The sequence below is a fragment of the Proteus genomosp. 4 str. ATCC 51469 genome (assembly GCF_003144375.1).
Classification (GTDB): domain Bacteria; phylum Pseudomonadota; class Gammaproteobacteria; order Enterobacterales; family Enterobacteriaceae; genus Proteus.
In genome coordinates this window covers 115,343-199,594 of sequence record NZ_PENV01000009.1, presented here as the reverse complement: position 1 = coordinate 199,594, position 84,252 = coordinate 115,343, and the positions used below count along the sequence as shown (strand labels likewise).

69 protein-coding genes, 1 tRNA gene and 1 pseudogene (1 of these 71 running past the window's edge) are annotated in these 84,252 nt (G+C 33.4%); 28 read left to right on the top strand and 43 right to left on the bottom strand.

What is annotated here, in order from left to right:
- The 17 genes from DK866_RS10790 to yieE form a co-directional block, all read right to left on the bottom strand.
- A partial coding sequence (locus DK866_RS10790) for a hemagglutinin repeat-containing protein (protein ID WP_109408902.1) occupies positions 1 to 12,303 on the bottom strand: 12,303 nt, incomplete at its 3' end.
- 80 nt (positions 12,304 to 12,383) lie between these two features.
- Positions 12,384 to 14,096 (bottom strand): ShlB/FhaC/HecB family hemolysin secretion/activation protein, encoded by a 1,713-nt coding sequence (locus DK866_RS10785; RefSeq protein ID WP_109408901.1) that lies wholly within the window; start codon positions 14,094 to 14,096, stop codon positions 12,384 to 12,386.
- A gap of 436 nt (positions 14,097 to 14,532) precedes the next feature.
- On the bottom strand, positions 14,533 to 15,699 hold the full coding sequence (locus DK866_RS10780) for a hypothetical protein (RefSeq protein ID WP_109408900.1): 1,167 nt from the start codon (positions 15,697 to 15,699) through the stop codon (positions 14,533 to 14,535).
- Between the two features lie 34 nt (positions 15,700 to 15,733).
- Positions 15,734 to 18,319 (bottom strand): fimbria/pilus outer membrane usher protein, encoded by a 2,586-nt coding sequence (locus DK866_RS10775; protein WP_244179686.1) that lies wholly within the window; start codon positions 18,317 to 18,319, stop codon positions 15,734 to 15,736.
- 52 nt (positions 18,320 to 18,371) lie between these two features.
- Positions 18,372 to 19,118 (bottom strand): fimbrial biogenesis chaperone, encoded by a 747-nt coding sequence (locus tag DK866_RS10770; protein ID WP_162557003.1) that lies wholly within the window; start codon positions 19,116 to 19,118, stop codon positions 18,372 to 18,374.
- Positions 19,119 to 19,122: 4 nt separating this feature from the next.
- Positions 19,123 to 19,815, bottom strand: a complete 693-nt coding sequence (locus tag DK866_RS10765) for a fimbrial biogenesis chaperone (protein WP_109408898.1) — start codon at positions 19,813 to 19,815, stop codon at positions 19,123 to 19,125.
- Positions 19,816 to 19,823: 8 nt separating this feature from the next.
- Positions 19,824 to 20,366 (bottom strand): fimbrial protein, encoded by a 543-nt coding sequence (locus DK866_RS10760; RefSeq protein ID WP_109408897.1) that lies wholly within the window; start codon positions 20,364 to 20,366, stop codon positions 19,824 to 19,826.
- A 10-nt stretch (positions 20,367 to 20,376) separates the two neighbouring features.
- Positions 20,377 to 20,931, bottom strand: coding sequence for a fimbrial protein (locus DK866_RS10755; protein WP_109408896.1), 555 nt, complete (start codon positions 20,929 to 20,931; stop codon positions 20,377 to 20,379).
- Complete coding sequence (locus DK866_RS10750; RefSeq protein ID WP_109408895.1) at positions 20,909 to 21,607, bottom strand: fimbrial biogenesis chaperone; 699 nt, start codon at positions 21,605 to 21,607, stop codon at positions 20,909 to 20,911. Before DK866_RS10750 ends, DK866_RS10755 begins: the two co-directional genes overlap by 23 nt.
- A gap of 58 nt (positions 21,608 to 21,665) precedes the next feature.
- Positions 21,666 to 22,217: a fimbrial protein gene (locus DK866_RS10745; RefSeq protein WP_109408894.1), complete on the bottom strand. Its 552-nt coding sequence runs from the start codon at positions 22,215 to 22,217 to the stop codon at positions 21,666 to 21,668.
- A gap of 576 nt (positions 22,218 to 22,793) precedes the next feature.
- Entirely contained in the window at positions 22,794 to 24,173 is a 1,380-nt protein-coding gene (locus DK866_RS10740; protein WP_109408893.1) for an APC family permease, read from the bottom strand.
- The gene (locus DK866_RS20330; protein WP_071788546.1) at positions 24,163 to 24,372 is read right to left on the bottom strand and encodes a hypothetical protein; all 210 of its coding nucleotides are present in this window, start codon (positions 24,370 to 24,372) and stop codon (positions 24,163 to 24,165) included. The genes DK866_RS10740 and DK866_RS20330 overlap by 11 nt, the downstream gene beginning before the upstream one ends.
- A gap of 766 nt (positions 24,373 to 25,138) precedes the next feature.
- Positions 25,139 to 27,118 (bottom strand): ligand-gated channel protein, encoded by a 1,980-nt coding sequence (locus tag DK866_RS10730; protein WP_109408892.1) that lies wholly within the window; start codon positions 27,116 to 27,118, stop codon positions 25,139 to 25,141.
- Between the two features lie 166 nt (positions 27,119 to 27,284).
- Positions 27,285 to 28,067 (bottom strand): ABC transporter ATP-binding protein, encoded by a 783-nt coding sequence (locus DK866_RS10725; protein WP_109408891.1) that lies wholly within the window; start codon positions 28,065 to 28,067, stop codon positions 27,285 to 27,287.
- On the bottom strand, positions 28,067 to 29,074 hold the full coding sequence (locus DK866_RS10720) for a FecCD family ABC transporter permease (protein ID WP_409076910.1): 1,008 nt from the start codon (positions 29,072 to 29,074) through the stop codon (positions 28,067 to 28,069). Before DK866_RS10720 ends, DK866_RS10725 begins: the two co-directional genes overlap by 1 nt.
- Before the next feature lie 565 nt (positions 29,075 to 29,639).
- Positions 29,640 to 31,130 carry an amino acid permease gene (locus tag DK866_RS10715; protein ID WP_109408889.1) on the bottom strand — a complete coding sequence of 497 codons (1,491 nt, stop codon included), beginning with the start codon at positions 31,128 to 31,130 and terminating at the stop codon, positions 29,640 to 29,642.
- Positions 31,131 to 31,248: 118 nt separating this feature from the next.
- Positions 31,249 to 32,142 (bottom strand): DNA-binding transcriptional regulator YeiE, encoded by an 894-nt coding sequence (yieE, locus tag DK866_RS10710; RefSeq protein ID WP_109408888.1) that lies wholly within the window; start codon positions 32,140 to 32,142, stop codon positions 31,249 to 31,251.
- 184 nt (positions 32,143 to 32,326) lie between these two features.
- On the opposite strand from yieE, the gene DK866_RS10705 reads away from it, so the two are divergent.
- Both DK866_RS10705 and nfo read left to right on the top strand, forming a co-directional pair.
- Positions 32,327 to 33,421 (top strand): YeiH family protein, encoded by a 1,095-nt coding sequence (locus DK866_RS10705; protein WP_162557002.1) that lies wholly within the window; start codon positions 32,327 to 32,329, stop codon positions 33,419 to 33,421.
- A gap of 168 nt (positions 33,422 to 33,589) precedes the next feature.
- Entirely contained in the window at positions 33,590 to 34,432 is an 843-nt protein-coding gene (gene nfo / locus DK866_RS10700; RefSeq protein WP_109408886.1) for a deoxyribonuclease IV, read from the top strand.
- Positions 34,433 to 34,478: 46 nt separating this feature from the next.
- On the opposite strand, the gene fruK is transcribed toward nfo, so the two are convergent.
- Complete coding sequence (gene fruK / locus DK866_RS10695) at positions 34,479 to 35,417, bottom strand: 1-phosphofructokinase (RefSeq protein ID WP_109408885.1); 939 nt, start codon at positions 35,415 to 35,417, stop codon at positions 34,479 to 34,481.
- 186 nt (positions 35,418 to 35,603) lie between these two features.
- Here fruK and DK866_RS10690 point away from each other — a divergent pair, with 186 nt between their 5' ends.
- The 3 genes from DK866_RS10690 to yeiP all read left to right on the top strand — a co-directional run bounded on the left by DK866_RS10690 (position 35,604) and on the right by yeiP (position 38,263).
- A complete protein-coding gene (locus tag DK866_RS10690; protein WP_109408884.1) occupies positions 35,604 to 36,020 on the top strand; it encodes a nucleotide triphosphate diphosphatase NUDT15 in 417 nt (138 codons plus the stop codon).
- A gap of 286 nt (positions 36,021 to 36,306) precedes the next feature.
- Positions 36,307 to 37,548 (top strand): tryptophan permease, encoded by a 1,242-nt coding sequence (gene mtr / locus DK866_RS10685; protein WP_109408883.1) that lies wholly within the window; start codon positions 36,307 to 36,309, stop codon positions 37,546 to 37,548.
- Between the two features lie 142 nt (positions 37,549 to 37,690).
- On the top strand, positions 37,691 to 38,263 hold the full coding sequence (gene yeiP, locus DK866_RS10680; RefSeq protein WP_072069938.1) for an elongation factor P-like protein YeiP: 573 nt from the start codon (positions 37,691 to 37,693) through the stop codon (positions 38,261 to 38,263).
- Positions 38,264 to 38,402: 139 nt separating this feature from the next.
- Here the strand turns inward: yeiP and DK866_RS10675 are convergent, their stop codons facing one another.
- Together DK866_RS10675 and DK866_RS10670 are read right to left on the bottom strand one after the other, a co-directional pair.
- On the bottom strand, positions 38,403 to 38,732 hold the full coding sequence (locus DK866_RS10675; protein WP_109408882.1) for a hypothetical protein: 330 nt from the start codon (positions 38,730 to 38,732) through the stop codon (positions 38,403 to 38,405).
- Positions 38,733 to 38,998: 266 nt separating this feature from the next.
- Positions 38,999 to 39,310: a hypothetical protein gene (locus DK866_RS10670; protein ID WP_109408881.1), complete on the bottom strand. Its 312-nt coding sequence runs from the start codon at positions 39,308 to 39,310 to the stop codon at positions 38,999 to 39,001.
- Positions 39,311 to 39,662: 352 nt separating this feature from the next.
- Here DK866_RS10670 and DK866_RS10665 point away from each other — a divergent pair, with 352 nt between their 5' ends.
- Positions 39,663 to 40,370 carry a phosphatase PAP2 family protein gene (locus DK866_RS10665; protein WP_109408880.1) on the top strand — a complete coding sequence of 236 codons (708 nt, stop codon included), beginning with the start codon at positions 39,663 to 39,665 and terminating at the stop codon, positions 40,368 to 40,370.
- A 365-nt stretch (positions 40,371 to 40,735) separates the two neighbouring features.
- Positions 40,736 to 41,350 carry a bifunctional murein DD-endopeptidase/murein LD-carboxypeptidase gene (mepS, locus tag DK866_RS10660; RefSeq protein WP_072069942.1) on the top strand — a complete coding sequence of 205 codons (615 nt, stop codon included), beginning with the start codon at positions 40,736 to 40,738 and terminating at the stop codon, positions 41,348 to 41,350.
- A 124-nt stretch (positions 41,351 to 41,474) separates the two neighbouring features.
- On the opposite strand, the gene DK866_RS10655 is transcribed toward mepS, so the two are convergent.
- The 3 genes from DK866_RS10655 to rsuA form a co-directional block, all read right to left on the bottom strand.
- Positions 41,475 to 41,822, bottom strand: a complete 348-nt coding sequence (locus tag DK866_RS10655; RefSeq protein ID WP_072069943.1) for a YejG family protein — start codon at positions 41,820 to 41,822, stop codon at positions 41,475 to 41,477.
- Positions 41,823 to 42,343: 521 nt separating this feature from the next.
- A complete protein-coding gene (locus tag DK866_RS10650; RefSeq protein ID WP_109408879.1) occupies positions 42,344 to 43,528 on the bottom strand; it encodes a Bcr/CflA family multidrug efflux MFS transporter in 1,185 nt (394 codons plus the stop codon).
- Positions 43,529 to 43,565: 37 nt separating this feature from the next.
- Complete coding sequence (gene rsuA / locus DK866_RS10645; protein WP_109408878.1) at positions 43,566 to 44,270, bottom strand: 16S rRNA pseudouridine(516) synthase RsuA; 705 nt, start codon at positions 44,268 to 44,270, stop codon at positions 43,566 to 43,568.
- Positions 44,271 to 44,463: 193 nt separating this feature from the next.
- Here rsuA and DK866_RS10640 point away from each other — a divergent pair, with 193 nt between their 5' ends.
- Positions 44,464 to 46,227 carry a DEAD/DEAH box helicase gene (locus tag DK866_RS10640; RefSeq protein ID WP_109408877.1) on the top strand — a complete coding sequence of 588 codons (1,764 nt, stop codon included), beginning with the start codon at positions 44,464 to 44,466 and terminating at the stop codon, positions 46,225 to 46,227.
- Positions 46,228 to 46,371: 144 nt separating this feature from the next.
- Positions 46,372 to 46,656, top strand: a complete 285-nt coding sequence (gene rplY / locus DK866_RS10635) for a 50S ribosomal protein L25 (RefSeq protein WP_006537318.1) — start codon at positions 46,372 to 46,374, stop codon at positions 46,654 to 46,656.
- 83 nt (positions 46,657 to 46,739) lie between these two features.
- Here rplY and yejK read toward each other — a convergent pair whose 3' ends face one another.
- The gene (gene yejK, locus DK866_RS10630) at positions 46,740 to 47,744 is read right to left on the bottom strand and encodes a nucleoid-associated protein YejK (protein ID WP_109408876.1); all 1,005 of its coding nucleotides are present in this window, start codon (positions 47,742 to 47,744) and stop codon (positions 46,740 to 46,742) included.
- Positions 47,745 to 47,898: 154 nt separating this feature from the next.
- Between yejK and DK866_RS10625 the strand changes: the two genes are divergently transcribed.
- The 4 genes from DK866_RS10625 (at position 47,899) to DK866_RS10610 (ending at position 51,243) form a co-directional block, all read left to right on the top strand.
- Positions 47,899 to 48,126 carry a YejL family protein gene (locus DK866_RS10625; protein WP_004247042.1) on the top strand — a complete coding sequence of 76 codons (228 nt, stop codon included), beginning with the start codon at positions 47,899 to 47,901 and terminating at the stop codon, positions 48,124 to 48,126.
- A 26-nt stretch (positions 48,127 to 48,152) separates the two neighbouring features.
- Positions 48,153 to 49,889, top strand: coding sequence for an LPS biosynthesis-modulating metalloenzyme YejM (gene yejM / locus DK866_RS10620; protein WP_109408875.1), 1,737 nt, complete (start codon positions 48,153 to 48,155; stop codon positions 49,887 to 49,889).
- 85 nt (positions 49,890 to 49,974) lie between these two features.
- A tRNA-Pro gene (locus tag DK866_RS10615) sits at positions 49,975 to 50,051 on the top strand.
- Between the two features lie 610 nt (positions 50,052 to 50,661).
- Positions 50,662 to 51,243 carry a hypothetical protein gene (locus DK866_RS10610; protein WP_109408874.1) on the top strand — a complete coding sequence of 194 codons (582 nt, stop codon included), beginning with the start codon at positions 50,662 to 50,664 and terminating at the stop codon, positions 51,241 to 51,243.
- A gap of 212 nt (positions 51,244 to 51,455) precedes the next feature.
- On the opposite strand, the gene DK866_RS10605 is transcribed toward DK866_RS10610, so the two are convergent.
- Together DK866_RS10605 and DK866_RS10600 are read right to left on the bottom strand one after the other, a co-directional pair.
- A complete protein-coding gene (locus DK866_RS10605) occupies positions 51,456 to 51,812 on the bottom strand; it encodes an MmcQ/YjbR family DNA-binding protein (protein ID WP_109408873.1) in 357 nt (118 codons plus the stop codon).
- Positions 51,813 to 52,095: 283 nt separating this feature from the next.
- Positions 52,096 to 52,275: a hypothetical protein gene (locus tag DK866_RS10600; protein WP_109408872.1), complete on the bottom strand. Its 180-nt coding sequence runs from the start codon at positions 52,273 to 52,275 to the stop codon at positions 52,096 to 52,098.
- Between the two features lie 158 nt (positions 52,276 to 52,433).
- On the opposite strand from DK866_RS10600, the gene DK866_RS10595 reads away from it, so the two are divergent.
- Positions 52,434 to 52,952 (top strand): DUF1543 domain-containing protein, encoded by a 519-nt coding sequence (locus tag DK866_RS10595; protein WP_109408871.1) that lies wholly within the window; start codon positions 52,434 to 52,436, stop codon positions 52,950 to 52,952.
- Between the two features lie 152 nt (positions 52,953 to 53,104).
- Here DK866_RS10595 and DK866_RS10590 read toward each other — a convergent pair whose 3' ends face one another.
- Positions 53,105 to 53,284, bottom strand: coding sequence for a hypothetical protein (locus tag DK866_RS10590; RefSeq protein WP_109408870.1), 180 nt, complete (start codon positions 53,282 to 53,284; stop codon positions 53,105 to 53,107).
- Positions 53,285 to 53,539: 255 nt separating this feature from the next.
- Positions 53,540 to 54,475, bottom strand: coding sequence for a 5'-nucleotidase (locus DK866_RS10585; protein WP_109408869.1), 936 nt, complete (start codon positions 54,473 to 54,475; stop codon positions 53,540 to 53,542).
- Between the two features lie 766 nt (positions 54,476 to 55,241).
- Between DK866_RS10585 and DK866_RS10580 the strand changes: the two genes are divergently transcribed.
- Positions 55,242 to 56,666: an SMI1/KNR4 family protein gene (locus DK866_RS10580; RefSeq protein WP_109408868.1), complete on the top strand. Its 1,425-nt coding sequence runs from the start codon at positions 55,242 to 55,244 to the stop codon at positions 56,664 to 56,666.
- Positions 56,667 to 57,284: 618 nt separating this feature from the next.
- On the opposite strand, the gene DK866_RS10575 is transcribed toward DK866_RS10580, so the two are convergent.
- Entirely contained in the window at positions 57,285 to 58,037 is a 753-nt protein-coding gene (locus tag DK866_RS10575) for a class I SAM-dependent methyltransferase (RefSeq protein ID WP_109408867.1), read from the bottom strand.
- A gap of 522 nt (positions 58,038 to 58,559) precedes the next feature.
- Between DK866_RS10575 and DK866_RS10570 the strand changes: the two genes are divergently transcribed.
- Positions 58,560 to 58,868 (top strand): hypothetical protein, encoded by a 309-nt coding sequence (locus DK866_RS10570; protein WP_109408866.1) that lies wholly within the window; start codon positions 58,560 to 58,562, stop codon positions 58,866 to 58,868.
- Between the two features lie 459 nt (positions 58,869 to 59,327).
- Here the strand turns inward: DK866_RS10570 and lpxL are convergent, their stop codons facing one another.
- From lpxL to DK866_RS10550, 4 genes are all read right to left on the bottom strand, one after another.
- On the bottom strand, positions 59,328 to 60,257 hold the full coding sequence (gene lpxL, locus DK866_RS10565) for an LpxL/LpxP family Kdo(2)-lipid IV(A) lauroyl/palmitoleoyl acyltransferase (protein ID WP_109408865.1): 930 nt from the start codon (positions 60,255 to 60,257) through the stop codon (positions 59,328 to 59,330).
- A gap of 461 nt (positions 60,258 to 60,718) precedes the next feature.
- Positions 60,719 to 60,931 (bottom strand): transcription antiterminator/RNA stability regulator CspE, encoded by a 213-nt coding sequence (cspE, locus tag DK866_RS10560; RefSeq protein ID WP_036937961.1) that lies wholly within the window; start codon positions 60,929 to 60,931, stop codon positions 60,719 to 60,721.
- A gap of 421 nt (positions 60,932 to 61,352) precedes the next feature.
- Positions 61,353 to 62,210 carry an alpha/beta fold hydrolase gene (locus DK866_RS10555; protein ID WP_109408864.1) on the bottom strand — a complete coding sequence of 286 codons (858 nt, stop codon included), beginning with the start codon at positions 62,208 to 62,210 and terminating at the stop codon, positions 61,353 to 61,355.
- Positions 62,211 to 62,789: 579 nt separating this feature from the next.
- Complete coding sequence (locus DK866_RS10550; RefSeq protein ID WP_109408863.1) at positions 62,790 to 63,122, bottom strand: MliC family protein; 333 nt, start codon at positions 63,120 to 63,122, stop codon at positions 62,790 to 62,792.
- A 375-nt stretch (positions 63,123 to 63,497) separates the two neighbouring features.
- Here DK866_RS10550 and DK866_RS10545 point away from each other — a divergent pair, with 375 nt between their 5' ends.
- Positions 63,498 to 64,394, top strand: coding sequence for an AraC family transcriptional regulator (locus DK866_RS10545; RefSeq protein WP_109408862.1), 897 nt, complete (start codon positions 63,498 to 63,500; stop codon positions 64,392 to 64,394).
- Between the two features lie 73 nt (positions 64,395 to 64,467).
- Here DK866_RS10545 and DK866_RS10540 read toward each other — a convergent pair whose 3' ends face one another.
- The gene (locus DK866_RS10540; RefSeq protein ID WP_109408861.1) at positions 64,468 to 65,964 is read right to left on the bottom strand and encodes a C69 family dipeptidase; all 1,497 of its coding nucleotides are present in this window, start codon (positions 65,962 to 65,964) and stop codon (positions 64,468 to 64,470) included.
- A gap of 453 nt (positions 65,965 to 66,417) precedes the next feature.
- Here DK866_RS10540 and DK866_RS10535 point away from each other — a divergent pair, with 453 nt between their 5' ends.
- Positions 66,418 to 67,350 carry a LysR family transcriptional regulator gene (locus DK866_RS10535; RefSeq protein WP_109408860.1) on the top strand — a complete coding sequence of 311 codons (933 nt, stop codon included), beginning with the start codon at positions 66,418 to 66,420 and terminating at the stop codon, positions 67,348 to 67,350.
- A gap of 51 nt (positions 67,351 to 67,401) precedes the next feature.
- On the opposite strand, the gene DK866_RS10530 is transcribed toward DK866_RS10535, so the two are convergent.
- The 3 genes from DK866_RS10530 to cbpA all read right to left on the bottom strand — a co-directional run bounded on the left by DK866_RS10530 (position 67,402) and on the right by cbpA (position 70,178).
- The gene (locus tag DK866_RS10530; protein WP_109408859.1) at positions 67,402 to 68,676 is read right to left on the bottom strand and encodes an amidohydrolase; all 1,275 of its coding nucleotides are present in this window, start codon (positions 68,674 to 68,676) and stop codon (positions 67,402 to 67,404) included.
- Positions 68,677 to 68,925: 249 nt separating this feature from the next.
- Complete coding sequence (gene cbpM, locus DK866_RS10525; RefSeq protein ID WP_109408858.1) at positions 68,926 to 69,234, bottom strand: chaperone modulator CbpM; 309 nt, start codon at positions 69,232 to 69,234, stop codon at positions 68,926 to 68,928.
- Complete coding sequence (cbpA, locus tag DK866_RS10520; protein ID WP_109408857.1) at positions 69,234 to 70,178, bottom strand: curved DNA-binding protein; 945 nt, start codon at positions 70,176 to 70,178, stop codon at positions 69,234 to 69,236. Before cbpA ends, cbpM begins: the two co-directional genes overlap by 1 nt.
- Positions 70,179 to 70,543: 365 nt before the next feature.
- On the opposite strand from cbpA, the gene DK866_RS10515 reads away from it, so the two are divergent.
- Entirely contained in the window at positions 70,544 to 70,876 is a 333-nt protein-coding gene (locus DK866_RS10515; protein WP_109408856.1) for a DUF1971 domain-containing protein, read from the top strand.
- 4 nt (positions 70,877 to 70,880) lie between these two features.
- Positions 70,881 to 71,219 (top strand): DUF1869 domain-containing protein, encoded by a 339-nt coding sequence (locus DK866_RS10510; protein ID WP_109408855.1) that lies wholly within the window; start codon positions 70,881 to 70,883, stop codon positions 71,217 to 71,219.
- 68 nt (positions 71,220 to 71,287) lie between these two features.
- On the opposite strand, the gene DK866_RS10505 is transcribed toward DK866_RS10510, so the two are convergent.
- Positions 71,288 to 72,160, bottom strand: a complete 873-nt coding sequence (locus tag DK866_RS10505; RefSeq protein ID WP_109408854.1) for a LysR family transcriptional regulator — start codon at positions 72,158 to 72,160, stop codon at positions 71,288 to 71,290.
- A gap of 100 nt (positions 72,161 to 72,260) precedes the next feature.
- Between DK866_RS10505 and DK866_RS10500 the strand changes: the two genes are divergently transcribed.
- Complete coding sequence (locus tag DK866_RS10500; protein WP_109408853.1) at positions 72,261 to 72,713, top strand: multidrug/biocide efflux PACE transporter; 453 nt, start codon at positions 72,261 to 72,263, stop codon at positions 72,711 to 72,713.
- A 61-nt stretch (positions 72,714 to 72,774) separates the two neighbouring features.
- Here the strand turns inward: DK866_RS10500 and DK866_RS10495 are convergent, their stop codons facing one another.
- Genes DK866_RS10495 through DK866_RS10475 form a run of 5 tightly spaced genes read right to left on the bottom strand, consistent with a single transcriptional unit; the run spans position 72,775 to position 78,292 of the window.
- Positions 72,775 to 73,317 (bottom strand): fimbrial protein, encoded by a 543-nt coding sequence (locus tag DK866_RS10495; protein ID WP_109408852.1) that lies wholly within the window; start codon positions 73,315 to 73,317, stop codon positions 72,775 to 72,777.
- A gap of 13 nt (positions 73,318 to 73,330) precedes the next feature.
- Positions 73,331 to 74,383, bottom strand: a complete 1,053-nt coding sequence (locus tag DK866_RS10490) for a fimbrial protein (RefSeq protein ID WP_162557001.1) — start codon at positions 74,381 to 74,383, stop codon at positions 73,331 to 73,333.
- A gap of 18 nt (positions 74,384 to 74,401) precedes the next feature.
- The gene (locus DK866_RS10485) at positions 74,402 to 76,936 is read right to left on the bottom strand and encodes a fimbria/pilus outer membrane usher protein (protein ID WP_162557000.1); all 2,535 of its coding nucleotides are present in this window, start codon (positions 76,934 to 76,936) and stop codon (positions 74,402 to 74,404) included.
- A 58-nt stretch (positions 76,937 to 76,994) separates the two neighbouring features.
- Positions 76,995 to 77,681, bottom strand: coding sequence for a fimbrial biogenesis chaperone (locus DK866_RS10480; RefSeq protein WP_109408849.1), 687 nt, complete (start codon positions 77,679 to 77,681; stop codon positions 76,995 to 76,997).
- 59 nt (positions 77,682 to 77,740) lie between these two features.
- Entirely contained in the window at positions 77,741 to 78,292 is a 552-nt protein-coding gene (locus DK866_RS10475; protein ID WP_109408848.1) for a fimbrial protein, read from the bottom strand.
- Between the two features lie 863 nt (positions 78,293 to 79,155).
- Here DK866_RS10475 and DK866_RS10470 point away from each other — a divergent pair.
- The 7 genes and pseudogenes from DK866_RS10470 to DK866_RS20150 form a co-directional block, all read left to right on the top strand.
- Positions 79,156 to 79,350 carry a hypothetical protein gene (locus DK866_RS10470; protein ID WP_109408847.1) on the top strand — a complete coding sequence of 65 codons (195 nt, stop codon included), beginning with the start codon at positions 79,156 to 79,158 and terminating at the stop codon, positions 79,348 to 79,350.
- A 443-nt stretch (positions 79,351 to 79,793) separates the two neighbouring features.
- Positions 79,794 to 80,993, top strand: coding sequence for a ribokinase (locus DK866_RS10465; RefSeq protein ID WP_109408846.1), 1,200 nt, complete (start codon positions 79,794 to 79,796; stop codon positions 80,991 to 80,993).
- Positions 80,994 to 81,046: 53 nt separating this feature from the next.
- A pseudogene (locus tag DK866_RS20155) lies at positions 81,047 to 81,280 on the top strand (Na+ dependent nucleoside transporter N-terminal domain-containing protein); the annotation flags it as partial.
- A 54-nt stretch (positions 81,281 to 81,334) separates the two neighbouring features.
- A complete protein-coding gene (locus DK866_RS10460; RefSeq protein WP_244179689.1) occupies positions 81,335 to 82,234 on the top strand; it encodes a nucleoside transporter C-terminal domain-containing protein in 900 nt (299 codons plus the stop codon).
- A gap of 75 nt (positions 82,235 to 82,309) precedes the next feature.
- A complete protein-coding gene (locus DK866_RS10455; RefSeq protein WP_109408844.1) occupies positions 82,310 to 83,242 on the top strand; it encodes a nucleoside hydrolase in 933 nt (310 codons plus the stop codon).
- A 245-nt stretch (positions 83,243 to 83,487) separates the two neighbouring features.
- A complete protein-coding gene (locus tag DK866_RS10450; protein WP_109408843.1) occupies positions 83,488 to 83,937 on the top strand; it encodes a hypothetical protein in 450 nt (149 codons plus the stop codon).
- Positions 83,938 to 84,191: 254 nt separating this feature from the next.
- Positions 84,192 to 84,252, top strand: partial view of a colicin E1 family microcin immunity protein gene (locus DK866_RS20150; protein WP_347876375.1) — the 5' end (the start) only. The gene runs 275 nt beyond the window's last position; 61 of the gene's 336 nt are visible here — the first part of the coding sequence; the start codon lies at positions 84,192 to 84,194; the stop codon falls past the right edge of the window.

Sequence of the window (84,252 nt, the reverse complement as noted above, 5' to 3'; positions counted from 1 at the left end):
TGCCCATGCACTTATATTCTGCTTTTCAGTCTCGGTGAGTTCTTCGGGGGTTTTGCCATAAAGTGAGTGCGATAAAATACCCACTGTTTCCCCTGTCATTGCACCAGAGGCTTGTACTAAGGCATTCTCACCTTTTGCTAGAGCAAGACCGGCATTCAGTAAGCCGTGGGTAATGGTGCGCTGAATATCACTTTCAACACTGTTACCTTGAATTTGGTTTTTCACTTCATTGGCAAGATAAGGCGCGGAACCATTAGCAATCGCGGTAACAATGTTGTTGCCCATTACACCTTGCGTAAATGCGGTGATGGCTTGGATGGCACGGGTGTATTTCCCCCCAGTACCAAAGTCAGATTGGTTGGTATAATCCTGTAATGCTTGCTGGAAGAGGTGATTTTGAATATCACGCTCGGTGACGTTATCGTTGGTTTCTGAAAGGGCTTGATAGAGATTGTCGTAGGCCGTATCAGAAAGATTATCGAGTTTTGAATCAGCTTTCGCTTGGTTCGTGCCACGAATAGTATCAACCGTGGTTGCTAAGTCGATAACCTGCGCCCCAATTTCGCCCACTAATTGTTGTTTTTGTTGACGGTTTTGCTCTTTCTCTTTGTCGAAAATTTTATTTAACGTGCTGTGAGCATTATCGGTATCTTGGCTTAATTGTGCGATATCTTGCTGTTGATTATCGCTATCACGCACAATCCATGTCCCTTGTGATACCGCAGATTGAGTGGTGTTTTCAGCGCTGTCACTATGGTTGCCTGCCATAGCTAACGCATGGCCCATATTCGCCAGCATATTCCCTTCAACGCCACCTGAAGTACTTACACCACCAGATTGATGCTCAACTTTATATTCTGCGTAATTATGGATATCACTAAAGCCTAATGTACCTGTATCTAACTGATTATTTTTTGCATCGGCTTTACTGCTGATCACCGCACCATCAAGTTGGGTATGTTTACCCACGGTAAGATCAAATCCTTGATTGCCTGCAAATAAGCCGGTCTGTTCTTCCACTGAACGGTATTTACTGTCCATTTTATCGCGACTAAACGAGATATTGGCTGAACCTCCCGGTGTGCCCATCACATTGACACTACCACCCACACTTTCGCTCGATTGCTTCGATTTGTAGTCATCAATGGATTGCTGGCTTTCAAGGTGTAAATCCCCACCCACTTTCGCAATAACTTTATCACCTTGAGCTTGTGCGCCTTTTAGGGTTGTATCTTGACCACTTTGTAAGGTAAGAGTTTGCCCTGCATTTAGCGTCGTATTGGTATAATAAGTATGATCGCCCTCTTCAAATCCCTTACCTCGACTACCATTGGCATTAATGTTAACGCCAACACCGCCAGAGCCCACCGTCACACCAACGCCAACAGAAGCACTTTTACTTTCGTTTTTGCTGTCTGTTGTTTCTTGGTTTTGTGCTGACTGTAAAGTGATATCACGGGTAGCAATCAACGAGAGATCGTTGCCAGCTTGCAGTTCACTGCCCGTAACAGTGATATCGCCTGTTTCTTTGCCTGTTGCGGTAATAGAGAGGCTTTCACCTGCACTTAAACTACTGCCTTGAGCAATATTTCGTTGGTGTATAGTTTCTGATCCAGAAGAACTTTTACCATAAGAAACATTAGCGCCAATTAACGTTGTGCTTTCATTATCTGTACCTGATTGGGCATTATCTAACGCCACAGCCCCCACCGCTTGAGCACCCGAAAGCCCTGCTTTGATGCTTTGTAAGGTACTAATTTGGCTATCGTCGGCTTCTTTGGCGGCTTTGTATCCCGCAATAGCGCCATTAATGGCACTTCCTGCCGTACCGTTTAGGGCAACCGTCACACCACTTTGTTTACTTTTAGTTCGACTTAATTCGGTATAGCTATTTTCAGAAGAAGAAATATCAACAGAATCCCCAGTAAGAGATATCTCCTTTTTGGCAATCATTTCACTGCCGTCTATAGTGAGAGCATCACCCGAATTTATGTGAATATTACCTTCAGTACTGCCGATTACACTGCCTTTATAGGTAATCGCATCACTGTTATTCAGCTGTTCAAAAGTTGATTTCCCGACAGTAAAACCAATCCCCCCAGTACTGCCAATGCCTGATTTTTTGATCTTTTCTTCATAAGATTGGAACTCTAATTCTTGTGCCGTTGTTAGTGATAATTGATTACCTGCATCAAGATTAATATCTTGTGTTGCTATAATTTCACTACCTTGTGCCGTTAAATTATTGCCTGCAGAAACCGAAATTTCATTCCCTTTTAATAGAGAGCCTGTTGCTTGTTTATTATGAATTTCAGCATGCGTAGTGCGTGTTTCCGATGAACCAAACGATTTGTCTTTTGTGACACTATGGGCAATTTGATCAATTGAGGAGTAACCACTATTTAGCGAAATATCATTACCTGCATGTAATCCTAACAGTCCTGTGGCTTGAATATCTGTTGCCGTCAGATGAATATCCTCACCCGATTGCAATGTAATATCACCCGCATAAAGGCGAGAGCCTATCTCTTCTTGCGTCGTTTTATGCAGATAGTTTTTACTATCCCAATCTATATTTTCTTGGCGAACCGTATTGATAGTTCCTAACTCAATATTTTCACCTGCATTTAATAAAACTTGGCTATTACCACCGGCTAAAATATCTGTTGCCGTCAGTTCTAAGTTACGTGTTGCCTTTAATGCAATTTCGCCATCGGGCTCAGTTAAATAAATGGCAGCACCACGATTTATCCATTGATTAGTCTCGTCACCTTTTATTGTTGCAGTACTAATAAGAGAATCACCCGCTTGCAAATTAACACGACTCTGCCCTGCAATTTGGCCACCCTCATTTTTAATATCATGCAACGCTGTTAAATCAACCGTCTTTCCTTTTATAAGACCTTGGTTTATTAAATTATCTGTTGATGCTTGTAATCCATTTTTACTTAAAATAGTACCTTGGTTTTTCAGCTCTGGAATATTATTTAAAATAACTTCACTACCTGAAAGCAATGCGCCACTATTTTGCAAATCACCAGGTAATACTCTGGCATAAACTTGTGGCACCAACACTTTTTCAACAGAACCATTAGGTAAAGTGATTTCCCTGCTGGTTAATAGCACCATATCAGCCGTGATCATTGCCATTTGTTCTGGTGTTAGTGTTACACCCGGTTTAATACCAAACTCTTCACTAAAACGAATACCTGCATCCATCAATGCATGATATTGCTGCTCATTATCATTATGCCCATCTAAATATTGATTACCCGTTAATTGAATAATTTGATCGCGTACTATGCGTTGTTCATAGAAACCATCACCAATACGTTTATGTGTGTTATTGTGATCAACCGATAATGCATTCTGCATATAATCTGAGCTTAACCACTCTCTTTTATTGGTAAAACGAGAGTCTGTTTCAACAATATATTGACTATCCGTTCCTTTATTTAAGTTAAATAAACGATTCTCAGGTAATTTCAATATTGGCGCTACTGTTTGAATATTAACCTCAATAGTTTTATTTTCGGTTGGTTTATCCAATTGAGGTACTGTAATAATTTTACCAATAGGTTGTTGCACTAAAGGCTGTTTATCTACATATTTTATTTCAGGTAGGGTTAAATTTGGCTGATTAATTTCAGTCTGTTTAATTTCAATAATAGATGCTTCATCACCTAGTTTTAAAACTTTATTTTCAGCCGTTTTTTGCTCAATAGTTTCATCAAGTTTTTGGGTCTCGATCTGCCCTGATAAGATAAAATCATTTTGTTCAGTTAATAAATTATCTTTATGTTGTGTTAATGACAATTCATTAGCTAATTTTTCGGTGCCTTTATCTAAGGTAATAGAAGCAATATTTTCAGTATGAACATCAATACTCTTTTCTTTAATATTTAAAAGACCAAATTTTGGCTTAGCCGATATAATAACTTCATCAGTTTTACTTGCTTCTGGACGTTTATCTGACGTTTGATTACTGTTTTCTTTATATTCTAATAAGCCCAATGGCAAATCAGTAACCACCTCAAATGGCCCATAATGAGTACTTGAAGTCGAACTGCTTTTTTTCTTACGTCCAGCTTTACGCTTACCTGGGCGTTTATGCTTTATTGCTGTACCTTCATGGTATTCAATATGTTGTCCAGCTGTTTCCTGATTATTAATATGCATTCCATCAATAATCAGTTTTCCACCTGCAATAATATGACTATCTACATTGTTTAAATTATCACCTTTTAGTGTAATATCTTTACCCGCTAATATTAATGCAGGATCACGGTGTAATAATTTAGATTCTTCTGTAATGATATTATATTTAAATTCATAAAAATCTTTATATTGTCTACCATTAATATTTAATAAATGTTCACGAGTGTTTATGTTGTACCAAATTTTTTCATCATCAGCGTCAAATTTATCACTACTGTAATCAACACCAAATTGATACATTGGAATTTCAGACACTTTTTCAGGATCACTTATTTTTAAATAGAGATCACGATTATTAATTTCTGAAACATGAGCAAATAAATTCCCATTTGCTTCAATTGATGCACTTTCATTATTAAGGACATCAGCAGCGATACTTTCTGACAGATTTTTGGTATCAAAACCCGCAATTGCCATATCATCGCCACTATAAATCAGGGCATGATTACGATTATTTATCTTATTACTGAAAAGCTGTAAATTTTCACGAGATGCTAATACGGGTGCAATCTCATCAAGTTTCGCACTATTATCAAATTGCTGACTTTTTATATAAATATTATCGCCATATATACGACCACCAACTTGGTTATAGATTGTCGTTGCAACTAAGGAAAGATTTCCCCCGAAGGCATCAATCAATCCTGTATTGTGCAGATTATCTGATACTGTAATCGCCAGATTTTTAGCACTCACTTCACCATTACGTTTTTCATACTCATCAACACTTCTTGCAATACGCGCTGTAACGATCTCATTATTTTTTACAGGTTCATAATTAGTGAAGCTCGTTGCTTGCAGTGAAAGTTGCTCACCTGCATAAATAAATCCACGATTATCAATTTCTTGTTCTGAAGAAAATATTAATGAATCTTGAGCTTTAATTGTGGCATTTTCATCTAATACAAAAGCATTCTTGAGCTGAATTTCACTTTTACCTGCCGAGATAACGTCACCATCACCTGTTAAATTTTCAGCCCATAAACGAAGCTGTGCCGTTGCAGCTAACAGCCCTTTTTTATTATCAATGGCTAAGTTATTTTTTGGTGATCCACCTATAGTTAATTCATTTGCGGAAATCAAACCACTTTGATTATTTAGTTTTTCCGCTGGTATTAATTTTAATAATTCACTCGCCTGAATAACACCTTGATGGTTAAGAAGTTCATTAGTTGAAATATGAATATTACTTGCCTTTAATCCTAATTCATCATTTTGAGTTTGTTGGTTATCTAGTTTCTGAGCATTGATGACTAATAAGCCTTGAGATTGAACTTGTCCTAATTGGTTATTAAAACCTTGCTCCAACGTAATATTTGTATTATTTCCGCTAACAATACTTCCGTCTTTATTATTTACACTACTTCCTTGAATAATAATATCTTTTTGGGATAATAACGTTCCTTGTTGATTATCTAATGCTTGTTGATTTAATTGAATATTTAGCTCTTCAATGGCTTGAATATAGCCTTTTTGATTATTTAAAGTACCAACATTTAATTGTGTTTCCGTACCACTAATGATGCTACCTTTAGTATTGATTAGTGTTTTTTTATTGGTATTTATTGATAACTGATTATCGGACTGTAATAATCCTTCTGTATTATCTAATTTTTGAGCATTAACGTTTAAAGTCGATTTTGCATATAACGTACCTTGATTATTCTGTAAATCAGCACTATTAATCGTTACTGTATTATTTGCAGTAATGCTACCGTATTGATTATCTAATATTCCACTTTTTAGCCAAATATTATCAGAAGAAACTAAATTGCCTTCACGATTATTGAATAAAAAATCACCATGATTTATTTTTAATAAACCCAAAGATGATATTTTCCCTTGGAAATTATTTAATTGGGGAGTTGTTAAATCTGTTTTTCCTCCAACAGTAACTAATCCCTGTTGGTTATTAATTTTTTCAAGGCTAGTTAGATCTAAATTTCCTACTACTGAAATTAATCCTTCCTGATTATTAAGTTGTTTAACTTTCAGGTTAAGATCATCTTTAGCAACAATACCTGCAGTCGCTTTATTTTCAGTATTATTTAATTCGCCATCAGCATAAATTGTTAATGCTTTTCCCGCATAAATCAGACCTTGATTATTATTAACATCTTTTGTTTGTAATTTCAGCTTATCACTATTACTTGCAATAGTGCCTTTTGTGTTATCGAGTTGTTTTGCTGTAATATCAGCATATTGATTAGAAGCAATCTTTCCAAAGTGATTAATCAAATCACCACTATTTATAACCAGTTTAGCTAAGGTACTTATTGTTCCATTTTGATTATTAATTTTTTGTTGTTGTGCTTTAATGATTAAGTCATTTTTCGCAGTAATTACACCTTTCTTGTTTTCAATTTCTGCTGTGGTCAGATTTAACTTACCATATTGACTACCAAGTTGTGCTTGGTTATTAATCAATTTACCACTTGTGATATTAACGTTATCGTCCGAAACTAATCGTCCTTGAGTATTAATTATATTACCCGTTTTTAGTATCAACGGACCTTTACTAATAATGCCTTTAGTCAAAGTTTGGCTGTTATCTAATTGATTATTTTGAGTATCTAATGAGAAAGAGCCTGCCGAATAAAGTGTCCCTTTTTGATTGTTTAGTGCTTGTGTTACTAATTTAAGGCCATTAGATTGACTGGCAATTTCACCATTTTGATTATTCAATCCAAGGCTATTAAGTAATAGTGATTTTGCAGAAAATAGATATCCAGATTGATTATTTAATTTCCCTGTAAATAAATTAAGTGTGCCTTGGCTAATCACTCCAGCATTAGATAAAGTGTTACTATTATCAAATTCATTATCTTGAGTATTAATAGTTAGATTATTATTAGCACTAATTAATCCATTTTGATTATTAATAGCTAGACTTTCAATAGAAACACTCTCTTGTTGGCTCCCAATTTTCCCTTTTTTGTTGTTAATATCTTGAGTAAAAAGAGATTGTTTTGTCGTCGATATTACTTTTCCATCTTCATTAATAAGATCACCTACATGGATCGTTAACTCTCCTTTGCTAACAATACCTCCACTCTCTTTTGTATGACTATTATCAAGATGTTGATCATGGGTGTTAATTTCTACATTATTTATTCCCGTGATTAAACCTGAATTATTAATTACTTCACCACTATTGATAGTGATATTGTCAGACTGGCTAACTATTACACCCTGCTGATTATCTATTTTCTGTTTGTGGGTATTAATATCTAATAAGGAAAAAGCACTTATTAATCCTGAAGAATTGAATAATGATTGGCTATCTACTATTAATTTTCCAGCTTGGCTTGCTATTGTACCTTGCTGATTATTAATTTCATTAAAAGTTAGTTGATTGTCTTTTTTGGCGATCAAACGCCCCTGTTGGTTATCAAAATTTTTCGCTGTAATTTCAATATTACCATGGCTAATAATACCTAGATCATCAACTGTTTCATTATTACTGAGTGACTCTTTTAGTATTATTTTGAGTTCTTCTGATGCGTAAACTAATCCTTTGTTATTATTAAGCTGATTTCCTGTTAAGGTTAGATTATTTTGTAGACTAGCAAGTTTTCCTTGTTCATTATTTAATATATTAAAAGTTATCTTTACTAAGCCTTCAGCACTTAAGTTACCTTGCACATTAAAAATATTACCTGCATTTAATAATAAATTTCCTTTAGTCAATATCCCCTTATTATTCTCAGTATCGCTGTTGTCAATATCATGACCTTGAGTATTAACAAGCATATTCTTAAGAGAATAAATTAACCCAGATACATTATTTATAGCCGTTGAGTCTACTGTTAACAGACCATTATCAGCAGATATAATTCCATTATTATTAATTATTTTTTGCTGATAAGCATTAATATTCAGGTCAGTTTTAGCAATTAAATGACCTTTTTCATTATTTAATTCACCACTTTTTAAGATAATATTCTTTTGACTAACAATACCACCACTTTGGCTAGTATCAGTATTATTAATACCATATTTATTTGTATCTAATGCTAAAGTATCTTGTGCTGAAATAACGCCATAACGATTATCAATTTGATAGGTATTTAGTGTTACTGATGATTTTTCACTCCCTAAACGCCCTTTGTAGTTAATTAAATCACCCTTTGATAAAAGACTAACACTATTTTTCCCAATAACTTGACCTAATGTATTATTAAATTGTCCACTATTTTCGATCCTAACACTATCACGTCCTTCTATTTTTCCTTCTGTATTATCTATATTATTATCGGAAGTTACTGTGATAGTTTTATTTGAGGAAATCTGCCCTTGAGTATTATTTAGGATTTTTGTCGTGATATCTAAAGAATGAATACTGGATATTTGACCTTTTTGGTTATTTAAATCTCCATTACTCGTGATATTAATTGCATTCTTACCAACTAATTTACCTTTAGTATTATCTATTTCACCACTTTCAATCGTAAGGTTATGCTTGCTAAAAATTTGGCTACTACTTTGTTGGCTTTGATTACTTAAATTTTCACCTTGTGTATTAATATTAATATCATAAGCGCTGATTGAGCCATCATCATTATTTATTGCTTTACTAGTAATAGATAAATTATTATTTAGACTACCCAAAATTCCTTGTTGATTAATCAGATCATTGCTTTCTAATATTAATTTGTCACCAGAAACAATACGTCCTTTAGTGCTATCGATATTTCCACTTTTAATCGTTAATAAACCATGTGTTTCAATACCTTGGTCATTTTCTTTCGTGAAACGATTAGTCAATTTATCACTTAACGTTAATAGTAAATTTTTAGAAGAAAAGAGATGACCTTGAGTATTATCTAACGATAATCCTTTAAGTGTTAAACTCGATAATTCACTAACAATTTTACCTGTATTATTTTTTACAGCTTGGGTAGTTAAGTTTATTGCTTGCTTAGCAAGCAATTGCCCTTGTTGATTATCAAGCTCACCACTTTCTAGTGTTAACTTCCCTTGACTAACAATACCACCACTCTTTTTTGTTTCACGATTATTGATTATTTGCTGATGGCTATTAATTGTTAAATCTTTACCTGTAATAATTAACCCTTGTTGATTATTAATTTCACCCGTTTTTAAATCTGCACCTTCAGTTAAACTTATTTTCCCGAATTGGTTAATCAAAGTAAATTTACCTGTATTCAGATCTAACGTTTTTCCATCAATAATACCTTGTCCGTTATCTAGCCCTTCTGTTGTTAACAATACGGCTTTTCCGCCAATATTACCTTTATGGTTATCTAAAACCCCCGTATTTAATTGTAGTTTTTGACTAGCCTGAATACCTTGATTATCTTGTGTATCCTGATTAATAAACTTTTGTTTATTAGTATTTATTGTAATATTTAATGCGTGTATTAATCCTGAAGTATTATTCCAGCCTTGAGTTTCAGCAGTAAAATTCGCCTTAGTTGCTATTTGCCCTTTTAGGTTATTGACTGTTTTGGCTTGTATGTCAATGGTTTTGCTGGCATTAATAACACCTTGAATATTATTGATATTTCCTGTTAGTAAATTTAATGCAATACGGCTAATTATACCGCCTGAATGCTGGGTATTTTGATTATTTAATGTATATCCTTTGGTATCAATCCACATATTACTTTCAGATTGGATACTGCCTTCACTATTATCGATACCTTTTGCTGTAAAATGGAGCGTATCTTGAGCGAGAATAATGCCTTTTTTATTATTAGCTTCGTTATTCAGCGTTATATTTAATGTGTTCGCACCAATTTCACCTTGCTCATTTATCAATCGACCAGCTTGAAGTTGACTATCTTCAGACGTGATTATCTTACCTGAATGATTATTCAGCTCATTCATTAAGGTAAGTGAAATATTTTTTTTAGCCTGTATAAGACCTTTGGAATTATCTAATTGACTTGCATTGATTTTATTCTGGGCAGTTGCAATTAATTTACCTTCAGTATTGATCAAATTTTGTTGTGTTGTTATAGCAAGATCATTATTTAATGTTCTGATTTCGCCTTGATTATTATTAATTATACTTGCTTTAAGCGTTAACTGATCCTGAGTCTGAATTTTGCCTTGTTGATTACTGAGTGTTTGTTTAACTGTAATAAAGGTTGTTTTATCACCTGTTTGCTTTAAGGTCGCATTATCATGATTCAGATTAGTTGCAGTAATAGTTATATTATCAGCCTGCGTTGTTGCTTTTTCTAAATCAAGCAGTTGACCTTGTAAAGATAAGTCGCCCGCTGATAATAATGTTCCCTCTCTTCCAGAAAGATGTTGGGCTTCTATAGCTAATAGCCCTTGTTTAGGTAAAGAAATAATACCTTGCTGGTTATTCAGTTCTGTTGCTTTTACTATTAATTGATTCCCTAGACTTTGAATATTTCCTTTTTGGTTGTTTAATATTTGGTTGTTAAACGTCAGCACACCTTGTGCATTAATTTCACCTTGTTGATTATTTAACTCATTTGCATTGAAAGATAATTCACGAGAGCCTGTTTGTGTAATTTTCCCCTTGGTATTATCAATCAATTGAGGTGCTGTAAGTGAAACTGTCTCACCTTTAATTTCACCGTGGCGATTTGAGATATAAGTACCCGCATCAAGCACTATATTTTCAGCATTAACCTGAGCTGAGTCAGAAGTTACATGGCTTTCTGTCGCTTTTACTTGCAGTGATTTACCTTGAGTATGACTATTTGAAAGATCAATACTCTTGGCATTAAAAGCAATATCACTACTACTTAAATGTTGACCCGCAGAATTTAATTCATCCTTTATATTTAATCTCAACGTTGCAGATTTTGAGATATTACCGTTATTATCAACGCCAGCACCTAACTGACTTTTTTTCTCTGCCAAATAATTTTTAGCATCAATCTGAATATTTTCTTGTGCAAGAAATTTACCTGCTTCCGTTTGAGAAACAGTTCCTTTTGCATCAACTTGAATATTATTTTTAGCTTGTAACGTACCACTATTTGCTAAATGGTTTTCAATAGTAACATTTAGGTTTTGCTTACCAACGATAGATCCCTGATTGTTAAGGCTCGTTGTTTTTATATCTAATTCTGAATAAGATTGGATTTTACCACTATTAACTAACTTCCCATTTTCATTAAGAGTTAAACCACCAATATCAGCACCAATGTCTCCAGCATTATGTACACCTACACCATGTTCAGTACCAACAAGCTTTATTTTATTAGCATACATACCACCAACCAGTGCAACATCGATTGCATAGTCAGTTTGTTTTTCAGCCTTGTCATCCTGATTTACAATATTACCTTCGTTATCTAATATATTTTTCCCTGTGGTAATTTCTAATTTATTAGCTTGAAGACGTGAGTTTACTTCTACCGCTCGCGCTAAAATACGCGTGTAATCACTCGCTGTATCATTTAATCCATTTCCTGAAATAACAATTTTACCATTGTTAATTTCATATCCAGTAATTGCACCATCTTGCGTTAGTGCATTACCGGCAACTAATGTGGTATTTACTGCATTAATAAAGCCACAACCTTGGCAACTGATCCCCGCTGGGTTCGCGATAATAATTTCAGCACGTTGACCTGCAACCTCAATAAAACCATTTAATTGGCTTGGATTTTGGCTATTAACTTCATTTAAAATAACTTTAGCTTCACCTTTAACTAACCAAGGGTTACCGGTTACCATGCCCGCTAATTGAGTTTGTGTATCTTGCAGACTGTTATTTAAAATTGCACCTTTATTATCAACATCAAACTGCGTAAATTGATTACGAGAAACACCATGTTGATTCGGTTGCTGAATGTTAACTTGAGCAATTCCATTACTTGTTTGTAATACCGTTGCTTGTTGATTTTGAGGCGCATGTTGATCAGCAATAATTTGACTTGCTTGTGCTGAAAAACTCACTAATCCCTGCATTAATAGTAAAATAAAGGCCACACTATTAAGTGATGTACGAATAGGCGATGAAATAATATTATTTCGTTTATTATTTTCACCACTTGATTTAGTTAATTCAGAAACAACAACCATTAATTGTCGAGTACGATTATAAATAACACGATAACATAATTTATTCATATGTAAGTTCCTTGTCAAAAAGACAATAAAATTTCACTTAATTATTATTTTTTATTTAATATTTGAGTTAATACTGTGTTTTAATAATTAAAGTTAATACTAAATCCTAAATTAACATGATCTGTTTTAAATCCATCTGGCTTAGATAATGGTGTGCCAATAAACGAATCATATTTTATTGTGGATGAAAATAACGAACCTTTTATACCCACAACACCACCAGCAAGATGTTTACCTAATAATCGAGGGTTATCCGTATTTGTTTTTAACTCACCATAGTCCGCACCAAGGTAAATAAACTGTTCTGTTGCAGGATATCGCCAACTCAATGTGTTTTGTAAAAACCAACCTTCATTTGCGCTGAGCGTTCTTTCACCATCAAATCCACGAATAGACCAACGATTACCAATTGCAAATTGGTCAATGGGGGTTAATGCATCGTGTGTCATTTGTTTACGATAGCTTGCTTGGTATTTAAATTGCTGTTGGCCAATAGATATTGGAATATCTAATTCAGCGCGCCACGTTAAAATATTCGCTTTATCTGTTGCATAGTAATTATCAAGATACTTTTCTTCGTAAGCCGCCATTGAACCAAACCAGCGAGTTCCTTTTTGGTAATTTATACTACCGTCCAAAGTCCCAAAGCTAAAATATTGACGATGCGAGAGATTCACTAGCCAATGACTCACTCGCCGGCGTTGTATTTCAATTTCGGTATTATCAATATAATTTCGTAATACTTTAGCTTGAACACTATAACGTAATGTTGTTTTACTATTTTGATTACGAAAGAGAATGTATGACACACCTGCATTAACGCTATCACTTTCTCCTGAATAGAGAATATCTTTAATATGGCCTGCTACAGTCTGAGAGTAATCATATTTCGAGGCGTTAATATCGAATAACCAATAGCCAAAAGGCACTGAATAATGCGCCATAATATTTTGATTATTCTTACTACCAACAAAGTCTAAATCACGTTCTGTTGATAAATAAAACAAATCACTCAGCGCTAAAGGATTATCTAGTGCTAACATTAAACCACCTTGATAACGCCCTGTTGCAGGTGATCCGGCATCATTTATCCACAATGAAGTATGCCAGAAACGAGATTGTTTTCGCTTTATCACAATATCGCTTTCACCTGCATTTTCACCTGGCTTTATTTCCATTTCTGCACTAACAACCGGTAATCGTTGCAGATTTTCTAACCCTTGTTCAATATCTCGCAAATCGAGTAGTTGTTTTTTATGTGCAGGCATACTGGTATACAGCAAGGCGTATTTATCAGAGTCATCAGTAAACTTAACATGGCGAATAATGCCGGGAACTATTGTTAGATATAAAGTTCCACGACTAATATCTTGTTCAGGTACAACAATACGCGTGGTGATCCACCCATGCATTAATAACCGATTTTGCATACGAGTCACTAAAGCGTTTATTCCTTTTACCCCCAAACATTGTCCTATAAATTCAGTTTTAAAAAGGGGTAAATTAACCCAATGGGGAATAACTTCGGTATTTGTTATTTCAATGTGCTCTATTTGGAAGCAAAGTTTTTCTTCTGTTTTATTCTCTGTTTCTTCATATTTGCTAATATCAAAATATATATTAGGTATTTCAGGTGTTAATTGTTGGTAAAGCGCTTCTTGTTGACGTTGATTATGCTGTTGTTGCTGATTAAAGATTTCCGTCGCTTTTTCAGAAGCATCAGCTGAAGATATGGGAGTATTAAAGAGCGTAAAAAACACCCATAAATTTAAAAAGAGTATAATTTTTTTCATATTGTGCAATAAATAGAGTGTGTGATTTTAATTGTATTTATTTAGGGTACATCTAATCTTTAACATTATTGATATTAAAATATATAAAGTAAATATCAAAAAATGAATAACAAATAAAATACCGTAACCTTGACAATGTAAAGATTAAAAAAATCAACTTATGTTAAACAATTAGCCTTATGTAATCACAAAAATTACTTAATAAATTAATTAATGTTAATCTTAATAAATTATAAAAATTAAAATAAATTTTACTTTAAATTAAATTATAGTCATTTATTTAGTTTAAATAACTTGAATTAAAATAATTTATTTATTATTGAAATATTTATTCAAGTTAAAATAAAACCTTAAATTAAATAAGTGGAAATAAAAATATCTTCCATAAAAAAAGTGGATACTAAGATCCACTTTTTTCTTTTTTAAATTACTCTATTTATCCACGGACAAAAATATTCACATCCACTTTTCCGCGATATTCACCTGCTTTTGTACCCTCTGGTTTACAAAGAGCCCATTTGATACCAAATATATCAGGTTGATTATTTCCCATATTGGTTCCACTTAGCTCAATATCTGTATTATTGAACTTTAATAAGTTGTTATTATTTTCATCAGCACATTTTAAATTCGGTGTTGAAGTTTGCTTATAAGGCAATCCTATAACCCAAGGCTTTTTGTTAGATACAGTGCCATTAATAGGTGCTAAGACTAATTTATTTACATTACTTGGATCTAAGCTTCCCTCTTTAATCACCGCTGACATATTTACAGGGTTACCTGTACCGCCACAGGATAATGTAAATACAGAGTCTTTAATGACTTCATTTGTAAATGTCATATTTTCATTAATTTGTTGATTAGATACACCTGTAACAGCACAAGAACGTTTTACTGTTACATCTGCAATTACGTTAACTTGTGCAAAAAAGTCACCAGCACCAATCCGGCCAAAACTACCTACATAAAAAGGAGTGCCTTTATACGTTAACTTACCAGGCGTTAAATTAGCATCAATATAAACAGGAAATGAACTTGGTGTTGTGACACTAACAACTTTTGAACCGCCACCAGGAACTGTTGCTGTCGCATAATTATATGGCACAAAACATACATTAATATCAGATGATTCTTTATCAACAAGATTAGTGTTCACCTGAAAAAATTGTCCTGAATAAGCACTTTGATAATTAGAACTAAAACTAGATAAACTAACATTGAAGTTAAACTGTGGTGTTACATATACTGCAGTCCTTGAATTATTGGCATGCGTTAACTTCAGGCCATATTTATTAGTTTGCCCAGGAACTTTAGAAACAAATGTAGCGTCACATCTCGTTTTTGACTGACTTAATGAAATAATCGCATACTTAGTATCCCAAGAAGAGTTACTGCTATCATCATAAACAGGGCTCCCAGGAAAACTACTAGTCCCAGTCAATGTACCATTTATATATTGAACTTGAGTGGGACTAATATTCATATCAATCACCCCAGTTAAGTTTAATGTCATCGCACCCATATCTGTTCCAGCTAAAACATTAAATGACGAAGTCATTAATACTGACGTCAGTGATGCCATCATTAAATTACGCATTTTCATTGTTATGCATCCACCTATAAAATAAGGGTTATTTTTATTGGCAAGAAAGAGATAAAATTCTTATTGGTTGCTTGCTATTGACTTCAATATTACTTAAGCCACTATATGAAACGTTGCAACTTTGTTGATTTTTATTACCCCATTTCACTAACAGCTTGCCATTATCAGGAAGTCCACTCATATAAAGCTGACCATTTTCACCAACAATACCTGTATTCAAATCATTAGGATTATCAGCATCAATTAACGTAGCAATAGCGCCAAATGGGACAACACTTTTGTTCTGAGAAAGATTTAAAATAGCTTGGAAGCCAATCTTTGTTTTAAAGGTAACCTTAACAATAGCGCCTTTTGTCGGAACTACATTTTGAGATGTGGATTGTAGAGTCGTATTATCAGGCAATGTATTAACATTTAATGCGATTGTATTTTGGCGATATTCTGTAAGATATGGTGATAACGCATATCCTTGTCCATTTATCGCACCATTTCCTGAACTTAATTCAGTGCCTTTTGCTCCAGGTGCTTCAACAATGGCCATACTACTTCCCATACTTCTACCCAGCAATAAACCACCTGAATGTAAAAGCAAACCACCATTCATGCTGCCATTAACGTTATAATAGTCACTTGAATAATTATAATTTAGAGAGGATGTACCGTAGTTACCTGAATAATTAGCATATGCTGAGCCATTATTAGATTGGCCTTGGTTAGCCCAAGATTGAGAAACACCATAAGATAAGGAGTTATCAAATGCACTGCCAGATAAACCAACTTGCTGGTTAGTTCTTCCATTATTATCATGGTTTATCATGTAAGTGCTATTAAAATTACTGAGCGCAGGCGAATTACTAAATACACTAAATGGAACGCTCACATTAAAACTAATTTGCCTATTTTCAGGCCAGCTATCATCTGATTTTATTCTATCAATACTGTAATTAACACCAAAGTTAATACCATGGATATTGCCATTATAGCCTGTCGTAAGTTGGGTAACATTCTTATCTTGTTCCCAATAATTATAACGGCTACCAGATAAATAAATACTACCGTACTTGCCTAATGATTGTGATAATGACGTTGTAAAACGACTTTTTTCTCGTTCACCTAACCACGGTGAAGTACCGTCTTTTAACCGATAATCTTCAGTATTAAATTGATTAAAATCGTAATAATCTTTAGTTGAAAAACGTAATGCCGTTAAGTCAACAGAGGTTCCTGTTGTGGTCATATTCTTAGAATAACGGAATCGATAAGATTGCCCATTTTGGGAGCCTATTGTATTAAAATCAGCATGAGCATGTGTGATATCTGTAGACAGAGCACCCCAATTACCTAATGAAATTCCTATCCCAGAAGAAATAGCGTAATAATCTTTCGCACCTAATAACCCACCATAAAGAGTGACATCATGAGGTAGACCATAAATACCACTGGCAAGCAGAAAATCTGCTTTTTTAGAACCAACCGTTGTGCCGCCATCAAATCGCCCAGTACTAATTTCATATTTCCAACCACCCGGTCTTAACATTACGGGTAATGATGAAAAAGCAACTGTAAATGTCCTTTCTGAACCATCTTCTTCTTTCACTGTGACATCCAAGTTCCCTCCTGAGCCACTCGCGTAAAGATCTGTTATTTTAAATGCGCCGGGTGCAACATAAGTTTGATAAATGACATTCCCATTTTGTCGGATAGTAATTTGGGCATTAGATTGAGCAATCCCACTCACATCTGGAGCAAAACCTTGTTGACTCGCTGGCAACATCTGTTCGTTAGAAACTAAACGCATACCTTTCATTGGTATACTATCAAAGACATCATTTCCGGTTGTAGTTTCACCAATAATAAATTCCGAGCGTAAAGAATAAAGATTACGAGAAAGATATGTATTAGAAAATTTATTACTATTATTACTTTGAGTCTCTACATTATTTGAATTTCGGGTATAAGTCTGTGTCATTGTCGAACGTAAACGCCAATCATAAAGATTAAAACCAGCTCTTAGTTGAGCAAAGAAATTATCATTTTTTTGTTTTCCATTATTATTAACTTTATCAAAATGGCTATCGTTAGAAGAATGTCCTCCACTAAACATATAATTGATAAACATGGCAGAAACACCACTATCAAAAGAAGCTGGATCAATATAGCCAACGGCATCATTGGACATAACAATTTGAGGAAAACTAGTGATTAGTTTTAATTCTGATAAATTTACTTTTATTAATGCGTCAGGAATATATTCATTAATATCATAAATCACTTGATCGCTTTTTAACATGTTTAACTTAGGTATTACTTTAGTATTAACACCTAATTCATCTAATAACTCTCTGGTTATTTCAGGCACCACTTTATTATTAGGCCCTTTTACCAAATTAATGATGAACTCACCATTGTTATTATTATTGACATAAACTAATAAAGATATTTTACCTTCAGGTAATGCATCTTTTTGTGAAAATTGGCTTAAATCAATTTCATTTGCAGATGCACCTAATTGTCCATCAAGTAAAGCGGGATCAAAATAATCCTCTGCAAAAGAATTAAATGAGAACAAAATAAGTGATGTAAAAAAACTGTATCTAAACATTGCCATTGATTTATTCATTTTTACACTCTTAATATTTAGCTTTATAAAAACATATATTTTTATAAATTTATTAATTTACTGTTTTCATTTTTTCATCTAATGGGAACATAAACTCATCTAATACTTGCCAATGAATAGATGTAATATTTTTTTCATTCAAAAATAAGTATTCTTGCGTACCAAATGGAGGTACGTTTTTCGATAACTCTTGCAGTTCAATCTCTTTTCCATTTATCTTTATTGCGTTAAAAGCTAAATAAATAGGTGAATCATTTTTAGCTATTATTTTATTATCATCAATTGAAAATGATAATTTTTTTTCTGCATCTTTTATTTTTATACCTTCAAGAGATTTTGGCCGATAATAGACTTTAAAGTTTAATGCTCTAATAAAGTTCATCTGCACATTTGGAGTTTCTTCAGATGTGGATGGTATTAATCTGAATTGAGAAATATAAACACTCTCTCTATCTGTTGGTAATACACTTTCTGAGCCAGTAAACTTAATTACCCATTCATAGTATTCTTCAGGTTCTATTTTTTGTAACAGAGGAGTTAAAATAAAAGGAGGATTCTCTTTTTTATCAATTAATTGTAAACCCGTAGATTCATCTAACCATCTCATACTAGCTTGAACGAGATACGCTTTTTTTTCATTATTTCTTAAGCCGATAGAAATACTTTTACTACCTTCATTATATGTCATTCTTTGTAATGAAAATTCAAATGCATTATTAGCAGACCATGCCAATTGGCAATAAAAAAAAACCAATATCAAAGTAATAATAGAAAAAACACGACTATTTAAAACGTTCATTTCATTAGTCCTTATATTCGAATTCTTTTGATAACTCACCATAGTCGTTAATTACATGCCAACTAGCTTCTTTTATTGATACCTCTACCAATTCAGTTTTACTATAAGGTGCTAACAAGAAAGTTTTGTTATATTTTTCATTATTAACTTTAATTGATGTTAATGTCATATAATATTGAGTTGGGTTATCTAAAAACCATTTTCCTTCCTGTTCTTTAATAGAAATTTTTTTGTAATCTTGTTCTGAAGGCCTTGCTATATTTTCAGGTCGATAAATTACTTTAATCACAAAATTAGTTATTAATACTAATTTTGATTCCTGTGATTCACTCTCATTAGGTCGTTTAGTAGAGGGTATAATTTTTGTATTCAAATAAAAGAGTGATTCTTTGTCATTAGGTAAATCTTGAGTATCTTTTAATAAAATACGTAAAGATGATACGCTCTTGTTTTCTAAACGAAATACAGGAGGAGTAACGATAAAATTAGATGACAAATTTCCATCAATTTTTTCAGTAACGCCAGCTTGTATTAAATAAGGTTGATTATCATCATTAGAAATATATACACTTTCACTTGAACTACCTTCAGAAAAAATAACGCGTGTTTTGCCTAAACTAACCCCTTGAGCGTTAGCATTACAATAACTAAAAGCTAATATTAAAATAATGGAAACTTTTATAATAAATTTATTCATATAATATCTTAATCAACGATATACGAAAAAGTTAGCGTTGCTGAAAACTCTCCAGATTCGGGATCACAAACTGTGGGATCTTTGCATTTGACATAGGTATAAAGTGTTTTTTCTAATTTATCTTTACTTATGTTATTCCAAACCGTATCTTCAGATTTAAAAAAATCCGCATTAGTATTAGATTGAGCAACATTATTTTTACTAGATACTCTGATACCAAAACTTTTATTGAGATCATCATTAAAAGTAATCGTATTTAAAGTGCTTTTTGCCTTCATCGTCACATAAGTATCAAAAAAGTCATTCGTTTTACAATCACTCAGCAATACCTTTATCGGGATAGGTTCTATAAGATTATTTTTAATTTTATTCGACTGAATACTGCCAAAATCAACTTCATTGTTACTTGTTCCTGAAACTGAGAGCTTGCAGGTCTGTTTATCAATGGTCACTTTAAAGTCAAATTCAATACTTTGAGCACTAAAACTAATAAATAGTGCTGGTGTAATAAATAAACTTAACAAACTCCTTTTCAATAGAAATATATTCATATTTACTTTCTCAAGGTTGTATAAGTGTTAATGCTAATATTGCTTTTAGCGTACCGGGATTAACCGCTGAACTGTCTTTCTTAACGAGCTCGACTTCAAAATCTTTATTTTTATTACCATTTCCAGTTGTAATATAAACAGAACTTGTTCCAGCACTAAAATTAACTAAAGAACAATGCTCACCTTTACAATCGTATAGAGCAAAACCCGCATTAGTTGGATTATTCACTGGCGATATTTTGTTATTTGCAATTTGTGTTCCTGATCCCGCTTTTATAATAACTTCCATATCAGGTGTTTCATCAACATAATCTTGGCAAAGATAATTAACTGAAAAAGGTATTTTGTTTTCCTTTTTTACACCTATTTCATCAACATTTTGCATTAATGTTGATTGAGAAAATTTCACCGCTTGATCTGATAAAGTAAAAGCACACGTTCCTTTTGTTACTGAGCCTTTTACTATTACAACCGCAGAGTCATCAACAGCACTATATCCATAAAAAGAGATACAAGTTAATAATGCGCCCAATACAATTGGTTTAAAATGTGGCTTTATGTTCATTAAATCCACCTAAATCATCTATTGTACGCCATTGAACACTTCCTTTAGTTACACCTGTAGGTAAGGCATACTTTATCGAACTATAAGGCGCGATCATGGCATTGTTATTGGCCAAACTAACATCTAGCTTTATATTGTTGACAGAGAACCCAGCAAAATTGACGTAATAAGGGGAATTATTGACTACTTTTAATTGTTTTCCTTCCACACTAAATCCTAATTTCTTTTGCGCATCCTCTGATGTCATCGGTAAGTTTTTAGGTCGGTAGAAAAGCTTTATGACATTATCAAATCCAACACTTAAGCCCGCTGTGTCAGAATTATTGTTTTGTCCAGGGATCATCTTTGCATGAAAATAAAAAATACTTTCTCTATCTTTCGGTAAAGAATTACTCATGGCATAAATTTTTACTTCATGTCTTGATAAACTATTAATTCTAAAAAGAGGTGGAGTGACTTGAAATACAATTGGATTTTCATCAGAGGAAATATAGGCTTGTACCAAATAATTTATTTTTGGTTCTTCATTACGAACGATAACACCTACACTATTCTCACCTTCAGGATAAATAATTCGTGTAGCATTTAAACCCACACCTTTGGAATAAGCAAGTGGTGATATAATCATTAGTAAAATAACAAAAAATTTTCTTATTCTATTTGTATTTTTAATCATTATATTTCTTCTTTAATGAGAGGCTCTATTAGATAGAGCCTCTAAAAATTAAGTAATATTAGTTATAAGCAACAGTAAAAGTAACTGGTACTTTTAATTCATCACTTGTTACTGCACCATTTGTTAAATACAGACCAGCAGTCATCGGAATACGACCAGTACCGTCTTTAATGATCTCTTGTCCTAATACCAGACCTGTTTCAACATTTGGTTTAACTAAAGTATTACTTGCTGTTGCTAACAATTTTACAGCTAAAGAAGCTGCTGTTGCGTTAGCAAACATTTCAGAATCAAAGTTTGATTTATTACCACGAGCATAAAGATTGATTGTTCCATCAGCTGCTAATGCTGCTGTACAATTAGAAAGCTCTAAATTAAACGTCTTGTTATCTCCTAATTGATCACCGACGTTTTTACCAGTCACTTCATCACTTGTGAAGGTACCCCAATCAATTCTAGAACCTTCTGTTGTTGAAGAAACATCACAACTTGCGGCACGAATTAATGCTTCGAATGACACAGTTGTACCCTGTGTTGCAGCAAAAGCATTACCTGCAACCATAAATCCAGACAACACGATAAACGGAGCAACTTTCTTAATTAAAGACATATTGTTACCTTTCGTTTTTTAAATAAATCGCCTATTGGAATTAGTATTATTTCTTAATCATCTTAATTAGATGTGAATTAAGAAAATATATTTTCTAATCCTAATTAAAGAGTAGCACAACAATCAAAGTTTACTCATAAAGTAAGTTGAGATTGCATAATGATAATTATTTAAAACACTTTATTTATAAAGTATTTTCTTTATTTTTAGGATATTTAACTAATCTTTAATTGAGTATCAATATAATACTAAAAAAAGTAAAAATATATATTTTCTATATATAAAGTTTGTTTTTCATATATATAGACATATTCAAACTGATATGAAAAATTATTTAATTTAATTAAAATAGGTAAATAAACCTAGTTATAAATACTTAAGAATAAACTTAGTTACCACATAAAATTATTTTTAATTTTTTTATTTGAATGGGTAAATTCACTTAATTTTATTGTATATAAACCAATTAATTGGTTATTTATTATCCTATTTAATTCTAATACTGTTTATTCAATACAAAAAAATGGCCTCATTTCTGAGGCCATTTTATTTATCATTATGACAATTCGTAGAATATTACTTTTCTGGCATCTGCGGCATTGGACGACGGAAACGACGCGTGATCCACACCATATAAAGTATGCCAATTGCACCCCAGACAAGGCCTAACTCCATAGAGCCTGGTTCGAGGTTTATCCACAAGACACCCATTGTCGCAGCACCAATAATAGGTAATATCAGGTAATTAATATGATCCATTAACCCTTTATTACGGCGCTCGCGAATATAGAACTGTGAAATAACAGATAGATTCACGAAAGTAAACGCAACTAACGCACCAAAGTTAATTAATGCAGTTGCAGTCACTAAGTCAAAGAACACGGCACCTAACGCTAAGAAACCCACCAATAGCACGTTAAATGCAGGTGTACGCCATTTAGGATGTACGTAACCAAATGTCTTCTCTGGGAATACCCCATCACGTCCCATTACATAAAGTAAACGAGCAACACCAGCATGAGCCGCCATACCAGACGCTAATACTGTTACGCAAGAGAACACTAAAATAATGGACTGGAATAAAGCACCTGCAACATACAGCATTATTTCTGGTTGTGATTCTTCTGGGTTTTTGAATCGTGAAATATCTGGGAAATACAGTTGTAAAAAGTAAGAAACCGCAATAAAGATAATCCCACCAATCAGCGCTGTTAAGAAAATCGCTTTAGGGATAACTTTACCTGCATTTGGCGTCTCTTCTGACAATGTACTGATACCGTCAAAACCTAAAAATGAGAAACAGAGTATTGTTGCTCCGGTTATCATAGGTATGACTTGCGCATCAACAGACGCAAATGGTCTAAAGGTCCATAACTCCCCTGCACCTTCTCCATTATATACGCCGTGAATAAGTAACCCTACAAACACAACCATTACTGCAACTTGCACAATAACAATTGCTGTATTTAAGTTAGCAACAACGTTAATACCACGTAGGTTAAAGAACGTCATTAAAGCCACTAAACCAAATACAAAGATCCACGGTTCAACGCCCGGGAATATTGCTTGTAAATAGATTTTCGCCAATAAAATGTTGATCATTGGCATAAATAAATAGTCGAGTAAAGATGACCAACCCACCATAAAGCCCACATAAGGACTCATGGATTTCTGAGCATAAGTATACGCCGAGCCAGCTGATGGAAAGCGCTTAACTAATTTTCCATAACTTACTGCGGTAAATAAAATTGCAATTAAAGCAATTGCATACGATGTTGCTACGTGACCATTGGTAATGCCAGAAACGATACCAAATGTATCGAAAATAGTCATAGGCTGTAAAAAAGCAAGCCCCATCATGACTACCTGCATTAGTGTCAAGGTTTTACGTAGTTGAACTCGATTGTTAGCACCGGTTTGGTTAGTGCCGATAGAGGAGATGACGTTATCTGACATTCGCGAACCCTCCCATAACTTCGGTTTGAGTATTCAATAAACTCAACCGACAGTTACTGGGAAGACTTCGCATCTGCCTATAAACAGAATAGAATGAAGTTTTTAAGGATGTGTATGTGTTCAGGAGACGCCGTGCTCCGTAGTCATCATTACCGCAGGTGCCGTTTGGCCCGACTGCGAAAGAGAATAATTGTACCATATTAGCATTCCTCTATCATGACAACCCTTTCTCTAAGGGGCTGGCTGCTAATCAAATTATGTTATCTATTCAGACTCAAATGAATCTGACCTCTTGGTGTAGTAATAAGTAAAAATGCAAAAAAAAACCGATGCACTTTAAACGCATCAGTCATATTTTTAGTGGGCGCATTTTGCACGTCTCAGACTTAAATAGCAATACATTTTCATCAAAAAGCCCTCTTTTTTTACGATCTTTTCAATTCGCAAACTAAGTCAACATATAACGCCACATTTAATTAACAATTATTGTGATTTTATCACAAACACTAAGATGTAAACATTCAGGAAGATGGAATTGAAATTAAAAAAACAACCTGTCAACCAATTGATAAATAAAGACTAATAGATAATTTAGAATTACTATCAATATCAAACCATCAAAATAAAGCATTTAAAATACATTAATAAGATTAATGCTATATTTTTGTTAAAAACCATTTCTATTTTTCAAAAAAACATTTTTTTAATAAAAAACACCTGGTTTTTATAGGTCTATTTCGCACAATAAAAATGTAGTTAAACAAATTAAGGAAAAAACGATAAATAATACGTAGAAATAACAATCTAGTAGTCAGAATAAAACGATTGATAAGATGATTTATGTGCTAAATATAAACCTCAATATTTAAATTTTCCAGTATTAATTTTGAACAAATAAAAAGAAATGAATCATAAAAAAAGACTCCACAAGTGGAGTCTTAATGACACAAACCGAGGGTAATTAATTAGAAGTTGTAGTTCAGACCAATATTGTAACGACGACCTTCTAAGGTTGAACCAAAGTTATCACGTTCAATACGACGGTCAAATACGTTATAAACACCACCAATTACATTTAATTGTTTGGTTAAGCTGTAGCTAGTACCAACATCAACAAATGCATAAGATGGCGTACCTTTAGCCATACTGGTGCGTGATAAATAATCCGATGTTTTACCACGGAAGTTAATACGCGCCCATGTTTCCATTTCTGGCGTTGTTTCCCAATTTAGGGTTGCATTTGCCATATGGCGAGGCTGTTTATTCAGTGGTTTACCACTAAATGCACCACTCTTCTGCTCTGAATCAGTAAAGGTATAGTTAGCGGCTAAATTCCATTCTGGTGAAATTGTCCAGTTACCTGTCACTTCGATACCGCGCATATTGGCTTTATCAACGTTTACGCGTGAGCTCACGAAATCATAAACATGACCAAAACCATCACTGGCTTCACATTTTCTCGATGAATCTTTGTCGCAAACACGTTTTTCCATGATTTTATCTTTAAAGTCTGTGTTATAGACAGTAAGACTTGCGTTGAGATTATCTCGATTATCCCAAATCAGACTGATTTCCTCAGTCACTGATTTTTCTGGTTTCAGATCAGCATTACCGAAAATAACACCGTCGGAACGACCACCACCAGTAGCTTGACCCCATGTATTTGTTGCTTGACGTAAATCAGGTGAACGATAACCAGTAGAAACCCCACCTTTTAACGTCCACTCATCAGCCATATGCCATACGCCATAAACTCGAGGAGTCCAATGAGTACCAAAGTTCTCATCTTTATCCATACGTAAGCCACCCGTTAAGGCGAAATCGTTAGTCATTGCCCATTCATCTTCAGCAAATAACGCCCAGCTATAACGATCTAACTTATTACCTTCTAAGTGATTCCCTTCATCTTTTAGCTCTTCGTAGCGGTATTGCCCCCCTACACTTAAAGTATGATCACCGAGCATTAAGACCGTCTGATTACGCACTATTGTGTCGTCATAATCCATTTTACGAGATGGGTTACGGCTTTCATCACGCTGAACATAAGTATTCATGCTACCAAAGTCATAGACACCGTCATGAGTTAATGCATAATGGGTTAGTTCATAATCAGTAAAGCTACTTTCAGCTGGTTTACCTCGACTCGGTTCAGCAGATTTAGAATACCAAACTCGAGAATCACGATGCTGATTATCTTTTTTAAATTCAAACTCAACCGTATTTTGCTCATCAGGTGTCCAACTTAATGTACCACCACCACTTGACATAATTTGACGATTATAACCATCAACGCGTTTATCTTCACCACGATGTGAATATTGGCCTTGAACTTTTAAACCTAAAAGATTTTCAACCAAAGGTCCTGCAGCATAGAAACTGCCTTGTCCCGTATTACCTTCGTTTTTACGTTCAGTTAATGTGGTATCTGCACGTAAGCTAAAGTTCCACTCTCTTTGCGCTTTACGAGTGATAATATTGATAACCCCACCCATTGCATCTGAACCATATAAAGAAGACATTGGACCACGAACAACTTCAATACGTTCAATAGCAGGTAAAGGCGGTAACCAGCCTTGTTCAATACCCGAGTTATCACTATTAGGACGCGTTTCACGCGAGGCAACACGCTTACCATCAACCAAGATCATGGTATATTTTGGATCCATACCACGAATACTGATATCAGAACTACTTCCACCGCCTGTCACTAATACGCCAGGAACATCTTTTAGCGCATCAGTTACATCACGATAAGACTTAGTTTCTAATTGTTCACGAGTAACAACAGAAACCGATGCAGGCGCATCTTCAACGGTTTGTTTAAACCCAGAAGCAGTTGTAACAAGTAGTTTTTCTACATTTTCAGCTGTTGCAGTCATAACAAAACTAGATGCAATTGCAGCAACAACACTAAGCGCGATTTTATTTTTATTTAACACTACCATTCCCGATTCTCCAAGAATATATATTCTTTACGTTTTATATAGATGGACAGATCGACAATTGCTCAGAAATTAGGGTAATAATTTAATTACCCTTGGTTATTTTAATATTATTTTTATATCCCTATTTACTGCATCCCTATATTTATTTCTTTTCTCTTTTACTTCTCTATATTTTATCCACTAAACCATCAATAATAATTTGAGGTATTCCTTGTGAACAATATTCCAATCTACCTTGAACACCGTAAACATTAGCAAGGCTTTGTGCTGTAATAACTTTATCTGGTGCACCTTGCGCAATTAATTGCCCTTGTTTTAACATTAATACATGTTCGCCATGTCGTAAGGCGATATTAATATCGTGGACAACAACAACAGTAATAATATTTCTACGGTGTGTCTCTTTAGCGACTAAATCCATTACATGATATTGGTAATTAAGATCTAATGCGCTCAACGGCTCGTCTAATAATAATAAAGAGGGTTGTCTAATCAATGATTGTGCAAGCCCAACTAATTGTTTTTGGCCACCCGACAACTCATCTAAATAACGTAACGCTAAATGCTCAATACCTAATTGACGTAATAGGTGCATTACCTGAGCTTCACTATGTTCATTATGTAATCCACCGGAAGCACGCTGCGCCACAATAATGGATTCTAAAACATGTAAATGAACACCTGCTGGCAATGTTTGTGGTAAATAGACGACATTTTGAGCTCGTTGTGCGAAATTCATCGAAGCTAGATCATTTCCATCTAAACTGACAACACCTGATGATTTATTTAATCCAGCTAATGCTCTTAATAATGTTGATTTTCCACTCCCATTTGGCCCCAATAGTACGGTAACCTTTCCTTTAGGTAATGGCTCAACATCAAGTGCCTTAATGATGAGATGTTTAGCATAGCCAGCGCTAAAATCTTGAATTTTTAATCCTTCAATCATTAGATATTCCCTCTATGACGTAAAATCATGCTGAGGAAAAATGGCACACCCACCAGCGATGTCACGATACCAACAGGAATAATAACACCAGGTATTAAATTTTTAGATGCAATCGACGCCAATGATAAAACTAAAGCACCGATTAATGCGCTTGCTGGTAAATAGAAACGATGATCTTCACCAAACATCATACGGGCAATATGAGGTGCAACTAACCCAATAAAAGCAATAGGTCCAACAAAAGCAACAGCCAGTGCCGTTAAAATACTGATCCGTAACAATGAGCCTAATCTTAAGCGTTTTACATCAATACCAAAGCTAATCGCCCTGTCTTCACCTAATCGCAATGCGGTTAGTTTCCATGAACTTAGCCATGAAATCACCATAATGACAGCAAAAGCCCCAGCCATAACACCAAGTTTTACCCATGTTGCACGCGCTAAACTTCCCATTGTCCAGAAAACAAGTCCTTGAAGAGTGTCTTCTGTCGCAATAAATTGCATCATTGAAACCAATGCGTTGAAAGTAAACACCATGGCAATACCAAAAAGTACAACACCAGATGTCGGAACACGAGTCCAACGTGTAATTCCATCCAATAACAAGGCTGATAACAACGCAAAAAGAAATGCATTGGCTGAAATAAACCATTGATCAGGAATTCCGGGAATACCAATACCGAGCACAATAGCTAATGCCGCACCAAATGATGCCGCATTTGATAAACCTAATGTAAATGGGCTTGCTAAAGGGTTATTTAAAATAGTCTGCATTTCTGCACCAGCTAACCCTAACGACATACCTACCACCACTGCCATTAAGGCATAAGGTAAGCGAATATCCCATACAATCACTCTTGAACCTGCATCAACAAGCTCAGGCTGAAACAGTGTTGTTAATAATTTATCTAGCGATAAACCTGAAGGCCCCATGGTGAAATCTAACACCACCGAACCACAAATAATTAAAACAATCACACCTAACCATAACATGCGCTTACTCATCATTTTCCGATAATGTACTTTTACATTATCGGATGTGTTTTTTGCTTGTTCTTCTGCGGTAAGTCGCTCTGACATAATGCTCATATCAATTGTTGTACCTAGTCTTTTTTTACGTTCTTCTGCTCTTACCTGCGTTTACGTTGGCAAAAGCATACCGTACAACTCATCAGATGCTTTTTATTGCTATGAAGCAAATTATCAATCTGGGACAATTTATCTAACAAAGAAATGAGTCGCCAAATTATTATACGGTGAAACATATTCGCTGTGTAAATTATTACAATGCGATAGGCTATTGATCTGTAATACTGAGAGATAAGAGGACTAATTATTATCAGGCTCATTACATTTAGCATAATATTTACAATCAATAGCGCTGTTATTTTATTAGTTCACAAATTAAATACGCGCTAACAATAAAGCAAATAATAATAATTATCAATACGATTGCTAATATAATTGAAGCTTTTGTATATTTTCTATAATGATTAGATTGGAAAATAAAAAAACGCCCGTTTTAATGTGATTTAGATCACAAAACGGGCGTTTTAATATACTGAATTATCGGTTATTTTTTATTCGCAATATGTGTTGGAAATTCCATTTCGTTATAACGAATAAAACGAGTTTTCTTCACAATTTTATAAGTAAACCAGATTAACAAAAATAATGGGATACCAATATACGTTGCAATAGCACCATACCAATCAATTGTATCTTCCAAAAACGCTTGGTAATTTTGACCTAATGTAATAATTAGACACAGTACAAAGGCAAAAATTGGACCAATTGGGAAGAAACCGGAGCGATAAGGTAAATCATTTAAATCACGCCCTTGTGCTACATAACCTTTACGGAAACGGTAATGACTAATTGCAATGCCTAACCATGCAATAAAACCCGTCATTCCTGACGTGTTTAATAACCACAAGTAGACAGTTTGGTTTCCATACATTGAGCTTAAGAAACACAGGGCCGCAACAACAGTTGTTGCATAAAGTGCATTACGTGGCACACCATTTTTAGACAATTTGCCAAAACATTTTGGTGCTTTGCCTTCTCTTGCCAGTGTAAATAACATCCGAGTTGAGGCATACATGCCTGAGTTACCCGCAGAAAGAACCGCCGTTAAAATGACAGCATTCATAATTGCTGCAGCAGACAGTAATCCAGCATTTTTAAAGACTAACGTGAATGGGCTAACGCTAATATCGCCAACATCATTACGTAATAAACTTGGATCAGTATAAGGAATAATTAAGCTAATAATTAAAATAGCAAAGATATAGAACAACAAAATACGCCAGAAAACTTTACGCACAGCCTTTGGAATATTTTTAGCTGGATCTTTAGATTCTCCCGCCGCGATACCAATTAATTCTGTACCTTGGAATGAGAAACCAACAATCATTGCGACACCAATCATGGCTGCAAATCCACCTGCAAAAGGTGCATCTCCAATTTCCCAGTTATGCCAGCCTGCGTTTTCAGCCCCTTTCATAATACCAGTGATCATCGCAATACCCACAATAATAAAGATAATCACAGTGGAAACTTTGATCAAAGAGAACCAATATTCAGCCTCACCAAATCCTTTTACAGAGATATAGTTAAGCAAGAATATAACGCCAAGAAATAGAGCACTCCAGATCCAACCATCAACATCAGGGAACCAATAGAGCATCACTAATTGTGCAGCAACAAGGTCAACAGCAATGGTAACTGCCCAGTTGTACCAATAGTTCCAACCTAATGCGAAACCAAAGCCTTCTTCTACATACTTAGAACCGTAAGTTGAGAAAGAGCCGGATACGGGCATAAATGCGGCTAACTCACCAAGGCTTGTCATTAGAAAATAGACCATCAGCCCAATTAAAGCATAAGAGAGTAATGCCCCACCTGGCCCTGCTTGAGCAACAGTAGCCCCCGATGCGACAAAAAGTCCTGTACCAATTGAACCACCAATAGCGATCATCGCTAAATGTCGCGCCTTTAATTCTCGGCGCAAAGTCTGCTGTACTGCGCCCGACTTAGCAGTACTTTTTTGTTGTTCTGACATAACATTCCACTTTTATATTCACTTTTCTGTCGAGGATTGTAGCAAATCTGTCGTTCGTGAATAGCAAGTATCCATGATTATAAGATACCTTCATAATCGGGCGTCAATTATTAGCAATTTATGAAAAATTGCCGATTAAGTGTTCAGCATTACAATATGTCAGCAATTTTTTCAGTGCATCAGACACATGTTTTTGGCGATGATAAACCAGATATAAGGTACGTTGTAATGCCAATCCTTCTACTTTTATCTCTTTTAATGAACCGTTATTAATCTGTTCCTCAATAACTCGACGAGATAAACAACTGATACCCATTTCATACATAACTGCGTGTTTTATCGCTTCTGAATTACCTAATTCCATTTCAATGCGATAGCCTGGTAAAGAAGCAAAAAGAAGATGATTAAGAACATCTCGAGTCCCTGAACCATTTTCTCGCAAGATCCAAGGTGCTGATTGTAAATCAGCTAAAGTCACTTTTGCTGCTTTAGCTAAAGGATGATCTGGTGAGCAAAAAATAACCATTTCATCTAGGAGCCATTTTTGACTAATTAACTCAGAACTTTGACAAGCACCTTCAATTAATCCCAAATCAACCCTGAATTCACTCACGAGCTTAACGACTTCTTCTGTATTACCAATGCTCATTTCTAATGGAATATCAGGATAATTACGATGAAAATTACCCAGCATTTTTGGAAGAATGTAATTACCTATTGTGGTACTTGCAGCAATACGTAAGGCACCATTTCCTGCTTGAAATAGTTGTTCAACTTCGATTGCACGTTCAAGTAAAGATAATGCTCTGGGATAAAGTAATCGACCATGTTCATTCGTAACAAGACGTTTTCCCACCCTATCAAAAAGCTGTACCCCTAATTGGCTTTCTAGATCAGTTAAAGAAGCACTGACAGCAGATTGAGATAGAGCAAGCTGTTGTGATGCTTGCGTTGTAGAACCACTTTTGAGAACTTCAGTAAAGACTTCCAGTTGCCGCAACGTAATTCGCATGTCCATTCCACCTTTGAGCCATCATTGTAATAACATACTATCCACAAACCAGTAACATACCAAGTACATTTAAGAAAATACACGCATATTACTTTTACTGGTTATTATTATAAAAATAATGAGTTTAATAAATAAGATTGATTGTTATATGCTTATGCGAAATTCATATAAGCAAGGTTTTTCTATGTCAGAGCAAAGTCAACCTATTACATTGGCGAAAAAATGTTTTACTCCAGTCTATCGCTGGCTTCCTGGTTTATTACTAACAGGTGTATTAACTGCGCTTGCTATTTATGTTGGTGATATTCCTTGGTTTTCTAGTATGGGGTTAGGCGCATTAACGCTGGCGATTTTATTCGGCATTATTATTGGTAATACGCTTTATCCTGTTGCAAAACCTTATAGTGATGAAGGCGTCAAATTCGCCAAACACTATTTATTACGCACAGGTATTATTTTGTATGGTTTCAGGCTGACGTTTCAGCAAATTGCCGATGTGGGTGCAACGGGTTTAATTATAGATGCAATTATGCTGACATCGACGTTTCTTATTGCAATGTGGATTGGTCGAAAATATTTCGGCTTAGATGAACAAACAGTGATCTTAATTGGTGCGGGTAGCAGTATTTGTGGTGCGGCGGCTGTTATGGCGACAGAGCCGGTTGTTAAAGCACAAGCAAGCCAAGTAGCTGTTGCGGTATCTACTGTTGTGATTTTTGGGACTATTGGTATTTTCCTTTATCCTTGGTTCTATCACTTAAATGCATTTGCTGGCTGGTTACCATTTACAGAAGAAACCTTTGGTATTTTTTCAGGTTCAACCATTCATGAAGTAGCTCAAGTCGTTGCCGTAGGACACTCAATTAGCCCTGACGCTGAAAATGCAGCAGTTATTAGTAAAATGATCCGCGTAATGATGCTGGCACCATTCTTAATTATTCTTTCAACTTATTTAAGTAAAAAGAAAAGCAAGGCAAACAATGGCGCACAAGCAGCTGAAAAAAGCCCAATCACTATTCCTTGGTTTGCCGTATTTTTTATTTTAATGGCTGGCTTTAACTCTTTAAATTTAATTCCAGCGTCTATTGTTAGTTACATTGTAACTATCGATACCATTCTATTAGCAATGGCAATGGTGGCATTAGGTTTAACAACACATATTAGCGCTATCCGACAAGCTGGTGTCAAACCGTTATTGTTAGCTTTATTCTTATTCTTCTGGTTAACCCTTGGTGGTGTGATAATTAATATCTTTATTCAAACTGTGTTGATGTCTTAATAAGAATATCGATAAAAATTCATCACCTTTAAAATTTCGCCTTGAGAAGCACTTTTCATTATTGCGCAACTATTCTTAGTTGCGCTTTTTTGCTTTTATCACCTCAATATGATGTTATATGCTGTATGTTTGTTATCATGGTGTAAAATAAATCTAAGGAGAGAAATAATGAAATTTGTTGGCGCACATGTCAGTGCTGCTGGTGGTGTTGATCAGGCGGTATTACGCGCACATGAAATCAAAGCCACTGCGTTTGCTCTTTTTACTAAAAACCAGCGCCAGTGGAAAGCCGCACCATTATCCACAGAAGTCATTGATAAATTTAAAAAGAACTGTGAACTTTATGGTTATGGCCCTTCTCAAATTTTACCCCATGACAGTTATCTAATTAATTTAGGCCATCCTGAAGAAGAAGCGCTTGAAAAATCAAGAGACGCATTTCTAGATGAAATGCAACGTTGCGAACAACTTGGCATTGAATTACTTAATTTTCATCCTGGTAGCCACTTAAATAAAATTGATGTTGATAAGTGCTTACATAAAATAGCTCAGTCAATCAACATCACTTTAGAAAAAACAAAAAATGTTACTGCTGTTATTGAAAATACAGCTGGCCAAGGCACTAATTTGGGTTATCGTTTCGAACATCTTGCGGCGATTATTGACGGTGTTGAAGATAAATCTCGCGTTGGTGTTTGTATTGATACTTGTCACACCTTCGCTGCTGGTTATGATTTAAGAACCCATGAAGAGTGTGAAAAAACCTTTGCAGAATTTGAAAAAATTGTCGGTTTTCAATACTTAAAAGCGATGCACTTAAATGATGCTAAAAGTGAATTAGCAAGTCGAGTTGACCGTCACCATAGCTTAGGCGAAGGTAATATTGGTAAAGTACCATTTAGCTATATTATGCAGGATAAGCGTTTTGATGGTATTCCACTAATTTTAGAAACAATTAATCCTGATATTTGGCCTGATGAAATTGCCTGGTTAAAATCACAACAAGCCTAAATTTGGTATTCTTTGCGGTTTATCTCAAAATAAACCGCAAAGAGCATTACTTAATTGGTGTTAACTCAATTTTAGTCATCATCTGAGCAAGTTGACTTCTATCTTTAATTCCAACATCAGGCTGACTCACAGATAACGCAGAGATGGCCGTTGCTAAACGTAGCGTATGTTCACTAGTTTGGCTCATCAATAAACCGTAAACTAATCCCGCAACCATCGAATCACCAGCTCCCACAGTGCTTACGACATCACAATACGGAGGTTTAGCTAGCCAAGCACCAGAAGCATTTACCCATAATGCCCCTCTTTCTCCTAATGAAATAACAACATGTGCAATGCCCTTATCCCTCAATTGATGCGCTGCTTTAATAATATCTGTCATTTCAGTCAGTGAATGTCCAACCCAGGCTTCTAACTCCCTATGGTTCGGTTTTATTAACCAAGGTGCGGCTTTTAATCCCGCCACTAATGCATCACGACTACTATCAAAAATAATACAAGGGCACAACTGCCTTAATTTAATCATCCACTGTGTAAAAGCTTCAGGATCAACACCATTCGGTAGGCTGCCACTAACAACCACCATATCAAAATGCCCCAGCCAATTAAGTGAGTCTACTGCAAAGCGTTGCCAATCTTGTGGTGATACTGTAAACCCTGAAAAATTAAAATCAGTAACCTGCCCTTTTCCTTCCGTCAATTTCACATTAATGCGTGTACGGCCAGATACCAGATAAAAACGGTTAGCCATCCCATTTTCACTAAAAAAATGCTGAAACTCTTCTTGATTTTCGCGTCCCATAAATCCGCTGACGGTAATATCTATCCCCAAATCACGTAAGACTTTCGCGACATTATTACCTTTCCCTGCGGGATTAAGTCCAGCTGTTCGGACTAAATTAACACCACCTACGTCAATCGCTGAACAAGCACCAACAAGATCATAGGCAGGATTTAAAGTGATCGTAGCGACACGGCGACTCATGTCTTTACTCTCCAATCGTTTTTATTATGAATATTTAGGGGCTATATATAGCACTAATTAACCTTTAATTCAGTGAAATTGCATCAGTTCTCCTTGACTCTTACTCTTTGCCAAGGACAATAACGCTCATAAAAAATGACTTAGCTATCCATTATCAATAACTATATAAAAAATAAGGAGCCTAGAATGTCAGTTGTGGTCGGTGTTGGCGTGATTATTGTAAATGAAAAAGGTGAAGTGTTATTAGGAAAACGCTGTGGCACACACGCACCTTATTGGTCAATTTTTGGTGGTCATGTCGATGATGGTGAGACTTTTGAACAATGTGCCATTCGCGAAATAAAAGAAGAAATTGGCATTACTATTACATCACCTAAAGTAATTGGTATTAGTAATAACTTAGAAACTTACCAATTAGAAGGCAAACACACAGTTTCTATTTGCATGATTGCACAATACCAAGGCGATGAGCCCAAATTAATGGAGCCAGACAAATGTTCTGAGATCCGCTGGTGTTCTCCGAATGATTTACCTGAACCTCATTTTGAAGCCAGCCGTAATTCCATTACATTATGGAAAAATAAACAATTTTACCAAGGCTAACTTTCTCCTATCACCCTCATTATTCTGAATAATTTTTGTTCAGAATAATGGTTTCAACGTTTAATCTTGCTTAAAAAAACACTTATTTAACTCTCAATTTCTTTATCATTTCTGATAATGCTTACACTAATCTATTGATTTATATGATCGCCTCCTTCTACTGTATTATTTTTACTCACTTTTTTCTTTTATAAAGCACAATAACCTCTATTTACACTCTGAATACAAACGTGTATTCTTTACACCATCAAGCTAGTACACTGAGTCAATTTAATAAGGACATCTTATGTCAGAAGTCACATCAATAACAAAGCGTCCATCCATACTTGGTGGCGCAATGATCATTGCAGGCACCGCTGTCGGTGCTGGCATGTTTTCCATTCCGATTGTGACTTCCGGTGTCTGGTTTACCGGGTCTATTTTTTTGTTAATTTATACTTGGTTTTGCCTATTTATGTCGGGATTAATGATCTTAGAAGTGAATCTTCATTATCCTCTAGGTTCAAGTTTTCACACCATCACCAAAGATCTATTAGGAAAAGGCTGGAGCACTATTAATGGGCTTTCCATTGCGTTTGTGCTTTATATTTTAACTTACGCTTATATTTCTGCGGGTAGCTCCATTATCGTACAAAATTTTGCAGGCATCATCAGTGTATCGCAAGCTATTGCGGGCTTAGTCTTTGCATTAATTGTTGCTTTCTTTGTTTGGTTATCAACACGTGCAGTGGATAGATTAAGCACCATTTTAATTGGCGGTATGGTAATTGCGTTTGTATTAGCCATTGGTGGATTATTTACAGAAGTAAAAATGCCTGTGTTATTTAATACAAATGAAAGTAATGCGAGTTACTTGCCTTATGCTTTAGCTGCACTCCCTTACTTACTGACCTCATTTGGCTATCATGGCAATATTCCAGGCTTAGTAACGTATTACCGTAAAGATGGCAAAGCCGTCATGAAAAGCTTGTTGATTGGTACACTGATTTCACTGGCAATTTATATTTTATGGCAGTTTGTTGTACAAGGTAATATTCCTCGTGAAGGATTCAAACAAGTCATTGCTGATGGTGGGAATATTGGTAATTTATTAGCACAAATGCGTTCAACAACTGCCAATGCGACTGTATCACTGTTACTAGATTTGTTCTCTTATATGGCATTAGCAAGCTCATTCTTAGGTGTTTCATTAGGATTATTCGATTACTTAGCGGATTTCTTTAAATTTTCCAATACAGGAAGTGGTCGATTTAAATCTGCACTTGTGACGTTTATACCACCGACTATTTTAGCTATTATTTTCCCTGATGGTTTCTTATATGCCATTGGATTTGCAGGACTCGCAGCAACTATTTGGGCTGCAATTATTCCAGCCTTAATGGCAAAGGCCAGTCGCCAACGTCATCAAGGTCAGAGCTTTAAGGCTCCAGGTGGTATGTTTATGATTGGATTTGTTATTTTGTTTGGCATCATCAATGCGAGTGCACATATTTTAGCAAATTTTAATCTTCTTCCTATCTACCGCTAATCACTTCACTAAAAGCCAGCATTGCTGGCTTTATTTTTTCATCAAATCTTATAAAAAAATTACGTGAATAACTTGCCAAGTTTCTGCACTGCGAGTAATTTTGTCGCCATTATCATCAATGTTATTTAATGGAAGGTTTTATATGGCAAAAGCCAATGAAATTAAGCGTGGTATGGCTGTTAGTTATAACAACAAATTATTACTGGTAAAAGATATCGACATTCAAGCACCAAGTGCTCGAGGCGCAAGTACTCTGTATAAAATGCGTTTTACCGATATCCGTACAGGCCAAAAAGTAGAAGAACGTTTTAAAGGCGATGATATGGTTGATACCATCAACTTAACTCGTCGTGCTGTTAGCTTTTCTTACATTGATGGTGATGAGTATATCTTTATGGACAACGAAGATTACACTCCTTATACCTTCAAAAAAGATCAAATCGAAGACGAATTACTGTTTATTCCTGAAGAAGGCTTAGCGGGAATGCAAGTATTAACAATGGATGGTCAGGTTTTAGCATTAGAGCTACCACAAACTGTTGATATGGAAATTGTTGAAACTGTTCCAGGTATTAAAGGTGCATCAGCAAGTGCGCGTACTAAACCGGCAACATTACCAACAGGATTAGTTATTCAGGTTCCTGAGTACCTTTCTACTGGCGATAAAGTGCGTATCCATATTGCAGAACGTCGCTATATGGGACGAGCTGACTAATCAATAGTCAAAACATCGACTCATTAGCGTATTGCTAATGTTGCTCTAAATAGGTCAGATAATCGTAAGAAACCCAATGTGACAAACGATTATTTGACTTGTTTATCTTTGTTACTTTTATCTGCAACCCATTGATGCTTTAAAAGTATTGAACGTCAATAACGCCATTTTTTTGCGTATCATCCATCCAACGGATCTCTGCTTGGCCCATATCTTGAGGCAAAATAATCATTTGTTGGGATTTATCAAAAGAAGCAGGAACAATGGATTGAGTAGATGTAAACACTTTGTTGTGTTTGTAACACTGGTATTCAGCTTTATCTAATGTGAAATTCATTTCACACGCAGGATCAACAATCGCACCCCGCAGATAAATCTGACCTGTTGTTTGCATGGGATCAGATGCCCAAGCTAATGATATCGAACTGGAAACGAGAAGACTGCATACTACGGTCAGATATTTTCTCATAACGACCTCACTTCTTGTTTGCGCTAGCAGGTATGAGGATCACACCTACCCGACATATTTTCATCATAGCAATAAAATATGACATTCATATAGACATAAGAAGAATATTTGATGTCTATCAAATATAAGTGTTCGATGTTTATAAATAAGAAATCAACGTTGATCAAACTTAAGTCAAATATTTGTAACTTTAATAACTTTTTTATAAAAGCATTAAAATTTTATTTAATTAATACAATTATTGTTATTATTCTAATCTTATGCGATTAATTATAAACAATATTCATTATAGCTAAATTGTCATTAATCCACTTAATATCCATAGAACCTTTGTTGTTAATCAATTTCGAGCTAAATTGTTTATTCCTTTCTAACTTATATTGAGATTCTTGCATTTCACTACCATTCCAACACTTTGTTTTAAAGGTATTTTTATCTGTATCCATTAAACAATTGCCCTCAACAATCGCACCAACAAAAGTGATTGTTCCGGAGCCTATAACTTTATTTTCCTTACCAAATGAAGGTGCGCTTAATAATAAAGACAAGCACATAGATGCAATATAAAGCTTCTTCAAAACTAATCTCCTCTGATTATTGGGCGTAGAAATCTGACAAGCCAATATGTTATTAAAGTCATAACTAATATCGGCTTGTTACTTTATTTATTTAATTTTTATCTTTAATTAAAGAATAGAAAAAAATTATAAGACGCTCAAATTAAGACTATCAAGAAAAAACACTCTAAATTTAAGTTAAGTAAGAACGAATAGAGATAACAAAAACGAAACGAATGGGTAACATTTATCTAAGCAATAAATTGCAAAGATATATTTTTTTATTTTGACTATAGTCCTATAATCAAACTTAAACTTAAACTTATTGTGATCTAGATCACCAAAAACATGTGAAATTTGTCATTTGATTACTATGAAACTTTCTAATTTTTACCAAAAAGCCCTCGCTATTTTTCTACTTAACCTAGTGGGCCTCATTATTTTCCTCTCTTGGTATCTTCCTGCACAACATGGATTTTGGCTATCAATAGACACCCATATTTTTTATTATTTTAATCAACATATTTTACCTGATACTTTTTTCGCAACTTTTGTGGCTTACGTTAATAATAGAAAATTTGATTTAGTCATTTTGTTAGCTATGGGCGCACTTTATTACAATACTTTTCGTCAAAAAGATTATAAAGGTAAACGCCATCTTATAATTGTAGGATTAGTGATGGTGATCAGCGCTGTACTGATTAATCAAATTGGACAAAACATTCCAATAGAAAGACCTAGCCCAACACTTTATTTTCAAGATGCACATAGAGTGGGTGTTGTAACTGGAATTCCAACAAAAGATGCCTCTGGTGACAGCTTCCCTGGCGATCATGGCTTAATGTTACTTATCTTTTGTAGCTTTATATTACGTTATCTTTCATTCCGTGCTTTCTTATGGGCACTACTTATTACCGTTGTGTTCGCATTACCACGAGTAATGGCTGGTGCGCATTGGGCTTCTGATATATTAGTGGGTTCTATTTCTTTAACTCTAATCACAACAAGTTGGTTATTAATCACACCATTATCAGATGTTATTGTCAGACAATTAGAAAAATATCTTCCATTTAAAAAATAAAAGAAAAAACACCTCTGATTAATTAAAAAAGAATAAGTGCAAACATAATGGCGCTTATTCTTTTGGTCATTTTTTGACATTTAAATGATATTATGATGACAAAATGAGATCTATTTTAAGTATTAGCACTTTATTATCTAATGTTTTGTAAATTAAGCTTCTTTTCTCTCGCCATTTAACGCCTATTTCTGTACACTTTTCTGGTTTCCTCATTATTTATTGTTTAATGTGGATATTTACGTGCTTTAGAGCACGTTTTTCGCGAAATAGGGTTGCCAGAGTTAAATTACACTATATTCTCTGGTTATTTGGTGAATAATTTAGGTGCGCTTCTGCACGTAAGGATGTAAGGGAAATCTGTCACAATGAGAACAAAACCGTATATGAGGATGCTTAAGCTCATACCGGCGTTCATTGTTGTAGCTACGCTATCGGCCTGTAGCTCACAGAACGCAAATTCACGCTTAGCGAATTCAAGCACTACCCCACTTAATACATCATCAAGCACTTCTATTTCCCAAGCATCTCAAGATGAATTTGAATCATTGGTGAAGAATCTCGATATAAAATCTAAGATACTTGACCAATATGCAGACTGGAAAGGCGTCGCTTATCGTTTAGGCGGAGATACTAAAAAAGGCATCGACTGCTCTGCCTTTGTACAAAGGACCTTCCTTGACCAATTCGGCGTAGAACTACCTCGCTCAACCTCAGACCAACAATTCTCAGGTACTCAGGTTAACAAATCAAAATTACAAGCAGGTGATTTAGTTCTATTTAAGACAGGCCGTACTATGCGCCATGTTGGTATTTATATTGGAAATGATAAATTTGTACACGCATCCACCAGCAACGGTGTGACAGTGTCAGAAATGTCTAATGTCTACTGGAATAAGCGTTTTTATGCGGCAAGACGTGTTATAGAAAACAATGATGCAACTCTTGCTGAGAACAACTTTTCGAAAAGTGTATTAAGATAATTTATTCCCTTATATCTTATTGCAAATAAAAAGCCTCATTATCAAATAATGAGGCTTTTTTGTGTTCTTTCGTCATTTTGTAAATCACACAATCATCACGTCAGTTTTATAACAATAGGTAATGTTATAAATAAGAGTACGCTGTTGGAAATGGTTCAGCAATGGCAACACCTGCATTCTTTAAGCAACACAGCGCTGCACATTCATCATCACTACATAAAAAAAGGCATGGCACGCCATCCCACTCAATCACAACGCTATCAATATGGAGATTACTCAGATACTGACGCAAATTCTGTATTGCTTCATCCAGTGTCATACCATCATGACTTAATAATTTTAAGCCAATCAGTGTATTTTGCTTTCCAGCATCATTTTCAGGCAGTATCTCTACTCTTGTACCTGCAAAGCCTGCTAGCCACCGATAACTCAGCGGCAGCTTATGAACTACCGAAAGTTGTACATTATCCACAAATCAATCCTGTTTCATCAACACGTTAATTTAATACATCATCAATACGAGTTTGAACTGACTTGCTCACACGTCATATTAAAACCTTGCTAATCATAAAACATAATTATTACAATTATTTTACAAAAAAAGCGAAGAGACGTATCAAACCATTTATTTAGCTTAGCGTTTGTACGTATTCATTTCTACGATGATTAATCTCTTCAATTATTCTTTCATTTTTTTAACATTTTATCAACCATATAAAATAATTGTATAAAATATTACGCATTCAAGTAAAACAATTCATCAATTTTTATCACTATGTTTCATACCAACAAAACAATAATAGATGATTATTAAAATAAATTTTACTTAATTTAACAAAACAACAACATTGAGTATTGATTCAAATCAAAAAAGCACACTAATTTGAAACGATTCATGAAGTACAGTAGAGGAAAATGCGGTCTGTTCAGGGGAAGTAAAGGAGAAAAAGGAGAAGCACGCTATAAATTTCTCTTATTTATAGCGTGATATTCTTATTTGTAACGGCGCGCAAGTAAAATAAAGCCCATAGCAAATAGCACACAAAAAGCCATAGCACTTACCATTGGCCATTCTGATTTTGCTGGGAACATAGCAATAGCCGTTCCAACTAAAGCTCCAACACCAAAGCGTACAGTTCCTGCCAAAGAAGAAACCGTTCCTGCCATATGTGGATAATCATCAAGAATAACAGCCATGGCGTTTGATGTGATCATTGCAATACCACCAACATACATCGCTACTCCCACAACGAGATAATAGAAATGTAAATTAAGGGCAACAACTAATAATAGAAAGATCCCCATAATACATTGAATGGTTAGCCCTAAACGCAACATCTTCAACGCACCAAATCGGCGAACATATCGCCCATTTATGCTTGTCATGACAATTAAAAAGATAATATTAAAACCAAAGTACAAGCCAAATTGATCGAATGGAATACCGTGTAATTCGATATAAACAAAAGGCCCTGCACTCAGAAATGAGAACATACCGGCAAAAGAAAAACCTGACGCCAGAATATAACAAAGAACACGACGAGTTCTAAACAAACTAATAAATTGGCTAAATGTTACTCTTAAGCTAAAGCGCTGACGGCGCTCTTTGGGTAAGGTTTCAGGAATATAAAATGCAATTAATGCACCCGCAATTACTGCGGCTATCGCAATACTCCAAAAAATAGCATGCCATGAAAACCAATTCATCACCCAAGCACCTAGTAATGGTGCTAATAAAGGTGCAATCGTCATCACCAATGCAACGAAAGACATACTTCTAGAGAAATCATCTCTAGAGAACATATCTCTCATTAATGCATTAATAACCACACTCGCAGCAGCTGCCGCAAAGCCATGGAGAAAACGCATACCAATTAGCATATCAATAGATTCAGATAATGCACATGCACTAGAGGCAAAAGCAAAAACAATCACACCGCCCAAAATGACAGGCTTACGTCCCAAACTATCCGCCATAGGACCATAAACGAGTTGCCCAATAGCAAAACCAAAAATATAGATACTTAATGTCATTTGCACTTTACCGCTAGGCACACCAAAATCTTGTGCAATAGTAGGTAAGCTTGGCAAATACATATCTATAGCCAATGGCATAAGCATGGAAATAAGTCCCAATATTAAAATGAGACTAAGGTACGACGAACGTTGCTGTTGCACGCAGATAAACTCCCAAAGACGACAGGACAGATAATAATTATTGAGGTAAGTGAATGCTGTTGATCTCTTCTTCTGTTAATGGACGATATTCGCCCTCAGCTAAAGTTTCATCTAATGTAATATCCCCAATACGCTCACGATGTAATGCGCTGACATGATTACCCACAGCAGCAAACATACGTTTTACTTGATGATATTTACCTTCACTAATTGTGAGTTTCACTTCTGTAGGTGTAATAATTTCTAATTTAGCGGGTTTAGTCAGATCTTTTTCGCCATTCAGTTGCACACCTTTTTGGAACTGTTCAGCAACACCTTCAGCAATTGGCTCTTCCAGTGTGACATGATATGTTTTTTCGCAATGATGTTTTGGCGCTGTAATACGATGTGACCACTGACCATTATCAGTCAATAATACAAGCCCCGTTGTATCAATATCTAAACGTCCAGCGGCATGTAACTTATATGCCAGAGGCTCATCAATAAAATAAAGGATAGTTGGATTAACTGGATCATCTGTTGAACACACATAGCCAATAGGCTTATTCAACATAAAATAACGAGGCCCTAAAATCTGGGTTAACACATTGCCGTTATAAGCCACTTCTTGTTCTGGTGCTATTTTGGTGGAACCGCTTTTTACCATTTCACCGTCAATTGTTACAAGCCCTGCTCTTAACTCACGAAGTATCAAGCTACGGCTAATCCCCAATTGCTGGGATAAAAATTTATCTAATCGCATGAATTTCTCTGAAAAATGGATGAATACCATCTGATATGAGGTATCTATTAAAAATGAATATTAACAATAAAACAACTAATTAATTTATAAATAAACTATTACATCCTTTACTTATCAAACACCACTTACCTTATTCGCGCTATCTATAAAAAAATGCTACGCTGACGCCCTGTTTGATTTCTTATGTAGAGTTATGGCATTTACACTCAGACCTTATCAACTTGACGCCGTTAACGCGACAATCTCTTATTTTCGTCAACACAATACACCCGCGGTGATAGTCTTACCCACCGGTGCAGGAAAAAGTTTAGTTATCGCAGAACTTGCTAAAAGAGCGCGAGGACGTGTCTTAGTCTTGGCACACGTAAAAGAATTAGTCGAACAGAACCATAACAAATATGAAGCTTATGGTCTATCCGCGGATATTTATGCCGCAGGCTTACAACAAAAAGAGAGTAGCGGAAAAGTTGTTTTTGGTAGTGTGCAATCTGTTGCACGTAATTTATCACAATTTAATGATACATTTTCGCTTCTTATAATCGATGAATGTCATCGTATTAGTTTGTCTAAAGATAGCCAATATCAACAAGTTATTAAACAATTACAATCCATTAATCCCAAATTACGGATCTTGGGATTAACTGCAACACCTTATCGTTTACCTACGGGTTGGATTTATCAATATCATTATCACGGAATGATTAGAGGTGATGAAGAGTGTTTTTTCCGTGATTGTATTTATGAATTGCCTTTACGTTATATGATAAGCAATCATTTTCTAGTACCCCCAACTCGATTAGATATGCCTATTTTGCAATATGACTTTAGCCAAGTCCGAACAAGTCAAAATGGAATATTTAATGAAGAAGATCTTAATCGTGAAATAAAAAGACAAAAACGTATTACTCCCCATATTGTTTCACAGATTATTGAATATGCAGAAAACTGCCGTGGTGTCATGATATTTGCAGCCACCGTTGAACATGCAAAAGAAATTCTTTCTCTTTTGCCTCAAGATGAAGCGGCATTAGTAAGTGCGGATACGCCTTCTCATGAACGAGATACGCTAATTTCACGTTTTAAACAGCAACAGTTACGTTATATGGTCAATGTTGCTGTGCTAACAACAGGCTTTGATGCACCTCATGTTGATTTAATCGCCATTTTACGCCCAACAGAATCAGTCAGCTTATATCAACAAATTGTAGGACGTGGATTAAGATTATTTGCAGGAAAAACCGAATGTCTGATTTTAGATTATGCGGGTAATCCTCATGATCTTTATCTTCCTGAAGTTGGCACTAAAAAACCCAACCCTAATAGCAAACCTGTGCAAGTATTCTGCCCTGTTTGCCAATTTGCTAATACTTTTTGGGGAATAGTCGATGCTGATGGCGATATTATTGAACATTATGGTCGACGCTGCCAAGGCTGGGAACTCAATGAACATGGACAAAAACAGCAGTGTGAATTCCGCTTTCGCTTTAAATTATGCCCTCATTGTAATGAAGAAAATGATATTGCAGCACGTCGTTGTGTTCACTGTGATGAAATATTAGTTGATCCTGATGATATGCTTAAAGCCGCATTAAAGCTAAAAGGAGCACTTGTTTTGCGCTGTGGTGGCATGCAATTTCAATCTGGGAATGATGCTAAAGGAGAATGGTTAGACATCAATTATTATGATGAAGAAGGCACCTCAGTATCAGAGCGTTTTCGCTTAACCACCCCTGCACAACGTAAAGTATTTGAGTTGAAGTTTCTGCGTGAACACCAGAGAGCACCCGGCGTTCCTTTTATTTGGCATAATGCTAATGATATTATTAAGCAGTTCGATTTATTACGTCATCCTGATTTTATTGTCGCTCATAAAGGTAAAAAAGAGCATTTTTGGAAGATAAGAAATAAGATTTTTGACTATACCGGGCGCTATCGAAAAGCAGATACCTTGTATTAATCTGGATTTATATTTGCTGTTAGTGGACTTTTTCGTTAAAATGCGCCCCGCTTTATCTATTTTTAGATAAACCAAATCTCGAGCTTGTTGCTGGGTCGCCTGTAACAAGTATGTATTTTCTTTCTTTTTCATAAGAGAAAAAAGATGTTAACTATTAATGCAACTGTACGTAAAGAGCAGGGTAAGGGTGCGAGCCGCCGCCTGCGTGTGGCTAACCGTTTTCCTGCTATCGTTTATGGCGGAAATGAAGAGCCAATCGCTATCGATTTAGATCACAACGAAGTGATCAACCAAGAACACAAATCTGAATTCTATTCTGATTTCGTTAACCTGGTAATCGATGGTAAAGAAACTAAAGTTAAAGTTAAAGCAGTGCAACGTCACGAGTATAAGCCAAAAATTACTCATATTGACTTCCTGCGCGCTTAATAAGCCACCCTTCGAGCTTTATTTTTCGGGACGCCGAGCATGTAACGCCACTTAATGTGGCGTTATTTGTTTCTACTAGGTAATTATTTTTCTGATGCTCTACGCTGTAATTGATCACGTAAATTAGGTGGAGTACCTTTGATCGTGAGTGTATCTGTTGCAGGATCCCAGAATATTCTTTCACCCAATAATTTCGCATCAAAATTAACAGTTAATCCACCGCCACTACCAGAATATTTCATTAATTGACGTAAGGTACTGCGATCAGCTGGAAAAGTATCAGCTAATTCATAGCCCTTCTCTTCGGTAAATTGAACAAAGTTTTGATCACCCAAAGATGGTAACTCTTCAGCAAGCTCAGTTAAGGCAATTTCTTCACCAGATTGTAATTGCTCATTACAGTAGCTATATACTTGTTCGCGACAAGTCTGACGTGCTTGCTTGTCCATTTCGGAAGCTTCACAAAAGTCATCAACAGCTTGTAATAAACCTTTGTTTTGAACTTTAGCGTTTAAACCTTCTTGAGCACCTAAAAAGTCCATAAAAAAGTCAGAGACTTTGCGTCCTACCCGACCTTTTAAGAAAGTTAAATAGCGCAGAGAGTCTGGAGCCGTTTCCCATTCAGTTAAATCAATACGAGCAATAATATCTGCATGAGGAATATCTAGATAGCGTGTTGATGAAACATCAAGACTGTCATTCACCCACATGCTATTGCAACTACTCAATACAGCAATTAAAAGATAATCCACCGCCAAATAACGATAATGACAAAAGAGAACGGTTCCCCCTTCTGCAAAGGGGTATTTTGCTAATTCATCTTTTAATCTCACAGTGGCTGCACGCGAAAAACCTAAAAAGTTTTCTTCACCTTTGCGCTGTAAACGTAATGCTTGCGCTAATTCACTTTCTTCATTAAACAGACCATAAGCTTTATTTTTTGCACTGTAGACACGATGCAACTCTTCAATCATTTCCTGAACAACAGGTTCAATCTCTAATACTGAATCGCGTAACACAACTTCTAATGTCTGCTCATCTCGCTTGATAAGCTGATGTAAGACTAACTGACTAATATCTAGACTCATGGTCGTCCTCTTTATTCCTTCACTTTCTCATGCGCGTATTCAAACACTCCCCACTTTCAGTATCAAGGGAAAATTAATTAATTTAATAGCGGAAAAAGACCCAACAATACGGTAATATATAGCGTTTTATTCATTTAGTAGGAATTCTGATTTTATGCCACAAAAATCCCGTTATAGTGATGAACAAGTTGAGCAGTTATTAGCAGAACTTGTCAGCGTTCTTGAAAAACATCATACTCCTACAGATCTTTCTTTGATGGTGTTGGGGAACATGGTGACAAACTTAATTAATACAAGTATTGCCCCTGCTCAACGGATGCTGATTGCTGATTCTTTTGTTCACGCATTGCGTGCTTCAATTGATGAAGGCAATATTCACTAATAAACATAGAAAAATTATTTATAGACATGGTAACGAGACCTCAGTCCTATCGTGAAAAAGTATCCCAAATGATCAGTTGGGGTCACTGGTTTGCGCTATTTAATATTATTCTAAGCTTATTGCTCGGAAGCCGTTACCTGTTTATTTCAGATTGGCCTGGAACTTTCGCGGGTCGCTTTTACGCAATTGTAAGTTGGATGGGACACTTTAGTTTTATTGTTTTTGCTATCTATATTCTTGTCCTTTTTCCACTTACCTTTGTAGTCGTATCTCAACGGCTACTTAGAGTGATCTCTTGTGCTCTCGCCAGTGCTGGACTCACAATCCTTATCTTTGATATGGCTGTTTACCAACAATTTCAGCTTCATCTGACTCAACTTGTTTGGGATCTAGTCATTAATCCAGATGAAGGTGAAATGGCTCGTGAATGGCAACTTATTTTTATTGGCATTCCTATTATCTTTCTTATTGAGATGCTTTTTGCAACATGGAGTTGGCAAAAATTACGCAGTTTAAACCGTCAGCGATGGGGTAAACCATTAGCTGGTGTTTTTATTACTTGTTTTGTCTTATCTCACTCTATGTCAATTTGGGCTGATGCTAATTTTTATCGTCCGATTACAATGCAACGTGCCAATTTGCCATTATCCTACCCGATGACTGCACGTAAGTTCCTTGAGCGCCATGGTTTTATTAATCAATCAGAATATGAACAACGAGTGATCAGTGAAGGTAACCCAGCCGCACAAGGTATTACCTACCCTCTTGCACCATTGATTTACTCAAAAGAAACATATTCTTATAATCTATTAGTTATCGTTGTTGATGGTTTAGGTAATGAGGAAGTTCCTGAATTACCAAGCTTGCAAGAGTTTGCACAACATAATCTCAATTTTACCCATCATTATTCATCAGGTATTGATAATGATACGGCATTGTTTGGTTTATTTTATGGTATCTCACCTTCTTATTTAGATAGTGTATTGAGTAGCAGAAAAAACTCCGCACTATTTGATGCCTTAAGTTATCGAAACTATCAATTAGCAATGTTCTCAACAAATGGTTTTCAGACACCATTGTTTAAACAAGCTGTGCTATCAGATTTTTCTATTCCAACATCACGCAGTGGTAATAACGATGCCACCATTGATAGCTGGCGCAATTGGCTAATAAAAAACAACCAAACAACACCTTGGTTCTCTTTCTTGCAAATTGATGGTCACACCAATAAAACGTCTCAACGTATGACATTAAATCAACAATTAGAGCGCGTTTTTAATACATTGCAAGAAACCAAAGTACTCGATAATACTGTTGTGGTTGTCACTTCTAGCTATCATCAAGACAGTGATAAAAAGCAAAACAACCAATGGCTTTCTGATAAAACCACCTTTAACTTAAGCCAATCACAAGTACCTCTAATGGTACACTGGCCAAACATGAAACCACAGTCGATTGATAAAATGACTAGCCATCAAGATATCATGACAACCTTAATGCAACATGTTTTACGTGTGATTAGCCCTGCGGATAACTATTCACAAGGTGAGGATTTATTTGCAAGCACTCGTAATCATCCATGGATTTTCACCGGTGATGACGAAGCATTTGTGGTCTTTTTACAAGATAATACGTTGTTAATAGACAAACATGGCCGATATGCTTTATTTGATAAATCAGGAAAAGAAATTAGCTCAGCAAAACCTGACTTAAAATTATTATTACAAGTTCTTGCCGAACAAAAACGCTTTATCGAACGCTAGTACAATTAGTGATGTATAAAATTACGTCACTTAATTAGCAAAGGGTTGCTTTAGCAGTCAAAAACAGTAATATACAGGGCACAAACGGCATGTAGCGCAGCCTGGTAGCGCACCGTCATGGGGTGTCGGGGGTCGTAGGTTCAAATCCTATCATGCCGACCAAAATTCTTTAGAAAAACCAACCGCTTATGGTTGGTTTTTTTATGTCTGAAATTTGCTTGGTGTAAAACTGGTGTAAAACCCCCATCAGATTTACCCTAGTTAAAGCTCAATTCTCGCCCTGTTTCTATGCTATAATTTCGCTTAAATCATTAACTAAATTTATGTAATAAAGATTTTGCTGGCAAACTAAAAAAATGAAATTAAATGGCCGATATGATTATTTAAGAGAAAAAACCAGAAACACTTGATGCGTAATATAAAAAGCTTTTATTGGTTAAAGAAGTAATATCTTTTTTATTGTGCTAATCAAACCATAAGCTCCATAAAATAATACAGGCAATAATATGAAAAAATAATCTGCATACTTAGCGTTATCACATTAAGTATATTTTTGAATGGTCGTATATTCTTCTCGTTGGATAAATCAAATACGGCCTCATATAAAATAAACCCGCTTAGTTAGCAAAAATCACTTCACTGTATCGAAGATCTAATAAAACTAAATGCGGTAAATAATAATACTCAATGTAACCGACTAAGTGATATAATCACTCAGCTATCATTAACGATATCTAATTGATATCCTGTTGTTTTTATAATGGATAGAAATATGAATAACAAAAAAGAAAACAAAAAGTTGTTAACATTTATATCTCCATTATTATCTTTGACGATATCACTCTATCTGAGCATATCTACATTTGGCTATAATAATATTATTTGGCTAGTTATTTCTTCTGTTATTTTTTTTATCGGTATTGTTGTATTTGTATCTTCTTTAGAAGTTTCTATAAAAATTATTTATTTTAAACAACTATCTTTTTTATATACTAATAAATTTGTTATTTTGATCTTTACTTCAATGAGTTTTATAGCAACCGCCATAGTGTTGACAATTATATTCCATGAAGAAAATGTACCTTATAATTTTTTTAATAGTGTAGAATTTGTTGCTTTTCTTATTGCTTATTTTTCTTTTCTCTTAATATCTATTTTTGTTTCTTACGTATATTGTATGATTAATAATAACAAAAAATTCTTTTTACTTTCTCTGTTTTTGTTATTGATAATGTTGAATATTAAAAAAAATGATATTAATTTTTTAATATTTAATTCACTTATTTTCTTTATTATATTCTTGGGGGCAGTAGCTATTATTATGATAAGAAAGGCTTTTTCTAATCATGATTAAATCATGATTCTCCAACAAGCTATCATTATATACTCACCGATTTTTACATTCTCAGAAGCTTGCTCAGATAGAAAATGTAAGCACATTTGAAATAACTAACGTTAGATGAAAATCAGAAAAGAGGTATATGATAGAAGATATGACAATAGCTTAACTCATATTGTTAGAAAGTGTTTAAAAGTTGAGTAAGCTATATTAATAAAATTATTAATTTATTGTGTTAAATTATAGCTTTCAGCAATCAAAGATTTTAACTCGCTATCATCAAATTCAGATGAGAGGCTAATAGAAACCCAATGCTCTTTATTCATATGGTAAGCTGGATACACTCCTTTTTTCAATCGTAATGATCCCGTTAAATTTGGCATAACTTTTAAATTTATGATATCGACTATATCGCTACTACCATTATCAAATAATTTGCTTTCTAGAACATCCATTATAGCTGCGAACCACTTCGAATTACTATTATGCCTAAAAACTATATAATTAGGATATTTAATCCATAAATACTCAGGCTCTACATTATAGTTTTCTTTAATATAATTAATTAATTCTTTTCTATTCATTACAGCCTCATCTCATAGATTATCTGAATATAAATATAGCTCCGTATGCCTTAAGATCCCATTACTTTTTTTCTTTTTTATCGCTCATCTACCCTATACTCTCTTTTATTTTTACTATTTTTATAGAATTATTATTCAATACCCTCAATTACAATAATAATGCATACCTTACTTTTATACAGGAAATTTGAAAAAACTTCTGATTAATATTGCCATATTTTATATTTTTGTATATAAAAAGGCCACTTAGGTGGCCCAAGAAGTAATCATTTATTTTAACAGATTAAAAATTTCCTTTACTACGTTGTTGCTCAATATAAATATTCTGATTAGTTTTAATACTATTTAATGTGCTATCAGAATATGGATCTTCTTTATGACTTTTACTTTCTTGAGATTCTATTGCTCCCGTTGATGAACAAGCAGAAATAAAAAAAACACTCAAAAGCATAAGTAATCTCATATCTACCCCAAATAATATTTTAAATTAATAGCAAATGCTTAGAGTAAAAATGAATAATTTAGTTCATAAAATCAATCATCTTCATTTTTTACACTTGCTCTCAACATGGTTATATAATAAATTACATATCGATAAAAACACAAAAAATGGAAGCAATAATGAAATTGTTTATGTTTTATGTTGGTGGCAATGCGGGTAAGTCAAATATCGAAGTTCACGATATTCAATTTGTTGCAGCAGAAAAGCCTATAGATGCTTGGCCTGCATTAAGAGATGCATGGTTTGGTGACAAAGATAAAGTACATATTGATGGTTATACTGAAATCACTTGGGTTGATGGATTTGATATTAGCCTCAGTCTTAGCAATAAGACTAGCAACAATAACAATAAGTTATACTTTGTTAATGTAGGTGGTTATCATCCATCAAGCCTAGCTGAACTACACGAATTTGATTTATTTGTTGCACAATCAGCAAATGAGGCTAAAGAAAAAGCCATCACAACGCTTTTAGTCGATAGCCAGCAACAACATAAAGATAATTTAAAAGATGTTGATGATTGCATTTTATTAAGCAAAATCGGTGATTACTACATTCACCTAATACCAAATAATTCAGGTGAACATTTCAAACCTTTATGGCAAGGTTATCAACCGATTGGTATTGAGAAAAGTTAATAATGATTTTTACTGCGCTACAAATTTTGAGCGTAGTAATTTTCTCGAATTATGCAATCATCAACTCATTTTTAAATATCAATTAACCACATATTAAATAATATTGATATTTTTATTTAAAATGACTTTATATTAATTGCTTATTACTTTTATTATTTAAAATTCATTAACTTTTTAAAATAAAACCCTTTTTTAGTTTTGGGGAATTTATTTCCATTATATATTTTTCGTTCATAATCTCGGCCCGCATAGCGATTATCACCATAAAATTGACCATATAATGCAGTTTTAGGGCATACATCATCAGAAAAAAATCTATGATTATTATCCATTTCAATTTTCCTTATTTAAATTAGTTAGATACCTCTTAATATAAAATATCTATAAATCGTTATTAATTTATAATATATATAAATCATCCAACACCATACTACTTCTATAAAAATAGATCCAATTTTACACTTATTTTTATTTAGAAAAAATAAATAAAACAATATAAATAGAATATTTCAAATAAAGGCCACATTAGACAAAATAAAAAAATAGGGTATGATATAAATATCACACACCTTTTTTACTATAATAAATTATTTATTATCTATCTCTTTGTTCGCTATCCCAAATGGGATATGTACAGAAGGAAGCTCAGACGAGGATTTTAAATGTAATTTTTGATCATCAAAGAATATATGTGGTTTTAAAATCTTTAACACATTCGCCTTCTCTACTCCTCCCATAAAAAAGGCTTCATTAACAGAAATTCCCCACGCTCTCATGGTATTAATAACTCGCTTATGAGACGGCGCATTTCGTGCAGTAACAATGGAAATCTTAAGTAATGGAACATAACTAGGATCTTGCTTTACTTTTTCTAATTCTAGTTTTTGAATATCTGAAATACGCAGTAGAAATTTCTTTAACGGCCCTGGGTTATGAGGAGTATCAACCATTTTGGCTTCATGAAGATGAAATTGTGATAATTCTCCCGAAGTTTTGTAAATAACCTCGGCTTCATCATCAGCGATAACGCCATCAAAGTCGAAAGCAATTCTTAATTCATCTGCATTATCATCATTAATATGACCTGCTAATATTTGTCCTGCGGGATAATTAGCTTTAATTGCTTGTATAACATCATCATGATCTGCTGATAAAAATAATTCAATATCAAAGGCTGGAATATAAATATGAGGTGATTTTCCTTGAAGAAACACAGCCCTGGTGATCCCTAGCTCATAATGTTCAATAGAATTCATCACTCTTAATCCTGTATCAGGATCATTTCTAGATAATAAAATGACTTCAACCAAGGGATCATCAATCCTGATATTATTTAGTTTTAAAAGTCGGCTAATAAACGGAAATGCAACACCTTTATTTAATGGAATATCTTGCATTTCTCGCTGATATTTTCGATAAGACTCCTCACCTTCAGTACGAAATATATTATCTGACTCTTCTAAATCAAATAGCGCACTAGAAGATAGCCCTATGACTAATCTTTTTGTTAAATCATATGCCATAGCGTCAATTCCTTATTAGAGCTTTTTATTATTTATACTATCATTTTTTAATAGCCCTGAGATAAGAAAATCTGCACATAAAGTATGAATATGGCAATGTCACAATCTTACCAAGAATTTATTCTCTCCCCAAATATACAAATGATATTGATTATCATTTGCATTTAAGTATTATCACTATTATGCTAGTGGTTATTACAAGTAAGGAGAAGACTCATGGTTAAAAAAACAATACATTTACGATCTCGACACGCTAAGGATTTAATCAATAAAATAAAAAAAATGAAAAGCATTGAAAATGCGATAAATACCAAGTCAGAAAAAAGTGATCTCATTGTTATAATTGACAAATTACCAACTTTAGTTTCTATCAACTAAATTATTTTGTTGGTTTTTTAGTGTGAATAAATAGTGACCATAATCTTATTGGGGTTGACATATTAAATGATAATGATTATCTTTTAGCTTGTGAATAGTTGAGTATTTTACTTGGTTTTTCACAACGACATTGCTCACATTGCTTCTAGTATTTATTGACCAACTCTCCTAGCGTTGGTCTTTTTTTATCTATCGTATATTTATTCTTATTACACAATAAATAAAGAAAGCTATTACCTAAAAATACTATTTTCTTATTAAAGATAAAATAGTTTATAGTGTAACTTCAGTAAGAAAATCATTTTATATTTGGTTTTCTATCTATCATAACGGATTGTTAAATAAACATTTTAAATTTAAACCATATCATCAATAGGGACTTTAACTTATGGGTTTTATTTCATCTCTCTTTGAAAAAGAGAACAAATTGACACCGTTACAGCAATGGGAACAAATAAATAAGAAATATGCAGATAATCCTATTGAGCGTATCCGTGAAAAATTAATACTTGTTGCGATTGTTGATCACGAGCACAAAGAATTTGGCGCTAATAGCCATAACTATCAATTAAACCCACCACTCTCTATAGAAAAAGCTGATCAGTTACAAAAAAAATCTGGATGTAAATTTCCACAAGACTATATCAACTTTATCACTCGAATTGGTCATGGTGGTACAGGTTCTTATGGTGGCGCAGGCCCTTATTATGGGCTCTACGCTTTTGATGACGCGATAGCTAGACATGATATAAAAAACTATGCACGACCCTGCTTACTTAGCCCTAATATGGATATTGAGGAATGGAAAGCATTATGTCATGTACCTGATGATTGTAGTGATGAAGAATTTGATAATATTTACGATAGACTCCACCAAGGTACACTCTATTTAGGAACCTGTGGTTGTGAATACGATCTTTTATTAGTGCTGAATGGTGATTATAAAGGTCATATTTTATATACATCTGATTGGGTAAATTCAGATACTCCCTACACATTTTCTTATGAGACATCATTTACACAATGGTATGAACGTTGGTTAGATGAAGTTATTTTAGGCTATGACACAAGTTGGTTTGGTCATCGTATGGGAGGTAATGAAGAAATTTTACTTTGTCTTGCCAATGATAATGATGATATTATTAAAAAAGTCAATGCTATCAATTCATTAACAAAACTACCTGAATTATCAAATAGGAGTTTGTATTTTTTAGAGCAGCAACTACGAGCCGAAAGTATTGAGTTATATAAAGTATCTTTAAATGTCTTAGCAACCTATTTTAAAAAACACGCTTTACCTCATATTCAACGAGCACTAATTGCTCCATATGATGAAAAAACAGATATTGCTATTTCTATTATTTACTTCAAGTATAAAGACCAGTATGCACAGTTTAAAGAAAGTCTTATTTCTATTCTTAAAGTAACCAATCACGAAGATACATTGCGTTTTATCGGCTACATTTTAACAGAACTAAATACTATTTTTGTTGAGGACTTTCAACCTTTCTTTACTCATCAAAATGTAGAAATCATAAGAAGTGCTATTTATGCAGCCTCTCATGATGCTAATTTAAAACATAAAATTTCAGCATTTTTTGAACTAACTATCTCTGATAACGCAGAAATAAGCTTAAGCGCAATTCAGGCATTATCTAGTTCAAATTATATCAATAGTGAGCTATTGGATTATTTAAAAAAAGCTTGGAAAATGTACCCTGAAGAAAAAAATCCTTATATTCGTAATAATATCTCTTCTTATATCGCAAAGGTATATCCATCAAACAATATGATTGATGTAAAACAATGGTAGTTAATGGATAGACACCCTATTATCTTCTTGTATCTATTTTAATCAGGCAATAATCAATTATTGTCATTGCCTGATTTTTACCCAAGATAATTATAAATACGTATTTTTTGTTGTTCTAAAAATTAAGAAATTTATCAATACTCTCAGATAAATGTATATAAATTTTATTGTTAAATTAACATGATTATTAGTTACATACTCCAATCCAATGTTCCCAACAAATTAAAAACCAATAAAAATCAATTAATTACATCATAAAAACATCAAGTAATTATGATTTTTTCAAGAAATACTTTTAATATCACACTTATTTTCATTATTTTTTTTAAAAGTTTGTTACAGATTGATATCTTTTTTTCCCTTACCATTGGTTTCAGTATTTCATCACTGATAGATATTTAATTTTTCCCCGCCTAGTGCGGGGATTTTTTTATCTTAAGAACTCACTTTAATACTGACAAATAAAATCACTATTTCTTTCAGATTTAATGTTCTCTTGTCTTCTTTTTCATTCATAGCAAAAACAACATTTGATCTTTTCAAAAAAGCAGAAAAACTACTAATGACATTAAAAAGGCCATAATGTTATGGCCTTATTGTCAATATCCTATTTTCTTTTTATTTATAAGCTTCAAAAGTAATAATTTCTGTTTCGTTATTTGGTTCGCACAAATATTGATAATCTCCAGAAATTGTTATTTTGCCAAAACCAATAGATTCAAGGAGCCGTCTAAATTCATACACACCAAACCATTTTAATTTAAACACTTCCCATTCACTTTCAATTATTTTTCCATTTCTCCATTTATCATAACGGTGATGAGATACTGTTAATTGATTAATATAATCTATTTCGGCATTTACTATCTGTAAGGTAATTAAATCCCCTTCAGGTGTTTCGAATTGTCGACTAGAACATTGGCCTCTAGTAAAGGTATGCGCCAAACTAATGTCAATTAGCAAACGTCCACCTGGATTTAATGCGTTATAACATTGTTGAAGTGACTGTAGTGCTTTTGTTTCGCTATCTAACAATAAGAAAGTTCCTGTCGGAATAATTATTGCATCAACACGTGTCTCAACTTGGAATGTCAACAAATTATCTTTAGTCACTTTATCTTGAGAATATCCATTACTTCTTAAATTTTCCATACAGAAATAAAGCATCTCATCTGAAAGATCAAACCCTTCTACATTAAATCCAGCCTTTAATAAAGGGATTAAAATACGCCCAGTTCCCACAGCAGGCTCTAAAATCTTACCATTAACATCCTTAAGACGTTCTTGATAATATTCTACGTCACCAAAACTACATCCTATAGGTTTATCTATTTGGTAAACTTGGGCTGATAACGAATGATAACTCTGCATAAATATTCTATTCTCTTTTTATTATTTATTTTTAATGATAATAAAGTGATAATTTAAAATATCAATACTCAACTAAATAGAAATCATCAAATAAAGATATAATTTTGACTTTTATAGTAACTTCGTAGAAATATTTTGACAACTTTTTTGTCATCTTGAAATAGCTCAAATTATTAATTTTTTGTTTTGACAACAAAATGTATCATGAAAAAATTAAGTAATATAACTCATATTAAATAAAGTTAACTTGTTAATGAAAATAAAGATAATCTTATAAAGTTAATATCATTCAAATGGTTAAGTAAGCTACTTCTAATTTCAATTATTATTCTATTATTGAAGTATTCAAAAATTCATTCATAAATATTTATATAATTGTCATTAACCATCAAGTTTTTTTACAGATTGATATATTTTTTTTCTCTAATATTCCCTCCATCATTCAGTACGAAAAATACAGATCTTTCACAAAAGAGATCAATTACTAAATTTGACCAATAAAATAATATTAAGGAATATAAAATGAAAAAGAATCTTATTATCGGAGCTTGTTTAACACTTTTATTATCAGCTACCACCCTTGCAAATAATAAGGTTATTGGTTCAGGAACGATTACTTTTACAGGCTCTATAGTAGAAGGCAATTGTATGATTGACTCTATCGGGAATATATTTAAAACAAACTGCTGGAATGGTGTTGAAATGGAAGAAATACAGCATAAAATTGAACCAAATGAAATGTTCAATGCTAAATTAAATGAAAATAAAGGTTCAATGAATATAAATTGGATTGGTGAAAATTTAGCCATAATGGATATAATATATAATTAAATTTAATTTAATTTAATTTAATTTTTTATCTAATCCTATATTTTAAATAGATATTAATCTCTGTATATTTTGGATAAACTATTTATTATTAAATAATGAGTATATATTTTTCGAGCATTAGAAGTTATTACTATATTTATATAAATGGTATTTTTCTATTATGGTCATAATATATTAAGCAGGTATAGTTAACTTATATACCTGCTAACTCTATTCTTTTTCTTATCTTCTTTTTCTTACCTTTTTATTTTCCATTCTATCCCTTTTGTTTGCATTTTCATTAATCCATACAAACGTAAGGGTTGACAAGTCAATTGATAATGATTATCTTTTAACTTGTGAATAGTTGAGTGTTTTACTCAACTTTTTACAACGACATTGCTCACATTGCTTCCAGTATTTACTGTGACCAACACATTATGTGTTGGTCTTTTTTTTATTTACTCATTTATACACAGACTAGTGATAGAAACTCGTTTCACCTGCTGGTCGTGTTTTAAATCGTCTATGGGCCCATAAGTATTGTTCTGGTGCCCTCATGATTTCTGTTTCAATCAACTTATTCATTCTATCTGTATCGTTTTGAATATTCTCGCTAGGGTAATTAACCAACTCCTCACCAATAATCAAACTGTATTGTTTACCTTCTTTATTTTCGTTTCTAACCAGCGTTACAGTCAAAGAAGGTGCTCCTGATAATTTGGCTAATATTGCAACGCCTTTTGAAGTTGATGTTTTTTCGACACAAAAGAAAGGTGAAAAAGTGGTTCCTTTCAAACCAAAATCCTGATCAGGAGCAAACCAAATTGCCTTTCCTTTTTTTAACTCCATAACCATAAATTTTAAATTACGTCTATCTATCATCCCTTTATCAGAACGACATCTCGCTTTAGTTTGGATATATTCCATCGCTTTATTGTTATGCGGTCTATACATGGCATTAACTGGGAAGCAAAGCCCCATAATACGCCCCCCCAACTCTAGCGACATTGAATGTATACCGATTAATAAAATCCCTGCATTTTTCTCATTAGCATTTGTGAAATTGGATATTCCCTGCACTTCAAAAAGGTTTTTTAATCGGCGATCACTCCAAAACCAAGCCATTCCTGTTTCAAATAAAGCCACACCAAGTGAAGATAAATTATCCATGACGAGTTTATTTATTTCATATTGATCTTTATCAGGAAAACATAGCTCTAAATTTCGCTTTATTATAGAGACTCTTCTTTTTACAAAAAAACGAGATAATAACCCTAGACGTTTACCCAAGAAAAGTAACCAAGAATAAGGTAGTTGTACTAATAGAAAAAGAATAAAAACACCAAACCAAGTTAAAAAATATTTTGGGTGTAACAGATGCAATGAAAAAAAATTTTTAGCGTACACTAGTTTGTCCTTTGAGAACTAAAAGCTTTTAAGCCACATTGAATTAGACAGCATTTTTTTTAGATAAGTCATTAAATATTAATTTTATATTTTTCTTTAAATTATTTTTTATGATTTATCTGATATCTTTCTATTCTAATGAAGTTTTTTTCTTTCTTTTCATTGAGAAAGCAATATCTTACTATCTTTATTTCAGCATTATAAGAATTTTATTATTATTTAAACTATTTTCTTTGCTAATAAAGTTAATCATTAAAGCAAATTTTTTATAATTAAAATTATTTATTTTAAATATTTACATAAACTTAATAAGATTGTTTTAAATCTATATTATTATATAAAAACTAAAACAAAATAATGAGGTTTTTAATACAAAAAAACCTCACCGAGGTGAGGTTTTTATTGGTCTTATCAGTATTAATACTGCATTAAGCAATATTTACTGCAATAATGACTCAATATTACAGAGCGATTACGTTCGCTGCTGCTGGACCTTTAGCGCCATTTTCGATAGAAAATGAAACTTCTTGGCCTTCTTTTAGAGATTTGAAGCTTTCGCTTTGGATAGCTGAAAAGTGTACGAATACGTCTTTGCTACCATCTTTAGGAGTGATAAAACCGAAGCCTTTATCATCGTTAAACCATTTTACTGTACCAGTCATTGTATTAGACATAAGATTTCCTTTAATTAATTATTTTGCCATAAGGCATAGTTTGCGGTTTGATTTCGGATTTTACTTATGGTCACTATTTGAAGGAATTCGCAACGAAGAGGTATCATGGATAACGCTAAACGGTGAACTACTTAAAACTGCACTAACATAAATAGGTCTGTACTTCCAAACCAGTGGCGCTATTAAGTCATATAATTCGGTTTATAGCAAATTATTTTCAAATTTATTTTTAAAAAAATGTCAAAACGACAATTTAGAAAATAATTATAATATAAGAATAATTATCCAGCCAATCAAAGTCCATATTTATATTTGCATTTTTCAGTAGATCTGAAGTAAATCGATTCAATATAACTTAAAACAGTAGATACTGTTTTTTTAAAAAACAGTATCTACTCCATCAATAATATAGTATTTAGTTTTAGTCAATTAATGCTAATAAAATATCTTCAGTTTTTGTCCACAGAAGTGATCCACCTTCTTCTGGCCATAAATGTCGTTGTGCATTAGGAAAACGTTGAAACAACAATGATCCAAAATCAGGAGAATGAACGGTACTCGTATCTTTCATACCATACCATAATGTTGTTGGCGTTTTTATGTCTTCAGGTGAAAAACCCCATGGCTGCATAGCAATAAGAAGATCTTGAGTATATCCCTCATTACCTTGTTTAAAAGCTTCTGCCATACATTCTTGATAAACAGGAAGAAAATCTATCGATTGATAAACAGCTAAATCAACATCTGCACTGTAATTTAAAATAAAATTCATTAACCAATTAGCTGATATATTTTGCTTAATCCAAGAAGCTAATACATCAGGAGCACTAACCGCCTGCTGTTGCATATTAGCAACTTCTTCTGTGAGTTGATTTCGTGTATCAGGATAATCAAATTGATCTTGTCCCGCGACAACAACTAATTTGTCTACATGACAATAAAAACAAAGTGCCATAGCAAATACAGCCCCTTGAGAAAATCCCATTACATCAAAGTTTTTAATATTAAGATGTTCGAGTAAAAATAAAATATCTTGAGAAAAAGATTTTAGCGTTTTATGAGGATCGATCGTTGAATCACCTAATCCTGGACGAGTTGGAGTAATTAAACGGATATTAAGCTTATTTAGATATTCAACATCTACACCTAATAGACCACTCATACCTGCACCAGTACAAAATACTACTGGTTTACCTTGTTCTGGTCCAGACTCATACCACGCTAGAATTCTATTATCAGGTAACACTACATTATATTTTCTTGAGTTTTTAACTTTCATTAGATTTATTCTAATATTAATTTTTTAATATCACAACGTCCACCATATTAAATAGTGGTGTATTATTTTCTAAATTTAACTTTTAAGAACTAGTATGAGACTAGCTAAGGATAAGATTTCATATAAACTCACAATAAATTTTCTAGTAGTATTAATGATAAAAAATGAATAATCTTTATGTTTATTTCAAACAGTATAACTAAAATATCCCCATTCGTTAAGTGCTTATTGGTACTGTTATCACTGCTTAAGTACAATATCGCAATGGGTTCACCTCTTCAGGATGATTGTAAACACGTTAATTTAATTCAATAATTTTTCTCTACTATTTATTAAATATAAAAAATAGTTTATTTTTTCTTTTTTAAATTAACAGTAAAAACACCGATATATTTAATATCACTTAAATTATTATAGTTATATAAATATATTTATGATATTTTTATTTTTAAAAACTACTAAATTGATAATAAATATATTAAAGCTCATTGTATAGTATGGGAATGTTTTATATTCAACCTGATTATTTAAATAAAAGGGAAGTTATACTTCCCTTTTATTTTTAATGCTACAACGAAGCTATTTTACTAATTCACACGTACGCCCTTTATCTTCAGCGACACGTCCATTAATAGCATCATCTTCTGAAATGGTAGCAAGGTTAAATTCATCTTGCCCTTTTCCCCATATTTGGAAATTTTCACCAACATAGCGTGCACCACTCGCAGCAACAGCCTCTTGTAAAACAATAATTTCATCGTTGTAGTACATAACAGTGAGCTGTTCATTCGGAAAAGAAACTCTAATTTTCTGACCTTCACAATTATAAGTATCCGTTTTAGCGGCTAAAGCGGGGGCTGCCATTAACGATGATACTAAAGCAATAGCCGAAATAGAAAATAACTTATTCATCATATCTCCTAAAATAATCAATGAATTTCACTAATACAATAAAACTAGGCACTTTCTTTTAAAGACAAAATAGGATACTTCCGTATTTGATGAAAACAAAAATATCTATCTTTATTTTAATAAAACCTTAATTTTAATAAAAACATCAATCATTGATTAATGACTTCAACAATTGTTTTTTTATTTAAAATCAAATTTAATTCAAATAATTTGCAATACATAACTTTACATTAATACTCGCCTATTTTACTTTATTCAATGCAACTACCACTATACGATATGCTATTATCCTAGCACCTATATATTTATTGTAGTTCAATAAATTAAATCGATCTTATTGAAAAATATCGATAGAGAAAAATAATAGGAATATTCATGCTCCAAGAGAATGTTGTTAAAGATATCATTGTTTGGATCGAGCAGAATCTTGATTCACGTTTATCATTAGATATCGTTGCTGAAAAATCAGGCTATACGAAGTGGCACTTTCAGCGCTTATTTAAAGCATATACAGGAATATCTTTAGGAAAATACATACTCGCCCGACGTTTATCTTGTGGTGCTTATGCCTTACGTATAACACGTTGCAGTCTGCTAGATATTTCACTGAAATACCGGTTTGACTCCCAGCAAACTTTTTGTCGTGCATTTAAAAAACAATTTAATATCACCCCTTCTGAGTATAGAAAAAAACCAGGTTGGGATATTAGTGAGCTTATTTTTCCAGCACTAGAAACTGTTGAGTTAAGTGCCAAATATGAAGTCGTTACCTTCCCTTCTCTAAAATTAGCTGGCATGTCTCACCAGTATAACAAACCCATTTCAACGTGGAATTCAGACAAGAAAAAATTCAGAAAAGAGTTTTGGCGTAAATTTTTGAAAGATGTGCATACAATACCGACTGAGTTATATGCAATGCACAGAGCATCTGCAAGCACATTAGATGACACCATGTACATTTATAACACCGCGGTTGATAAAGAAAAGCTATCAACGGCATCTAATATCTCAGCAATGTCACAATTAGAATTACCCAGCGGTAATTACCTAGAAATTACTTTTCATATGGATGAAATTTTAGATTCATTAACGGGTTATGATGACATTATTTATACGGTATATACTAAAGTATTACCAAAAATGAATTTATTACGTAGACCTGGCCCTGATATTGAACGATATACACTAAAAGAGCCTGTGAGTTACGATAAATTACTTGATCAAAGTGGGCAATATTTGCAAAAAATTAGCTACTATATTCCTGTTATTTAATCGCCTATTATTAAAAAGATCCCAACAACTTGGGATCTTTTGTCTAGATTGTATTTAAAACAACATTTCTCTATTAGTCTTTTTTAGACTTATTAGCAAAGAAAATATCATCTTGAATATCTTTTGTTTTTATAGTAAATAATTCATTTGTTAAATTTTCGGTCAATAACTCAGCACTCGCCATCACTCGTAAATTAAATTCATTTAACATTTTATCTGCACCCGCTTTATTGGTTTTAACCATAGCAAGATATTTAGCTTCCATTTCTTTTTGCTCTAATGCTGTTTTTTCTTCCCATTCTTGGTAGGCTTTTTTTACTATTGGTGCAAGTTTTGGATAGTCTGTCATCACTAATGTTTGTAATTTACGATATTTCCAATAAATAGAATCGCTATCTGCTTTATTTGTACCTATTCCATAATGTTGAGGATAAGCTTTTAATCCACTGTAATACGGAACAAATGCAGTTAAATCCGCCATACCTAACCCAACATAAGTTATTTCACCTATTTCTTGAGGAAGTTCTGGACGAACTTGCATTACATGTGCTTCATAAGTTCTAAATACACTAATTGGGCGCCATGGCTCTTCACCATTTAATCCATTTGTATAAGGATCGTGTTTGGTTCCTTCAAAGTGGTTACGCAACATAGTCTTCGCTTCTTCAATAGACACTTTTTTTTCTGGTGTTAATAAAGGAGCAAAATTGCGCCCATCATCAACGGCTTGCTTTAACGATGGATTAAATTGTTGCTGAATGATCCATACTCTAGGGTCATTATAGGTACGATCTCGCTCATCATCACGGGTATACGCTTTAGAAAAGTTAAATACTCCCTCTTTTTCAGGATTATAAAGCCCTTTTTCAATCGCAAATTCCACTAAATTTTTAGAGCCTAATATATCTTCACTGTTGATATCATAAGCTTGTAGTCTGCCTTGATTACCTGTCGCAAAATATTTGTCTTTAGGCAATCTTTGTGCAATCCAATGATGTCCTGTTCCTGTTTCTAAATACCAAAGTTCATTTTTATCAACAACAGCAACTCCAAATCCTTCTCCAGCCCCTTGTGTTTCAATAATACTTCCTAATAATTCGATTGCTTCACGTGCTGTTTTTGCTCTTGAAAGTAGCACATCAGGAATATCATCTTCAGTTATTCCTGTATCTTCAACATAAGGATCAAAAGAAAGTGCTTTGGGTGAAGCAAAAATAGACTCGGTGCCACTAACGCCAACCCCCAACTCGTTAAACCCTGTTGCGCCATGAAGCTGTGTTTTCCAATTTGGAACAGTAGTATAACGTAATGCATTTTTTGGTAATGGGTACGTAAAGTTATTAGCACCGTTGTGTTCTTTTGTACTGTAAGTTCCTATTTGGTTTGATTTAGCAGGATGAATAACAAAATGTTGCGCTTTTAGTGCATCGCTATCTGCGCTACGCGCAATAATTAAAGAGCCATCATTTGTTGCCTCACTTCCAGCTAATAATGTGGTACAGGCCAAAGCAGGTGAAACTAATGCAATATTAATTGATAAGGCAATAATACCTTTTTTGAAAAAAGACATAAAACTCCCCATTTGCTTGTTATTTATAATTTGTATGTCAATTAAATACCTTAAGAAATAAAAAACCAGATAGATAATTTGACGTAGAATATTAACAATGAAAAAGAGCCCATTACCGTGATTTATATCTCAATGGTCATTATATTTTGAAATGAAAATTTAATTAAATGTATCATATTAATATCAATGGGATTTATCGATGGATATATTTTAATATAAATGAGATAAAGTATTGTTATTAAACTCATTAGAAATGTAATCTAAACTCATTTTATTTATAATAAGAGTTTGTTATATTAAATATAATAACAATACATTAAATGCAGTAGTAATCTGTGTTAATAAAAAAACACTAATGCTTCCTTCATAACTATTATTTAATCTATTATTTAATAATTATCCTATTAACGGTATAATCGTATATAAGATAAACAGACTAAAGTAAAAAACACGATGGCAGTTAATATAAAAAGAACCTCTTGGTCAGGAGGGTGGGCTACATTGCGCGACCTTGAAATTATACAAACGGTGATCGACTATGGGAGTGTGACTAATGCTGCAGAGCAACTAGGTATTTCTCAACCCGCAGTAAGCCAAACATTAAATCAGATAGAAAAACGTTGTGGTAAACAATTATTCACTCGTGAAAATAACAAACTTATACCTAACTCTGATGCACTGTTACTCTACGAAGAAATCACCAACATAGCCGCATCTTTCAGCCGACTAAGCCATTTTCATCACCAAGAAAAAAAACGAAGTCTGCGCGTTTTAGTTCCCCCAACACTAGCTTATGGATTTATAAATCAAATTACTGCTCTTTTTATTAAAAAACATCAAGTTAATGTTCATTTGGAAATATCTAGAAGTGAACAGTTATTGTCTTTAATTGCAAAAGAACAAGCCGATATTGCCATTACTGACAATATGACAATTAATAGTAATTATAATTTGACACAAATACCAATGAGAGAAACTCAAATTATTTGTGCTATGCCTAAATCGCATAAGCTATGTACAAAAAATACGCTCACATTAGATGATTTACATGATCAACCTTTTATTGCGTTAGTTAAAAGCAATATTGGCCGTACCGTTATTGACAGAATGCTTCATAAATCAAACTCTAAACCTAATATTATTGCTGAAGTCTCAGATCAAGAAACAGCAATAACATTTGTAAAAAATGAATTAGGAATAAGTTTAATTAATTCATTTCCTATTATTGAAATGGAAGGTGTTATTTATAAGAAAATTACGCCAACAATTAAGAGCAATATTTGTTTCTTTACATCGAAAAAAACAGAACATGAAACTCAACTCTATATTGAGTTTATCCAAGAGAATCAACCAAAAAACTCATTATTTTCAATACCCATTAAATAGTTATTAAGGTCTCATTCTATGCAACATCAGCAAATAGAAGAGACCTTTCTATTATTTACGTATATTAAGAATAGATAAAACACCTTCAGTAAAAAGTGTTAAACCAATGGAGAGCGCCTCTTCATCGATATCAAATTTTTCTTTATGATGCCCGTCTTTTTGATCTGCGCCTACTAAAAAGAATATCGCTTTTCCACCTTTCTCTTGTACTCTTCTTACCATCAGTGAGACATCTTCACTCCCCCCCAAAGGTAATGTGACATTTAATAATTCTGGATGTGTATCGATAACCCCTTGCATGAGGTTTATCATTTCAAGATCATTTCTAAAATTTGTTGCCTCACCAGTAATTTCTATTTTCGTTTCCAAGTGATAAGAAGATGCGATACCAGCAGTATATTTTTTGATATTATCAAATAAATATTTTGTTATTTCAGCATCTTGTCCACGTACTTCCAGTTGCATCTTCGCCGAGCTAGGAATAAGGCTACGATCTTCACCTGCAATTAAAGTTCCAACATTTACTCTCGTCATGCCTTTACCATGCCTTGGTGTTGCTAATATTTCATTAGCTAAAAAACAGGCTCCAGTTAATGCATTATTTCCTTTTTCTGGCTCATCGACAGCATTAGCTACTTTTCCTTTTAAAGAAATATCTAATTTAGTTGTACAAAGGAAATCAAAAGGATCGAGTGCAATTTCACCTTTTTTTAAATTACATCCAATATGCATTCCCATAAAGTAATCAGTATCATCCAAAATCCCACTGTCGCTTATTGCTCTAGCACCTCTCACCCCTTCTTCTGCAGGTTGAAATATTAATTTGTATTTTCCACTTAAAACATGAATATTTTGTTTTAACCAATGTGCTAAACCAAGCCCTATTGCAGTATGTCCATCATGACCACAAGCATGCATTAATCCAGAACGACATGAAGCAAAACCCTGCTTATTGGGTAGATGATTTTCATCATTTGATTCTTGAACATAAACACAATCAATATCAAAACGAAAAGTGAATGTAGGACCCGGTATTTTTGTATCAATAATAGCCATACATCCTGTAAGACCATCCATTTCGGCTAATAACTCAGTACTGATCCCTTTTTCTTTGGCAATTTTGATGGCTTCTTTTACGAGTTTTTCATCTCGACCTAAAATACTTTCTTGGCAAAGAATATGAGGCCCAGCTTTAACCTCAACTCCCATGTCACGCAATAACGTAATTATCGTGCCCGTTGTCACAAACTCGGTCCAACCAATTTCTGGAAATTGGTGAAAAGTCCTACGCCACTCTATTAATTTATTTATTTGGATCGGCTGCATTGTTTTTCCCTTATAAAAAGTAAACCTCAATTAACAAACAAGAAAAAGATATAATTAATAAATTATATGAATCATAACCTAATAGTTATATGAATAGATGTGATCTCATCGCCATTTTGCTCATTTTTAAAGCATGGGTATTATGATTTTGTTTAAATAAGAATGTGGAAAATAACTAGTAAAATCAATTGATAAGGAATAAAAGATAGCCACTAAAGTCATATTTGTGTTTAGTGGCTATTGTATTGATCATGATTCATCTATAAATCGCATTAATTGCTGGCGTAATTGCTTGTTTTCTTGTTTTAACTGCTCATTTTCATCTAATAAGGTTAGAGCGATAGCAATGCCATGCCAATCTAATGCGAGCTCTTTATGAAGTTTTAACGCACGATGTGTCACCACAAGGGCATTATCATCGAAAAACCATTCTTGAGTTTCAATTTCTAATGGCTCAATCACGCCAAGTGCAACAAACTCTTTAAGTTCATCATTTGATATTCCAGTGTGATGGCAAAATTCAGTGACAGTAAATATAGTTGTTGTTAACTGACCCATTATTTATTCTCCCAGTCTTTACGTGGATTATAATCGGTCTGGCTATCTGCAATTTGTTGCCATAATTCGCGTGTTTTTTCATCCGATTTAGGTGGCATTACAATTTTTAAAATTGCATATAAATCACCACTAGCCTTTTTGCTAACCAATCCTTTTCCTTTAATACGTAATTTTTGCCCTGCTTGGCTTCCTGCAGGAATAGTTAATAAGATTTTTTCTTTTATTGTAGGTATAGGAATTTTTGCACCTAATGCCGCTTCCCAAGGTGCAACTGGAACCACTATTTCTAAATCATGGCCTTTAATATCAAACAAAGGATGAGGTGCAATACGAATTGTTAGCCATAAATCACCATTCTCCCCACCATTTTCACCTAGTGTTCCCTGACCCTTTAAGCGAATACGCTGTCCATCAATAACACCTGCAGGAATTTTAATATTTAATGTTTTAGGAATTTCTTTTTCTACGATCCCAAAAACATTATAAACCGGTAAATGGTAACTAATTGTGCGTTTATGTTCTTCTTGTGATTCTTCTAAAAACACAGCTAATTCTAGTTCTAAATCGTGTCCGCGTTGTTTAAAGGACTGAGAATTCTGCTGTTCTTCAAATGGAGAACGTCGGCCAAAAAATGATGCATAAATGTCATCAAAATCTTCTTGGCTAAAGCTTTGTTGATTTTTTGTATTCGAATCTTGTTGTGTAAATTGCTTAAACTTAGGATCGTTACGATGTGCCCAAAGCTCATCATATTCAGCTCTTCGTTGCTCATCTCCTAATATTTCCCATGCTTGAGCAATTTCTTTAAAACGCTCTTCAGCATTCGGCTCTTTACTTACATCAGGGTGATATTTTTTAGCTAAACGGCGATAAGCCGTTTTAATCGTTTTAGTATCATCGGTAGGTTTAACACCCATTATGGCGTAGTAATCCTTTAATTCCATAGTGATATCTCAATTATGTTAAATAATGAATTAAATATTAATCCCCTAGGCATGATTAATTATAGAACAAAGAAATTATGTTAGTGAGTAAACGTCGAGAATAACACCTGAAAAATGACTAAAAAACGACCTTCAAATAAAAAATAATTTAAATTTTAAAAAATAATTTAACCAAATAAAACAAGATATTAATAAGCTTTGAGCTTTATTGTCACTTTTTTTCATAAAATTGCATTTGAAATACCTTATTAGAAGAGGTAGATTTTATTCAACAGCACAATAGCTTATTACATTATCAGCAATAATTTTTCTTCTTAACTAAGATAAAAATAGAAAAATTAATCTCTTCATTTTAGGGAGGTAAAATGGAACGAATTATTATTCCCACTCACTATATCCATGTACGCTCAACACCACTTTGGACCAAAGACACAGCCCCAAAATCAATTTGGGAAAGGCATTTAGATAAAGGTACTCGCCAAGGGGTTTATCCTAAGCTGTCTGTTATGCAAGGAATGATTATTTATTACGCATATGCAGATGAAATTAGCCCAGAACCAACAGAAACATTAGTGATTAATGCTGGTGAATTTGGTGTATTCCCGCCAGAGACATGGCACAAAATAGAAGCAAAAACTGAAGATACTGTTTTTAATGTCGATTTTTATGTCGATCCTAAAATACTTGCCGAAGGTTAATAATATGGAAAATGAAAATAAAGGCTATTTATTAGAATTGATTAATGCCAATGGCCAAGAAAAATCTCAAAAAATATTTCTAAATCCTAAAATTTTATATATCCCAGAAATTGCAACGAAAGAAGTTTCACTTTTAGTTAATGAGCTAAAAAATAAGGTAAATATTGAATCACAAGAACTCACCTTGGTATTAACAAACAAAAATAACGGTGTTTCTGTTGATAAAGATAGTTTTTTAACTGATTTATTAGATGCTGATATGTCCAGTTTAATGGTGAAAGATCTTATCAATATTGTACGTGGTTATGATATGGATGAAGAAACAAATGTTTGTGGCTGGTGAACTGACGTTATGAAAGGAATATATCACCTTCACTATATCTATTGATAATGAAGGTGATTGATTAATACCTAGAGAGAAAATTGAAGATCATTTTTTAAGAGCCTATCTATCATCCAATATCCCGCTTTTCCTGGTGGCTTGCTTCTTGACCACACCAAATCAATGTCTATTTTCTTGGGGAATTGTTCATAATCTAGACTGACTAACAAATCATGTCCAAATTGCTCAACTAACCATGTGGGTAATATTGCCCATCCCATTTCTTGCTCAGCCATTTCAAGTAATAATAAATAATTAGGTGCTAGCCAGTTTTTCTCACTATTAATAGCAAATTGAGCACTGCTGCTTAGTCTTAATTGACGATGCATTGTTAAATGTTGGTAGTTGATTTTATTTTCTTTTACAAGTGGATGCGTTTTATGTGCATATAATCCTAACTTACCACTCACAGGCAAACGAGCAAAAGCAATATCAGCAGGATATTCTACTCGTGATTCCATCATACCAATATGCGCCTGATTATTTTGTAGCATATTAATCACATCATCATTTTCTGCAACAAGAAACTCAAATTCAAGATGTGGGAATTCTTTATCTAGAATTTTCAAGAGTTGCTCTGAATAAGGTGGTTGATACATATCAGAGAATACACAACTTAAACGAGGTTCCATTTCAGGCGATAGTTCTATTCTTAATGCCTGTAGTCGTTCATCAGCCGACAATATATCTTCAACCAAGCTCAACACTTTTTGTCCTGCAAAAGTCAGTGTTGACTCTCGTCCTTTTCGCTCAAATAGTTCAAACCCCATATCATCTTCGAATCCAGCAATGGTACTACTGACCGTAGATTGGCTTTTATTTAATTTTCGTGCTGCTGCAGAAAATGATTTTAATGAAGCGGCTTCAACAAATGTACGCAAAGTTTCTATAGAATAGTTCATTGTAGTATCGGTTTTTTCGATGGCTCCTATTTTGTATATATACAAAATATCACCAATAATTGCACTCGTTTTTTGTTAAATAATTAATTTGAGGTGAGATATGAGCCAATATCAAAAAACATTTACTGAGCGCGTTTTTCACGCTGTTACATTTGAAGCGATTGCTATTGCCATAACGGCACCGCTTAGTGCATGGCTTTTGGAACGCTCAATTTTTCAGATGGGTACGGTCGCTATTGTCTTATCCACATTAGCTATGTTATTGAATCTTTTTTATAACATGATCTTTGATCGTTATTGGCCTTTATCAAAAGGCTCAAGACCAACAAAAATACGGATTATACATGCAATTGGTTTTGAATTTAGCTTTGTGATCATAGGATTACCAATACTGGCACTTTTATTAAATATGTCATTATGGAATGCATTTTTATTAGAAATTGGTTTTTTTGTCTTTTTCCTTTTTTATACTTATGCATTTAATCTTAGCTACGATAAATTACGTGAAAGTTGGTTTAATCGTAAAGAAAAACCTATTATTGTACGTAACTAATAATAACTATCTTAAGCACTTAATAAACTATTATTAAGTGCTTTCTTTAGTATTATTAAATTTAATCATACGTAAAAGTAAAATCGACTTTACCATTTGCCTCACCTTCTTTTACTCTATCATTACTATAACGAATATAACGAGCATAAAAGGGTAAAACATACGCCGTTTCTTTTTTAACATCAAAAGCAACGGCTGTCTTTTCGCCAATATTGATAGGATTTTCTTCTTTATCTAATATTTGAATACCTGCACCATCTGCTGAAGATGCACCTTGAGTTAGCATTAATATATTATCGTGCCCTGAGACTGTCACACCATCAAAACGAATTGAAATATTTAATTTAGGATCACAATCTTTTAGTTCAATTGTAAAAGGAATAGCTTGGCTTGCACTACCAACCGTTGGAAAAGTGTTATGAATAGTTATATATTGCTGATCTCCAGTTAAAGAAAGCACCTTTTGATAATTAGCAACTTGGCAAGTACCTTCTTTTATATGTCCTTGCAGGTTAATCACGACTTCATCTGCGGTTGCATTTCCAATAAATAAGGCATTCATCAATAAGATAATGGTTTTATAATTATTTTTTATATACATCATTCCTATCGCCTTATTATTGATATGAAAAAGTTAACGTAACAGAAGCATTCGCATCACCAGCGACTACAGTATTATTTGTTTTTACATATTTAAATAGTAATGTCAGAGGAACTATTTGATTATTCGATGTTGTTATATCGTTTATTCTAAATTGATTTTTATTTCCTTCACTCTCACTTTTAGGCCCTAATGATTGTAATGTATTATTAAAGAAAACTTGGTACCCAACACCTTTTGCTGTTGTTGCTGAATTTGGTGATTTAAGTGAGATAATATTAGTTTCATTTCCGATATTATTATTATCACTAATGGTGACAAAAGGAGCTACATCCTTTTCACAGATTAAACTAATATTAGCCGTTTTACCGGCCTCTAAGTTTTCACCAATTGATAATCTTGAAAAAGTTTGTCGAGTATAGGAACCCATTTGTAATGTTTGAGTTCCCGTTTGAACACGACAAGAACGTGCTTTAAATTCCATTGTAACGGGATTTAATCTAATTGTTGCTGTTTCAATTAATTGCCCATATCTATAACAATTTACTTTGGCTAATTCTTGGGCTGGTAAGGTAACAATTCCATTCGGAAAACGACCTGGTATTTTCACAAGTGCGAATTTTACAGTTGCCCCCATCCCTGAATCATCGCTCCCTCCTCCAGTATAAGGAAAAACTTGAGTTTCTTTGTTTGAGATTATAGGTAGCCATTTTAATTTATTGTTATTTGAAACGGCCATTATCCACCCAACACCTGAATGTGTAGTTTTAAACACGTCGTAATTTTCGCGCTCATATCTTGTTTGAGTACCACTCACGTCCCTAACAGAATATATTGTTTCCTTATCTAACCTATTATCTGTATCAAGACAAAAATAAGCTTGTGTTCGTTCAGTATCCCACTTTCCTGTAATTAATTTTCCATTTGCTATAGCACTGTCAGATGCAATATTGTTTATAGGCCCAACTGATAGCATTAAATCAATGCTTTTTGAAGCTGCATCCACTATATTAGGATAATAATTAATTATAAATAGAGTTAAAAAAAACAATGCATTATTAGATTTCATATTATTCACCATTAATTGTTATAAGCACTGTGCACTCACTTGCTGTATCCCTTTATTTTCAGAGATATCATTTAAATAATATTGTGCGTAGCATTGTTGTTCTTTTTTATTTCCCCATTTTATATAAAGTTGACCTTTTTCAGGCAACCCACTGATATAAAGAACACCATTATCTCCAACAATACTTGTATTATTTATTTGTGTATCTTTAAGATCATTATTAACTAATGTTGCAATCGCACCAAATGGGATTGGCTTTTCTTTAAAAGTAAGTAAAATTAATGCCTTAAACCCTTTTTTAATTTCAAAATCTGCTAATACCACTGCTCCTTTAGTTGGAATAACAGTTTTATTATTTCCAACAATTTCAATATTTTCTTCTAATGTAGAAATATCTAATGTCACGCTATTACGCACATAAGGTGAAACATAAGGAATAATAGCGTACCCTCGGCTATCAGTGGCGACACTATTCACATTTTGAACTTTGACATATTTAGCATTAGGTGCCCTAACTAATGCTAAAGTTTCTCCTAATGGTTGCGACAAAGTGATCCCATATGGATGTAAAACAATTCCCCCTTGAGCACCATAATCTACCCGTTGATAATGAGAACCATAGCTATATCCTGCATTAATATTTCCATAGGCACCATTATAGGAAACTTGCGCATTGCCACTGGCATTTTGATCTTGATTACCATAACTCTGGCTAATAGCATAATTGAGTTTTCTATTTTCTAATGCATCACCACTCATGCCTACTTGTAAATTATATCTACCACCTTGGGCTAAATTCATATTTGACGTTAAATAAGTTGTATTTTTAGGATACCAATTTGATAAAGGTATATTTATGCTAAATGCAATTTGGTGGTCATTATCTGAATCAGGCATACTGCTATAGTTATAATTTAATCCATATGAAATATTTTTAATATTTGTATTATAACCAGCATTTATATTACGCTCGATCCCGGAACGTCCCCAATAATCTTGCTGATAAGTACTAAAATAAATATTGCCATAATGACTTAAAGATTGGTTTAAATTAGCTTGAATACGTGAGCGTTTATTATAATTTATATCACTAATATTATTTGCTTCACTAAACGTATAAAAACCATGTGTAGAATAACGATAACCAGCTAGCGTAACTGTCGTACCACTTTGCAACATACTTTTTGAATATTGAAATCGATAGGATTGACCTGAATCTCTAGTGTTATTTCTATTATTATTGTCATTGTTGTGGACGATATTAGCATGAGTAATATCTGTCGAAATTGCGCCTAACTCACCCAAATTAAGGCCAATACCTATTGCTGATGCGGTATATTTTTCTGCTAAAATTTGCCCACCATAAACAGTAATGTCTAAAGGCAGCCCATACATTGCCGTTGCTTGCGCAAAATAAGGCTCTCTAGAATTTAGATTAGAATCAAATTTACCACTGCTAAAAGAATATTTTAAACTTCCTTCACGTTGCATAATTGCTAGTGAAGAAAAAGGCACTACAAAATCACGTTTACTTCCATCCGCCTCTTCAATTGTGACATCTAAATTCCCACTATAAGACGTTGGATACAGATCGTTTATTTCAAATGCACCGGCTGCGACATAAGTTTGATAGATAATATAATTATTTTGCCGGATCGTAACCTGAGCATTACTTTTAGCAATACCTCGAACAATAGGTGCAAACCCTTTTTGACTGAGAGGTAACATACTTTCATCTGACTCAAGTAAAACTCCTCGATAAGAAAAACTATCAAATATTTCACCTGAGCTATTAACATCTCCTACAGTAAATAATGATTTAAATGGTTCAATTTGATGGCTCAGATAAGTTTGAATATTATTCCATTTATTATCTTTATTGCTATGGTTATAAGTTGAATAGTTTCTCAAACGCCAACCTTTAAAATTTAATCCACTACGTAAATTTAAAAATTGATCATTGGTATGTTCTTTATCTAAATTATCTATCCATGTATTAGAACCTGAATAGCTATAATTTAATAATAAAGCAGGTAATCCTTCATTCCATAATTTTGAACTAACTTCGCCTCTGACTGCCTTATCTATATAAATTTGAGGAATACTGATATCGAGTTTTTGTTGTGAAAAATTAAATTTAATACTAGAGTCAGGGATCACTGCGGCAAGATTAGTGATTTCTGCATTATCAGATAATTTTTTTAGATCCGATTTATCTAGTACTTTAACCCCCCAAGCAACCAATTGTTCCTTTACAAAAACTGGATAAATATTGTTATCATTCTCGTTTAACAAAAAAGATATTAGCTCACTACCTACTTTTTCATTATTAATATAGATATCAACAATATAATCACCAGGAAGTTGCCCTCCCGGTTTAGAGAATTGCGCTAATGTTTGCAAATCTGCAATATTTTGATTACTACCATAACTTAATGCTGTTGGATCAAAATAATCATCAGAAAATGATTTACCAATATAAGATAAAGAAATAATAGCCGAAATAAGCAAATAAAATCTGCATTGTCTGTATCTATTATTATTCTTTTTCATCATTTTTCTCATAAAATAACGTGATCTATCTAAAAATTAAAATCATTTAAATTTACTTTTAATTTTTCATTAGTTCAGTTACTCCTCCGTAACTATTTACAGCATTCCAAGTTATTTTTCCATTAGTACCTTGTGGTAAATTCCAATTATAAGTACTTTTTGGTGCTAACATTTCAGGTCTATCGAATTTATAATCACCTACTGATAATGTAGATAATGTCACATAATAAGGTGTAGGATTTTCAATATGTAATTTATTGTTGATTATCGATATTTTTAATTCTTTAAATGCTAAATCAAAATCTTCTCTAGAGAGACCATTAGGAATATAAAATAATTTAATACGACTATTAATTGAGATTAATAGTGTATTTTTAGCATTGGGATCAGATGCTGGTATTGCTTTTACATTAAGCCAAAAAACTGATTGCTTATCTTTTGCCAATTCCACTTTATTTTTCATATACACAATTTTAAGTGTATTTGATTGCTCTGCATCTAAACGAAAAAGTGGAGGCGTTGTAATAAATAAAGGATCTACTGAAGGTGCATCTGATTTCTCATCACCTATCCATGATTGAATAAGATAAGGATTTGAATCTGGATTTTGTACTGTGATTGTTGCTTCATGGCTACCTTCAGTATAAATAACGCGTGTAGATTCAAGCACAACACTCGCTTGGGATAGGTTAAAAAAAGCCCCAAAAGTAAATAATATTAAAACTGATTTTATTGTTTTTAGCATAATTAGCCTTTATAAAGCGATGTCATACCCCTTGATAAATCAAAGGGTATGTACTGTTTTTAAAGATAGTTAATATTAAATGTTGCAGTTGATGAAACTTCATCAGCAGTTAATGTGCCGCTTGATTTAATACGTTTGAACGAAGCGTAAACGGTTGTATCCCCTTTAGTTTCAGTTAAAGTCACAGGGATTTGTGTTGATGCGGGAATGATTTGTGAGGTTTGAGCATTATCGGTAAATAATGCAACACCTATATCTGTTTTTGAAATTTCATTGCTACCAGTCACAATATAAGTATGACCATCAGCATTTGTATTATTAGATGTAAATTCAATATTAACGGCATTATTTTCCGCAGGACAATCAGATAACGATATTTTGATTGGTTTGGTTGTTGTTAAATCATTTGTTGCAGCTAATGCAGTTACGCTATAACTACCTAAATCAACCGCTGCCGTATTATTACCATTTTCAAATTGAACATTACACGTAGTATCAACAAATTTACCAGTGAAATTTATTGTACCATCAGCTGCAAATGTTGATGCAGATAAACCTAATAATGACGTTGTAGCCGCTAATAGAACTAGCTTGCGTTTAAGTTGGAACATATTGACCTCATTGATATAAAGATAATTAGCCTATTTAAACCTTGTATTTACACAAATAAAGAGTATTAATTTAATTAAAACCATATCAAAGAAGAAATAGCGTATTAAAAAGCTATTCTTTTAATATTGTCATCTTAAATTAAGATTAATAATAAATTAGCCATTTAAATTTCTCAACTAAATCTTAATCAATAGTCAGATAAAGAATAAATCCAATATAAAATATAAAAATAAGAAACTAATGTGATGATTAAAATAAAAAGAAAAACAATATCAGAATTATAATCCAAGCAGTTTTTAAAGTTTCATTAAAACTAGAAATAAATCACAAAATACACAAAAAAAGAATATCAAAAAAAGACTATTATTAGTACAAAAATGATTTAATTATTATTTATATATTCGTTCTGTGATAAACATCAAAAATAGCATTTCTTTATTTAGTATCAATATAAATTTTAGATCTTATAAAAAATCGTTACCCAATATAAGAGTAAAGAACTTAATCAATGAGCTCTATCTTTTATAAAATAATCAATAATTAAAGTTAGTTACAAATAAAATATTTAAGGTTTTCGGCTATTGACAAAATATGTAGCTACATTTAATAAAATATCATTTAAGATAATAACATTGGGTAAGTAAAATTACTCTTAAACAGGATAATAGCAATAACTTAAGCTTACTCACAAAAACGGTATGAATTTCTTATTATTCAGATAGTAATAATATATTTAATGACTATCGTCATGCTAACATGCTTCAAATTATCTCAATAATAAATTAGACTTATAAAAGCTTTATAAATAATAAAGGTATTCCTTTTTAGAATAAAATATAATACTCAGCCTAAAGGATTAATGATGGTATTTTTTATCAGTTATATGTTACTCGCTATATTTTTGATTGCAGTGCTAGCTCATTGGTCTTTTTCTGCATTATTTCCTAAGGCTCCTTCTACAACACTTTCATGCCTTTTAGTCAGAACACTTATTGGCGTCTTACTTGTTATCGCTGATATTTGTTTGATTTTCATCTTACTAAGCCAATTACTTTGATTTGATTAAGTTTTATATGAAAATACTATCGATATTATTTCTCTTTATCTTATATTAATTCTGAACTGAATATTTTCAATTTCAGGTAACGAATAGATGTTAGGCAATGGCGATAACACTAATATATCTTTATTGGTATTTTTTTACGTTTTAGTGGATACCAAAAGCTATCAATGTCCTATCCATTCTCCAGATACCCAATCATTTCAATGATGATAAAATCAAAAATCAGTAAATAATTTTCAATTATTTCATTACGATTTTAGATAATCATCCAACGTAATCAAACTACGTTATCCACATATTTTCCTTAAAATTTATCTAAACGGACAGATAACTGTCCAATTACGAGCAAAAAACGTGACTACTCAAGCAGAATAAACTTAATTAACCTCTATTATCTTAACAAATGGTAAAACATTTTTTAACAAACGAGGGGTAATATGAAAAAAAAGAGTAGTATTGCATTTATCAGAAAAAAATTAGTGAAAGATAATTCTATCTATGTAAAAGAGCTCAGTGCTCTACTTCATGTATCAGAAAGAACCGTAAGAAGATACATAGATGAATTACAGTTATTAGGTATAGCAACTAAATTTCATGGTGGAGTGAGATTACAAAAAATTGAATTAGAACCAATAATAAATAGAACTATTGATGAAACCAGAGTGCTTCAAATTGATTGCGAAGAACAAGGTAGAGATAAAAAAACTGCAGATAAATGCTCATTATATATTTTAGGATCTTTCAATTTAGATGTTGTCACAGAAGTTGAAAGATTTCCTTTTGTCGGAGAGACAATCAAAGCAATCTCTACAAACTTTTTCCCTGGTGGAAAAGGTGCTAATCAAGCGGTTGCGGCAGCTGAATTAAATGATCATGTGCATTTTTTTGTTAAAGTAGGCGACGATTCATTTGGCGCTACCGCAGAGAAGTATTTTGGTACTACAAAGATAAATTCATATACCTTAATTAAAGATGCCAATGCAAAGACCGGGAATGCATTAGTTATGGTTGAGAATACCACTGGTAACAATAGTATTATTATTGATCTAGGGGCTAATGCAACAATCACTAAAGCTGAAATTCTTTCAGATATTAATAATCTACAATCTGCAAAAATTTTTCTTACTCAATTAGAAAATAATATAGATGCGACCAAGTTTGCGATTGAAATAGCAAAAAAATCGGGATGTTATGTCATTCTTAACCCAGCGCCCTATTCAGATCAAATTGTCTCACATTTGTCATCTATTGATTTATTAATACCAAATGGAACAGAAGCAGAATTAATATCAAACATTAAAATTGATAGCGTTATTTCAGCACAGAAAGCCATAAAAGCAATACACAGCTTAGGTGTTAAAGAAATAGTAATGACACTTGGTGACAGTGGTGCTCTTTATTTCAATGGTAGCACTATGAAATATTACAAAGCGATGAGTGCATCTGTAGTTGATACAAGTGGTGCTGGTGATGCATTCACTGGTGCTTTAGCTGCAAAATTAATAGAAGGTAAAAATATGGATGAAGCAATTAAGTTTTCTATTGCTTATGCATCATTGGCCGTTGAAAAAAAAGGTGCATCATCAATGCCATCTAGAACAAGTGTTGATGCCAGATTAAAAAAAGAACGTATGTAAGGGAAGTGCATAAATAACCCACCCCGTTAATAAATTATATAATCGAGGTCGTTATGAAATATTTAATTTTCATTATTAGCCTTCTCTTAATTTTTATAGTGGCATCTTCAATTAGTTTTAATGCTAATAAAATAAAAAGAAAATTTATTCCTATTCTTATTCTTTTATTAATAGAGGCCACCGTTGCTTTTATACTTCTACACACATCTATTGGGATCACAATTCTTAACACGACGAATATAGGTATAGAATATTTAGTACATCATGCAAATAAAGGAATTGATTTTGTATTTGGAGATATAAGCACAAAAACACCTATTGTGTTCGTTATTGTTGCTCTAATGCCTTTAGTATTTATTTGTTCAATTATTGGGATATTAAAATATTTTGGTATTCTACGGTTGATTATTCTTACTATCGGGTACCTTATTAATAAAATAGCCAAAGTAGGTAAACTTGAATCTTTTTCAGCAGTTAGTGCTGTCATTGTAGGTATGATGGCCGTATATGTTTCGATTAAAGAATACATACCCAATTTAACAAAACCACAAATGTACACAATAGCTGCATGCTCGTTATCTACTGTCGATATCGCAATATTGGGTGCTTACACTCAAATATTATCACCTCAGTTTGTTTTTATTGGTGTTTGCCTAAATTTTTTTAGTACTTTCGTTATTGTTTCCATTATTAACCCTAACGATCCTATTGAGATATCTAACAATTTTTCTGGCCCTAAAAATGAACATCATAGTTTTTTCGAAGTACTAACAGAGCATATGCTCGATGGTTTTAAATTAATTCTAGCGATAGTTCCAATGCTTCTTGGCTTTATTGCTCTAATTAGCATGTTGAATGATATTTTTTTACACCTCATAGGAATAAGTTTCCAAGGTCTTCTTGGTTATATCTTCTCTCCTATTGCATTTGTGCTTGGCGTCCCTTGGCAGGACAGTATTGAATTCGGGCAAATTATTGCTACAAAAATTTTAACGAATGAATTTGTTGCAATGATTGACTATATCAAATTGGATAATCTGAGCCCAAGAACAGAAGCCATTATCTCTGTATTCCTAATTTCGTTCGCAAATTTTGGTTCAGTCGGAATGATTATTGCTTGTGTCGCCAGTATCAGTAAAGAACATGGAAAAATGATAGCGGCGAATAGTTTTAGACTGATCGTGGGTTCAACGTTGGTGAGTTGCTTATCTGCAACGATGGCCGGTATTTTTATTAATTGATATTTATTTTATGAGTCATCTTTTTAATTCTAGCTGTTATTCAATGTGTTATGTAATTTATCAAAGGAGAAGTATATGACTAAAATTATTATAGATTGTGATCCGGGTGTAGATGATGCTATTGCTATTTTACTGGCATTGGCATCACCAGAAATAAAAGTGCTAGGGATCACAACAGTATCTGGAAATGTAGAGTTAGATAAAGTTCATGAGAATGCACGTAATATTCTTTCATTTGTGTCACGGCCTGATATTCCTTTAGCCAAAGGATGTGAACGACCTTTGATAGCACGTCGGGGAAGCAAAACACAAGTACACGGCAATAACGGCCTTGCTGGAGTGATGTTACCAAAATCTAATTACACTTATCCTGATATACATGCTGTCGATTTTATTATTGATACTGTGATGTCTAATCCTAAAGAAGTCACCCTTTGCCCGACAGCACCACTTACCAATATCGCCATGGCAATGCTAAAAGAACCAAGGCTTAAGGATAATGTGAAAGATATTGTTCTAATGGGAGGGGCTGCATTTTGTAATGGGAATATAACACCAGCAGCCGAATTCAATTTTTATGTCGATCCACACGCGGCACATATTGTCTTTGATACAGCAGAACACATTACTATGTTGGGATTGGATGTCACACATAAAGCTGATATTCGAGCAGGTTTATGTCAATCGTTAGAGCAAGGTAATGTTATTGCTAGAACAGCAGCAAAAATGTCTCGTGGATATGCTGCATTTGATCCCTTCTTACATGATCCCTGTGTAATAGGTTATCTAATCCGCCCAGATATTTTCACCGGTATAAATGGGCATATTGATATTGAATATGAATCACGCAAGCTTTTTGGTTTAAGTTTTGCAACAGTCCATGACCCTCTAAGACCACCTAAAAATAATAGCAATTTAAATGAATGTCGTATGAATACAATGATAGTCACCGATGTTCAATCGGAGAAATTAATGTCGCTGATATCTGAACGGATTTTATCTTTGTAAATGGGATCAAGAAAATACAGGGAAGTATAGCTTCTCTGTATCAATCTTTATTATTTTTTTAAAATTAAGGTTATTTTCTCTCAACAACAATTAATATTATATTGGAATTAAACAAGAAATATCCTAATAGTCACTCCGTGCTATATTTAAAAATAAATAAATCTATTATGATGACTAATCTCATAGTAATAGATGTTGGTATTTACATAATTATTTATATATAACAATATATTAGGATTAAAAATATGGTTAATTATAAGAAGTTTATAGCTTTAATCGTTATATTATTTACCTGTATAATAGGGAGCGCACATGCAGAGCAACGCCCTGATGTAGCAGATAATGTCATTGCCTATAAAGGTCAACAAGGAGTGATTGTTTGGACTCTACGTATTGGTGATCGTAATGCTAATGAAGCATTAGTACAAATAGAAGGTATTGACCATGACTGGAATTTAAAAATTCAGAAGATGCAGGTTGAAAAAACAAGTCGAGATACTCGGTATTCAATAAATATTAATGGAAACAAATTTGTTGCTCTAATTATTGAGAATAAATGCTGTGGTAACCTTTACATACCAGAAGAATCTCAGCCTATATCAGTAAATTATTCTGAAGGAATATCCCATGAAGGTAATGCACAAGCATTTCTCACTGATTATCTTCAAGCTAAAAATAATGAAATCAATAAATAAGTCTTTAAAATTATTTTGATATTAAATAGGTGAGTTTTATTGATTATTTTCTCACCTATAAAATAGAACGAAGAAAACAGCCCTGAAATACTAATGACTATCCATAAAAAATAGGTGAGATAATTATTTAATCCAGATAATTTAGAATGGATAATCAGTTAATTTAGCCAAAATAAAAACAACAAAAAATTGAAAATAAGAATAATTATTATTATAATTATTTTTTATAGAATGGAATTTATTAGGATCTGGATATGACTAAAAAATATTATATTAACAATATGTTTTGGGGCTATTTTATGATGTTCGTGATGA

Excerpts from the sequence above, each read along its gene's own strand:
- DK866_RS10785 (WP_109408901.1), bottom strand. The coding sequence starts at position 14,096 with ATGAAAAAAATTATACTCTTTTTAAATTTATGGGTGTTTTTTACGCTC.
- DK866_RS10780 (WP_109408900.1), bottom strand. The coding sequence starts at position 15,699 with ATGAAAATGCGTAATTTAATGATGGCATCACTGACGTCAGTATTAATG.
- DK866_RS10775 (WP_244179686.1), bottom strand. The coding sequence starts at position 18,319 with ATGAATAAATCAATGGCAATGTTTAGATACAGTTTTTTTACATCACTT.
- DK866_RS10770 (WP_162557003.1), bottom strand. The coding sequence starts at position 19,118 with ATGAACGTTTTAAATAGTCGTGTTTTTTCTATTATTACTTTGATATTG.
- DK866_RS10765 (WP_109408898.1), bottom strand. The coding sequence starts at position 19,815 with ATGAATAAATTTATTATAAAAGTTTCCATTATTTTAATATTAGCTTTT.
- DK866_RS10760 (WP_109408897.1), bottom strand. The coding sequence starts at position 20,366 with ATGAATATATTTCTATTGAAAAGGAGTTTGTTAAGTTTATTTATTACA.
- DK866_RS10755 (WP_109408896.1), bottom strand. The coding sequence starts at position 20,931 with ATGAACATAAAGCCACATTTTAAACCAATTGTATTGGGCGCATTATTA.
- DK866_RS10750 (WP_109408895.1), bottom strand. The coding sequence starts at position 21,607 with ATGATTAAAAATACAAATAGAATAAGAAAATTTTTTGTTATTTTACTA.
- DK866_RS10745 (WP_109408894.1), bottom strand. The coding sequence starts at position 22,217 with ATGTCTTTAATTAAGAAAGTTGCTCCGTTTATCGTGTTGTCTGGATTT.
- DK866_RS10740 (WP_109408893.1), bottom strand. The coding sequence starts at position 24,173 with ATGTCAGATAACGTCATCTCCTCTATCGGCACTAACCAAACCGGTGCT.
- DK866_RS20330 (WP_071788546.1), bottom strand. The coding sequence starts at position 24,372 with ATGGTACAATTATTCTCTTTCGCAGTCGGGCCAAACGGCACCTGCGGT.
- DK866_RS10730 (WP_109408892.1), bottom strand. The coding sequence starts at position 27,118 with ATGGTAGTGTTAAATAAAAATAAAATCGCGCTTAGTGTTGTTGCTGCA.
- DK866_RS10725 (WP_109408891.1), bottom strand. The coding sequence starts at position 28,067 with ATGATTGAAGGATTAAAAATTCAAGATTTTAGCGCTGGCTATGCTAAA.
- DK866_RS10720 (WP_409076910.1), bottom strand. The coding sequence starts at position 29,074 with ATGATGAGTAAGCGCATGTTATGGTTAGGTGTGATTGTTTTAATTATT.
- DK866_RS10715 (WP_109408889.1), bottom strand. The coding sequence starts at position 31,130 with ATGTCAGAACAACAAAAAAGTACTGCTAAGTCGGGCGCAGTACAGCAG.
- yieE (WP_109408888.1), bottom strand. The coding sequence starts at position 32,142 with ATGCGAATTACGTTGCGGCAACTGGAAGTCTTTACTGAAGTTCTCAAA.
- DK866_RS10705 (WP_162557002.1), top strand. The coding sequence starts at position 32,327 with ATGTCAGAGCAAAGTCAACCTATTACATTGGCGAAAAAATGTTTTACT.
- nfo (WP_109408886.1), top strand. The coding sequence starts at position 33,590 with ATGAAATTTGTTGGCGCACATGTCAGTGCTGCTGGTGGTGTTGATCAG.
- fruK (WP_109408885.1), bottom strand. The coding sequence starts at position 35,417 with ATGAGTCGCCGTGTCGCTACGATCACTTTAAATCCTGCCTATGATCTT.
- DK866_RS10690 (WP_109408884.1), top strand. The coding sequence starts at position 35,604 with ATGTCAGTTGTGGTCGGTGTTGGCGTGATTATTGTAAATGAAAAAGGT.
- mtr (WP_109408883.1), top strand. The coding sequence starts at position 36,307 with ATGTCAGAAGTCACATCAATAACAAAGCGTCCATCCATACTTGGTGGC.
- yeiP (WP_072069938.1), top strand. The coding sequence starts at position 37,691 with ATGGCAAAAGCCAATGAAATTAAGCGTGGTATGGCTGTTAGTTATAAC.
- DK866_RS10675 (WP_109408882.1), bottom strand. The coding sequence starts at position 38,732 with ATGAGAAAATATCTGACCGTAGTATGCAGTCTTCTCGTTTCCAGTTCG.
- DK866_RS10665 (WP_109408880.1), top strand. The coding sequence starts at position 39,663 with ATGAAACTTTCTAATTTTTACCAAAAAGCCCTCGCTATTTTTCTACTT.
- mepS (WP_072069942.1), top strand. The coding sequence starts at position 40,736 with ATGAGAACAAAACCGTATATGAGGATGCTTAAGCTCATACCGGCGTTC.
- rsuA (WP_109408878.1), bottom strand. The coding sequence starts at position 44,270 with ATGCGATTAGATAAATTTTTATCCCAGCAATTGGGGATTAGCCGTAGC.
- DK866_RS10640 (WP_109408877.1), top strand. The coding sequence starts at position 44,464 with ATGGCATTTACACTCAGACCTTATCAACTTGACGCCGTTAACGCGACA.
- rplY (WP_006537318.1), top strand. The coding sequence starts at position 46,372 with ATGTTAACTATTAATGCAACTGTACGTAAAGAGCAGGGTAAGGGTGCG.
- yejK (WP_109408876.1), bottom strand. The coding sequence starts at position 47,744 with ATGAGTCTAGATATTAGTCAGTTAGTCTTACATCAGCTTATCAAGCGA.
- DK866_RS10625 (WP_004247042.1), top strand. The coding sequence starts at position 47,899 with ATGCCACAAAAATCCCGTTATAGTGATGAACAAGTTGAGCAGTTATTA.
- yejM (WP_109408875.1), top strand. The coding sequence starts at position 48,153 with ATGGTAACGAGACCTCAGTCCTATCGTGAAAAAGTATCCCAAATGATC.
- DK866_RS10610 (WP_109408874.1), top strand. The coding sequence starts at position 50,662 with ATGAATAACAAAAAAGAAAACAAAAAGTTGTTAACATTTATATCTCCA.
- DK866_RS10605 (WP_109408873.1), bottom strand. The coding sequence starts at position 51,812 with ATGAATAGAAAAGAATTAATTAATTATATTAAAGAAAACTATAATGTA.
- DK866_RS10600 (WP_109408872.1), bottom strand. The coding sequence starts at position 52,275 with ATGAGATTACTTATGCTTTTGAGTGTTTTTTTTATTTCTGCTTGTTCA.
- DK866_RS10595 (WP_109408871.1), top strand. The coding sequence starts at position 52,434 with ATGAAATTGTTTATGTTTTATGTTGGTGGCAATGCGGGTAAGTCAAAT.
- DK866_RS10590 (WP_109408870.1), bottom strand. The coding sequence starts at position 53,284 with ATGGATAATAATCATAGATTTTTTTCTGATGATGTATGCCCTAAAACT.
- DK866_RS10585 (WP_109408869.1), bottom strand. The coding sequence starts at position 54,475 with ATGGCATATGATTTAACAAAAAGATTAGTCATAGGGCTATCTTCTAGT.
- DK866_RS10580 (WP_109408868.1), top strand. The coding sequence starts at position 55,242 with ATGGGTTTTATTTCATCTCTCTTTGAAAAAGAGAACAAATTGACACCG.
- DK866_RS10575 (WP_109408867.1), bottom strand. The coding sequence starts at position 58,037 with ATGCAGAGTTATCATTCGTTATCAGCCCAAGTTTACCAAATAGATAAA.
- DK866_RS10570 (WP_109408866.1), top strand. The coding sequence starts at position 58,560 with ATGAAAAAGAATCTTATTATCGGAGCTTGTTTAACACTTTTATTATCA.
- cspE (WP_036937961.1), bottom strand. The coding sequence starts at position 60,931 with ATGTCTAATACAATGACTGGTACAGTAAAATGGTTTAACGATGATAAA.
- DK866_RS10555 (WP_109408864.1), bottom strand. The coding sequence starts at position 62,210 with ATGAAAGTTAAAAACTCAAGAAAATATAATGTAGTGTTACCTGATAAT.
- DK866_RS10550 (WP_109408863.1), bottom strand. The coding sequence starts at position 63,122 with ATGAATAAGTTATTTTCTATTTCGGCTATTGCTTTAGTATCATCGTTA.
- DK866_RS10545 (WP_109408862.1), top strand. The coding sequence starts at position 63,498 with ATGCTCCAAGAGAATGTTGTTAAAGATATCATTGTTTGGATCGAGCAG.
- DK866_RS10540 (WP_109408861.1), bottom strand. The coding sequence starts at position 65,964 with ATGTCTTTTTTCAAAAAAGGTATTATTGCCTTATCAATTAATATTGCA.
- DK866_RS10535 (WP_109408860.1), top strand. The coding sequence starts at position 66,418 with ATGGCAGTTAATATAAAAAGAACCTCTTGGTCAGGAGGGTGGGCTACA.
- DK866_RS10530 (WP_109408859.1), bottom strand. The coding sequence starts at position 68,676 with ATGCAGCCGATCCAAATAAATAAATTAATAGAGTGGCGTAGGACTTTT.
- cbpM (WP_109408858.1), bottom strand. The coding sequence starts at position 69,234 with ATGGGTCAGTTAACAACAACTATATTTACTGTCACTGAATTTTGCCAT.
- cbpA (WP_109408857.1), bottom strand. The coding sequence starts at position 70,178 with ATGGAATTAAAGGATTACTACGCCATAATGGGTGTTAAACCTACCGAT.
- DK866_RS10515 (WP_109408856.1), top strand. The coding sequence starts at position 70,544 with ATGGAACGAATTATTATTCCCACTCACTATATCCATGTACGCTCAACA.
- DK866_RS10510 (WP_109408855.1), top strand. The coding sequence starts at position 70,881 with ATGGAAAATGAAAATAAAGGCTATTTATTAGAATTGATTAATGCCAAT.
- DK866_RS10505 (WP_109408854.1), bottom strand. The coding sequence starts at position 72,160 with ATGAACTATTCTATAGAAACTTTGCGTACATTTGTTGAAGCCGCTTCA.
- DK866_RS10500 (WP_109408853.1), top strand. The coding sequence starts at position 72,261 with ATGAGCCAATATCAAAAAACATTTACTGAGCGCGTTTTTCACGCTGTT.
- DK866_RS10495 (WP_109408852.1), bottom strand. The coding sequence starts at position 73,317 with ATGATGTATATAAAAAATAATTATAAAACCATTATCTTATTGATGAAT.
- DK866_RS10490 (WP_162557001.1), bottom strand. The coding sequence starts at position 74,383 with ATGAAATCTAATAATGCATTGTTTTTTTTAACTCTATTTATAATTAAT.
- DK866_RS10485 (WP_162557000.1), bottom strand. The coding sequence starts at position 76,936 with ATGAAAAAGAATAATAATAGATACAGACAATGCAGATTTTATTTGCTT.
- DK866_RS10480 (WP_109408849.1), bottom strand. The coding sequence starts at position 77,681 with ATGCTAAAAACAATAAAATCAGTTTTAATATTATTTACTTTTGGGGCT.
- DK866_RS10475 (WP_109408848.1), bottom strand. The coding sequence starts at position 78,292 with ATGTTCCAACTTAAACGCAAGCTAGTTCTATTAGCGGCTACAACGTCA.
- DK866_RS10470 (WP_109408847.1), top strand. The coding sequence starts at position 79,156 with ATGGTATTTTTTATCAGTTATATGTTACTCGCTATATTTTTGATTGCA.
- DK866_RS10465 (WP_109408846.1), top strand. The coding sequence starts at position 79,794 with ATGAAAAAAAAGAGTAGTATTGCATTTATCAGAAAAAAATTAGTGAAA.
- DK866_RS10460 (WP_244179689.1), top strand. The coding sequence starts at position 81,335 with ATGCCTTTAGTATTTATTTGTTCAATTATTGGGATATTAAAATATTTT.
- DK866_RS10455 (WP_109408844.1), top strand. The coding sequence starts at position 82,310 with ATGACTAAAATTATTATAGATTGTGATCCGGGTGTAGATGATGCTATT.
- DK866_RS10450 (WP_109408843.1), top strand. The coding sequence starts at position 83,488 with ATGGTTAATTATAAGAAGTTTATAGCTTTAATCGTTATATTATTTACC.